This is a genomic window from Bacillus sp. KICET-3 (assembly GCF_033261025.1).
GTDB classification, from domain to species: domain Bacteria; phylum Bacillota; class Bacilli; order Bacillales; family Bacillaceae; genus Bacillus; species Bacillus sonorensis.
Genome location: NZ_CP137345.1, coordinates 2,356,392 through 2,471,734, shown reverse-complemented (window position 1 = coordinate 2,471,734; position 115,343 = coordinate 2,356,392). Strand labels below are relative to the sequence as shown.

Here is a 115,343-nt window from a genome sequence, read left to right as displayed (position 1 = left end):
AGATGCTTCCAAAAAGAAAAAATCGTTTTCGGCCGTACATATCCGACAGTTTGCCGAAAATCGGCATACCTGCCATTTCCGCGACCATAAAAGCCGATACGACCCAGACAAAGCTGTCAAGTCCGCCAAGGTCGCCGACAATCGTTCCCATTGCGGTAACGACAATAGTGTTATCCATAGAGGCCATGAGAATGGCCAGCAGCAATCCTGCTACAATCAATCCTAATCGCTGATGCTGAGTATGTGACAAAATCATCTTGCTCCTTTAATGAAAAATTCAACCTTAGCAGTTGTTTGGCATGAGAAGATCATTCCTGTTATAATCATTTTATATTAGGAAATAAATATCTTAGGCGCTAAGATAATTTGATTTTAAAGAAGGGTGTTACAGATGTCAAGAAAAAATCAAACAACAAGAGAGGAACTGATCAGGGAGCTGGCCCGGCAGCTGAGATATCACAGCACGGCGACCGTTTTCATGCATCAGGCGATCGCCGAAAAGATCGAACTGAACAGAACGGATCACAAATGTCTTGAAATCATCTCGCGAAGCGGAAAGTTAACAGCCGGGGAATTAGCGGAAAAAAGCAACCTGACGACCGGAGCCATCACGGGGGTAATCGATCGCCTTGAAAAGGCGGGATATGTCAGACGCATCAGAGATTCAGCAGACAGAAGGCGGCTTTTGCTTGAGCTCATTCCGGAAAATATGGGTGACATTCACGATATATTTGAAAATCTGACTGAATCTTCCGTCGAGTTTCTCAGTCAATATACGGACGAGGAGCTGAAGATTATTACCGGCTTTATCAAACATAGCACCGAATTTGCCGCAAACTATGCAAAACAATTGAGAAAGGCAAAGGATAAACAAACGAAAAAAGGCGCCGGGGCCCAAAGATGATGGAGCATCTCTTTTGGGCCGGCGCCTTTACTCATGTTTTTAGCGCAGAAGCTGCAACACGTTTTGCGGCTGCTGATTGGCCTGGGCCAGCATCGCTTGGGACGCCTGGGAAAGAATATTATTCTTTGTAAACTCGCTCATTTCTTTCGCCATATCCACATCGCGAATCCGGGACTCTGCAGCTGTTAAGTTTTCAGAAGAAGCCCCTAGGTTGTTGATGGTGTGTTCAAGACGGTTTTGAACGGCACCGAGTTTGGACCGCTGTGCAGATACTTGTTTCGTCGCCGCGCCAATTGCCGCCAGCTGGTTTTGGAACGAGTACTTCGTTTTGTCATCATCGCTTAAAGGCGTTCCATCCGCATTTTTACCGGTGAATTTCGTGACATCAATATCGGCGATTTTGAAACCGGATGTCGTCACTTTTTTCCCGTCTTCGTCCTCTGATGTGCTGTCTTCAAGGCCTAAAGCGGTGACAGACATGTTCTCGATGTTCACGCTGATCGTTTGACCGCTGTTGGCGCCGATTTGGAACTGCAGTTTTTCTCCTCCATCTGATTTAAAGGTGCCGTCCAGCAGGTTCTTTCCATTGAATTGCGTACGGTCCGCAATCCCTTTGCTGGCGTTTTCTCCTTCTTTACCGCCGATCTCTTCGAGCAAAGAGCTGATTTCATCTTGAATGGCGCTCAGGTCAGTCGTATCCTGTGTTCCGGTGTTGTTCGCCTGAACGGCCAGTTCGCGGATGCGCTGAAGGATTGAGTGGGTTTCAGTCAATGCACCTTCTGCTGTTTGAATGAGAGAGATTCCGTCTTGGGCGTTTTTAGACGCCATTTCCAAGCCGCGGATTTGCCCTCTCATTTTTTCAGAGATTGCAAGACCGGCCGCATCGTCTCCTGCTCGGTTGATCCGAAGGCCGGAAGAAAGCTTTTCCATGTTTTTTTGCGATGCTCCGTTGTTTACTGATAGCTGCCGGTACGTGTTAAGCGCTGCAATGTTGTGGTTGATTCTCATGTTTCCTTTACCTCCATGTAATCGGTTGATATGTTGAGATCTTGGAAAAAAGATCCCAGTCGGGCCCTGACATATTTTGCATCGGCATATATTTACTATTTTTAATGATAAAACCTAACAGTTCAAAAAATAGACAAAAATGATAAATAGAAGGAATATTGGTAATATTGTGAAATGTCTTTCGTTATGATATCAACGCAAAAAAGACCGGTAAAAAACACCGGTCTTTTTCATACTCACCCTTTTTGAATGTCAACTTTTCCGGAAAAAAAGGTTGCACCGCCGCCCATATCTGCTAATCGGTCAGGTGTCAACGCATTGACGAGATAATTTTTTCCCTCTGCATCGGCCCACAGCCCCTGGCTGACCACTACGCCGGGCAGGACGTTTTCTCCGACCGCTGCAGTCAGCACACAATCCCCGCGGTCATTCCAAATTTTCACGGCGTCTCCGTCTTTGATGCCTTTTGCTTCCGCATCTTTTATATTCAGATGTACCTTTGGCTCTTTCTCCAGTTTGATGTGTTTTGCATTATTTGAAAACGTCGAATTTAAAAAATTATGATTTGGCCCAGGCACGAATAAAAACGGATAGTCACTTGTCTCCGCAAGGGGAGTATGGGTCGGCAGAGCCGGATATCCGTCCTGCTCCATCTGTTTGGAATACAATTCGATTTTTCCGCTTGGCGTCGGGAGCCTGTCAGGAAAAATCGCTTCTCTTTTTGCTTTCACAAAATGCTTTTCAGACAAACTGTCGTAATCGATCCCTTCAAGCCAGGGGTTTTCGGGATAGTCGAGGGCCTGCCTGATCATCTCTTCATCCGAATCCTTCAGAGGCTCGTCATCAAAGCCCATCGCTTCTGACAAAAGGCGGAACACCTCTGTATTCGATTTGCTTTCACCGTACTTTTCGATGACGGGTTTTTGAATTTGCGTGTAGTGATGCCAATACGATGTATAAAAATCTGTATTTTCAAAAGCCGAAGAGGCCGGCAGCACAATATCGGCATACCGTGCGGTCTCCGTCAAAAATAAATCATGCACGACCGTAAACAGGTCTTCGCGTACAAGCCCTTTTCTGACTTTGTTCGCTTCAGGAGCGACAACAGCTGGATTGCTGCTGTAGACAAATAAAGAACGGATCGGCGGGTCGGCGATTTCCAAAAGGGCTTTGCCGAGCTGATTCATGTTGATCACCCGCGGCGTTCTGCCATTTAACAAATCCGGACGCTGTAATGCCTTTGTATTATAGGCTAAAAATGCTGTGTTGCCTTTAATCGCACCTCCGCCTTTTACTGTCCATTGACCGGTAATCGCGGGCAGACAGGCAATGGTTCTGACAATCATCCCGCCGTTGTCGTGATGCTGCAGCCCGTTCCCAATGCGGATAAGGGAAGGGGAAGTTTTTCCATACAGGCGGGCGAGCTTGATGATATCCTCACGGGGAACGCCGGTAATTGCCGCAACCGTATCTGGATCATATTGCCAAACATGCCGGCGGAGCTCTTCATGACCGACCGTATATTCTTGAAGAAACGCTTCATCAGCCAGGCCTTCGGCAAATAAAACGTGCATGATGCCGAGGGCGAGGGCGCTGTCCGTTCCCGGCAGGACCGGGATGAACCAGTCCGCCATTCGGCCGGTCTGATTTTTATGAACATCAATTACAACGATTTTCGCGCCGTTTTTTCTCGCTTTCTGAGCGATCGTGATCTGGTGCATGTTCGTTGATACCGCATTGATTCCCCAAAAAATAAACAGCTTCGTCTCTGTTGTATGTTCCGGGTCTGTGCCGATGCTTCCGCCCATTGTGTATTTATAGCCCGTCGAACCGGCAGGCGTGCAAATCGCCCGGTCAAGCTGGCTTGATCCGAGGCGGTGGAAGAAGCGCCTGTCCATTCCTTCGGCTGTCAGATTGCCCATGTTGCCGTAAAAGCTGTAGGGCAATATAGATTCTGCGCCGTCTTTCTCAATCAGCTCCATCCAGCGGGAGCGAATCGTTTCAATCGCTTCATCCCAGCTGATCGGTTCAAATGCCCCTGATCCTTTCGGGCCCGTTCGTTTCAGCGGCGTTTTCAGTCGTTTAGGATCATAAATCCGCTCAGTCATGTTGCGTACTTTGTTGCAGATGTTGCCCTGTGTGACAGGATGATCGGGATCACCCTGTATTTTAACGATTTTGCCATCTTTTTTATGAATAAGAAGACCGCATTGATCCGGGCAGTCAAGTGAACATACCGATTTGAAAATGCCGTCCCTTTGCTGAATATAAGATTCCATGGAATACGTTCCTTTCCGGTAAAATAACTATGATTCTAGCATTATAACATGTCACAACATCCCGTCAATTCTGAAAATATATGCTGATCAAGTCATGTTGCCGGTTTTCCTATACAAACACATCATTTTTTCTAAGTAAGAGACATTCAGCGACAGCTGGCTGACCTAGCGGCCAAGGGGAAATGAGGGGAGGGCGATATGGCGTGCTGGATGAAAAAACCCCCGGAAGAGAACACCGGGGGAGTAAAAAAGCCGCAGGCAGATATTAATTTTCGTCAAAATCGGGCGCAACAGCTTTTTTAATTAGTAATGAAATAAAGAAAGCGGCGCAGCTTAAAGCCAAGGCAAACCAGTAGGCATGATGGACACCGTGTGTCATTGCTTCATTTATGAGCTGTTTGCCGGCTGAAGCCGCCTGATGTTTTTCCAAGAAGCTTTGCTGACCTTGGCTCATGATGCTTACAAATACCGAAACGCCAAGCGCGCCGGCAACAGGCTGCAACGTATTGGCGATTGCCGTTCCATGAGGATATAAATGCTTTGGCAGCTCATTCAATCCATTCGTCTGTGAAGGCATCATGATCGCGGAGATGGACAGCATCAATATCATGTATACCACGATAAACCACCATATCGGTATCGACGGGCCGATATTACTGAAGAAAATCATCACACCGACCAATACGATCGTTCCGGGAATGATCAGTTTTCTCGGTCCGAACTTGTCGAATAAAGCGCCCATGGCAGGCGACATGAGGCCGTTTAATAGCGCACCCGGCAGCAGCAATAGCCCGGCGGTTTTGGCAGAAAGGCCGAGCGGGCCTTGTAAATACATCGGCATCACAATTTCAGAAGCAAACATCGCCATGATGACGATGATAAAAAGAATGACCCCGCGCGTATAATTTTGATAGGCAAACACGCGTACATTCAATAACGGCTCGTCCAGCTTCAATTGTCGGAGCACGAACAGCAGCAGACTGATAAAGCTGATCACGATCACGGAAATGACCGTCACGGACGCAAATCCGTGCTCAGCTTCACCTGCGCTGCTGAAGCCGTAGACCATTCCTCCGATTCCAATGGTTGAAAGGATGATCGACAACACATCCGCACGCGGCTTTGTCACTTCTCCGACGTTTTGCAAATATTTCATCGCAAAAAGAATCGAGAATACTGCAAAAGGAATCACAATGATAAACAGCCAGCGCCAGCCTAATAAATCAACGATGACGCCTGACAGCGTAGGACCGATTGCGGGAGCAAACATAATCACCAGTCCGAACGTCCCCATAACCTTGCCGCGGACTTCCGGACGGTAAATTAACAGCAAGGCATTCATGATAATAGGGATTAACAACCCTGTGCCGACGGCCTGTATCATGCGCCCGGCGAGCAGCATGGGAAAGTTCACCGCACAAGCGGCGATCAATGTCCCAACCAGAAAAACGGTCATCACGCCGATAAACATCTGTCTTGTCGTAAACCATTGAATAAGCAATGCGGAAACAGGCATTAACACACCCATGACAAGCATAAACCCTGTCGCCAGCCATTGAACAGTCGCAGCACCCACGCTGAATACCGTCATTAATTCAGTTAATGCAATATTGAGCAAGGTTTCGTTCAATATTGCAAAAAATGCGCCAATCATAAAGGTGATCATTATCGCCTTAGAATTAAGTTTTTTTTCCATACCATTCCTCCTAATCGTTACAATGGTGCCAAAGCCGCGTCACTGTTCCGGCCTTTAGGCACAGCTTACATATTGATCAAATGAAGGTTTCCCGGAAAGTGAATACCAGTTCGGTTTTACTTCCCCCTCTTCATGTTATGTTCTGGATTTTCGTCATATCTGTTTACGTGTCTCCACCGCCATTATATAGATTTTTTTCTTACGATTGGCAACTATATGAGTATACTTGGTCTGTCCCATTTTTACAATAAAATTGTCAGGGTGTTTCTTAAAAAATCTCAACAGCGGATTTATGACAAATGGCTGATATTTATACGGGGCGAAATACGGGGCTGAGCTTTTTATTTGTTTGCGTATTGGGATTTCTTTATACTTTTCATGTGACATACATATGGAAAGGAAGTTTTACTATGCAGTCTCTACAACATAAAACAGCTCTGATTACGGGCGGAGGCAGAGGAATCGGCCGTGCAGCCGCCATCGCCCTGGCTAAAGAGGGCGTTCATGTCGCTCTGATCGGACGGACAAAAGCCAATCTTGAAAAAGCGGCTGAAGAACTGAAGGCGTTCGGTGTAAACGTATCGATTGCAGAAGCCGATGTAAAAGACTTAAAAGCCGTGGAAAGTGCGGTTCAAGCGGTGAAACAAGAGCTTGGCCACATTGATATTCTGATTAATAATGCCGGAATCGGCGGTTTTGCCGGTTTTCTTGAACAGACACCTGAAGAATGGGAGAATATCATCCAGGTCAACCTGATGGGCGTATACAATGTAACCCGCGCCGTCTTGCCTGAAATGGTGGAAAGAAAGACAGGGGACATCATCAATATATCTTCTACAGCCGGCCAACGAGGGGCAGCAGGCACGAGCGCTTACAGCGCATCTAAATTTGCTGTTCTCGGCTTGACGGAATCCTTAATGCAGGAAGTCAGAAAGCACAACATCAGAGTGAGCGCACTTACGCCAAGCACAGTCGCCACAGATTTGGCGATCGATTCAAAATTAACCGACGGCAACCCTGAGCGTGTCATGCAGCCTGAAGATCTTGCGGAATTCATGGTGGCCCAGCTTAAATTACATCCGCGTATTTTCATTAAATCCGCAGGCATGTGGTCAACAAATCCTTAAAGCAAACGAAAAAGGACAAGAGCCCCCCAGGGCCTTGTCCTTTTTTATGATTGAGATAAAAGGCGTACCGGCAGGCGGCGGACGCCGAAAACAAACGGGCTTTGAATCACTTCGAGCTTCTCTGATGGTTCTCTTACAATTGAAGCGTGCCGCAAGAGATATGAGAGCGCAGTATTTGCTTCCAGACGGGCGAGGGGAGCTCCCAGGCAAAAATGGATGCCAAACCCGAAACTCATATGGGGGTTTGATTTGCGATCAAGCCTAAAGGCTTCAGGATCATCAAATTTTGTTTCATCCCGATTGGCTGAAGCCACCCAGCTGATGATGGTAGAACCTTTTGGAATCGTAACACCCTTGATGTCAGTGTCTTGGGCTGCAATGCGGCCGATCGCCTGCACGGGAGGGTAGTAGCGCAGCGTTTCTTCAACGAGATGAGGGACGAGAGACAGGTCGCCTCTCACGGTCTCCTGCGTTTTTGGATCTTCTGTCAGATAGCGGACGGCATTGGCTATTAAATTGGTTGTCGTTTCATTGCCCGCTACCAAAAGAATCGTGCAGAATCCCAACAGTTCGTCTTCTGTCAATCTTTCTCCTTCCACTTCAGCCTGAATCAAAAGCGAAATCAAATCCTCTTTGGGGTCTTTTTTTCGTTCTTCAATGATCGTTTTAAAGTAGCCTCTTAAAAATTCGCTGCCTTCTTCCCGTTGCTTGTTCATCTGCTTGATGGCTTCATCTGAGCTGTCTTTCGCGCCTGAAACCAAAATATCGGAATAGTGTTTGAAGATGCGCCGGTCTTCGGTAGGAACACCGAGGAGCTCAGCAATGATAATCACCGGAAGCGGTCCGGCCAAATCCTCGACCATATCAAATGTCTCTTTGTCTTTCGCTTCATCAAGCAGAAAAGCGGTCACTTCTTCGATGTGCGCTTCCAGCTGCTTCACTGTCTTAGGGGTAAAAGCCTTATTGACGATCGCCCTCATTTTTGTATGCCTTGGCGGGTCCATCGTCAATATGCTTTTTCCTTCCATGTCGCCGCCCCGTTTTGATGAAAAAAGCTTTGGCGTTTTTAATACGTACTGAACATCTTCATAGGCAAAGATATCCCAGCACTTTCGATCTTGATCATAACGCACCGGGCTAGTCTTTCGGAGCCGGTTGTAAATCGGAAACGGAAAAAGCTGATCTTCATTTGAGCTGATTTCTTTCATCGGAATCCAATTTGCATAACGATTGCCGGATTGAATTGATTTTGCCATGGTACCTCTCCTTTTTCGAATCATTCGATGTCCATGAACCGGTTCATAAAGATACGTTATCACTCTTTGTGCGTTCATTTCAACGGACATGTTATGAAAAAATTGTCAATTGGGCGAAAGTCGCGCTTTGAAAATGCAGTGAAAAGAAATGCGGGCATTATATAAGGATCTGTTTTATGATTTTTAGATTAGCCGCAGAATATTCACTTTTGCGATGGAATCTATTTACATCTCTTTTTCTATCTGTTACATTTTAAACAACAGAATAGTTTAATAGACGAAAGGAATGATAACGCTTACAAATAAGTCGAGATGCGGAAGAAAAGTAGTCTGCCGTGAAAGCCTCGGGCTGTTTTTCATTTTAATCGTAAAGGAGACTGTGCAATGAAAATCAATGTTTCAGAGTCTTTTCACGAGAAAACCGCAGGCATTCGGACAGCAGAATCAGACGGAAGGACAGCGGCAGAGAAAGTGCCGCGGTTTACCGCATACCCGTTTACGTTAGGAGTCTCATCTGGTGAGCCTCTTCCAGACAGTGTCGTGCTGTGGACCCGGCTTGCACCTGAGCCGCTGAATGGAGGGGGCATGCCTCCGGAAGATGTGATGGTAAGATGGGAAGTTGCCCGCGATCCTGATTTCCGGGAAGTTGTCAAGCAGGGAGAGGAGGCGGCCAAGCGCGAGTACGCCCATTCCGTTCATGTCGAAGTAGAGGGGCTTGAACCTGACACTGTTTATTATTATCGGTTCCATGCGGGTTATGAAACAAGCCAAACCGGCCGGACGAAGACGCTTCCTCTCCAAACCTCCGCAGTGGATCGGCTTGTATTCGCATTTGTCTCATGCCAGCATTTTGAAGAAGGATATTACACCGCATACCGCCGGCTTGCCGAAGAAGATCTCGACTTTGTTTTGCATTTAGGCGATGCGATTTATGAATATGGCCCGGGGACTTCCTCTAAGTGCGTCCGCCTTCATAAAGGCGCGGAAACCTTGACGCTTGAAGACTACAGAACACGCCACGCACAATACTTGTATGATGCCGACTACAGACTCGCCCGCTCGCTGTTTCCGTGGATCGTGACTTGGGACGATCATGATGTTGAAAACAATTATGCCGGATTGATCCCTGAAAAAGACCAATCTCCTGACCGTTTTATTTTGCGGCGGGCAAGCGCCTACCAGGCCTATTATGAGCATATGCCGCTCAGACGCTCGTCGATGCCTAGGGGAGGGGACATGCAGATGTATCGCAAAGTGACCTGCGGCGATCTGGCAGAATTCCATATCCTTGATACGCGTCAATATCGGGACGACCAGGCCAATCAAGACGGCAATAAACCGCCGAGCTTTGAATCGACAGATCCTTCAAGGAGCATATTAGGCCATGAACAGAAGAAATGGCTGTATGACGGACTTCGCCGTTCACAGTCGACTTGGAACGTACTCGCCCAGCAAGTCTTTTTTTCACAAGTGGATCATCAGGCAGGTGAAACTAAGGTACTGCCGATGGATGGGTGGGACGGCTATTCGGCCGAACGCAACGAGCTTGTCGAATTTTTGCAAAAACAGCATATTGCCAATCCAATCGTCCTGACAGGCGACGTTCACACGAATTGGGTATTCGACATCAAAAGCGATTTTGACAATCCCAATTCCACAACAGTCGGCGCTGAATTTGCCGGAACCTCCGTGACATCGGGGGGAGATCGAGCGAATACGATCAAAGATCCGGACATCCTTTACATGGAAAACCCTCATTTGAAATTCTTTAATGATCAGCGCGGCTATGTGCGCTGCACGGTGACCAAGCAATATTGGCGCAGCGACTACCGGCTTCTCGATTATGTCTCAAAACCCGGCGGGCCGATCAGCACCGTCGCCTCATTCATTTGTGAGAATGGACGTCCGGGTGTCCGCCGCGTATCGGATACGATGTAAATAAAAAAGGCTGTGCCCAAAAAGCGTTTCCTGACGCTTAGGCACAGCCTTTCCTTTAGCCGGCGGCTTCTTCCTGTGAAAATTGGCTGTTATACAAATCAGCATAAAAGCCATTTTGGCGAAGCAGCTCATCATGGCTTCCTTTTTCAATAATATCTCCGTTTTTCATGACCAGAATAAGATCCGCATCTTTAATCGTAGAAAGACGGTGGGCGATGACAAAGCTCGTACGGTTATCCATCAGTCTGTTCATCGCTTTTTGAATGTTCATTTCTGTCCGGGTGTCGACGCTGCTTGTTGCTTCATCCAAAATCAAAATCTTTGGATCAGCCAAAATCGCTCTGGCGATCGTCAGCAACTGCCGCTGCCCTTGGGAAATGTTTTGCGCATCCTCGCCTAGTATCGTGTCATAGCCGTCTGGAAGGGTGCGGATAAAGTCGTCGGCGTAGGCTCCTTTTGCCGCCTGAATGATGTCTTCGTCTGTTGCGCCTTCACGGCCGTAGGCGATATTGTCGCGGATCGTTCCGTTAAATAGCCATGTGTCCTGAAGAACCATCGCAAACATGCTTCTTGCCTGTTCACGCGACAGATTTTTAAGATCCATGCCGCCGACTTTGATGGTGCCTTTGTTTAATTCATAAAATCTCATCAGTAAATTAATAATCGTCGTTTTTCCGGCGCCGGTCGGTCCGACAATCGCAATCGTCCGGCCTTCTTTGACATCAAGGTTTAAATCATGGATCACCGGAACGTTTTTATCATAGCCGAAGGCGACGTGTTCAAACGATACATCGCCTGATAATGCCGCAAGATCGACATCTGCAGGCGTTTCCCGCATCTCTTCTTCTTCATCCAAAAGGCTGAACACCCGCTCTGCTGAAGCGATCGCCGATTGGATCGTATTCGCGATTCCGGCGACTTGAACAAGCGGCTGGGAAAACTGCTGGGTGTATTGAATGAAAGCCTGGACGCCGCCGACCAGCAATGTTCCGTTTAAGACAAAAATACCTCCCGTGATGCTGACGAACACATAGCCAAGGTTGCCGATGAACGTCATCATCGGCATCATCAATCCGGAGATAAATTGCGATTTCCAGCCGGATTCGTACAAACGCTCGTTCATTTTATCAAATTGCTGAATCGCTTTGTCTTCATGACCGAATGCTTTCACTTCCTGATGTCCGGTAAACATTTCCTCAACATGGCCGTTTATGGAGCCGAGCTCTTTCTGCTGTTCGGCAAAGTGCTTTTGTGAAAAAGATGCAATCAGTTTGACGGCAAGCATGCTGAGCGGAATGGTGATGCATACGACAAGCGTCAGCACCGGACTGATCAGCAGCATCATGATGATGATTCCGAGTATCGTAATCACCGATGTGATCATTTGTGTGAGCGCCTGTTGAAGCGAGTTGTTGATGTTGTCGATATCGTTAACCGCGCGGCTGAGCGTATCTCCGTGCGGATGTTTGTCAAAATATTTTAACGGAAGCCGTGACAGTTTTTCATTGACTTCCTGGCGCATTTCGAATATTGTTTTCTGCGCCACTCCGGCCATTAAATACTGCTGCAAAAATGTAAAGAAAGCCGAAAGAAGATACAGCCCCGCAAGGATCAGCGTGATCTTCCCGAGAAATCCGAACTGAACGCCGGTGCCTTTCGTAAAGCTTGCAAAGAGGGAGGAGGTGGCGTCTCCGAGAAGCTTTGGACTGATGACATTAAACAAGGTTGATAAAATTGCCGCAAAAACAACCAGGACGAGCTGAAATGTCCGCGGCTTCAAATAGCGGGCCAGCCTTAAAATGGTTTTCTTAAATTCTTTCGGTTTTGGCTGCTGCATATTGGGAGACATAGAGCCGGAATGCTGTTGCTCTTTCTTACTCATGCGCTCTCCTCCTCACTCTGCTGGGATGCGACGATTTCTTGATAAATGCTGTTTTCTGCCAGCAATTGTTGGTGTGTGCCGATTCCGGCTATTTTTCCTTCATTTAAAACTATGATTTGATCAGCGTCCATGATCGTGCTGACCCTTTGGGCGACGATGATGACGGCCGCATCAGCAGTTGTTTCCTGCAACGCTTTTCTGAGCTTTTGATCAGTTTTATAATCCAGCGCTGAAAAGCTGTCGTCAAACAGATAGATTTCCGGTTTTCTGACGAGCGCGCGGGCGATCGATAGCCGCTGTTTCTGTCCGCCTGACAGATTGGCGCCGGCTTGTTCGATATTGGAGTCGATTCCGTTTTCCTTATCATTTACGAATTCAGAAGCCTGGGCGGTTTCCAGCGCCTCTAACACTTCTTCGTCTGTCGCGTCTTCTTTTCCGAAGCGGATATTTTCTTTAATCGTGCCGCTGAATAAAGACGCTTTCTGCGGAACATACCCGATTTTCTCCCGCAGATCTTTCTGCGGGATCTTTCTGATATCGATTCCGTTTACGAGCACCGCGCCTTTTTCAACATCGAAAAATCGCGGGATCAATTGCAGAATTGTTGTTTTCCCCGCACCTGTGCTTCCGATAATCGCGGTCGTTTCACCGGGCTTAGCCTGAAACGAGATGTTCTCGAGGACGGGTTTTTCAGCTCCGGCATAACGGAACGTCACATCTTGAAATTCAACATACCCGTGCAGCCCGGTGTTTTCTGCAGGCCTGGTTGAATCGGTCATATTCGGATTGCTCATCAGCACCTCATTAATACGGCTGGCGGAAGCCTGGGCCCTCGGGATCATCACGAATGTCATCGCAAGCATGATCAAAGCGATCAGAATCATGGATGCATATTGGAGAAAGGCCATTAAATTTCCGACCTGCAAGCTGCCCTGATCAATGCGAATTCCGCCAAACCAGACGATGGCGATGTTTGTAAAGTTCATCATGATCATCATTACAGGGAACAAAAAAGCCATGATTCGATTGACCGCGATGCCGGTATCGCGAAATTCCTGATTGGCCTGACGGAATCTTTCTTTTTCGTCATCCACCCGATTAAAAGCGCGGATGACGCGGACGCCTGTCAGTCCTTCGCGAAGCACAAGGTTGAGGCGGTCCGTCTTTTTTTGCAGGACGCCAAAGAGGGGAACGGCCTTTCTGGTGATCAGAAAAATCAGTCCCGCCAAGATCGGGAGCGCCGCCACAAAAATCAGAGACAGCTTTGCATCCCGGTATACGGCCAGCACGATCCCCCCCATCAGCATCAACGGAGCTCTCGTCATCAGCGAAAGCATCATATTGAGCACATCTTGTATTTGTTTGACATCATTTGTCGTCCGGGTGATGAGGGAAGAGGAGCCGACTTTTCCAAACTCATCCATCGAATAATGCTCGACTTTCACAAACAGCTCTCTCCGGATGTCTCTCCCAAAAGCAAGGGCCGCTTTGGAAGCGAAAAAAGCCTTCGCTATTGTCATCAAAATCGCAAGGAGTGAGCAAGCCACCATCCACACGCCGGTTTTCAGGATATATGTAATATCTGAATTGACAATGCCGACATCAACGACATCAGCCATCAAAGTCGGCAAATACAGCTCAAGCAGGCTGCCGAGCAGCGTAAAAAGCGCCACAAAAATAACCTGCAGCTTGTAAGGCTTTAAATATTTTAAAAGAGAAATCATATGTCACCCTTCTTTTTTATCTGACTTTTCCATTTCCATAAAATCGGACATTTTATCAATCAAAGAGGCAAACTGTTTGCTCTCAGCCTCGCCAAGATAAGAGACGAGCTGGCAAAACCATTGATTCGTCTTGTTATGAACTTCGTTTGCCGCTTTTTTTCCCGCTTCTGTTAAAAAAATGCGGACGATCCGCCTGTCCGTTTGATCCATCTGCCGGATAATCAGCCCTTTGCTCTCGAGTCTGTTTAAAAGCTGCGTCACAAAAGGAGAGGTGACATGCAGAGCCTGGCTGACTTCCGTTACCATTTTGCCTTCCCGTCCGGTTCCTTCATTTAAAAACATCAAGGCTTTGGCTTCGTTTCTCTTCCACTCCATGACGGGAAAGGATTGTTTCATTTCCGTGTAGCGGAGCCGCTTAAATGCTTGAACTAATTGTTCAACCGTTTCATAGTTAATATCATCTTGTTTCATGAAAGCACCTGCTTCTCAAATTTAAATAAGTAAGTAAACTATCATTATATTATATAGAACAACAAAAAATTGTCAAAGAAAAACCATTGAAAAAAGGACGGGCCCGACCCGTGTTGAAAACAGGCCAGGCTATTGGACGAGCTTGCTGAAAAAATCCTTTGCATCAATGTGCCGAAGGTGTGCGGGAGCTTTTTCAGCGCCGATGATAATCATCGGCGCCAGACTGTCCGTTTTATAAAGAGAGCCGTGTCCGCCGCCCCCGGGATGAGTAGGGGATGTTTCGCCGGCAAATTGAAAACCCGGCTTCGCATCTGCGATGATATAGCGTCCGGGGTGGGAATGAAGGGCGCCGTAAAGCCGTGCGAGGGCATCGGGATAATTTCCGTAGCGGAGAGAATGTCCACTGGCTGACAGATCCAATACAGAAAAATCGCCGGCAATCGCCCAGGATTGTCCATACTGATCGGCATATGCTCCCTTGGGACGGAAACGCAGCGGATTTGCAGCATGTTTTGCGGCAACATATACCCAGCCATTCTCTTTCCAGGCTGCGAAGCCGACCCGTTCATCCTGCAAGAGCGGTTTTGCCGCATCTTTTGCAGGGATGGTTTGATCCAATACATAAATAAACGACATTCGGTCGTTTACGGCAAAAAGCAGTTGATCTTTCTCATACGGCCCTTTGTTTATTTTCGCAATCCGATAATGTTTAAATAGAGAGTGCAGCCGGATGACTGCTTTGTTTTGATCGCGGCCGATGGAGGTCTGGCCGCTGTCGCCCATGACGACCCATACCGCTTGCTGGGCGGCCGCATCCCAAGAATCAAATGCGTTTAATATGCGCTGCAGCTGTCGGTCTGTTTTTTCCAAACCTGAAATATCAGCCGGCCCTTTTTTATGAGTGCTGTGGTCATTGTCCGGCAAATAGGCCACCGTCAGGGAAGGAAGCTTGTTTTTCCTGATTAAATAGGAAAGCTCCTGTGCCGTGAATTGATCATTTAATCCATAGCCTTGCCAAAAACGCTGATGGCGGTTTTTCGGATCTAATTGAGCGAATCTGCCGAACGAAAAGATGGCCGGGCCCTTTACGGTCATGTGTTCAGGCATCAGGCGGAGGCGTTGGACAGGAGGCGGAACGTTTAGATCATGATGATGGTTTCCGCGGTACACAAGGCCGTTTATGGAAGCCGAATGTTTTTTCCGTCTATCGAGTTCTTCATGAACGGTTTTGACCCGTTGATCTAAATGTTTTTGATTTAACGAATACATGCTGTCTTTAATCGCCCGCCTCACACCGAGTGCGGCGATTTCTTTTTTGCCGCTGCCGTAATTGACGATTCGGCGTTCGTTCTGGTTGTACCAGACGAGGCCTGGTACACGGTGGCGGTCAGGATAGGTGCCTGTCAGCAGGGTGCTGTCAATCGTGACAGACATGGTCGGATAAGAGCTGACGACTTCGGGCTGATAATGGCCGTGTTCGAAAAAGAATTGAAGTGCCGGAGCACGCCCTTCGTTGATGGCCCTTCTTAAAGAATGATCCATTAAAGAATCAATCATCAGCACGATGACAGGCTTTTTGGCAACTTTAACAGCAGCGCTTTCTTCAGTTGAGAGCCCCAGTTTTTCATCTCCGGTATTGATCCAAATGACAAATGAAAGCAGCGCGCATAACAAAACGATGACAATGATGATGGTTTTTTTCATATCGCTTCAGTCCTTTTACAGCCGATCTGATGATATGCATATCTTGGCATAAACGTAAAACATCTATAGCTGGTAATAGGTTCTAACCCAAATGAATTTTTGAAAAAGGGGAAAGCTAATGCTTTAGAAAGGAGGGTAAACCGCTTGAGAAAACATAAATGGCTGACAGGCCTCACAATCGTTGTTGTTTTATTGGCGGCCGGCTACATTACAATTCGGTTCCTCGAACCTGAATATGCTTATATGCCGCCAAAAGAAAAAGTCATTTCCAAAGAAAGCCGCAAAAACGGATATGACATGTGGGGACGTTTCGTTTCAAATGAAGAGGCCCGGCGGTTGGGGTTCTCCAGCAAAAACGGTGCGGTGAAGGTTGATGATCAGCTCTATGATTTGGGCAGGGAAACATTTTATAAGGAAACGTTCGGAAACGAAGTGTTTTTGACAGACATTCTTGGGCTGATTGACGGACCGATTACGTTTGCCAATATGACAAAAGCGATCACTGAACTAAAAGGGAAGGGAACGACAAATTTACGGGTTGAGCTGGCTAAAACGGCCAACATCGGCGGGAGAACGTATAAAAAAGGAGAGAAGATCGACACGGGAATCGATGTGCCAAAAGGAGCGTATGCCCCTCTCGGTATGCCGTTTAAATATTCAGATGGGAAAATCAAAGTCGGCATCAGCTGCGCCGCCTGCCATGCGACGACACACCCAAAAACAATGCAGGTGATGGAAGGGGTGACAAATCCGGATTTAAATACAGGACTGATGCTGGCCCTAGCCACAAATTCTGCCGCTTATTTTACCCATTCAGAAATTAAAAGCATTAAACAGTTCATCAATGGCAACAGTCCGGTGATTACTGGGGCTAATGGGAGGAAGGAGCGCCTTCCTGATCCGGATCGGCTTGAAAAAGCGGTTGATCAAGTCTTTCTGAAATGGCCGCGGGGCTACTTCGATTCGACAATCGATATGAAAAGCAATCCGACGCAAATTCCGGACGCCTTTACATTGGGCGACCATCCGTACAGCTGGAGCGGAGCGGCCATGGCCGGTCCGTTTAAAGGACTGAGTGTGTTCAGCAATAACGTTCATGCGCAAAACTCTGACAGCCTCTCACAAGTACCGGGAAGCCAGGCTCTTTTCGGAATGAGCCGGGACGTATACCTCGGGACGATTTTGCAGCGCGCGGCCAGTAAAACTTATCGCTATCATCCGAAAGGTAAGGATAGCCCTTCTGCATTTTTTGCAAAAGCAGACCCGACACCAGGCGCTCCAGGTGTCAATGAGCTGATTAAGCCGCCGAGCTTTCCGAAAATCACGATGGTTGCGCCGGACGGGGTAAACGCCGGTTCTTCCGACAGAAAAGCAAACGAAGAAAACAATGCCATGGCCGCCTGGCAAAATACGCTTTCGCCTCCTGAACCGCCTCGTAAAGCAAACGAAGAGACGATCAAACAAGGAAGAGCCGTTTTCGAAAAGGCAGGGTGCATATCCTGTCATGCAGGGCGTTATTTGACAAACAACAAAGTTGTTTCAGCGAAAGAAATCGGAACGGAGCCGACAAGGGCGCAGTCTTTCAAAAAAACGGAAAAGCTCTTTGGGAAAAGCACCATATACGCCCCGAATACGAATGTGCCCGTCAAAAACAACGCAAAGGTGCTTAAGGTGCCGACCGGCCATTTTGACAAAGAACAAATCGAATTGGCTTGGGCAAAAAACGGTTCGCCGGGAGGATATAAGGTTCCAAGCCTCATCGGGCTTTATTGGAGCGCACCGTACCTTCACGACGGAGGCGCCGCTGTCGGCAGCTCATTGACAGAAGCCGGCATCCCGGAGACCCTTGCGAAGGGAAAACCGGCTGACCCGTATCACAGCTTGCTTGCCTTGATTGACAGAGATTTGCGACAGCGGGTGATCAAAAGCAATGCCGCTTCACCGGATGCTCGGGCCGTCCGAGTCACAGGGAAAGGACACGAATTTTGGATCGATCAAAAAAGCGGCTTTTCCAAAAAGGAGCAAAAAGCAGTCATCGACTATTTAATGAGTCTTGATCCGCCGAAAAATGAGACAGGCCGCCCATAAGAAAGGCGGCCTGCTGTTTAAAACCCGGTGATTGCGACAACGCTCGGCCGCGGGATATCATCGCCATTGCGGTGCGGCCACATGCTCGTCGGTTTTGCAAGGTCTTCCGTTTCTTCACCGGGGTGCTGAACAGAAAGAAACAGTGTTTTTTCATCAGGGGTAAAGCAGGGGCCGGTCAGTTCTGCTTCGACAGGAGCTGAAGCAAATTGAAAGGCTTCACCCTCTTGTTTGCCATGCGTCGGGATGACAAATACTCCATTATTCCCGAAAGGTGTCCAAATGGCGGTGTTCATACTGCTGCTGGAAATATCTGTGACAGTCCATAGATTTCCGTCTTCATCAAACGTCAGGTTATCGGGGGCGCTGAAGCCGCTTTGAATACCTCCGGCGGCAAAAATCGCAAACTGGAATTCCAGTGCTCCGTGATCATCGTCTTTTTCATAAAACCTTGTAATATGACCGTGGAAATTCCCGTGTTTGTCATTGTTTGTATGAGCGATAAAAATCGTACCGTCAAACGGGCTGATTTCAACATCTTCCGGCCGGTCTGTCGGCGTTCCGCCAAGCAGGAGCGCCGCTTCATGGCAGTTGACCAAAACGTCCGCCTGGGTTTTAAATCGTTCAAGCAGCGCGCTGTTTCCTTCCGCTTTTTTTCTGACGGCTTCAATTGTCAGCGGAATCCATTGTCCTTTTGCAAAATTCGCCGCATATAACACGCCTTCTTCCAACAGCTTCGCGTTCTTTTTGCCGGCTTTTGGCTTGTATGTACCCTTGCTGATAAATTTGTAGACGCAGGCATCTTTTTTGTCGTCTCCCATATACACGACAACCCGGCCGTCTTTTGCAAGCCCCATGCACGTATTTTCATGATTAAATCTGCCGAGCGCCGTATGTTTGCGAATCTGGAAACGAGGGTTGAACGGGTCGACCTCGACGACCCAGCCGTAATGGGTTTGGTTCAGCTTGGCGGCTTTTGAGGTCGACTCAAAGTTTTCTTCACACGTTAAGACCGTATTCCATAATGTACGTCCGCCTGAGCAATTGGCAAATGTCCCTTGCACCGTCACCGCCCCGTCTACGGCCGCACTGCCTCTGGCGGGCCCTGTTAAATCGATCGGCGTCAGTCCCGTGACACGGCGGGCGTATGTTGAAGAAGGGTCCATTTTCCAGCCTTTGCTGTCTTGATACACTTCGATGACAGAGCCGCCCTGGTTGTACAGCAGGGTATTGATCTGTTCCGCTGTGTAGCCGGTTTCAATGGTCCGGCCGAAGACGAACAAGTCTGAAACGTATTCATGGTTGACCCACAGAAGCCCGCGCCCTTTTTTGTTGTCCATAGGGAAATAAAGCGTGTAGTCATTGTTAAATCCAAACGTATCCCCCTTTGGATTGATCTTGTCGCCGTATGAAGCGATTACATCGTAGCGATAGCCTTTCGGAAGCACAAGCTCGTCCTTTGTCGAAGGCTCAATCGGTGTGAATTTTAAAGGGCCGTACTTCGGTTTTTTCGCTCTGCCTGGCTGATGGAACAGGCCTTTCGCTTCAGCCGTTTTGACCAATCCGTCCAGCCCGGCTCCGGCCGCGGCCAATGCGGCTGTGCCTGTGCCAAGATAGCTTAAAAATTTGCGGCGGTTCAATACAGGGGACATATATAGACACCTCATTTTAATAGATTTGCTTTCATCGTAAAGGAAAACTGTTAAGAATGATTTAATGCAGTATAAAGGATTTGAAAATTCGGCATCTTAGTTTGATATGCGACATAAATATATGGGATATGGGCGTTTATTATAGAAGAAACTGATTCGGGGTTAAAAAGACGAAAAATTCAGATATTTATTTTGTTTTATGATAAAATAAAATCAGCCAAGCTTCCCGCCCGGCTGATCGATGTTTTTGAAATGACCTTCTATTGATATTGCTGAAGGCGCGAGAAGAACTTTTTCACAAACTGGTAAAAATCCTTCGTAGAAGGGGAGAGATCCCTGTTTTTTGGGGTAATGATTCCGACGGTCCGTTTGACCTGAGGATAATCAAGCGGGATTTTCTTCGTAAAGCGGGGGAGTGTTTCATTAAAGGCGCTTTCCGGCAAAAGCGTCACCCCTATCCCGGCGGATACCAGCCCTTTGACCGCATCCAAATCTTCGCCCTCCGAGGATATTTTCGGCGTATACCCCACCTGTTTACAAGCATCTACCGCCATTTTCCGAAAGATGAACCCATCCGGAAACAGGACGTAATTGTCGTTTCTAAGATCGCCCAAATGAAGGCTTTTCTGTTCAGAAAGCGGATGGTCGACCGGAACAAGGGCAAAAATGCTTTCCGTAAACAAAATGTCTCCTTTAATATCGGCGTTGTTCGTCGGAACAGGTCCGAGAAAGGCCAAATCGATATCCCTGTTTTTCACCGCTTCAATTAAAAATTTATATGAACCCTGTCTTAAATGAAAAGCGACGTTCGGATACTCTTCTTTAAACGCGGAAATGACGGTGGGGAGAAACTGGCTTGCAAGGCTTGTCGGAAAGCCGATCTTGACGGTTCCTCTGTGCGGATCCAAATACTCATCAATTTGTTCCTTCGCAAAATCGATCGCTTTCATCGCCGTTTCTATATGATCTAAAAACTGCTTTCCGATCGGAGTGAGTTTGACATTTCGGCCTTCACGTTCAAAAAGGTCGACGCCGAGCTCTTCCTCCAGGTTGGCAATCTGCCTGCTGATCGCCGATTGGGCGACGTGGAGATGCATGGCCGCTTCTGAAACGTGTTCTCTTTTTGCGACTTCCATGAAGTAATGCAATTGGCGTAATTCCATCGTGTTTCACCTGCTCATCTCAAAATGAGATAGTTTTAATCTAAATTATATATTGTTTGTATAGATTTGAAAACCTACAATAGAATTAGAGTTTGTAAGATTTTATGACTGGGGACAAACGGGAAAAATGAACGGGGGAGAGGAACTATGACTTATAACCAATTACCGAAGGCACAAGGTCTCTACCGTCCTGAATTTGAACATGATGCATGCGGAATCGGTCTTTATGCTCACTTAAAAGGCCTTCCTACTCATGATATTGTCAAAAAAGGATTGCAAATGCTTTGTCAATTGGATCACCGGGGCGGCCAGGGCAGTGACCCGCATACCGGAGACGGAGCAGGGATTATGATGCAGATTCCTGATGCTTTTTTCAAAAAAGTCTGTCCTGACTTTCGCTTGCCTGTCAAAGGACGCTATGGGGTAGGCATGATTTTCTTTTCAAAAGATGACAGTGAACGCGGTCAAATCGAAGCCCATATTAACCAGCTGATTGAAGAAGAAGGGCAGTCGGTGCTCGGATGGAGAACTGTGCCGACAAATGTCGGAAAAATCGGAACAGTGGCACAACAGAGCGCCCCTGTCGTCCGCCAGGTATTTATCGGTGCTAATGAACAGCTGAAGGACAATTTAGCGTTTGAACGCAAATTATATATCATCCGCAAGCAGGCGGAAAACTGGGCACGCGAACGGGAGAAATCGTTCTACGTCGTAAGCCTCTCAAGCAACACCATTGTGTATAAAGGGCTTCTTACACCTGAGCAGGTTGACGCTTTTTATGAAGATTTGCAGGATGAGGATTTCGTTTCGGCTTTTGCGCTCGTGCATTCGCGCTTCAGCACAAATACGTTTCCAAGCTGGGAAAGGGCGCATCCAAACCGCTATCTCATCCACAACGGGGAGATCAATACGCTTCGCGGCAATATGAACTGGATGAAAGCGAGAGAGCAGCAGTTTGTTTCTGAAGCGTTCGGAGAAGACCTGCAAAAAGTTTTGCCGATTTTAGATGAAAACGGGAGCGACTCTTCTATATTGGACAATGCTTTTGAATTCTTCGTACTGGCCGGAAGAAAGCCGGCGCATGCGGCCATGATGCTGATTCCTGAACCATGGAACGAAAACCCTTATATGTCTAAGGAAAAGAAAGCGTTCTATGAATATCACAGCTCATTAATGGAGCCGTGGGACGGCCCGACGGCGATTTCTTTCACAAACGGAAAGCAAATCGGAGCGATTCTTGACCGGAATGGCCTCAGACCTGCCCGCTATTATGTGACGAAAGACGACTACATCATTTTTTCCTCAGAAGTCGGCGTGATTGATGTTGAACAGGAAAATGTATTGTATAAAGACCGTCTCGATCCGGGAAAAATGCTGCTCGTCGATCTTGAAGAAGGGCGGATCATCTCAGATGAAGAGGTCAAATCAGAAATCGCCGGCGAGTTTCCATATCAGGAATGGCTCAGCGAAGGGCTGGTGCATGTCAGCAATGACATCCAGGAAACCGAAGAAAAGCCGGTGCCGGACCTTTTGACTCGCCAAAAAGCGTTCGGCTATACGTATGAGGATATCCACAAATATTTACTGCCAGTTATTACAGAAGGAAAAGATCCGCTCGGGTCAATGGGGCATGACGTTCCGCTTGCGGTTTTGTCAGACCGGCCGCAGTCGCTGTTCAATTACTTCAAGCAGCTGTTTGCCCAAGTCACCAATCCGCCGATCGATGCGATCCGTGAACAGATCGTCACATCAACTTTGACATGGCTTGGAGCGGAAGGAGACATCCTTCATCCGAACGAAAGCAGCTGCCGCAGAATCAAATTGTATACTCCTGTGCTAACAAACGCACAGTTTAACTCGCTGAAGGGGCTCGTGCATCAAGATTTCAAAAGCAAAACCATCCACACGCTGTTTACCGATGATTTGAAAAGCGGGCTTGACGATATGTTCAAGGAAGCCGACAAAGCGATTGCAGAAGGTGTGACACTGCTGATTTTATCCGACCGCAAAATGGATCAACAAAAAACTCCGATCCCTGCACTTCTTGCTGTCAGTGCGCTGCATCAATATTTGGTTCGCGCCGGGAAACGCACGAAGGTGAGCATCATTGCCCAATCGGGTGAAGCCAGGGAAGTCCACCACTTTGCCGCATTGATCGGCTACGGAGCGGACGCGATCCATCCGTATCTTACGTATGCGACATATAAACAAGTGATTGAAGATGGAGCCCTGTCGATCAGCTATGAAGAAGCCGTTACCAAATACAGCAAGAGCGTAACGGAAGGCGTCGTCAAGGTGATGTCAAAAATGGGAATTTCCACGGTTCAAAGCTATCGGGGCGCACAGATTTTCGAAGCGGTCGGCATCAGCCAAGACGTGATTGACCGTTACTTTACAGGAACGGCGTCGCAGCTCGGCGGGATCGGGCTTGACACGATCGCAGAAGAGGCGAAGCGCCGCCACAGGGAAGCATATACAGACACCTTGAATGAAACGCTCGATTCAGGCAGCGATTTTCAATGGAGAAAAGGCGGGGAACATCACGCCTTCAATCCAAAAACGATTCATACGCTCCAATGGGCGTGCCGCAAGGGTGACTATAATCTTTTTAAGCAATATTCAAAAGCTGCTGATGAAGAAAGAATCGGATTTTTGCGAAACCTCTTTTCCTTCGATGAAACGCGCAAGCCTCTCCCTCTTGAAGAGGTGGAATCTGTTGATTCAATCGTGCGCCGTTTTAAAACAGGAGCAATGTCATTCGGATCATTGAGCAAAGAAGCGCATGAAGCATTGGCGATCGCAATGAACCGCTTAGGCGGAAAAAGCAACAGCGGAGAAGGCGGAGAAGATCCGGCGCGCTTTATTCCGGACGAAAGCGGAGATAACCGCCGCAGCGCGATCAAGCAGATCGCGTCAGGACGCTTCGGCGTGAAAAGCCACTATCTCGTCAATGCCGATGAGCTGCAGATCAAAATGGCCCAGGGCGCCAAGCCGGGAGAAGGCGGGCAGCTGCCGGGAAATAAAGTGTATCCATGGGTTGCCAATGTCCGGGGGTCAACACCTGGCGTCGGCTTAATTTCACCGCCGCCTCATCATGACATCTACTCGATTGAAGACTTGGCACAGCTGATTCATGACTTGAAAAACGCCAACCGCGATGCCCGGATCAGCGTGAAGCTTGTCGCAAAAGCCGGCGTGGGTACAATCGCAGCCGGTGTCGCAAAAGCGACGGCAGATGTCATCGTTATCAGCGGATACGACGGCGGCACAGGGGCTTCTCCGAAAACGAGCATTAAGCATACCGGTCTGCCGTGGGAGCTCGGTCTGGCTGAGGCGCATCAAACATTGATGCTGAACGGCCTCCGCAATCGGGTCGTATTGGAAACCGACGGAAAATTAATGACAGGCAGAGACGTCGTGATGGCCGCGCTTTTAGGTGCGGAAGAATTCGGCTTTGCCACCGCCCCGCTCGTCGTGCTCGGCTGCGTGATGATGAGAGCCTGCCATTTGGACACATGCCCTGTCGGGGTGGCGACGCAAAACCCTGAGCTTCGCAAAAAGTTCATGGGCGATCCGGATCACATCGTGAACTATATGCGCTTTGTCGCGGAAGAAGTTCGCGAACTGATGTCCCAGCTCGGTTTTAGAACGGTTGATGAAATGGTGGGACGCACGGATGTCCTTCGTGTGAGCGAGCGCGCCAAAGCGCATTGGAAAGCCGGGCAGCTCGATTTATCGAATCTGCTGCATCAGGCAGAAGGGGCCCGCACATTCGGTACGCCGCAAAATCATAAAATCGACGAGTCGCTTGATGTCACCGAAATACTGCCGGCGGTGCAGGCTGCAATTGAAGACGGGATTCCGGCGGAAGCGTCATTTGCGATCCGCAATATCAACCGTGTGACAGGAGCCATCACCGGAAGCGAAATTTCAAAACGCTATGGTGAAGAAGGCCTCCCAGATGATACGATCACGCTGCGCTTTACGGGTTCAGCCGGGCAAAGCTTCGGGGCGTTTGTGCCGAAGGGAATGTCGCTATATTTAACGGGAGATGCCAACGACTACATCGGCAAAGGCCTGTCTGGCGGAAAAATCGCCGTCAAGGCGCCCGAGGACTTCAATCCAGCTTTTCGTGAAAATGTCATCGTCGGAAATGTTGCATTTTACGGCGCTACAAGCGGTGAAGCGTATATCAACGGCCTTGCCGGAGAGCGGTTTGCCGTCCGAAACAGCGGGGTAAACGTTGTGGTCGAAGGCATTGGAGACCATGGCTGTGAATATATGACCGGAGGACGTGTCGTCGTTTTAGGCGATGTCGGCAAAAACTTCGCTGCCGGAATGTCAGGCGGAATCGCTTATGTGTATGCCGAAGATAAAAAAGCGTTTAAACGGAAATGCAACCTGGAAATGATCGAATTCGAGACGCTTGAAGCACCTGGGGAAGCGGCAGAAGTGAGGGCGATGGTCGAAAATCATTACCGATATACAGACAGCCCGAAAGCGGCTTCCATTCTCGAAGATTGGGACTCTGCCGTCACCCGCTTTATTAAAGTGATTCCAAAGGATTTCAAACAGATGATAGAGCGCATAAAAGAACAAAAAGAGGCCGGCTTATCAGACGAAGAAGCGATGATGTACGCATTTGAAGCCGGTACAAAGCAAAAAGTTCAAACTTCTGCCTCGGCAAAAGAAGCAGTGGCACAGTAAGAAAGGGGAGGGGAAAATGGGCAAAGCAACAGGATTTATGGAATTCCAGCGGGAAAAGCCTGCTGAACGTGATCCTCTCACGCGGATAAACGACTGGAACGAATATTCGTCTCCATTTTCTGAGGAAGTTTCGAAAAGACAAGGAGCGCGCTGCATGGACTGTGGCACACCTTTTTGCCAAATCGGCATGGATATTGGCGGCTATACGTCCGGATGTCCGATTCATAACCTAATCCCGGAATGGAATGACCTTGTCTATCGGGGAAGATGGAAAGAAGCGCTTGAGCGCCTCCTGAAAACGAACAACTTTCCCGAATTCACCGGGCGCGTCTGTCCGGCGCCTTGTGAAGGCTCTTGTACAGTGGCGATTTCCGATCCGGCCGTATCGATCAAAGGCATCGAACGGACGATTATTGACAAAGGATTTGAAAACGGCTGGATCAAACCGCGCATCCCGAAAAAACGGACCGGCAAGAAAATTGCGATTGTCGGTTCCGGTCCGGCAGGGCTGGCAAGCGCGGACCAGCTGAATCAGGCCGGGCACTCTGTCACCGTTTATGAACGCGCAGACCGCCCAGGCGGCCTGCTGACATACGGGATTCCGAATATGAAGCTTGAAAAAAGCGTCGTCGAGCGCCGCATCAAACTATTGACGCAAGAAGGCATCGATTTTATCACAAACACAGAAATCGGCAAGGATATCACAGCAGATAAGCTGAAAGAACAATATGACGCGGTCATCCTCTGCACAGGGGCGCAGAAACAGCGCGACCTTATGATTGAGGGACGCGAGGCAAAAGGCGTTCATTTTGCAATGGACTATTTAACAGGCACAATCAAAAGCATGCTGGATTCAAATTTTAAAGATAAAAAATTCATTAATACGAAAAACAAAGACGTCATCGTCATCGGCGGCGGAGATACGGGTGCGGACTGTGTTGCGACGGCTTTGCGCCAAAAAGCGCGGAGCGTCGTCCAATTCGGCAAACATCCGAAACTGCCTGACACAAGAACCGGTGAAAACATGTGGCCGGAACAGCCGCACGTTTATTCGCTTGATTATGCCTATGAAGAAGCGGAGGCAAAATTCGGACGCGATCCTAGAGAATATTGCATTCAGACGAAAAAACTGGTCGCTGATCCAAATGGCCATCTTAAAGAACTGCACACGATTCAAATGAAAAAAGTGAAAAACGAACAAGGCAAGTTCGAATTTCATGAAATTCCGGGAACAGAGAAAGTCTGGCCTGCCCAGTTTGTTTTCATCGCCATCGGCTTTGAAGGGACAGATCAGCCGCTATTGGAGCAATTCGGGGTAAAAGCGGTCAGAAACAAAGTTGACGCAGCATACGGGGATTTTAAAACAAATGTCGAGGGGGTTTTCGCCGCAGGGGATGCGCGAAGAGGCCAAAGCTTAATCGTTTGGGCCATTCATGAAGGACGCGAAGTCGCCCGTGAAGTAGACAAATATTTGATGGGGGCTTCTGTACTTCCGTAAAAACAAAGGGGTATGATCATAAATGACAGCCTGGTTCATGAACCTGATTGCAGGATCATGGACCAGGCTTTTTATTGATTCGGTACAATATCTTCGAGTCGGCAAAACATACGGTGGTATGATCTTTTTCAAGATGCGCAAGCCTATCTTGTTTCAAGAAAAAACAGCCCGTTTTGCAAAAGGGGCTGAAGCGGTGCCATAGGTTCGCTATGATTCGGCTCAGACAAGATGGCATGCTATATCCAGGAAAGAGAGGGAATCGGAATTAATCGCGATGTGTACGTACTCCATTTTATGGGATTCTGCATAGCCTAAAGTATTCAATCCCATGAGGAGGTTATGATGTTGGAAGAAAACTACAGTTTCGAAAATGACTTTGAGGAGATCACAGATGAAAGACAGCAGCCCTATTCATACTCTTATCCATACCCACGGCCAAGACCGCGGCCTCGGCCTCGGCCACGTCCGCCGTTTTTTCCTTACCCATACTTTTATTTTCAGTTTCCTTACCCGTATTATCCTTACTATCCTTACTATCCGTGGTAAGAATGAAGGCTTTCCGGCAGCCCGGAAAGCCTCTTTTTTATTTTGATGAATTTTTCAAACCGGCTGAAGCAATAATAAAGTGACAGCGCCCCCAAAAATTTCTTCTCTTGGAACAAGAAAAAAAGATGGATGTGTTGTGTTCATGTCATTATTTTCAAAAAAGATCAGCCGGGAGACCATATGGCTCTTCTTCGGCTTCACTGCAATTTTGCTTTATGTATTGCCGCTTTACATCTTAAATGAGAACGCCCATATCCGCGTTCACGACAACCTTGATTCAAATATTGCCTGGTATAAAGTGCTGGCGCAAAGCGGACAATTGCTCGGAGGCGTGAAAGCCGTCATCCCGCAGATCATCAACGGGCTTCCCCGTGATGCGTACGGAACGGAGTGGAGCGGAATCGTCTGGCTGCACGCCTTGTTTCCGTCAATGACCGCATACGCGTTAAGCCAAACGATCACACGTGTTTTCGCCTTTATCGGCATGTATCTGCTGTTAAAAAAGCACGTCATCCGTGCTGAGAAAGCGTATCTGATCAGAATCGGCGTCTCTCTCGCTTTTGCGCTTACACCGTTTTGGCCGTCCGGAATGCTGAGCACCCTCGGTCATCCGCTTGCACTGTGGGCTTTTTTAAATATCCGGGCGCGCGATTTTTCCTTGAAAGAGTGGCTTACACTCGGTCTATTGCCGTTCTATTCAAGCTTTGTCCTCGGCTTTTTCTTTTTCCTTGCAGCCGTATCGCTCTTTTGGCTGTATGATTTGATCACCAAACGCGATTGGAACCTTCCTTTTTTGGGAAGCATCGCTTTCATGACGGGGATTTTCCTTGCTGCCGAATACCGGCTCGTTTATTCAATCTTCGCTTCAGGCGAGATGATGCACCGTGTGGAGTTTATCTCATCGCGTCACGACATCTGGCACTCTTTCCGGCTGTCTTTTAAAAATTTCGTCCTCGGCCATAATCATGTGATGACGGTTCATACCGCCGTGATTCTGCCGGTGATTTTGCTCACTTTTTTCGTGACAATCGGGAAGCAGGGGCGGCGGCGCAGCGAAGAAAAACTCTTCATTTTTCTCGTTGTGCTGAATTATGCGCTTTCTTTATGGTATGCGTTTTGGTTTAACAAGCTGTGGGCTTTGCCGAAAGAAAAAATCAGCCTTTTGACGGCATTTAACTTCGCCCGTTTTCATTTTTTGCGGCCGCTTGTGATCTATGTCAGCTTTGCGGTGGCGTGCTATATCCTGTGGCGGCTCGGAAAGAGGTGGCGGCTGTTTGTAAACGCCGCACTCATCGCACAGCTGATCGTTCTCATTCCTTTTCACGAGGAGCTGACCTATGGCGCTTACCATCATTCGCCGACCTTCCGGGAATTTTATGCGAAAGAACAATTTCAGCAGATCAAACAATTCATCGGGCGTCCAAAGCAGTCATACAGGGTGGCGAGCATTGGCCTCCACCCGGCGATCGCACAATATAATGGTTTTTATACGCTCGATACATATGCCAATATTTATCCGCTGAAATATAAATACCAATTTCGGAAAATCATTGCCAAGGAGCTCGAGAAGAGTCCCGGCTTGAAGCGCTATTTCGATGAATGGGGGAGCCGGTGCTACCTGTTTGTTTCAGAGCTTGGGAAACACTATGCCTTTAAAAAGAATTCCAGGAAAAAAATCAAGAACCTGGAGTTAAACACTGCAGCCTTTAAAGAAATGGGAGGGCGCTATATATTTTCATCGGTTCCGATTATGAACGCTGAACAAAACAAGCTGACATTTTTAAAACGGTTCAGCCATCCGCAATCGGCCTGGGACATTTATGTATACGAAGCCAAATAACAGCATAGAGGAGGAAGCACATTGAATGTACCGCAGCCTTTATTAACGATCGTCATACCGTGCTACAACGAAGAGGAAGTGTTTTCAGAAACGGCCAGGCGGCTGACCGCCGTTTTAAGCGATTTGGCAAAAGAAAAATTGATTTCAGCCGACAGCAAACTGTTATTCGTTGATGACGGATCAACTGACCGCACATGGTCGTTGATCGCCATGGAAAGCACAAAAAACCATTATGTCACAGGACTAAAATTGGCCCGCAATACCGGGCATCAAAAGGCGCTCTTGGCAGGGATCGACAGGGCGAAGTATAAATCAGACTGCGTGATTTCGATCGATGCCGACCTTCAGGACGATATCTCAGCAATTCGCGAATTTATCAAAAAGTACCATGAAGGATATGAAATTGTATACGGCGTCCGCCGCAGCCGGCAAACCGACACTGTTTTTAAGCGCACCACCGCAGCATGGTTTTACCGGCTGATGAATACACTCGGCATCCGTCTGATTGACAATCACGCCGATTTTCGCCTGTTAAACAAAAGGGCGCTTGCCGAGCTTGGACGATACCGTGAAGCCAATGTTTTTTTGCGCGGCATCGTGCCAATGATCGGACTCCGCTCGGCAAAGGTGTTTTACGACCGAAAGGAAAGACTTGCAGGTGAGACAAAATATCCGCTAAAAAAGATGCTGTCGTTTGCTTTTCACGGCATTACGTCATTCAGCGTCGCTCCGATCCGCTTTTTTACATTTATCGGCTTTTTCTTATTTTTCCTAAGCGGCATTGCAGGCATATACGCGATCATTCAAAAGATGCTCGGCTACACGAATGCTGGATGGGCATCCCTGATCATTTCCATATGGTTTTTGGGGGGCTTGCAATTAATGGGAATCGGTATTATCGGCGAGTATATCGGAACGATTTTTACAGAAGTCAAGAACCGCCCGAAATATGCGGTAGACATCGATCTGTATACAGAACGGCTGGGGCGTTCCGGCCGGCAGGGCCATGAGAAAATCCAAGGAACAAAGCTGATGTAAAGGGCGGATGGATAAGAATAGCATCTACTTCTTGCGGATATTCTAATTGAGATGTCAAGTTTATTTTGTAGAAGGAAGGATGTACAAGCTAATGGCAGAAAAACAAACCTCAGGGCTGACCGTTGTCGCCATCGGATCAATTCCTGTCATCATGACATTGGGAAATTCAATGCTGATTCCGATCTTGCCTAAAATCAAGTCTGAGCTCAATCTGTCGCAGTTCCAGGTCAGTCTTGTCATTACCGTATTTTCGATTACGGCGGCCGTATTCATTCCGCTGCTTGGCTACCTGGCCGACAGATTTTCTCGAAAAGTTGTGATCATTCCGTGTTTGTTTCTGTATGGAATCGGCGGAATTCTCGCGGGATTCGCCTCCACGACATTTGAAAATGCTTTTCCTTGGGTTCTGATCGGCAGGGGGCTGCAGGGACTCGGAGCCGCAGGGACAGCTCCGCTCGCCATGGCGCTGACGGGAGATCTTTTTAAAGGCGCAGACGAAAGCCGTGTGCTCGGACTTGTCGAGGCTTCCAACGGTTTCGGGAAGGTGCTGTCTCCGATATTAGGCTCGCTGATCGCTTTAATCGCTTGGTATTGGGTGTTTTTCGCCTTTCCGGCCTTTTGCATTGCGCCTATCTTGTTGACCTGGATATTTATAAAAGAAAACAATAAAAAGAAAGAGCCCCCCGCTTTTGGAAAATATGCAAAGGGGCTTGTGAGCGTTTTTAAACATGAGGGCAGATGGCTCTTCACAGCATATTTGGCAGGTGCGATCTGTTTGTTCACTTTATTTGGCATTCTGTTTTACTTATCAGATGTGCTGGAGAAGGAGTTTCAAACGGACGGTGTAAAAAAAGGGTTGATTTTGGCGATTCCCCTTCTAGTCATGTGTACGACTTCCTATATAACCGGAAGTAAAATCGGACAAAATCAGCGGCTGATGAAAAGGTTGATGTTGATCGGACTTGGATTGATCACGATTTCTTATGGGACGCTGTCATTCTTCTCCGCTCTGATTCCGTTTATTTCAATTCTTGTCGTCAGCAGCATTGGGACCGGTTTTGTGCTGCCGTGCGTCAACAGTTTCATAACAGGCGCAGTCGGCAAAGAAAGACGGGGGTTTGTGACTTCGCTTTACGGTTCTGTCCGGTTTTTAGGGGTTGCCATCGGTCCGCCGATTTTCGGAAGGCTGATGGAATGGTCAAAATTCGGAATGTTTATGACGATCGCGGGGCTAACCCTCTTCATAGGCGTGCTCGTTCTCACCATGATCCACGTTAAAAAGGAGGACAAGCCAAAGAAGGGGCCAAAAGGGCTGCAGCCGGCTGACGCAAGATAATGGGAAAGGAAGACATGATGCGTATCGAAAGAGTTGAAACGTTTCCGCTATTTCACAAGCTTTCCTCGCCATACGGCGATGCGAATGGCTACAAAAACTACAGGACGTGCTATTTAATCCGGATGACAACGGCTTCGGGGCTCACTGGCTGGGGAGAGTGCGCTGACTGGCTTCCCTTATTGGAAGCCGGCTTTAAGAAACGGATCATCCCTTATGTCATCGGAAAACAAGCGACTGACCGCCTGAAGATCGTCGGCGTTATCAAGAAGTGGCATCAGCGGGCCGCGGCTGCTGTCAGCATGGCTCTCACGGAAATTGCCGCGAAAAAAGCCGGCCTTTCTGTCTGTGATTTATGGGGAGGGAAACTGAGAGAACGCGTCCCGGTTTACGCCTCCTTTCAATCCTATTCAGACAGAGCCGATTGGATCAGTCATTCGCTCCGTTTGATTCAACAAGCTGTCAGTGACGGGTTTGATCAGGTCAAAATCAAAACGGGCGGCAAAGCGTTTGCGGACGATCTCTCACATCTACAAGCTTTTCAAGACATGACGGAGCAAAAGGTCCGTTTTATCGCAGATGCCAACCAAAGTTACGATATGGCTGCCGCCCGCAGATGGGAGCGCTATTTTTCGGGCTGGCCGAACCTCCTTTGGTTTGAAGAGCCGATGCCGTTTGATGATGTCAAGGAGTATCAGCTGCTGCGCTCTGCTCTTTCTGTTCCGATCGCCGGGGGAGAAAATCAGAAGGGCGCCAAACAGTTTTTGCCGCTGCTTGTTGAGCATGCCGTCGACATTATTCAGCCTAATGTTATGCATTGCGATGGAACCGACGATTTTCAGAACGCGCTGCAGCTTGCCCGTCATTTCGGCAGACGTGTATCCCCGCACAGTTATGACGGAGCGCTGTCCAGATTGTACGCGGTTTTCGCCCAGGCCTGCTTGGCGCCGTGGTCAAAAATGTCCGGAGAAGACATCGAACCGGTCGAATGGGATGTGATGGAAAATCCGTTCTCGCGTCTCGTACATTTTAAACTGGAAAACGGCCATGTCCAGGTGCCGGATCAAATTGAAGTGGATGCTGAAATCGTTGAAGCACATCTTTGGGACGGGACAAACTACCGATGACCTTCAGAAGAAAACCTGTTATATTTTTGTTTTCCCCTTTCATATAGTGAAGAGAGGACAAGTTCATTTAAAGGGGATAACATCCGCATGGGAAGAAAATGTAAAATTGCACATGCTATTTTGTGGGGCAGCGTGCTGCAGGGGCTCGGCATGGCGCTGTTTTTATTTCCGAACCATATTCCTTCAGGCGGGGCGGCTGGAATAGCCGTTTTGCTGAATTTTTGGTTTCAGGTCCCACACGGTTTAACGGTCTGGGCTGTGAACTTTTCACTGCTCCTGACAGCCGTCAAATGGCTCGAGCCGGTGACGGTCGTTGGAACGATGGCATCAATTACGATGACATCCGTCTCGGTGCAGATCTTTGAATCTCTTTTTCCTGCAATGACGACGGACAACGTATGGCTCGATTTATTTTACGGAGCCGTTCTTTTAGGAACCGGCGTCGGTATTTTATATAAATACAATATTTCAAACGGGGGATTCGGCGCCCTCGCTTTAATGATTTCGATTTACCGCGGTGGAAAGCCCGGAACGGCATTATTTATGATGAATGCTTGCATCTTTCTTTTAACCGCTTCTGTCATCGCCTGGGGGATCGTGATTCAAGCGTTAGTCTGCCAATGGATTTCAACCAAAATCATCGATGCGATCTATCAGATTCGTCTCCGTCCGCTTTTTATGCCTATTGCCGGTTATCGCAATAAAAAATAGACCCGCCCGGGGGGCGAACCTATTCAAATAAATAAAACGTATCTGAACGAAGACCCAGCCTCAGCGTTTCCAAAGGAATGGCATCTTGAAAAGAAATATTCGCCAAATTCACATCGGGACCGATTTTCTCGATAAAACACGTCTGCAGTTTTTTCGTCGGCGCTTCAAAAATCAAATGTTCCGGATGAACCCCAGACATGAGAATGTCTTCAATCAGCTGGGAGCGCATCTCTCCATCGCTTTTGCATAAACCGCTCGTTCCGCCCTCTCTTGTTTCTGTGATGACCTTTTCAGATCCTGCTGCAAGATCTTCAAGGATGAAATCAATCCATTCTGATGACTGCTGCTCATTGCTGATCGCGCAATCTTTAGAGCCAACCTCGCTGAACACATGAAATTCTTTTGAAAAATCGGAAATAAAGCTGGCTTTTTCTTTATTGGACAGGCGGATCGTCCCGTTGGATATTTCCACATACCGGCAGCCGTAAGATTTGCAATAACGATAATAATCCTCAATCTTATCCTGGCTTAAAAACTTTTCAAATAAGGTGCCTCCAAAAAAGAATTGAACATCATTTTCCTTTAAACAATCGATCTTTTCCTCCAGGCATTTTGTGATGAGAGATGTTCCCCAGCCGAATTTGACGAAGTCTATATAGTCTGCCGCCCCGCTGATGGTATCTTGAAATAAATTTAGGGGAACTCCGTTATCAATCAGTATGGTGATCCCGTTTGTTCTCGGTTTGAGCTGCCTTTCAGGCAGTTTCAATTCAGATGTAATCATTCTATTACCCCTCACAATCTTTGACTTTCATAATATAGTCGCTGTATGTTCCATGCATATAAAAAATGTGTTGTTTGTCACAATGGCGGGCGGCCGTTTCTAAAAGATGTATTTTTTCCGTTTGCTTCCTCTGTCGGCTGTCCTATCAGAAGATGTTTCGCTTATCCGGCAAGGAGTTTTTCAGGTCTTCACCTCCCTAGGGGCAGCGCTGTTTGTAGCCAATCAGTTGTACAGCTGATCGCGCATAGGTATCTATCTATATTGTGAAGTCAAAGTCATTATATTCGCCCCCCTTTATAAGGTTCCTGATTTTGTTCCCGCCGCGGGATAGAGAGGGGGAGACAAACATAACATATATAATTGCCAGATGGGTATCTATTGTTTCTCCTCATTTGCCATGATATTAAATCCCTTTATGATAGGATTTCTCTTTCCCTCCAAGAAGTACTTGATACACCTTCACACCTCAGAATGGATGTATTTTCGCCTGGTGACGTTTTTGAGGCTTAAAAAAACGATGATGAAAAGCTTTTCCGGAGCACGTTTGTTTTGGAAAGTGAATAATCTGCCTATATGTTCTTTCCATTTATTTTATCGGCAGTCGGAAGGCGGAACTGTTTTTGTGACGCGTAATTCTTTATGATCCATCAAAGTGGGGGAAAACAGATGAACGACGTTTTAACGTATGATACGTGGAATGAAGACGATGCAAGAAAGGCCATGGAAAGCTTTAGCGGCGAAATGGATGTTTTGAAATGGGCATACCGCACGTATGACAACATTGTGTATGCCTGCAGCTTCGGGGCGGAAGGCATCGTTTTAATCGATTTAATTTCAAAGATCAAAAAGGATGCAAACATCGTTTTTTTAGATACAGGTTTGCATTTTCAGGAAACCTATGACCTGATTAAAACAATAGAAGAGAGGTATCCGAGCCTGTCGATTCGTTTTTTGAAGCCTGACTTGACGCTAAAAGAGCAGGAAGACCGGTATGGGAGGAAGCTTTGGAAGCATCAGCCAGACCTTTGCTGCAATCTCCGCAAAATCGAGCCGCTTCGCAAACATCTTTCCGGCATGGATGCCTGGATTACCGGACTCAGGCGGGAACAGTCGGAAACAAGAAAGCATGTCCGCTATATCAACAAGGACGAAAAATTTAAACTGATTAAAATATGTCCCCTCATTGACTGGACATGGGATGATGTATGGAATTACATCAAATTAAATACACTCACTTACCACAAGCTCCATGACCGGCATTATCCCAGCATCGGATGTGAGGTATGCACCCTGCCTGTGACAGAGGGAGGCGATTTAAGAGCGGGAAGGTGGGCCCATCGCGATAAAATAGAATGCGGGCTGCATCAATTCCGGTAGGGGCTGTGTAGAAGATGACGATTACAGTTTTGGCATTTATAATCGCTTTATTTTTCGCCATGAATATCGGAGCCAGCGGTGCAGCGGCAGCAATGGGCATCGCCTATGGAGCAGGGGCCGTCCGGAAAAGGCGGGCCGCCCTGTGGATCAGCGGTATCGGCGTTTTTCTCGGAGCGATGATAGGCGGGGGAGAAGTGGTGAAAACGATCGGTTCAGGCCTTATCCCCCCGTCCATTCTTAATGTGAATATTGTCGTGATCATTCTTGGAGCGTCAGCTGTATCGCTTTTTATTGCGAACATGGCGGGCATTCCCCTTTCAACAAGCGAAGTAACAGTCGGCTCGATCGTCGGTGTGGGCATCGCTTTTCAGGCGGTATTTACAGATCAATTGCTTGTCATTGTCATGTATTGGCTGATCGTCCCGATCATTGCTTTTTTTCTCGCTTTTTTCCTCGGACAGTTGATCAAAAGCGCAGAACGAAGACTGAAATGGCTGAAACGCAAAAAATGGTCCCGCATCCTGGCCGTGCTGGTTGTGTTGACGGGTTTTTTTGAGGCCTTTTCGGCCGGAATGAACAATGTCGCCAATTCCGTAGGGCCGCTTGTAGGAGCAGGACTGTTATCAATTGAAAGCGGAACATTTTGGGGCGGTTTGTTCGTTGCAATCGGCGCGATTTGCCTCGGCAGCAGGGTGATTGAAACAAACGGCAAAAAAATCACGAATTTCTCCCTATTACAGGGATCTGCCGTTTCAGGGCTTGGAGCCGCATTAGTGATCGGCACATCATTGCTTGGCATCCCGGTTTCGCAAACCCAGATTACGACATGCAGCATCATCGGAATCGGACTATCTGAGAAAGGGAGAGGTGATCTTTCGTAAAAGCCTCATTGCGAAACTGCTGAAAGTATGGATTGTTTCACCTGTTTTTTCGCTTGTTATTTCTTATAGTCTTGTCAAAATCTTTCTTGATTTTGATCTTTATTCAGTCGCTGTTGTTTTCTGCGTCTTCCTCGCCACGCTCGGTATTGTCAGCCTGATGAAGCAGACCGGCAAATGGGAGCCCAGAGACAATCGGCAAAGGAACAATATAAAATCGATCGTCGGGAGGAGAAAACATGAAAGAGAACCAGCCGCATGGAGGGACTTTAGTTAGCCGGATGGACGCCTGCCATCCGGAAAATCAAGCTGTCTATGAAGTCGAACTGGATGATATGGCGTTAAGCGACCTTGAGCTTATTGCCACAGGCGGTTACAGCCCTTTAACCGGGTTTTTAAATGAACGGGATTATCAGTCCGTCGTCAATGAGATGCGCCTTTCAAACGGGATCGCGTGGAGCATTCCGATCACACTGCCCGTTACGAAAGAAGCGATCAGGCGGATCAATATCGGCGACTCCGTCAAACTCGTCAAAAACAAAATCGTCTACGGCGTTTTGACTGTTACCGATCTGTATATGCCCGACAAACTGCAGGAGGCGGTGAACGTCTACGGAACAGCCGACCCGCACCACCCGGGGGTAAAGAAACTGTTTGAACGTCCGAACGTGTATATGGGCGGTCGGGTCATGATGATCCGCCGCCCGGAACGGGAAAAGTTCGGCCGCTTTTATCTTGACCCGAAAGAAACGAGACAGCTGTTTAAAAAACAGGGCTGGAACACCGTCGTCGGCTTTCAAACCCGAAATCCGGTGCACCGCGCCCATGAGTACATTCAAAAATCGGCTTTGGAAATCGTTGACGGACTGCTTCTACATCCGCTCGTCGGACAGACAAAATCAGACGATATCCCGGCTGATGTCAGAATGGAAAGCTATGAGGCGCTTTTAGAACGCTATTATCCTAAAGACCGCGTTTGTTTGGCAGTATTTCCGGCGGCTATGCGCTATGCCGGGCCGCGGGAAGCGATTTTTCACGCCCTCGTCCGCAAAAACTACGGCTGCACGCATTTTATCGTAGGACGCGATCACGCGGGAGTCGGAAGCTATTACGGCACCTATGATGCCCAGCATATTTTCAGCCGATTTACAAAAGAAGAGCTCGGAATTGAGCCATTGTTTTTTGAACATTGCTTTTACTGCAAAATATGCGGACATATGGGATCGCTCAAAACATGTCCACACGGCAAGGAAGACCATGTCCATTTATCAGGAACAAAGGTAAGGGAAATGCTCAGAAATGGGCAAAAGCCGCCAAAGGAATTTACAAGACCTGAAGTGAGCGATGTGTTGATTAAAGGCATGAAAAAACAGACTGCAGAAGAGGTGAGCCCGAAAAGATGACGAATATCGTTTGGCACCAGCCATCTATTACAAAAGCCGACAGGCAGCGGCTCAATCAGCATAAAAGCGGTGTGCTTTGGTTTACCGGACTTCCGGGCTCCGGAAAATCAACGCTAGCGAACAAGGTGGATGAACGGCTGCATCAGTCGCGTATGAGAAGCTATGTGCTGGATGGGGATAATATCAGGCACGGTTTAAATAAAGGTCTCGGCTTCAGCAAGGAAGATCGGGCCGAAAATTTGCGGAGAATCGGAGAGGTTGCCAAGCTCTTTGTTGACAGCGGTCAAATCGTTCTGACCGCTTTCGTTTCACCGCATCGCAAAGACCGCGACCAAATCAGAACGCTGTTTGCCGAAGGGGAATTTATCGAAATTCATGTCAGCTGTCCGCTCGATATATGTGAAAAGCGCGATCCGAAAGGGCTTTATCAGAGAGCTAAAAAAGGGGAGATTCAGAATTTCACCGGGGTGGATGCTCCTTATGAACCCCCTGTCAGCCCTGAATTGACTATCGATACAAACCGCTGCACAGCAGATGAAGCGGCTGACGTCATTATTGGTTTTTTAAAAGAAAAAGAATGGATATAACGTTTGTTCAAAAAGACGGCGGATCAGCTTTTTCGATCGTTTTTAGGGATAATGCCGAAAACACCGGAGGTTTAAACTGCATCCCGATTGTTAACAATGAAGAGAGAATCGGGAGGGAACCTTGATGGACTATTTACATTTAGCAGTTGAACTGACAATCGGATTTGCAGCTTTATTTATTACGACGAAGATACTAGGGAAAACCCAATTCGCCCAAATCACCCCGTTTGATTTCATTTCCGCGCTTATTTTGGGAGAGATGGTGGGAAATGCGATTTTTGACGAAGAAGTGACCATTTGGAAGATCCTCTTTGCCATCATTGTTTGGGGAGTCCTCATCTATACGATCGAGATTCTATCACAAAAAGTTCAAAGCATAAGAGGCTTCCTCGAAGGACAGCCGAGCATCATCATCAATAAGGGAAAAATCAATTATCAAGCCTTAAAAAAAAATAAACTGGATCTAAACCAGCTGCAAACATTAGCGCGCGAAAAGAACTGTTTTTCCCTTCATGAAATCGAGTACGCCATATTGGAAACCGACGGCTCAATCAGCGTCCTTCCGAAACATAAATACGGGATCCCGACGAGAGCAGACTTAAACATCCCGTATAAATCCATTCAGCTTCCTATCGCACTTATTCTTGACGGCCAGCTAAGAAAGGAAAACCTGAAGGAAGCCGGCTTTGATGAGAGCTGGCTTCAGCATCAATTATCACGCCAAAACATAACAGATTACAGCAAAGTGCTGTATGCGGAATGGCGGGGTGATGAAGAGGAGCTTTATATTACTCAATATTGACGTGAGAAACCGCGGGTTCCGGCTCTTTCAGACCCGCGGTTTTCCTTTTGCTGCAGTTCTGTCTTGATTTCATCCTATTGAACCGCGCCAAAAGTTCTGGATTTCCCCGCTTTCATAAGACAAAATGCCTTCTCATGACAAAACATGCATAAGGCAAAGGGCCGGTCTTTCCAAATAGACATATTTTATGCTTCCTTTTTTCTGCAAAAATCTCCATTTTCCGCATTTTCAATCCCGTCCAGTCAAAGCATGCAAACTTGACATAAATATCTAAAGTGTTAATATACTAACCGTGTTCGAAAAATACGAACAGAAATGCGAACAAAGGGAGATGTTAAAGATCAATATTAAGCAAAAAAACGTAGCTTTTATTGGAGCAGGCTCCATGGCGGAAGGGATGATTTCAGGCATCATCCAATCCAAAAAGCTGCCCGCCAGCCAAATCTATGTGACCAACCATAAGAATCACCGCCGTTTACAGGAACTCCAAAAGAAATATGGAATACAGGGCATTAAAAAAGAAGAGCTCGATTATCAGAACATCGACTGTTTCATATTGGCGATGAAGCCCAAGGACGCCGAAAATGCTCTTCATTCCATCAAACCGCATATTCAACCCCATCAGCTTATTTTGTCAGTATTAGCTGGCATCCCAATTTCATTTATCGAAAAAGCGCTGCACGATAAGCAGCCCGTCATCAGAATGATGCCGAATACGTCCAGTACGATCGGCGCCTCGGCAACCGCGATGTCTGAAGGAAGCGCAGTCTCCGCCGATCAATCACAAACCGTGAAGCAATTGCTCCAATGCATGGGAGAGGTCTATGCCATCGACGAAAACAAAATGGATATTTTCACAGGAATTGCCGGAAGCGGGCCAGCCTTCTTTTATTATTTAATGGAGCATATCGAAAAAGCAGGGGCAGAAGCCGGATTAAGCGGAAAATTAACGAGGGAAATCGGAGCGCAGACACTGCTCGGCGCCGCAAAAATGCTTCTGGAAAGCCCTGAAGATACCGCTGTTCTGAAAGACAACATCACATCTCCTAACGGTACGACCGCTGCCGGTTTGAAAGCTTTGGAAGAAAGCGGGGGCGGCGAAGCGATCGAACAGGCGATCAAACATGCAGCCAAACGCTCGAAAACCATCAGCCGGGAATTGGAACGATTCGTCACAGTAAAGTAGCACCGGACATGAACGAAAAAACAGGAGTGATAAAATGACCTCTAAGCAAAAGAGGGTAGTTGTCAAAGTGGGGAGCAGTTCGTTAACAAGCCTCCACGGCGAAATCAGCAGCAAAAAACTCGAAAAGCTCGTCGAACAGATCGTCCGTCTGAAGGATGAAGGGCATGAAGTGCTGCTCGTATCATCAGGTGCGGTTGCAGCCGGATACCGAAAGCTCGGATTTATGAACAGGCCTGATACACTGCCCGAAAAGCAGGCATCTGCGTCAGTGGGCCAAGGGTTGTTGATAGAGGCCTATTCCAAACTCTTTTTATCCCACGGCTATATCGCTTCACAAATTTTAATCACGAGAAGCGATTTCTCTGATGAAAAACGGTACAACAATGTGAGAAACACCATGAATGTCCTGCTGAAGCGCGGAATCATCCCAATCATCAACGAAAATGACACGGTCACCGTAAACCGGCTCAAATTTGGTGACAATGATACGCTTGCAGCGAAGGTCGCCGGCCTGATCGATGCTGATGTGCTGACCATTCTTTCAGACATAGACGGACTTTATGATGCAAATCCGCGGCAAACACCAAATGCCAATCTGATAAGAGAAGTGAATGAAATCACCGCGGAAATGGAAGCATCAGCCGGAGACGCCGGAAGTGATGTCGGCACCGGCGGTATGAGATCAAAACTGGACGCATTTAAAATCACAATGGCCTCAGGCATCAAAGGTTTTTTGGGGCGCGCCGACAGTCCGGATATTTTATATGAAGCCATCAGCGGGACCGCGCGGGGAACGTATTTTGAACCGAACGCCGCTTCACACACCCTCAATCATAAAAAACAATGGATAGCCTTTAACTCTGGCCCAGAAGGCGACATCATCGTCAGCAATGAAAGCAAAGAGTTGATCATCGACCGAAAAAGCCTGTATCCTTCTAGTATTTACGAAATAAACGGCCGTTTCAGCAACGGTTCCGTCGTTCGAATCCTTGACCAGGAGGGAGAAGAAATCGGCCTCGGCGTCGTCAATTTTTCTTCATCCCAGCTTCGTAAATGGAAGAAGGGTACGAATCAGGAAACAGCAGCTTCCTCACAGGCTGTCGTAGACAGAGACGCGTTTGTCTGTCATTTGGAGCTATCCATCCCGCTTTAAGGATCAAAAAAGGAGGAATTGACCATGACGGCAATTGACAAAGGCATCCGGGCACACATCGAAGAAAAAGCGATAAAAGCAAAAAAAGCGGCAAAACGTTTAAGACAGGTCACAAAAAATGAAAAAAACGAAGCGCTGTACACGCTGGCGGACCATCTTGAGAGAAACATGCGACTGATCCTCACTGAAAATAAGAAAGACACAGAAGCCGGACGAGACAAAGGCTATGATGAAGCATATATTGACCGGCTGTCACTGAACGAGGAGAGAGTGCACGGCTTTGCCAAAAGCCTTAAAGAGGTGGCAGAGCTGGATGATCCCGTCGGCGAAACGCTGTCAGCCTGGACGCTTGATAACGGGTTGAAAGCGGAAAAAGTCCGCGTTCCTCTCGGTGTCATCGGCATGATTTATGAAGCGAGGCCAAATGTGACCGTCGATGCGGCCGGTCTTGCTCTAAAATCGGGAAATGCGATCGTTTTAAAAGGCGGATCATCTGCCAGGCATTCCAATCAAGCGATCGTCTCTGTCATGCATGAAGCCCTTGCCGGCACAAACATTCCCCATGATGCCGTTCAATTTATCGGGAGCACTGATCGGAGCGCTGCAAAAGAGCTGTTTACGATGAAGGAACACATCGATGTACTGATTCCCCGGGGAGGCGGCGCTTTAATTCAAGAAGTCGTAGAACATGCAACAGTCCCCGTCCTTGAAACCGGGGTGGGCAACTGCCATCTTTATATCGACAGAGAGGCTGACGCTGAAAAAGCGCTCAGCATTCTGATCAATGGAAAAACAGACCGGCCGGCTGTTTGCAATGCGCTAGAAACATTGATCATCCATGAAACATGGCTTGAAGAAAACAAAAATGCGTTGATCACCGCTTTAAACGAACACGGCATCCGGGTCCATGGCGACGAAAAGGCCATCCGCTTCATTCCAGACGCAAAACCCGCCGATGAAGCCGATTGGCGAAATGAATATTTAAGTCTTGATATCGCCGTCAAAGTCGTCAGCAATCTGAATGAAGCGTGCGACCATATTGAAACATACGGTACAAAGCATTCTGAAGCGATTGTCACGGAAAATAAGGAAACGGCAAAAGCCTTTTTCAGCGCCGTTGATGCCGCGGCGCTTTATCACAACGCATCCACCCGGTTCACAGACGGCGGAGCTCTCGGCTTCGGCGCGGAGATCGGAATTTCAACGCAAAAGCTTCACGCTCGGGGACCGATGGGGCTGAATGACCTGACGACAAGCAAATATATGCTGACCGGAAATGGACACATTAGAATATAAAGCTTAAAACCCGCCGAAGCCGGCGGGTTTTTTAGTGCGTTCAACCGGGGAAATCCGCGCCTGTCCGAAATCCTCTGGCATGAAGACCGCACGTTTTTAATATAATGTTACAAAGTTTTGCCGCTCAACATATTGACGAGAAAAAAAGGGGGGCATCTGATGAATTTCGAATTGACAAGAGAACAGAAAATGGTCCGCGATCTTGCCAGAGACTTTGCTAAACACGAAATCGCGCCTCATGCCGAGCATGTGGACAAAACAGGAGAATTTCCGATTGAAACCTTTCGCAAAATGGGGAAGCTCGGCCTTTTCGGCATCCCGTTTCCAGAATGCTACGGCGGATCAGGAGGCGATACGATTTCCTATGCGCTGGCTGTTGAAGAAATCGGCAGAGCATGCGGCAGCACCGGGCTCAGCTATGCAGCCGCCGTTTCTCTTGGCGCTTCGCCGATCTATTACTTCGGCACAGAAGAACAGAAACAGAAATATCTTGTACCGCTTGCCTCAGGCGAAGCGCTGGGAGCGTTCGGGCTGACAGAGCCAAATGCCGGATCAGACGCCGGGGGCACACAAACAAAGGCCCGCGAGGACGGTGACGACTTTGTGATCAACGGGGAAAAATGCTGGATTACAAATGCGGGATACGCCCGCACCGTCATTGTCACAGCGGTGACAGGCAAGGATAAAAACGGAAAACATATCATTTCAGCGATCATCGTCCCGACAGACGCCGAAGGCTTCACCATCAAAAGCGAATACGACAAAATGGGGATGCGAGGCTCCAACACATCACAGCTTATATTGGAAGATGTCCGGGTTCCGAAGCAAAATCTGCTCGGCAGCCCTGAGAAAGGGTTTAAACAATTCCTGAAAACGCTTGACGGCGGGCGGATTTCGATCGGCGCGCTTGCAGTGGGAATCGCCCAAGCCGCTTTTGACGCTTCATTGGCTTATGCAAACGAGCGGAAGCAATTCGGCCGGCCGATCTCTTCTTTTCAGGCGGTTCAGTTCAAGCTTGCCGATATGGCGGTGGAGATTGAGCTTGCCCGCAATATGGTGCTGAAGGCCGCCTGGCTGAAGGATCAAGACCGCCCGTTCACAAAAGAAGCCGCTTTTGCCAAACTGTTTGCTTCGGAAATGGCTGTGAGAGTGTGCAATCAGGCGATTCAAATTCACGGCGGATCCGGCTATATGAGGGAATATGGAGTGGAACGGATGCTGCGTGACGCGAAGCTGATGGAAATCGGTGAAGGAACATCAGAAATACAGCGGCTTGTGATCGCGAGACAACTGGGCATGAACAAAATCGCTTATTAATGAAAACGCTTTCTGTAGAAGGGGAGAGAAACGAGTGGCAGAGCGGATCCATTTGACGATTGGAAAGCTATTGGAAAAAACGGCGGAAAAAGCGCCTGATCATGAAGCTGTCGTCTATACCGGCCTCGGCCTTCGCTATACGTATCAGCAATTTGACCAGCTATGCCGGAAAGCGGCAAAAGGATTGATGGCCCTCGGCATTCAAAAGGGTGAACACATTGCCATTTGGGCTTCAAATAGGCCTGAATGGCTGACCGTCCAATTTGCCGCCGCAAAAATCGGAGCGGTCCTCGTCACAGTGAATACGAATTATCAATTATCAGAGCTGGAATACGTACTAAAACAATCGGATTCGACCACGCTTCTTTTCATGGATTCCTACCGCGGCACTTCCTATACTGATATTCTTTATGAACTTCTTCCCGAATTGAGAAACTCCAAAGCGGGCGAACTCAAATCTGACAGACTGCCTTTTTTGAAACATATCATGCTGTTCGGGAAAAACAGGAAACCCGGGATGTATCTCTGGGAAGACCTTTTAGAAAAAGCCTCGCTGACCAGCGAAAAAGAGCTTGAAGAAAGAATGGCCAGCCTGAATGAACACGATGTGATCAATATGCAATATACATCAGGCACGACCGGTTTTCCGAAAGGCGTCATGCTGACCCACTACAATTTAGCCAATAATGCCGTCAATATTGCAGAATGTATGAATTTAACGGCAAATGACCGCATGTGTATCCCGGTTCCTTTTTTTCACTGCTTCGGCTGTGTGCTTGGAAATCTGGCCTGTGTCACCGTGGGCGCCACAATGGTTCCCGTTCAGGAATTCAGCCCGAGGGAAGTGCTCAAGACCGTTGAATCCGAAAGATGCACCGCGCTTCACGGCGTTCCCACGATGTTTATCGCCGAGATGAATGACGAAGATTTCGCTTCATACAATTTGTCTTCTTTAAGAACGGGGATTATGGCGGGCTCAAATTGTCCGACAGAGGTTATGAAAGGCGTCATTGAAAAAATGGGAATTTCCGAAATCACGATCGCTTACGGGCAGACAGAAGCTTCACCGGTGATTACCCAGACAAGAGTTCACGATTCACTCAAGCGAAGGGTTGAAACAGTAGGCCGGGCCCTCCCTCATATTGAAGTGAAAATTACCGATCCTGACAACAACCGGGAGGTGGAAAGAGGGAGGCAAGGCGAGCTTTGCACACGCGGCTATCATGTCATGAAAGGCTATTATAAAAATCCGCAGGCGACAGCCGCCGCGATTGATGATGAAGGCTTTTTGCATACAGGCGATTTGGCTGTGATGGATGATGACGGTTACTGCCGGATTACAGGACGATTAAAAGACATGATCATCAGGGGCGGCGAAAATATATACCCAAGGGAAATCGAAGAATTTTTATATCAGCACCCAAAAATACTCGATGTCCAGGTTGTCGGCGTACCTGACGAAACATTCGGCGAGGAAGTGTCAGCCTGGATCAAGCTCAAAAACGGAGAACATGCAACAGCCGAAGAAATCCGGGAGTATTGCAAAGGAAAAATCGCCCGCTATAAAATTCCCCGCCATGTTGTCTTTGTTGATGAATTTCCGATGACGGCCTCAGGAAAGGTGCAAAAATTCAAATTAAGGGAACAGGCGCATGAGATGTTTAAACTGTAATTTTGTTGTCAATGCCCGACTAACATGAAAGGGGGAGCTTTTTTGTTTAAAAAATTGCTAATTGCCAACCGCGGAGAAATCGCGCTTCGCATCATCCGCACCTGTAAACGGCTCGGCATCCAAACAGCGGCCATATACTCTGAAGCAGATGCGGAATCCCTGCATGTAAATGCAGCCGATGAAGCCTGGCTGATCGGGAAGCCGCGCGTCAATGAAAGCTATTTAAATATCGAAAAAATCATCGAAACGGCTAAACAAGCGGGAGCCGATGCCATCCATCCGGGATACGGGCTGCTTTCGGAAAACAGCCGTTTTGCTGAAAGGTGCAAAGAAGAGAATATCATCTTTATCGGGCCTTCCCCGGATGTCATCGCAAAAATGGGAGATAAAATTGAAGCGAGAAAAGCGATGGAAAAAGCGAAGGTTCCGGTTGTGCCGGGAATCACGCATAGCCTGTCAAGTTTGAATGAGGCCGTCGGCACCGCCCGGTCGATCGGCTTCCCCGTCATGCTGAAAGCCTCATTTGGAGGGGGCGGAATCGGCATGCAGCTGATTCGCAATGAAGACGAATTAAAAAAGGCGTATGAAGGCAACAGAAAGCGGGCGGCCGATTTTTTCGGAGACGGCGCCATGTATATTGAAAAGTTTGTCGAACATGCACGCCATATCGAAATTCAAATTCTAATAGACCACTATGGGAATGCCGTTTACCTATGGGAGCGCGACTGTTCGATCCAAAGGCGGCAGCAAAAAGTCATCGAAGAAGCCCCGGCCCCTCTGCTTGATGAAAACATGAGGGCAAAACTCGGTGAAGCCGCTGTAAAGGCCGCTCTGTCAATCGGTTATACCAATGCGGGGACAATTGAGTTTTTAGTAGATCAGGAGAATCGTTTTTATTTTTTGGAAATGAATACACGGCTTCAGGTCGAACATCCGGTCACAGAAGAAATTACAGGGCTTGACCTTGTCAGGGAGCAGCTGTATATCGCCTCCGGCGAACCGCTTTCTTTCTCACAGAAAGATGTAAAACGGGACGGCCACGCCATTGAAGTCAGAATTTACGCTGAAGACCCGAAAACGTTTTTTCCATCGCCGGGACGCATCACCGCCTTTACGCTGCCGGAACATCCGAACATCCGCCACGAGTGCGCCGTATCAGCCGGCATGACCATCACCCCGTATTATGATCCGATGATCGCCAAGATGATTGCGAAAGGAAAAAGCAGATGTGAAGCGATTGAAACCTTGCGCGCGGCGCTCTCGCAATACAAAGTGGCTGGAATCAAAACAAACATTCCGCTGCTTGAAGAAATCGTACGATCTCCTGCCTTTCAAAAAGGCGGGGTGCAAACCGATTTTATACAGCGGCATGTATTGAAACCAAAAGGAGGGGCTTTATGAATACAGTTGTCATCAATATGGCGGGCAACATATGGAAAATTTTAGTTCGTCGGGGAGATGAAATCGAGAAAGGACAGGAGGTGGCCATTTTAGAGTCAATGAAAATGGAAATCCCGATTGTGGCGGAAACGAGCGGCACTGTAAAAGAGATCAAAAAGCGCGAGGGCGATTTTGCTGATGAAGGAGACGTATTATTAGAGCTTCAATAGCGTCTGGGGGAAAGCAGATGAACATTCCAAATAACATCCGCATAAAAGAAGTCGGACCGCGGGACGGTCTGCAAAATGAGAACGGCGTGCTCTCTACAGGCGACAAAATCGCCTGGATTGACATGCTCTCCCTTACAGGGCTTCCCTATATTGAAATTACATCATTTGTCCATCCTAAGTGGATTCCGCCACTTGCCGATGCATTGGAGGTCGCCAAAGGAATCAAGCGGAAGCCGGGAGTCACATATGCAGCGCTCGTCCCCAATGCAAAGGGGCTTGAACGGGCGCTTGAAGGGGATATCGACGAGGCGGCCGTCTTTATGTCGGCAAGCGAAACCCACAACCTGAAAAACATCAACAAAACAATCGATGAGACGCTTCCCGTCCTGAAAGAGGTGATCACAGAAGCCATCAAGGCGAAACGTACTGCAAGGGCCTACCTTTCTGTTGTATTTGGCTGTCCTTATGAGAAAGCCGTGCCATTGGATCGGATCATCCGCATCTCTGAAACACTATTCGACATGGACATTTGCGAGCTGTCCCTAGGCGACACGATCGGCGCGGCGAATCCCGTACAGGTGGAAATCGTACTGGAAGCGCTGCTGAAACGCTTTCCAAAAGAAAAGATCGCGGTTCATTTTCATGATACAAGAGGGATGGCACTCGCCAACATGCTGACGGCCATGAACATGGGAATCACGGCTTTTGACGGGGCATGCGGGGGATTGGGAGGCTGTCCTTATGCGCCGGGTTCTTCCGGAAATGCCGCAACAGATGACCTCATCTATATGTGCGCCCAAATGGGCATTGAGACCGGTGTTGATCTTGGGAAGCTTCTCAAGGCAGCGAGATGGGTCGAAGAAAAAATGGGAAGGCAGCTGCCGAGCCGCAATTTGCAGGCCGCCAAATCACTCGGCAAATTGCCATAAAGGAGGGAGACCATCGTGGAGCCGAACATCCTGTATTCTGTTCAGAAAGATACAATCGCCGTCTTAACACTAAACAGGCCGCAGGCCGCAAATTCGCTGTCGCTTGCGCTGCTTGGCGAGCTGTGCGGCCTGCTCCGCGACATGAGAAACAATCCGGACATCCGTTGCGTTATCATTACGGGACAGGGGAATAAAACGTTTTGCGCCGGTGCGGATTTGAAGGAAAGAGCTCGGATGAATCGTACTGAAGCGAAGCAGGCGGTTTCCTTGATCCAAAGCGTGATTCATCAGGTAGAAAGCCTGCCTCAGCCTGTGATCGCCTCTCTCAATGGCAGCGCCTTGGGCGGCGGGCTTGAGCTCGCCTTGGCATGCGACATCAGAATCGCAGCCGACCATATTGAAGTCGGCCTGCCTGAAACAACGCTGGCAATCATTCCTGGTGCCGGCGGGACGCAGCGGCTTCCCCGCTTGATCGGCAGGGGCAAGGCGAAGGAGCTGATCTACACGGGACACCGTATCAGCGCCCAAACCGCACTGGATCTAAACCTTGTCGAACATGTCGTTCCATTATCAGAACTAAGGAAAAAAACCGAAGAGATCGCACAAAAAATCGCAGCAAACGGGCCGGTTGCCGTCAGACAGGCAAAGTTTGCGATCAATAAAGGTCTTGAGACAAACATCGAAACCGGGCTTGCCATCGAGCAAAAAGCGTACGAACTGACGATTCCGACAAAAGACCGTACAGAAGGACTGCAAGCTTTTTTAGAAAAACGAAAGCCCGAATATAAGGGAGAATAACAAGAAACGGAGGGAACAGCCGATGCCGGACGAAAAGGATTTGAACGAGCGAATCAGCGACATCGCAAAAGGCGGAGCGCAAAAATACCATGACGCCAATGCAAAAAAAGGCAAATTGTTTGTCAGGGACCGTTTGAAACTGCTGCTTGACGAGGGGCTTGATCTCGAGGACGCTTTTTTTGCCAATTGTATGTCTGAAGGGCTTCCTGCTGACGGAGTCGTCACGGGGATCGGCAAAATCGGCGGGCAAACCGTTTGCGTCATGGCCAATGATTCAACCGTCAAAGCCGGATCATGGGGAGCCAGAACCGTCGAAAAAATCATCCGCATCCAAGAAACAGCCGAAAAATTGCATTGTCCGCTGTTTTATTTAGTCGACTCGGCCGGAGCAAGGATCACGGATCAAGTTGACATGTTTCCCGGGAGGCGGGGGGCGGGCCGGATCTTTTACAATCAAGTCAAATTATCCGGTCGCATCCCGCAAATCTGTCTGCTGTTCGGCCCTTCCGCAGCGGGCGGCGCCTACATCCCGGCTTTCTGCGATATCGTCATCATGGTCGACGGAAACGCTTCAATGTACTTAGGCTCACCGCGCATGGCGGAAATGGTGATCGGGGAAAAGGTCACCCTTGAAGAAATGGGCGGTGCGAGAATGCATTGTTCTGTATCAGGGTGCGGAGATGTCCTCGCTGAAACGGAAGAAGAAGCGATTCTCTCAGCGCGCCGGTATCTGTCCTATTTCCCGGCAAACTATGCGGAAAAAGCGCCCATTGCCGAAGCGAGACCCGCGCAAACATTTGACAAACCATTGGAGGATGTCATCCCGCAAAACCAAAACACCCCGTTTGACATGATGGAATTGATCCGCCGGGTCGTCGATAAGGATTCATTTTATGAAATAAAAAAATTGTTCGCACCCGAGCTCATGACAGGGCTGGCAAGACTCCACGGGCTGCCCGTCGGCATCATCGCCAACCAGCCGCGGATAAAAGGCGGAGTTTTATTTCACGATTCCGCAGATAAGGCCGCGAAATTCATCAATTTATGCGATGCCTATAACATTCCGCTTCTTTTTTTGGCCGATATACCGGGATTTATGATCGGAACAAAAGTGGAGCGGGCGGGAATAATCCGGCATGGCGCCAAAATGATTTCCGCCATGTCAGAAGCAACCGTTCCGAAAATATCCGTCATCATCCGCAAAGCATATGGCGCCGGATTGTACGCGATGGCAGGCCCGGCATTTGAACCAGACTGCTGTCTCGCGCTGCCGACGGCGCAAATCGCGGTCATGGGGCCGGAAGCCGCGGTCAATGCCGTGTATGCCAAAAAAATCGCAGAGCTCCCTGAAGAAGAACGGTCCGCATTCATCGCCAAAAAGCGTGAAGAGTATCAAAAAGACATCGACATTTTCCGTTTGGCTTCTGAAATGATCGTCGACGGCATTGTTCCGGCCGGCTCTTTGCGGACTGAACTCGGCAAACGGCTTGGCGCCTATATGTCTAAATATGTGGCATTTAGCGAGCGGAAGCACCCGGTATATCCTGTCTGATCATGGAAACACGGAAAGGAGAACGATGATGACTGAAAAAGCGGTTTGGCAGCCTGATCCGGAATTTATCAAAACAACCCGGCTGTTTCAATGGATGAAGACACTCGGCTTTTCCGATTATGCCGATTTCTTGAAAGCCACTACAGATGATATCGCCTGGTTTTGGGAGGAAGCCGAAAAAGCCCTCGGCATCTCCTGGTACAAGCGATACAGCAGCACATTAAACATGGACCGGGGCATCAAATGGCCGAGATGGTATTCCGGCGGCCGCTTAAATGCCGTGTACAATGCCGTCGAAAAATGGGCCGGACAAACAGATACAGCCGCAAAAACGGCAATCATTTGGGAACGTGAAGACGGGAAAACGGAGCAGATTTCATTTTCTTCATTACACGATAAAATTGCGCGGGCGGCCAAAGGTTTTACACACCTGGGGATTTCAAAAGGGGATGTAATTGGGATTTACATGCCGATGATTCCTGAAACGGTCATTGCCATGCTGGCAGCCGCCAAAATCGGAGCGATCTTTTCCCCGATTTTCTCAGGCTATGGGGCTCATGCGGCAGCTGCCAGACTGAATGCCGCCGAAGTGAAAATGCTTGTCACCTGCGATGCATTTGTCAGGCGCGGAAACGTAATCACCATGAAAAAAGAAGCAGATGAAGCTGTGAACAGATCCCCGTCTGTCCAAAAAGTCGTCGTCTGCCGCCTTCATGATGCAGATGTACCATGGCATGAGACAAGAGACGTGGATTGGGATGAATTGATGAAACATGAGCCGCATGAGAGGACGGAAGAGATGGAAAGCTCTGAACCGCTCATGATTCTTTACACGTCGGGAACGACCGGACAGCCGAAGGGCGCCGTTCATACCCATTCCGGTTTTCCGATTAAAGCGGCGTTTGACGCCGGCTTCGGCATGGATGTCAAACAGGGGGATGCGTTTTTCTGGTATACGGATATGGGCTGGATGATGGGACCGTTTTTAATATTCGGAGGTCTCATCAACGGAGCCGCGATTTTATTATACGACGGAGCACCCGATTTCCCCGGGCCTGACAGGCTTTGGGAGCTTGTCAGCCGCCACCGCGTCACACATCTCGGCATCTCACCGACGCTTATCCGCGCCATGATGCAGTATGGCGAAGATTTCCTGAAAAAATATGACCTGGACAGCTTAAAAGCAATCGGTTCGACCGGAGAACCATGGAACTATGAACCGTGGATGTGGCTTTTCCGCCATGCCGGAAAAGGGAAACTGCCGATTTTTAATTATTCGGGCGGAACCGAAATTGCCGGCGGGATATTGGGAAATGTGCCGATATTGCCGATCGCACCGATGACCTTTAATTCGCCTCTGCCGGGTATGGCAGCCCATGTTTTCAATGAACAGGGAGACGAAGTCATAGACGAAGTCGGGGAGCTTGTCCTGACAAAGCCTTGGGTCGGAATGACAAACGGTTTTTGGAAGGAGCCTGACAGGTATGAAAACGCATACTGGAGCCGCTGGAGCGATGTCTGGGTGCATGGGGACTGGGCGGTTAGGGATGAAGAAGGATACTGGACGATCAGCGGCCGTTCGGATGATGTGATCAATGTTGCCGGCAAAAGGATCGGACCGGCCGAAATCGAATCCGTTTTCGTCAGTCATCCGGCTGTGGCAGAAGCCGGGGTGATCGGAGTCCCTGACGATCTGAAAGGGCAGGCCGTTGTTTGCTTCGCCGTTTTGAGAACGGGCGAGCAGCCTTCTGCACATTTGAAAACCGATTTGCTGAAGCTGGCCGCCGAAACGCTCGGAAAAACGATGAAACCGAAAGCGGTATATTTCGTCAGCGATCTCCCGAAGACAAGAAACGCAAAAGTAATGAGAAGGCTGATACGGGCTGCTTATTTACACGAGCCAACAGGCGATTTATCAACATTGGAAAACCCTGAGTCATACAATGAAATCGCACGGCTTTCAGCAGCCGAAGATCTGTAGTATACTTCAAAAGGATGCAAAAACAAAGAAGAAGGATCATGTCCTTCCTCTTTTATTTTGATCAGAACAATTGATGTTCTACATACGGACAATGACCGATCCTCCGCCGCCCGATGTGCAGACGCGGTTTTGCTGCTCTTCAATGGAACGCAGGAGCTGATTGTTGCTTTCCATCAGCTTGATCAGCAAAGCCATTTGATCCTCGAGGTTTTTCAATCTTTGGGTCATATGCTGCGGGTGTTGCCCCGGCGGCAGTTGTGGCGAGGCAGCGGGCGGGTAAGATGTTTCAGAATTCCATTTTGAATGCATGGTAACTGCGCCTCCATCATCAAAACTTATGTACCTTATCGTATGATCTTTAAAAAAACAACGTTCGCCTAAATTCGGACGAAAGGGAATGAGACATGTATTTAACAATAAAAGAAACAGCAGAATATTTGTCGCTTTCTGAAGCATACATTGAACAGCTGATCAGAGAAAAGAAAATCCGCGTGATCGACGACGGGCAGCAATATTTAATTAACAAAGAACAATTCAACTCCCATCTGGAGCAGATGGAAAAGTATAAGGAACTGGTTGAGGCCATCCTGAATGAACCCATCCCCGAAGATCCGGATGTAAAAGACGAAGATTAGTATAATATAAATATATTATGTAAACTAAAACAGCGTATTGTTCTGCCCCCAACGCTACAAAACCGGCGGGGAACTGATAAAAAAGTCACAATTAAGGAAATGAAAGGGATGAAAAAGCGGCATTTTTCAAGGTTTATACGATTTTATTTCATTTCAGAAACAATCACGTTCATTTTTTGTTCAAAAAATGTTATCATTTAATAGTAAAATATATCGTGTTTTGAGATTGCAAGTTTTTCAGTCCATTGACAGGGGTACTGAAAGAAGCAAAACAAACACATCAGGGGGGCTCTTTCTCTGCGGATTTGTTTGTGCATAAATTCACAAACTCCGATCAGAAAGAACTTCCTGCAAAAAATAGCACATTGCTTATTGTAAAGGAGAATTGGTTATGCCGGAAACAATCGATCAAACAAACGAATCTGTTAGCCAAAGCCAACGCGATCTCATTGATCAGCTGCTAAAACCTGAAGTACAGGAGTCTTTGACTGTTCTAGTCGACCAGCTTCCAAAGCTGACTGAACTGGTAAACATTTTGACGAAGTCTTACGATTTCGCGCAATCCGTGGCGACTGACGAAGTATTAAAAAGCGATACTGTAGGTGCCATTACAGAAATTCTCGAGCCGGTAAAAGAAACGGCGAAAGATATCGCGGCGACGGCGATCGAAGCAAAGGACCGCGCTGACGAAAGCAATGAAGTGATCGGACTGTTCGGTCTTCTGAGAATGCTTAAAGATCCGCAGGCTCAAAAACTGTTCCGCTTTGTCCAAAGCTACCTGCAAATCATGTCAGAACGCGAAAAACAAAAATAATACCTTCAGAACACATTTAGAATAAGGACGGAGGATTCATGATGTCAAAACATATAGTCATTCTAGGCGCTGGTTACGGCGGATTACTTTCTGCTTTAACAGTACGCAAACATTACAGTAAAGAAGAAGCAACAATAACAGTGGTCAATCAATACCCGACTCACCAGATCATTACGGAACTGCACCGTCTTGCGGCAGGAAACGTCTCAGAACAAGCCATCGCTATGCCGCTTGCAAAGCTTTTCAAAGGAAAAGACATCGATCTTAAAATCGCAAAAGTAAACTCTTTTTCCGTTGATAAAAAAGAAGTCGCTCTTTCAGACGGTTCTACGCTAACATACGATGCGCTCGTAGTCGGCCTCGGTTCTGTAACGGCTTACTTCGGCATCCCTGGACTTGAAGAAAACAGCATGGTTCTTAAATCCGCAAATGATGCGAAGAAGATCTTCAAGCATGTCGAAGAACGCGTACGCGAATACTCCAAAACCAAAAATGAAGCTGATGCAACAATTCTTATCGGGGGAGGCGGCTTAACAGGCGTCGAGCTTGTCGGTGAGCTTGCTGACATCATGCCAAATCTTACGAAAAAATACGGTGTAAACCCTAAAGAAATCAAATTAAAATTGGTTGAAGCAGGGCCGAAAATCCTTCCTGTTCTTCCGGATGATCTTATCGCACGCGCGACTGCCAGCCTTGAAAAACGCGGCGTTGAATTCTTAACAGGTCTTCCTGTCACAAATGTAGAGGGGAACGTCATTGATCTGAAAGACGGATCAAAAGTAGTTGCCAACACATTTGTTTGGACTGGCGGCGTACAAGGAAATCCTCTTGTCGGCGAATCAGGCCTTGAAGTCAACCGCGGACGCGCGACTGTGAACGAATTCCTTCAATCTACTTCACATGAAGATGTGTTCGTTGCCGGAGACAGCGCTGTCGTCTTTGGTCCGGACGGCCGTCCATATCCGCCGACAGCACAAATTGCATGGCAAATGGGCGAACTGATCGGCTACAACCTATACGCATACTTAGAAAACAAATCTCTTGAAACATTCAGCCCTGTCAACTCAGGTACGCTTGCAAGCCTTGGCCGCAAAGATGCAGTTGCGATCATCGGCGCTAACTCAACAGCCCTGAAAGGACTTCCTGCTTCCTTAATGAAAGAGGCAAGCAACGTGCGCTACCTAAGCCATATTAAAGGTCTATTCAGCCTGGCTTACTAATAAAATTCCAGCACTACTTATAGTGTAAACTATAAGTGGTGCTTTTTTATGCCGTAAATTTGACGGGGAAATGAAATATTTTGAATTTTTTAGTTTACTGTTGTTCCAGTCAGCTTCAAATGCCCACACTACACAATTTTCGAAGTATATCCCGCCCCTTTTTGCAATAAAGTATTAAAACATGAGCGGAAGGGGGGAACTGAATGTCCAAAACCGTAAAGCTTTGCCTGTGCATCATGATAATATTCGTTCTGGGGATTGCGTCCCACACAGTTGGAGAAGAGGCTGCCGTCCATGCGACTGAAAAGAACGACGGCCTTGCCGCCGAACTTGACCGGATATTAAAAAATGAGCCTGACTTAAAAGGAGCGCTTGCGGGAATCAGCGTCAGATCGGCGGACACCGGAAAGGTCGTATACAGCCATATGGGAGACGTCAGAATGAGACCCGCATCCAATCTGAAGCTTTTGACCGCCGCCGCTGCTCTTTCTGTGCTTGGCGAAGATTATTCTTTTACAACAGAGGTGCTGGCTGACGGGCCTGTCCAAGGGAAAAAGGTCGAAGGGAATCTCTACTTAAAAGGAAAAGGCGATCCCACACTGTTAACAGAGGATTTTGATAAGCTGGCTAAAAGCATCCGTCAAAAAGGAATCAGGCAGATCCGCGGAAACCTTGTCGGGGATGATACTTGGTATGACGATGTCCGCTATTCGCCAGATATATCCTGGAGCGATGAACATACATATTACGGAGCACAGATTTCCGCATTAACCGCATCGCCAAATGAAGATTATGATGCAGGCACAGTGATCATCGAGGTGAACCCTGGCGGAAAAACCGGGCAAAAACCAAAGGTTACGGTATCTCCAAAAACGGCATATGTAAACATCGCCAACCATGCCGAAACCGTCCCCGCCGACGGAAAAAAAGAGATCACAATCGCAAGGGAGCATGGCACAAATACGATCAATATCAAAGGCACGATCCCGATGGAAACATCAAGAGTCAGGGAATGGATCGCTGTTTGGGAACCGACCGGCTATGCTCTTGATTTGTTTAAGCAGGCGCTCAAGCGGCACGGCATCAAAGTGCTCGGAAAAACAAAAACCGGCGTCTCGCCGCAAAACGCGCACCGTGTCACAACCCATCAATCCATGCCGCTTTCAGAGCTGATGGTGCCGTTTATGAAGCTCAGCAACAACGGCCATGCCGAAACATTGGTCAAGGAGATGGGAAGGACGGTTAAAGAAGAAGGGAGCTGGGAGAAAGGGCTTGGCGTTTTAAAAGAAACGCTTCCGAGGTTTGCCGTTGATCCAGACGCCATCCTCCTGAGAGACGGTTCGGGAATCTCCCATATCAATCTCATCTCCGCACATCAGATCACAAATCTGTTATTTTCCGTTCAGGATAAAAAATGGTTTTCCGTTTTTCTGCATTCACTGCCGGTTGCCGGCGAAAGTGACAGAATGGCCGGCGGAACATTGCGCAACCGTATGAAAAATCCGGCCCTCAAAGGTAAAGTAAAGGCAAAGACAGGCTCGCTGTCGACCGTCAGTTCATTATCCGGCTATGTTGATACAAAAAGCGGAGAAACGTTGATTTTCTCTGTCATTTTAAATCAGCTGCTTGATGATGAGAAAGGAAAAGATATCGAAGACAAAATCGCCGAGGTATTAGCCGCCCAATGACAGCACCCGTTTCTTAAGAAGCGGGTGTTTTTCTTGTCCTAAATGGAGACAACGCGCCGTTTTTCGGTATTTTGATTTATATATAACAGTTTTGACTTTTTCTTCTTTTATTATAATACAGATTCAATCATGAATTTGTTTTCTAAGGGCTGCATCTTCAATTTGTGTAAGTTCTACGAACTTTGTTAAGAATTTCACATACTTGTGACTTTTTTCACATTCAAACCTGTTCTACAGATCATAAGATATATATGTAACAGCTGTTATAAAAATGATTAAAAAAAGAGGTGGACGAGATGGAACAATGGAAAGGCTTCACCACAAATGTATGGCAAAAAGAAGTAAACGTACGGGATTTCATTCTGAATAACTTTCAGCCTTATGAAGGCGACGAATCGTTTCTGCAGCCTCCAACCGAAGCGACAACTGCATTATGGGATCAAGTCATGGAGTTATCGAAAAAAGAGCGTGAAAACGGCGGTGTTCTTGACATGGATACGGAAATCGTATCAACCGTCACATCGCATGGACCCGGCTATTTAAATCAAGACCTGGAAAAAGTGGTCGGCGTTCAGACAGATGAGCCATTCAAACGCTCCCTTCAGCCATTCGGCGGCATTCGCATGGCAAAGCAAGCCTGCCAATCATACGGATTTGATTTAAATCCGGAAGTCGAAAGAATTTTTACAGACTACCGCAAAACGCATAACCAAGGTGTATTTGACGCCTATACAGATGAAATGAAGCTGGCCCGCAAGGTCGGAATCATTACAGGTCTTCCCGATGCATACGGACGCGGACGCATCATCGGCGACTACCGCCGGGTCGCTCTTTATGGTGTGGATTTCTTAATCAGCGAAAAGAAAAAAGATGCAGCCGGCACATCAAACATCATGTCTGAAGAAAACATCAGGCTGCGCGAAGAGCTGTCAGAGCAAATTCGGGCATTGAAAGAATTGAAAGAGATGGCCGCAGGATACGGCTTTGACATTTCACAGCCGGCTGCAAATGCGAAAGAAGCGTTTCAATGGCTGTACTTCGGATATTTGGCCGCCATTAAAGAGCAAAATGGAGCCGCGATGAGCCTTGGCCGCGTCTCAACGTTCCTGGATATTTATATTGAAAGAGATTTGCAGAATGGGGTGCTGACAGAGGAGGAGGCACAAGAGCTTGTCGATCATTTCGTCATGAAGCTCCGCTTAGTAAAATTCGCCCGTACGCCGGAATACAATGAATTGTTCAGCGGCGACCCGACATGGGTAACAGAATCAATCGGAGGAATGGCACAAGACGGCCGCGCTCTTGTCACAAAAAACTCGTTCAGATTCCTTCATACGTTGGACAATCTGGGTCCTGCACCTGAACCGAACTTGACCGTACTTTGGTCTGTCAGACTTCCTGATGGCTTTAAACAATACTGCGCCAAAATGTCCATAAAAACGAGCTCGATCCAGTATGAAAATGATGATATCATGCGTCCCGAATATGGTGATGATTACGGTATCGCTTGCTGTGTATCAGCAATGGCAATCGGCAAACAAATGCAGTTTTTCGGAGCACGCGCCAACTTGGCGAAAGCGCTTCTTTATGCGATTAACGGCGGAAAAGACGAAAAGCATAAGATGCAGGTCGGACCGGAAATGCCGCCAGTCGCCTCAGACATTTTGGATTATGATGAAGTCATGCATAAGTTTGATCAAACGATGGAATGGCTTGCAGGGCTGTATATCAACACGCTGAACATCATCCATTATATGCATGATAAATATTGTTATGAAAGGGCGGAAATGGCGCTCCATGACACTGAAATTCTTCGCACAATGGCGACTGGAATCGCGGGATTGAGCGTTGTCGCTGACTCGTTAAGCGCTATTAAATATGCAAAAGTGAAAGCGGTCAGGGATGAAAATGGCATTGCCGTTGATTTTGAAACAGAAGGCGATTTCCCGAAATACGGAAATAATGACGACCGCGTGGACGCCATCGCTGTCGACATTGTTGAAAGATTTATGAAAAAGCTGCGCAAACACCAGACATACCGGAAATCCATGCCGACAATGTCCATATTAACGATTACATCAAATGTCGTATACGGGAAGAAAACCGGAAATACGCCAGACGGCCGCCGGGCGGGTGAACCATTTGCCCCGGGAGCAAACCCGATGCACGGACGCGATACAAAAGGTACGCTTGCTTCCCTTTCATCAGTGGCAAAACTTCCTTACAGCTATGCGTTGGACGGAATTTCGAACACGTTTTCCATCATCCCGAAAGCTCTCGGCAAAGATGAAGCAAGCCGCGCTGCCAATTTATCAAGCATTCTTGACGGATATGCCGAAAAAGCGGGCCATCACTTAAATGTTAACGTATTCAACAGGGAAACATTGTTGGATGCGATGGAACATCCAGAGGAGTATCCGCAATTAACCATTCGCGTATCAGGCTATGCGGTGAACTTCATTAAGCTGACAAAAGAACAGCAGTTAGACGTCATCAGCCGCACATTCCATGAAACCATGTAACATCAATCATGCGGGGCGTCCTTCGGCGCTCCGCTCCCATCACAAGGGGTGATCCACATGATGCACGGTCGCATCCATTCGATTGAAACATTTGGCACGGTCGATGGGCCGGGTATTCGCTATGTCGTCTTTATGCAGGGCTGTATATTGCGCTGCCAGTTTTGCCATAATGCGGATACCTGGGAAATCGGAACAGGAAAACAAATGTCCGTTTCTGAAATCGTCGATGATATCCAATCCTATCTCCCGTATATGAAATCTTCCGGAGGCGGGATAACAGTGAGCGGGGGAGAACCGCTTTTACAGCTGCCGTTTTTGATCGAACTGTTCAAGGCCTGCAAAAAACACGGCATTCATACGGCGCTTGATTCTTCGGGCGGATGCTATTCCAAGGCAGACGCATTCCAGGAGCAGATCAGCGAATTGATCCAATATACCGATCTCGTTTTGCTGGATGTAAAACAAATCGACCGTAAAAAGCATATGAAACTAACCGGAATGCCGAATGATCATATTTTGGAGTTCGCCGAATTCCTCAGCGATCATCATATCCCTGTCTGGATCCGCCATGTCCTTGTTCCCGGCATCACGGATATTGATGACGATTTGAACCGGCTCGGAACGTTTATCGGAGGCCTTTCAAACGTCGAAAAGGTTGAAGTCCTCCCATACCACAAGCTCGGTGTCTACAAATGGGAAGCGCTTGGACTTGAATACCCATTAAAAGAGGTCGAACCTCCCGATGAAGAACGGATTGAACATGCATACAGATGTTTGACTGCTCATGTAAACTTCAGGAAGCCGTTTACCGAAACACTTGCATAAAAACGCCGCCTTTTTACAATAGTAAAACAGATGTTGGAAGTGAAACCTGCTTCCCTATATAAAAACGGCAGGCTATAAAAACAATAAACATAAGCAGGGTGGACAGCATGATGTATCATTTGTATTCTCATAATGACCTGGACGGAGTCGGCTGCGGAATCATCGCAAAGGCGGCCTTTGGCGAGCAGGTGGAGGTACGCTACAACTCCGTCACAGGCCTGGATGTCCAGGTTGAACGGTTTTTAGACAGAGCGAAAGACAAAGGAAAAAAAAAGGGCGGTTTATTTATCACGGATTTATCCGTTCATCAAGAAAATGAAAACAGGCTGAATGAATATGCCGAAGCAGGCGGACAGGTCAAACTCATCGATCACCATAAAACAGCGCTCCATTTGAACGAATACCCATGGGGAATGGTAAAAGTCGAATATGAAGACGGAAGACTCGCCTCAGCCACTTCTCTTTTTTATGAATACTTGGCTGAAAACGGCCTGATCGAGAAAACGAAAGCGATGGATCAGTTTGTCGAGCTCGTCCGGCTTTATGACACATGGCAATGGGAAGAAGCCGGCGCACTTCAGGCGAAGCGGCTGAATGACCTGTTTTTTATGGTGTCCATCGATGAATTTGAAGAAAAAATGCTCCGGCGCCTGAAAGAGAACGGCGAATTTTCTTTTGACGAATTCGAGGAAAAAATTCTCGATATGGAAGAAGAAAAAATCGAACGGTACATTCGCAGGAAAAAGCGGGAAATCGTACAGACCTTTATTCACGGGCACTGTGTCGGAATCGTCTATGCCGAAAACTATCATTCAGAAGTCGGAAACGAGCTGGGGAAGGAATATCCCCACCTTGATTATATTGCGATCTTGAATATGGGCGGTAAAAAGGTGAGCCTTCGCACCATTCATGATGAAACAGACGTTTCAGAGATCGCCGGCACATTCGGCGGAGGAGGCCATGCCAAAGCAGCCGGATGCCCGCTGACAGACGAAGTGTTCAGGCTGTTCGTGCAAGAGCCGTTTCCGATTGAACCGCTTAGAGCCGACGCTTTCAGAAACATATATAATCTGAAAGAATCTGAAAACGGATCGCTTTATGCAAACAGAGAAGAGGATCAATTTTTCCTCTTTCCGGCCGAAAACGGCTGGAACATTCAATTGAACGGGGTCATACAGCACGAAACCTTTGCTTCCTTTCAAGAAGCCGAGCGGTTTATCAAGCGGAATTATGCGGCTTGGCTTGTCAGGGATGAGCCATTTGTCCAATTTCTGATGCAGCACGTCAAAGACCATCTTCATACAACAGGCTAAGACACAAAAAGTCTTAGCCTGTTATCCTATACAAATGCACCGTTTTGACATATAATAACAGAAAGTTCAGAATTTTTCTAAAAGGGGTGGATGCTCATGAACGTGATGTGCGAAAACAGCCAATCAAGGGAATTCCGGGCGGTGTGGATCGCCACTGTCACAAACATCGACTGGCCTTCGCAAAAGGGCCTCACAGTGGAGCAGCAGAAAGAGGAGTACCTGAAGCTGCTGAATGATGTGACAGAGATGGGAATGAACGCTGTCGTCGTTCAGATCAAACCGACGGCTGACGCCTTTTATCCTTCCGCATACGGACCATGGTCTGAATATTTAACAGGGGTCCAAGGAAAAGACCCGGGATATGATCCGCTTTGTTTTTTGCTTGAAGAAGCGCACCGGAGAGATCTCGAATTTCACGCATGGTTCAACCCTTATCGAATCACGATGAATCATACCGATTTGAACAGGCTGTCAGCAGATCATCCGGCGAGAAAGCATCCGGACTGGGTTGTCGCCTACGGAAGCCAGCTGTTCTACAATCCCGGCATTCCAAAAGCGCAGGATTTTATCGTCAAAGGAATAGAGGAAGTCGTCAAAAACTATGACATAGACGCTGTTCACATGGATGACTATTTTTACCCGTATAAGATAGCGGGCAAAGAATTCCCCGACTTTGATACGTATGAACAATACGGAAAAGACCGCTTTGCCAATATTGAGGATTGGCGGAGAGACAACGTCAACCAGCTCGTTAAACAGATCAACAGCGCTATTAAAAAACAAAAACCGAATGTCAAATTCGGAATTAGTCCGTTCGGCGTCTGGCGGAACAAAGCAGATGACCCGACAGGATCGAACACGACAGCAGGAATGACCAATTATGACGATCTTTACGCAGATACGAGAGAATGGATTCAAAAAGGATACCTCGATTACATTGCCCCGCAAATTTACTGGAGCATCGGTTTTGCCCCGGCAGCCTATGACATCTTAGTCGACTGGTGGAAGAATGAAGTCAATAACCGCCCCGTTCATTTATATATTGGACAAGCAGCCTATAAAATCAATAACAACTCTGATCCGGCCTGGTCCGATCCCGAAGAATACCCAAGGCAGATCGCCTTAAACCGCACATCGCATGTGTCAGGAAGCATTCATTTCAGCCTGAAGGATTTAAACCGCAACCCGCTCGGCGTCAAAGACAGGCTGACGAGTGACCTGTACCGCACCCCCGCTCTGATTCCCGAAATGCCCTGGCTCAATTCAAAGCGGGAAACATCTCATGACCCTTCCTGACAAAAAGAAAGGAACAACAGGACCTTCCGTCGAAAAAGAACCGTACAAAAAGAGTTGACGGAAGCGGGTTCCGGCCTTTATGGATCAAATAGCGGCTGAAAAACCTGCCGGCGTTTATGAAAGAAGACGGTTTTGTTCTCGGTTTGTACGCAAAAGAAGGAAGAATGGGTGATTACAATGGGCGGGATTAGCCGATTAAAAAAATCAATCCAACACATATCGAATGGCAGCTCGGCCACTCGCCACAGCAAAATTCGTTTATACCATGCAATCTGGAATGGGGGCGAAAAAAGTGGAGGGTGTTTGAAGGCGGCGGTATGCGGATGTCCTTCATCCCCGCCCAGCAGTATGACGGGATTTTATTTTTCAAAAACGTGCATCCGGTTTGAAACAAGTGGATACTCCCGAATGTCATTTCGGGGTATTTTTTTGTTTTAAAAATTCCGTTTCAGTAAACCTTAAGAAGTAAAGACACAAAAAGAAAGGTTTACATTCACATGGATATTTTCTTAGCCATTTTACCCGCAATCTTCTGGGGCAGCATTGTATTGTTTAATGTCAAATTAGGCGGCGGACCATACAGCCAGGTGCTTGGAACGACGATCGGCGCTTTAATTTTTTCAGTCGGTGTCTATTTTGTCGTTCAACCTGAATTATCCCCCAAAATTTTTGCGGTTGGTATCATTTCCGGTGTATTTTGGGCGCTTGGCCAAACCAATCAGCTGAAAAGCATCCAATTGATCGGCGTTTCAAAAACAATGCCGATCTCTACAGGGCTTCAGCTCGTGTCGACCTCGTTATTCGGCGTCCTTGTTTTTCATGAATGGGCGACAACGATTTCGATCGTTCTCGGTGTACTGGCGCTGATCTTCATCATCGCCGGAGTCGTATTGACATCATTGGAAGACCGCCGGCAAAAATCTGAAGAAAAAAACGGAGATATGAAAAAAGGAATCATCATTTTGTTGATTTCAACACTGGGTTATCTTGTGTATGTCGTAGTCGCGCGCTTCTTTCATGTCAGCGGCTGGGCGGCTCTTTTTCCGCAAGCCATCGGAATGGTGGCCGGAGGATTGCTGTTTACATTCAGACACCATCCGTTTAATTTTTATGTAATTAAAAATATTATTCCCGGTTTAGTCTGGGCGGCGGGAAATATGTTTTTATTCATTTCCCAGCCGCGGGTCGGTGTAGCGACCAGTTTTTCTTTATCACAGATGGGGATCATCATCTCTACGCTCGGCGGAATCATTCTGCTTGGCGAGAAAAAGACAAGACGCCAGCTGATCGGGATTATCATCGGGATTATATTAATCGTAACAGCCGGCGTATTGTTAGGGATCGCAAAGGCGTAAAAGGACGGCATCCAATGTCCGTCCTTTTACATTTTGATCACGGCCTTCAGCGGCAAATGGTCAGAAGCTCCCGGATTCATGGTAACGACTTCAGCCTGAACCGCCTGAAGACAAGGACTGGCAAAGATATAGTCGAGCCGTTTCTTCGGACGCCTGGACGGATAGGTAAAACCAGGTCCGCCTCCGGCAGCTTCCCATACATCGGAGAGCAGCTCTGTGACCGTTTTCCAGCCTCCGGAGCGGGGCTTCATATTCCAGTCACCCAATACAATCGCGGGCTGATCAAGCTGTTTGATCCTTCTGACGATGTAGCCGGTTTGTTTTCTATGAAGAAAGGGATTTAAACTTACATGCGTGACAAACAGATAAACCAGCCGCCCATCGATCTGCACGGCTGTTTCAAGCAATGACCTTCCCTCAATCACCCCTCGGACAAAATCAAACTTATGATGCCGTTCATCCACAATCGGAAACCGCGTCAAAAGGGCATTTCCATATTGTCTTGCCGGTGAAGAGCATTCTGAGCGCAGCGACAGAGAAGGGCAGTACGCATGCTCCATCTTCAGCTCTTTCGCCAGCCAGCTGATCTGATCTTCATAGCGGCTTCTTTTGGAGAAATGCCGATCCACTTCATTAAGACCGATGATATCGGCCCCGCTTTCGGCAATTAAATCGGCGATCCTTTGCAGATCAAGGCGCCGGTCGCTTCCCTTTCCATGATGAATATTAAACGTCATAATGCTGAGGTTCATGGATATCCCGCCTGTTCAATGGATTCTCAATTAGGGTGCCTCCAAAGCGGAGATTTTATTTTTTCCGCCCCATTTTCCGTCATGACATCTGGACAAACTGAAATTCCTGCAATTTCTTGATAAATCATCCTGGGAGGCTGGAATGAAAATCGATCATAAAGCGATCGTTCTTGCTTTTAGCTTTCCTCATTCGTTATCACTGTAAAAACGGTAAAGCAATCAACAAAATTACTTATTGATTATATAAGAAAATGTTTATATAATGATTGTTGACATTTATCAGGCAGGAGGGGAGTGGCATGGCTGTACAAACGAAGCTTGATTGCAAAAGAACCGTGAACTGTATGAAGATATTAAGCGACCCGACAAGACTGCTCATGCTGAAATTGCTTCAAGAAAAACCGTATTGCGTTTGTCAGCTCGTCGACATGTTCGAAACGAGCCAGCCCGCGGTCAGCCAGCATATCCGCAAATTGAAACAGGCGGACATGATCAAGGAAGACCGAAGGGAACAGTGGCGTTTTTATTCACTGCGTGACGATTTTCCGGAACGCGAATTAGTAGAAGCCGTTCTCAATCAATTAGAGGATGATGTTCTTCAAGCGGTCAAACAAAAAGCAAAGCCAGTGTCATGCGGCTAGGGTTTTGCACAAACAGATTCGCCGGACAGTGAAGCGCCTGCAAGCCGCAGGCTGCACACCTTTCCATAGACTATATAACAATTTGCTTATATAAAAGATTTGATACATAGCATAAAGGAGGAATGAAATTGTCTTCAACGATTTTAGCAGCCGTGATTTTTCTGCTGACGCTTATACTCGTGATTTGGCAGCCGAAGAATTTATCGATCGGCTGGTCAGCCTGCGGCGGCGCCGTATTGGCTTTCATCACCGGAGTCGTTGATGTCCAGGATGTTCTGGATGTCACGGGGATCGTATGGAATGCGACATTGACCTTTGTCGCGGTCATCATCATTTCGCTGATTCTCGATGAAATCGGATTTTTTGAGTGGGCTGCCTTGCATATGGCCAAAGCAGCAAAGGGAAACGGGATCAGGATGTTTATATACGTATCCGTCTTGGGCGCCATTGTCGCCGCATTATTTGCCAATGACGGGGCTGCGTTGATTTTGACACCGATTGTTCTTGCGATGGTACGCGCCCTGAATTTCAAAGAGGCACTCGTATTTCCATTTATAATCGCGAGCGGGTTTATTGCGGATACCACATCGCTTCCGCTTGTTGTCAGCAACCTTGTCAATATCGTTTCGGCAGATTTCTTTCATATCGGCTTTATTGAATATGCGGCGCGGATGATCGTTCCAAATCTGTTTTCACTTTTAGCAAGCATGGTCGTCCTTTATTTGTTTTTCCGAAAGAGCATCCCGCGGCATTATGACATGACATATGTGAAACAACCGAAGGAAGCCATTAAAGATGAGAAGATATTCCGCTTGTCATGGCTTATATTAGCCATTCTTTTAGCCGGCTATTTCGTCAGCGAGCTCTTTTCCATTCCCGTATCCATCATTGCAGGGGTAATTGCCGTTATTTTCATAATGGCAGCGAAAAACAGTTCGGCTGTTGAAACGAAGAAAGTGCTGAAAGGCGCCCCTTGGGCGATCGTCTTTTTCTCGATTGGCATGTATGTCGTCGTATACGGTTTGCGAAACGCCGGATTAACAGCTGTCCTCTCTCAGGTGATACAAGCTGCCGCTGATCAAGGAATGTTTGCCGGAACGATCGCCATGGGCTTTATCGCGGCAATTCTGTCTTCTGTCATGAACAATATGCCGACTGTTATGATTGATGCGCTTGCCATTCAGCACACGGATACCCACGGAATCATGAGGGAAGCATTGATCTATGCCAATGTCATCGGCTCCGACCTCGGTCCGAAAATCACGCCGATCGGCTCACTGGCGACACTTTTATGGCTTCACGTCCTTTCATTGAAAGGTGTGAGAATTTCCTGGGGAACTTATTTTAAAACAGGAATCATTTTAACGATTCCGACGCTTTTCATCACGCTTGTCGGACTATATGTTTGGCTTTTGATCATTCACTAACAAAGGAGATGATAACCAATGACAAAGAAAACGATTTACTTTTTATGCACAGGAAACTCCTGCCGCAGCCAAATGGCTGAAGGCTGGGCGAAATCACATCTCGGAGACGAATGGGACGTATACAGCGCGGGCATTGAAGCTCACGGATTGAACCCGAAGGCCGTGAAAGCCATGAAAGAAGCGGGCATCGATATTTCCGGGCAGACGTCGGATATAATTGATCCGGACATCTTAAACAATGCAGACCTTGTCGTTACCTTGTGCGGAGACGCGGCTGACAAATGCCCGATGACGCCTCCGCACGTCAAGCGGGAACATTGGGGCTTTGACGATCCGGCAAAAGCCGAAGGGACCGAAGAAGAGAAATGGGCATTTTTCCAGCGGGTTCGCGATGAAATCGGCGAACGCATCAAACGTTTTGCGGAGATAGGGGAATAAAACGACCATTAGAAACAGCCGATCCCCATGATACGGGCGATCGGCTGTTTTTATGCAGCCGCATTTCCAGACCAGTGTCCATTGAATGCCATACCTGCTGCAAGACACGGGAAAAAAATGCCGATGGATACTGACATGTTATCGTTGATGAACATATCTCTTTTGTTCAGATTCCGGCACAGTCAGACTGGGGAAGCCATTACTTCAAATGAAAGACCTCCATATCAAGATCAAGCGGAGGTCTTTTTTTATAGCGAGGTTGACAACGGTGTTATTACTGTTTATATTGTATATATACAGTAATAACGAATTGAGGGATGTTATGCATTGAATATATTGATTTCAAATTCTTCTGATGAGCCGATCTACATGCAGATCGTAAACCAATTCAAGGAACAAATCGTAAAGGGGGAGCTGGCAGAAGCAGAGCCGCTCCCATCGATCAGAAATCTTGCCAAAGAACTTAAAATCAGCGTCATTACAACGAAAAGAGCCTATGACGAGCTCGAAAAAGAAGGATTTATCGTTACCGTTGCAGGAAAAGGGTCGTATGTCGCAGCCATCAACACGGAGATGCTGCGGGAGACGAAAGTGAAAATGATCGAAGAAAAAATGACTGAAGCCATTACAGAAGCCAAGCTTGCCGGCTTAACTTTAAAAGAGCTCCAAGACATGCTCAGGCTGATATATGAGGGGTGGTAGCATTGGATAAGATATTGGAAATCAAGAATGTATCGAAAAACTTTAAAGATTTTTCATTAAAAAACATTAATTTCAGCCTTGAAAAAGGCTATATTATGGGCTTTATCGGGCCAAATGGCGCGGGGAAAAGCACAACAATCAAACTGATCATGAATTTAATCAAAAAAGACCAGGGAGAAATCAATATTTTCGGTCTGGATCATGAACGGCATAATCTCGCGATTAAACAGAGAATCGGCTTCGTTTATGATGAAAATCATTTTTACGAAGAGCTGACCGTAAGCGAAATGAAGGGGATCATCAGCCCGTTTTACGCCAGATGGGATGAAGCCGCTTTTCAGCAATATGCGAAAGACTTCCGCCTCCCTCTAAAGAAACAGATTAAACATATGTCAAAAGGGATGAAGATGAAGTTCTCATTAGCGATCGCTCTTTCGCATCATGCAGATCTGCTTATCATGGATGAGCCGACTTCGGGATTGGACCCTCTTGTCAGATCTGAACTTCTCGATGTTCTGCAAACATTGCTTGAAGACGAAAACAAATCGATTTTCTTTTCGACACATATTACATCAGATTTAGAAAAAGTCGCCGATTATATCACGTTAATCAATAACGGCCAGTTGGTATTAAGCAAGACAAAGGATGAGCTTTTAGAAGAATATTGCATTGTCAAAGGGAGTCATGACACGCTCCATGCAGGAGGGGAAGGCATCCTGATCGGCCTTAAGAAAAACCGCTTTGGTTTTGAAGGGCTGTCCAGACATAAGCGGGAAGTCGTTCAGCAATTCGGGGATTCGGTGATGATTGAAAAACCTACATTAGAAGATATTATGGTGTTTTCCACTGGCAGGAGTGATCAAGATGTTCCATCTTATTAAAAAAGATATTTTGATGCAAAAAAAAGCGTTAAAATTGTCCATTCTATTAATGGTCTTTTTCACTTTTACCCTCGCTAACATCGGGCAAGTCGGATTTTTGGTCAGCGTATTGGCCGTCACATATCAATTGGCCTTAGGCGCAAGCTCTTTGGAGGATAAAAATAACAGCGATAAAATACTGATCAGCCTTCCGATCAGGAAAAGCACGATTGTATTGTCAAAATACGCATCGATCTATGTGTACGCCGCGTTCGCCATTCTGATCTACTATGTCGTTTATCTGGTCATCAAGCTGGTAAACGCTCCGCTTGATATTTCTTTCAATTTAACGGGAATTTTGGGCGCAGCGGTCACGGTCACCTTGTTTTGTTCGATATCGTTTCCGCTGATTTTCAAGTATGGCTATCTAAAATCGCGAATGGCCAATATGGTGATCTTTTTCGTATTCATATTTGGAGGATCAGGCTTATTCAAATTTTTAAACCAGGGGCCGGCGTCTTGGAATCAAAGCATCATAGCGTTTCTCCAAAATGCAACAGAGACGGGGGCGATCGCGCTTTTAATTTGTGTGCTGCTGCTGATTCTGATATTGTCATATACTGTGTCTCTACATTTTTATCAAAAACGAGAGTTCTAGCATGAAAAACCACCGGCAGCGATACCGGTGGTTTTCATTTGCTATGCTTCTTTCGTTTTGTTGAACAGCACCAAAAAACGGCAATGATCGCCATCGTCAGCCCTGCATGTCAGCCTTTTCACCTGTTCCGTGCCCAAGACTTTTTTAAACATCTCGGTCTCACAGGCACAGGCTTTTTTAAATTCTTTTGCCACAGCGAAGATGGGGCAGTTATGTTCAACGATTTCATATGTTTCATCATCTATTTTTGTAACATCGGCCATATAGCCTTTTCCATTTTGGATCGTTGTAAGCTCTTCGATTTTTTCTGATGCTGTCTTCCCCCTCATATTGGGCAAGTAGCTGTTTTTTTGCCGTTCGCTTCTTTTTTCCAACAGATAATCGATAATGTCTTCACCATGCAATTCTTTTAGATCATGAAGAAATTCAACCGCCATATGTTCATAGTTTTTCGGAAAAAGCTCTTCGGCTTTAGGGGACAGCGAATATACCAGAAGCGGGCGTCCCATCGGCTGTCTCACTTCGCTGATGGTGAGAAGTGAATCCCGCTCTAACACATTCAGATGTTTTCTGACAGCCATTTCGGTTATTCCCAAATAGTTAGAAAGCTGATTGACGGTCAGCTGTTTCTCCTTTTTTAACAGTTCAAGTATTTTATCTTTTGTCGAGAGCCTGGAATCCATTTGATCACCCGCCTTTTTCAAGAATGTTGAACAATTAAGTTTATCATATTTCAGTAAAAGAAACCAAGCTTTAACAAGCGCGCCATCGCCTTAAAACCAACACGAATCGCCGATTGAAAAGGGGCTTCTCGTCACTGTTGGCGGGCTAATCGAACCGATCAGTCAGAGGAGGGAGAAAAACTACCGGCAACTTTTTAAACTTAATGGTTGAAAAAGTTTATAAAATGAATTTATAATAGATTCATAACCTAATCCATACATATGAGGAGGAAATAACATGTCAAAATATGAACTTCCTGAATTGCCATATTCTTTTGACGCGCTTGAACCTTATATTGACGAGGAGACGATGAAGATTCACCATGACCGCCATCATGCTACATATGTGAATAATTTAAATGCGGCATTGGAAGGCCATGATGATCTCGCCGGCAAAACTGTTGAAGAGCTGATTGCAAACCTTGATGCAGTGCCCGACAGTATTCGCATAGCCGTTCGCAACAACGGGGGAGGGCATGCAAACCACAGCCTGTTTTGGAATATCCTTTCTCCAAACGGAGGCGGCGGCCCTTCAGGCGAGATTGCAAAAGCGATCGATCAAACGTTTGGAAGCTATGATCAATTTAAAGAAGAATTTGCGAAAGCAGCGGCCGGACGATTTGGCTCAGGCTGGGCTTGGCTTGCCGTCGACAAAGACCGTTTGGTGATTACCTCTACACCTAACCAGGACAGCCCGCTCATGGAAGGTCAAAAACCGGTCCTCGGACTTGATGTGTGGGAACATGCCTACTATTTAAATTATCAAAACAAACGTCCTGATTACATTTCCGCTTTCTTCAATGTCGTCAACTGGGACGCGGTCAATCAATATTATCAGGCTGCCCGCGGATAGAAGATTTTGTTACAGGGCTTGAACGATGGAGGTTTTTTAAATGGCAAAGGTTTTATTTATCAAAGCAAACTCGCGTCCGGCCGAACAGGCGGTGAGCGTAAAGCTTTATCAGGCATTTTTGGACAGTTATAAAAAATCGCATCCTGAAGATCAAACAACAGAGCTGGATTTATTTAAAGAAAATCTGCCTTACTATGACACAGATATGATCAACGGGATGTTTAAATTGGCAAAGGGCATGGAACTGACAGATGCTGAAAAAGAAGCTGCAGGGCTTGTTCAGAAATATTTAGATCAGTTCCTTGCAGCCGACAAAGTCGTTTTCGCATTTCCGCTCTGGAATTTCAGCGTTCCATCCGTGCTTCACACATATCTGGACTACCTTTCACAAGCCGGCAAGACCTTCAAGTATACGCCGGAAGGACCTGTCGGGCTGATTCATGACAAAAAAGTGGCGCTTCTCAATGCGAGAGGGGGCATTTACTCAGAGGGACCGGCACAGTCAAAAGAAATGTCCGTCAACTATGTGCAAAACATATTGAATTTCTGGGGCGTGGAAGATATGACAACGATCATTGTCGAAGGACATAATCAATTTCCGGACCGGGCGGAGCAAATCATCGAAGAGGGAATACAAAAAGCTGAAACCGCCGCTGTGAATTTTTAATTGACATTTCCACTCGATATCAGTTTACAGGCGAAAGTAGGTTTTTCATTCATGTCAACATCCATCGGACTTCTTCGCGGCATCGGTATAATCGAGGGAATTTCCTACTTGGTTTTGCTATTTATCGCTGTGCCGCTTAAGTATGCTGCCGGTTTTCCCGGCCTTGTGCAGATCTTCGGCATGGTACACGGCGTATTGTTTATTCTTTTTGTGCTGATGCTGGTCATTGTATGGTTCCGCCATCGCTGGCCGCTCTTCAGTGTTCTTGGAGCATTCATTGCGTCGCTTTTGCCGTTCGGCACGTTTGTTCTCGATGCCCGCTTGCGGAAAAAGCTGTAATCAGAAAAAGAAGGATCTCAAGAAAAGATCCTTCTTTTTTAGTTGGGATACCTGCATTAAAATAGGTTCGTAAAGTTGGAATACCATATATTAATCCATACCATTTTATTCGTATACAAAAGGATTCCGATCAAAACCAGAATTCCTCCGCCAATCTTCATCAACGTATTTGAATACTTCGCAAAAAATGACACTCTTCCGATAAAAAACGCCATCAGCAAAAAAGGAATGGCAAACCCCAATGAATATGCCGTAACAAGGATAAGCGTCCTGGCCGGATCGGGATTCGTGAAATTGGCGTATGCAATCGTTCCGAATATAGGTCCTATGCACGGGGTCCAGCCGGCTGCAAAAATAATGCCGACAAGTATTGAATTCAACACCCCGATTTTGCCTTTTTTAAAAGAAAACCTTCTTTCATGCATCATGAATTTTGGCTGAAAGACCCCCAATAAAAATAACCCCATCAAACAAATCAAAATCCCGCCGAGCATTCTGATCAAATCTTTATATTCAGAGAAAATCGATCCGACTGAACTTGCAGAAAAGCCGAGTATGTAGAAGATCAAAGAAAAGCCGACAAGAAAAGCAGCGGCATGAAGCAAAACGATTTGATTGACACCTTTTGATTGCTTATTTTTTAAATCGCTTACAGAAAATCCTGTGAGATAAGAAAGAAAAGAAGGATACAAGGGCAGACAGCATGGGGAAATAAATGATAAAAATCCTCCGCCAAACGCCAGCCATACCGTGATGCTTTGCATCTGATCAGCTCCTTAAAGGTGGTAAAACTGCCGGAAAACATAGAAAAGTACAGTACGATGATATCATTCCATATAGTGGGTCGTCTACAATAATATGCAAAAAATAGGACTCTCATTTGATTATGTGGGGATCATAATGTTCTAACTTTTCCATGACATCATCCTAAAGCTGATCATAAAGTGATCGTATCCATTTCATTTGCAGGAGCCATCGTCCATGGCGCGTTGAACACGCTCAGAAAAATGATGATTTCCACAGATTCGCGAACAGGTCAACATTGATTGACAAAAAACCGTCCAGACGGTACAGTGAAATTAATGATAAGGAGTGAAATCAGATGGAATCAAAAACGAATGCAAAACGGCAGCTGATTTTAAATACCGCCAAACACATCATACTAGATCACGATTTTAATGCCCTGACTTTAGATGCAGTGGCTAAACAAGCCGGCATCAGCAAAGGGGGATTGCTTTATCATTTCCCGAACAAGGAAGCGCTTATAAAGGGGCTGGCTCTATTTGTTTTTGAAGAAATGAATGCGACTTTTGAAAAAAACGCTGAGGCCGATCCAATTGAGGCGGGGAAATGGACCCGCGCATTAATAGAAGCGGCCAGACTGGACCTGGAACATCACGCTGAACTGAATGTGGGTGTTTTTGCAGCCTCTTTGCTGGACCCGGACGCATCTGTACATATTTCCCACAGCTATCAAGCGATCCTGTCCAAACTGGATGACGACGGAATCGATCCGGTCACCGCGACCATTATTCGATTGGCGATAGACGGTCTTTATTATGCTCAAATGCTAAATGTCGCTCCCGTAGAGAAGGAAATGCGGCAAGAGGTCATTCGGCGGTTGCTCGCGATGACCAAAAAGGAGGGATAACGGTGAACCCTTATGTACTACTAACCTTTGCTATTACCGGTGAAGTGTTCGGCAGTTCCATGCTGAAAGCCGCAAACGGATTTAAAAAATTATGGCCCAGCATTTGCGTAGTGATCGGATACGGGACGGCTTTTTATGCCTTATCTTTAACACTGAAAACGCTGCCGCTTGGAATCTCTTATGCCATATGGTCGGGATTGGGGACAGCATTGACAACTTTGATCGGAATCGCAGTATATAAAGAAGCGTTTAATCGAAAAAAGCTGTTTGGGCTTATTCTCATTATAGGCGGAATCATTCTTTTAAATGCTGCAAAAGGCGGAGCTCATTAAGAAAGGACGGCTAAAGATGAAAGGCTATGTTTATTTAGGATTTTCGATTATTGGAGAGGTATTTGCGACGGCAATGCTCAAAATGTCGGAGGGATTTACAGTCTTGCTTCCAACCATTGGAGTGATAATCGGCTATGCGCTTTCGTTTTATCTGATCTCCTTATCCCTTAAAACGATTCCGTTAAGCTTGGCTTATGCTGTTTGGTCAGGCGTAGGCACGGCATTGACCGCTTTAATCGGCGTTGTGGTTTGGAATGATCCGTTTAACATGCAGATGTTATGTGCGATCATTCTCATTATAGGCGGAGTTGCACTTTTGAACAGTTCAAAACATCCGCAAACAAAAAAAGAACCGTCAATTTGACGATTCTTTTTTTAACAAATGAAGACCATTTAGCCGGCTTTGACTTGAAAACAGCAGATCAGCGAGTGATTCTGCGCTTACCAAGGGTGGCGGACATAAGGTCATCGGGGATCTTTGTATCAACTATAATATCAATCTGATGAGTGCAGATGAAAAAAGGCTTGACGACTTCTTTTGCCTGATCAGCAAACAAGCCAAAACACTTCCGCCGAAATAGCAGAGAGTCCCACGATTCAATCAAAATGCAGCAGAGATCACAAATCAATTTATCCAGCACACTTAGACATGTCAACAGTCACCGTATACAGCTAAAATAAAAAATTTGATTTGCAAAATGACCAAGCTTGCTAATTATATAGAAACGTTTGTTCCGCATGAAGAAATAACACGAATATAAAAATCAAGCAGGGAACGAAAAGGCTTGAAAAGCTGTGAAAATCGACTAAAACAATGTGTTGGATGATTCAGAGCCGTATAATTTGTGAAGGTCGATACATGATGCCCACTCTTTCTTTTTGTGAAAGCAACATCATGTTTCATTCTTCCATTATTTGATAAAGTCTATTTTTCCGGAAGTTTCGGTAAAAAATCGAACTTTTGACACTTTTATTTCACTTTATAATGTAAACGGTTTCGTATGTAGTATACTTATACTATCAATTCATCATATCGCGACATATACAGGAAGGATAGAAAAACAGGTGGCATTCATGAATACTAGGCAAAAAGAAATTTTATATCTGTTGTTATCTGAACCTGAGGACTACTTAATCGTACAAGATTTCGCAGACAGGGTAAAGTGTTCTGAAAAAACGATCCGGAATGATTTGAAAACGATTGAACATTACCTCAATGAACATTCCAATGCTCAGCTTATTCGAAAACCAGGCTCAGGCGTGTACTTGCAAATAGACGAACATGAAAAAATGCGGTTAAGTCATCAGCTGCACAAAGAACATCAGCGCGTAAATGAACAAAGCGATGAAGAAAGAGTGCTGCAAATTGCATTTCTCTTGCTGATGAATACAAAGCCGGTGACAGCGAAAGAACTCGCCAAGCGGCATTTTTTAAATAAATCCGCGATTAAAGGCGATTTGAACATGATAAAAGAATGGCTGAAACGCTTTCAGTTAACATTGATTTCTAAACAGCGGCTTGGTTTGTTGATAGAAGGAGATGAGAAGAATAAAAGAAAGGCATTGGCCAGAATCTCGGATTTGATTGATAATCAAGAATTGACCAGTCAATTTATTAAAAAGCAGTTTTTGCGTCATGAGGTCACATTTGCGGCGAATGAATTGCGATCGCTGCAAAAGCATCATTCTCTATTTTTCACAGACGAAACATTTGAAAGTCTATTATTGCACACATTGCTGATGATCCGCCGAATCAAAATGAAACAGCCGATCGCCATTCCCCAAAAAGAAATGGCGATTGTCCAGGAGAAAAAAGAGTATCAATGGACATCCGAATTGATGAAACGGCTTGAACACGTTTTTTCCATCCATTTCCCTAAAGAAGAGATCGTGTATTTAACATTGCATATTTTAGGCGGGAAGGTGCGCTATCCAATCGAAAAAGAGAAGAACGTTAAAAACCCTTTGCTTTTTAACGTTTTGCAGTATTTGGTTGACCGCGTGTCCGAACTGAAAATGCTTGATTTCCGCAAGGATCAGGCTTTGATCAATGGCTTGGGCGTTCATTTAAATACAGTGTTAAACCGGCTGAATTATGACCTTTCTGTCTCAAATCCAATGCTGAATGATATAAAAAAGATGTATCCATATATGTTTCATACCGTGGTTGACGTTCTGGAGGATATGAATCAGTCATTCTCCCTTTCTATTCCCGAGGAAGAAGCTGCATATCTTACTTTGCATTTTCAAGCGGCTATCGAACGCATGAACGGCATCAGCCAGACAAAAAAGAAGGCCATCATCGTATGTCATATGGGAATCGGAATGTCGCAATTACTACGGACAAAAATTGAACGGAAATTTCATCAAATCGCTGTGATCGACTGCATCGCAAAAGCGGATTTAGCGGATTACTTAGCTGGGCGCGGTGATGTGGAGCTTGTCATCTCTACGGTATCCTTGGAAGAATTGAAGATTCCCCATGTTGTTGTATCACCGCTCTTGGAGTCAGGTGATGAGAGGAAGCTGGGCGTTTTTATGGATCAGCTTGATGAATCATCCCGCCGTAAGCAAAAAGCATTTCAGATGTTAAATAATACGACTCCTTTTTTAGTGTTCTTGCAGCAAAAATCAGAACACCGCTACAAACTAATTGAACAGTTGGCAATGGCTTTATATGAAAAAGGCTATGTCGAAAAGGAATACGCCGCTCATGCCGTCATGCGGGAAAAAATGTCGGCGACAAACATCGGGGCAGGCATCGCGATTCCACATGCAAATGCAAAATTTATTAAACAATCAGTCATTGCCATTGCCACGTTACAAGAGCCGCTTGATTGGGGGACTGAAAAAGTGTCGCTTGTCTTCATGCTGGCCGTGAAACATGAGGATCAAAGCATGGCAAGACAGTTGTTTCATGAGCTTTCCTATCTGAGCGAGCAGCCTGATTTCATTCAAAAGCTGACGAAGGAAACAGATGTGATGAGATTCTTATCTTATTTGGATTATTAAAAGCGGGGCAAAGGATGCCCTGCTTTTTTGTTTGATCAGGAAAAAAGCCGATTTTGCCGGAAATTGCGGTAAAAAACGGCGCTTTTATCTTCATGATTTTGATATACAGTAGTTACAAGGCCTACTACAATTCATGAATATATTGTGCCAAAGGAGGATTGACATGAAACTGTTAGCGATTACATCATGTCCAAACGGAATTGCCCACACGTATATGGCAGCAGAAAACCTGCAAAAAGCAGCCGGCAAACTGGGCGTTCAAATGAAAGTTGAAACCCAGGGCGGCATCGGAGTGGAAAACGAGCTGACCGAACAAGACATTCGCGAAGCAGACGCGATTATTATCGCCGCGGACCGCTCTGTCAGCAAAGACCGTTTTATCGGAAAGAAACTGTTGGCGGTCGGTGTTCAGGACGGTATCCGCAAACCTGAAGAATTAATCAAAAGGGCATTAAAAGGCGATATCCCGGTTTATCAATCAGGCTCAACATCGCCTGCCGCCAATCAAAATGAAGAGAAAAAACAAAATCCGATTTACCGTCATTTAATGAACGGTGTGTCTTTTATGGTACCATTCATTGTCGTCGGCGGATTGTTAATCGCGGTTGCACTCACGCTCGGAGGCGAGAAGACGCCGAAAGGTTTAGTCATCCCGGACGATTCTTTTTGGAAAACCATTGAGCAAATCGGAAGCGCTTCCTTCACATTCATGATTCCGATTTTAGCCGGATATATTGCCTACAGCATCGCTGATAAACCCGGACTTGTCCCGGGTATGATCGGCGGATATATTGCAGCGACGGGTAGTTTTTACGGCAGTGCAAGCGGCGCCGGTTTCCTCGGCGGTATTATCGCAGGATTTTTGGCAGGATATGCCGCACTGGGAATCAAAAAATTAAAAGTCCCAAAAGCGATTCAGCCGATTATGCCGATTATTATTATTCCGGTGCTGTCCTCGCTCATTGTCGGATTGGCATTTGTATTCTTGATCGGCGCTCCGGTAGCGCAAGTGTTTGAATCTTTGACGGTTTGGCTGGCGGGCATGCAAGGATCCAGCTCGATCCTTCTGGCATTGATTTTGGGCGCCATGATTTCATTTGATATGGGCGGCCCCGTAAACAAAGTGGCATTCCTGTTTGGCTCGGCCATGATCGGTGAAGGAAATTACGAAATCATGGGACCGATTGCCGTCGCCATTTGTATACCGCCGATCGGCCTGGGGATTGCAACGTTTTTAGGAAAAAGAAAATTCCAGGCGTCAGAAAGAGAAATGGGGAAAGCATCATTTACGATGGGTCTGTTCGGCATCACTGAGGGGGCCATCCCATTTGCAGCGCAAGATCCGCTGCGCGTGATCCCGAGCATCATGGCAGGTTCCATGACAGGCTCTGTGATCGCCATGATCGGCAATGTGGGGGACAGAGTGGCCCACGGCGGACCAATAGTCGCGGTGCTAGGAGCAGTCGATCATGTACTGATGTTTTTCATTGCCGTTATTGCCGGATCTCTTGTCACTGCTTTTTTAGTCAATGTGCTGAAAAAAGATATTCCCGGAGCAGACGATGTGAAAAGTGAAGCCGCAGCGGCGAAAGACATGCCGCAGCAGGAGATTCAAACGGAAAGCAAACAAATTGAAATGCCGGAAATCCAAAAGCTGACTGACATCACCGGCACAGAATTGATCGAACCAACATTATCTGGTGAAACCCGGGACGACATCATTGATGAAATGATTCAAAAATTGTCCCGTGCTGGCGTCCTGCATTCAGCAAGCGAATTTAAACAAGCGATTTTGAATCGCGAACAAGAGAGCACTACGGCAATTGGAATGAATATTGCGATTCCGCACGGAAAATCGGACGCAGTAAAAAGACCAACTGTAGCATTTGGAATCAAGCGTTCCGGAGTAGATTGGAAAAGCCTTGATGGAACAAAGGCGAAATTAATTTTTATGATCGCCGTACCGAAAAAAAGTGAAGGGAACGAACATTTAAAACTTCTGCAAATGCTGTCGCGAAAACTGATGGATGACAACTATCGGGAACGATTGCTGGCAGTCAAAACAAAAGAAGAAGCTTACAAGCTATTGAATGAAATCGTATAAAGCGGGGGATTTTTGATGGCGACGGAACCATTATTTTTTGAACCGATTTTCAAAGAAAGAATATGGGGCGGCAACGCTTTAACCTCTTTCGGCTATGACATTCCATCAGAACGAACGGGGGAATGCTGGGCTTTTGCCGCACATCAAAACGGACAAAGCGTTGTACAAAACGGAACGTACAACGGGCTCACACTAAGCGAATTATGGGAACATCACCGGCATTTATTCGGACACCTTGAGGGAGACCGCTTTCCTCTTCTGACGAAAATGCTGGACGCAGCTCAAGACTTATCCGTTCAAGTGCACCCGAATGACGAATACGCAAATGCTCACGAAAACGGGGAGCTCGGAAAAACGGAATGCTGGTATATCATTGATTGCCAAAAAGACGCGGAAATCATTTATGGCCATCACGCAAAATCAAAGGAAGAACTGAAAGCGATGATACAGCTTGAAAAATGGGACAGGCTTTTGAGGCGAGTAAAGGTGAAGCCGGGAGATTTCTTCTATGTACCAAGCGGAACCGTACATGCGATCGGGAAAGGCATTCTCATTTTAGAGACGCAGCAGAATTCTGATACAACCTACAGATTATACGATTATGACAGAAAAGATGCGGAAGGAAATCTGCGCGAGCTCCATTTGGAAAAAAGCATTGAAGTGATAGACGTTCCATCTGCGCCGCATCAGCCGGCAGTTCATACTGAAAAAACGGATGATCTCCATGTAACCACATTTATCGAATGTCGCTATTTTTCTGTGGAAAAGTGGGATTTATCCGGATCAGCGGGATTCAAACAGGAAAAGCCGTTCCTCCTCACGAGCGTCATCAAAGGAGAAGGCTCCATCATATCCGGCGAAAATGAATATGTCTTCAAAAAAGGCGATCATATTTTACTGCCACACGGGTTTGGAGAATTCGAACTTTCCGGACATGCCCAATTTATCGTTTCAAGCCTGTAAATAAACCGGTTCCTTTATTCGAAGGAACCGGTTTTTTATTTTCTCAATGGCGCTCCGGCTATTCCTTCATAATTCGAAAATCGATGATATTTCCATATCGATCAGATTCGATATGACAGCATCTCATCATCAGCTGTTTTAGTTTTTCCCGTCCCCGCTGCACCCTTGATTTTGCCCCGGAATATGAAATGTCCATTTTTTCGCATAAGTCTTTTTGGGATAATCCTTGGATTTCGGTCAGTTCGAGCGCCACCCGATATTTCTCCGGCAGTTTTTTTATACTGGAGCGGATACATGCAGCCGCTTCCTTTGTAAAGTTTTCTTCATCGGCTTCATCGCTGAATTCAATATGATCAGGAAGTTGATCAATTGATCTTTCTGTTCGGTAAAAATCGATGATGCTATTCCGGGCAATCCGGTAGATCCAGCCGCGGATGCTTTGTTCATCCTTTAGACCCGGAAGATGAATTTGGATTTTCATAAACACGATTTGCAATATATCATCAACCATCGATTGGTCACGGACTCTTGACGCGATAAATTTTTTTAAAGGCTCATGATATCTATTCCATAGATCTTCTACATTCACTTGAAAATCCTCCTGTTTAACCATTTCTTTATTTTTTTGCGTCCATATCAAAGCTGCTTCGTCTTTTAATCGTAACAGGAAGTTGGAAGGTTGTTGAATAAATTTGCTTGCAGCAAGACCTGCTACAAAAAATGATATAAGGAGAGGTTTGTTTTGGAGTATACCTTTTTAGGAAGGACAGGAATGCGTGTCAGCCGTTTGTGTTTGGGGACGATGAATTTTGGAGTCGATACAGATGAAAAGACCGCGTTCCGTATCATGGATGAAGCGCTCGATAGCGGCATTAATTTTTTTGATACTGCCAATATCTACGGCTGGGGCGAGAACGCAGGATTGACAGAGAGCATTATTGGAAAATGGTTTGCCCAAGGGGGACAGCGCCGCGAGAAAGTCGTTCTGGCAACAAAAGTATATGAACCGATTTCAGATCCGAATGACGGACCAAACGATGTGAGGGGCTTGTCTCTTTACAAAATCAGACGGCATCTGGAAGGATCGCTGAAGCGGCTTCAGACAGATCATATCGAATTATACCAAATGCACCATATCGATCGGCGGACGCCGTGGGATGAAATATGGGAAGCCTTTGAGAGCCAGGTTCGATCAGGCAAGGTCGACTATATCGGCTCAAGCAACTTTGCAGGCTGGCACTTGGTCAAGGCGCAGGCGGCAGCCGAGAAACGGAATTTCATGGGGTTAGTCACAGAGCAGCATAAATATAGTTTATTAGAGCGGACGGCGGAAATGGAGGTATTACCGGCGGCGCGGGATCTCGGCCTTGGCGTAGTGGCGTGGAGCCCGCTTGCAGGAGGGCTTCTCGGAGGCCGTGCACTGAAAGGAGCCGCCGGAACCCGAACATCCCAGAGGGCGGACTTAATCGAAAAGCACCGTGCACAGCTTGAGAGATTTTCGGCTTTATGCAAGGAGCTGGGGGAGAAAGAAGCCTATGTCGCTTTGGCATGGGTGCTGGCAAATCCGGCATTGACCGCTCCAATCATCGGCCCAAGAACAGTAGACCAGCTGCGGGACACTGTCAGAGCGGTTGAAATCATTCTGGATGAGAACGTCATCAGCGAGCTGAATGACATTTTCCCCGGACCTGGTGGGGAAACACCTGAAGTATACGCTTGGTAGGAGCAGGGCTTTTCAATTAAAAAATGATTTTAGCAAAACGATCATTTGTTGAACTGATATTTCCGAAAAACCCATTTTGATGATGCTTTATCAAAATGGGTTTTTTCTTACAGAACAATTGCGATTTCATGTAAATAAAGCAAAAGAAAAGCTTATAGGTCTCCATTTCACTTGCGGGCTCGCCGAAGGGGATGCCGGCTAAATTAATAAAGTTGTCATGATCACAGGTTGATAGGAGAGGCGGCTCTTCCATTTAAAGCTGCAATTTTGCCTTATCGATAGCTGGCATCGTATTCATTGCCCCCGGTGATAACAAGGTAATGTACGTTTATGCACACTTCATCACCTGATGGGGGACCGGGAAGCAGATCACAAAAGACCATCAGTCGGCAGGAAAGGTTGGCAAGCCTTAAGAATATAACCAAGCCTGTAGCAGTAAAATAAATGCAACCGCAAAAACATTTGGAAACTTTCCAATTATTTGATATGCTTAGTTTGGAAACAAAATTGAACATCAAGAGCTTTGGAAGATTTAAGGTTAGTCGGTCTAACGAAATGCAAACCAGAAGCAAGCAATATGACTCAATATCCAACTCCGAATAAAGAAATGGCAAAAGACCTTAGCGTAAAAACACACCATAGAAGAGAAGGCGATGTTTCGCAGCACGAAATAAATGTAAGCGGATACATCACCTTTTTATCACAGCTTTTATTCATGAATGAAAGCGAGGCGGAAAGCGATGGGCAAAGCGGAAGTTCAACGGAATGAACCCTTCATGTTTCATCATGAATCAGCCGCTGAAGTATTTACTCCAGACGATTTTAACGAAGAAGAACAACTCATTTCAAAAACGACAGAATTATTTGTCAGAAACGAAGTCATGCCCTTACTCGAATCGATTGATCAGCATGATCACGAGAGTGTAAAAAAATTGTTTCAAAAAGCGGGAAATCTAGGCTTGCTCAGTATCGAAGTGCCGGAAGAATATGGCGGCCTGTCTCTGAACAAGAAGCTTTCAGGGCTTGTAGCCGAGAAGATGGGGGCCGGCGGATCGTTCAGCGTCTCCTTTAATATTCATGCAGGTGTCGGGACATTGCCGTACATTTATTATGGAACAGAAGAACAAAAACAAAAATACCTCCCAAAGCTCGCGACGGGAGAATGGATCGGAGCATATGCCCTAACAGAGCCTAACGCAGGATCAGACGCTTTAAACGCAAAAACGACGGCCGTTTTGAACGAGCAAGGAACCGCCTGGATTTTAAATGGCGAAAAACAGTGGATTACAAACGCTCAAGTGGCTGATGTCTATGTCGTCTTTGCGAAAACGGCGGAAGGCATGACCGCATTTATCGTAGAGCGGTCGTTCAAAGGCGTCTCGATTGGACCTGAAGAGAAAAAGATGGGGATAAAAGGTTCTTCAACAGCAACCTTAATCTTGGAAGACGTCACAATACCGGTCGAGAATGTTCTCGGAAAAGTCGGAAAAGGTCATCATGTCGCCTTGAACATTTTAAACATGGCGCGATTAAAGCTGGCGTTTTCGAACATTGGAACATCAAAACAGGCTTTGATGCTTGCCGTGAACCACGCCAAACAGCGTAAACAGTTTGACAGGCCCATCATCAGTTTTTCGATGATTCAAGAAAAAATTGCGGATATGGCGATTTCGATTTATGGAGCGGAAAGCGCCGCCTACAGGACGGCGGACAGCTTGGACCATGTTTTTGATTCTGCCGATCCATTAAACGAAAGATTGAAAAAACTAGCAAACTATGCGTCCGAATGTGCGATCAATAAAGTAAACTGCTCCGAAGTGCTCGACCGGGCCGCAGACGAGGCGGTGCAGATTCACGGCGGCTACGGATACATGCAGGAGTATGAAGTGGAACGATTGTATCGGGATGCGCGGATCAGCCGGATTTTCGAAGGAACAAACGAAATAAACCGTCTGACGATCGCAAAATTTTTGATGAAAGAGATGCAACAAAACAGCGGCACAAAGCCTGAAACCTCATTAAGCCGAAACCGGCAATTCCTTTACTTGTCCTACCAGCTTCTCAACAAATCTCTGAATGCACTGATATATTCTAACATTGATATTCAGCAGGAACAGGAATACTCACGGCTGCTCGCCGACATAAAGAAAGGAATCTATGTGATGGAATCCGTTGTCATGCGAACGGAAAAAGCGATCCAAAAGAATGGGAAAGAAAAAGAACGGTTGAAAGAGATGATGACAAACGTCATATGTGAAGAAGGGTTCCGCAAAATTAAAGAGATGACGGTGTCTGTTTTATCAGGGGCAGAATCAGATGAAACCGAAAGAAAACTCATATTGGAAGAGATTCATAGCCTTCCTGCCCCCCTCTTCAGCGACCTGTTTATTCAAAAACGTGAAATCGCAGAAATCATAGCCGATCATGAAAAATATATAGTGTGAACGGAGTGAAGTCTTGTGAAAAAAATCGGATTTATCGGTTTGGGAAACATGGGTCTGCCTATGTCGCGAAATCTGCTTTTGGCAAACTTTACTGTGTATGGAATGGACCTCAGCAAAGAAGCTGAGATGTCCTTCCATCAAGCAGGAGGAACGATCGGCCTTCCGGTTGAAAAAATGGTTGAATTATGTGACGTCATCCTTACGAGCCTTCCTTCGTCAAACGCAGTAGAAAAGGTTTTTCTAGGGGAAAAGGGACTCGTCAACCTGGCTGAACCCGGCATCCTGCTGATCGATACGAGCACGGTCACTCCTGAACTGAATCACCGGATTGAAAAGGCGGCCAGACATAAAGGCGTTGATTTTCTCGCGGCGCCTGTCAGCGGCGGTGTGATCGGGGCGAAAAACCGGACGCTTACCTTTATGGTAGGGGGTGCGAAGTCCGCTTTCGATAAGGCCATGCCTGTTTTTAACGCAATGGGCGAAAATATTTTTCATGTGAATGAGAACATTGACAGCGGAACGAACACAAAGCTGATCAACAATCTCTTAATCGGGTTTTATACAGCCGGTGTCAGTGAAGCTCTGCATCTTGCAAAACATAGCAATCTGGATCTTGATCGGCTGTTTGAGATGCTCAACGTCAGCTATGGGCAGAGCCGTATCTATGAACGCAACTATAAAAGTTTCATAGCAGATGATCACTTTGAACCCGGGTTTTCTTTAAAGCTGCTGCTCAAAGACCTCGGCTTTGCACTGGATTTAGCCAAAAAGAACAATGTGGAACTGCCGGTGAGCAAAATCCTTTTTGATCTATATGAAGAAGCCGAAAAGAGCGGATACGGCGAAAAGGATATGTCTGTCTTATACAAAAAAATAAGCGGACAAACGACAACTTTTTCGTAAGGAAAGGTGAGAAAGCAAATGATAACAACCAATGCAAAAAAAATGAAAAACAATATCAATGGAGAATGGGTGGATTCTACAGGCACCGAATCAGAAGAAGTGATCAACCCTGCTAACGGAAAGATCATCGCCTATGTGCCTCTATCTACGAGAGCAGATGTAGATCGGGCCGCACAGGCTGCCCAACATGCTTATCAGGCTTGGTCATTGGTGCCCGTCCCCAACCGGACAAGACTGCTATACAAATACCTGCAGCTTCTGCAAGAGCAAAAAGAACAATTGGCTGACATCATTACGATGGAAAACGGCAAAACATTAAAGGATGCCCGCGGAGAAGTGCAGCGGGGAATCGAAGTCGTTGAGCTTGCGACCGCTACACCTACTTTAATGATGGGAGAATCCCTGCCCGCGATCGCAAACGGCATCGATGGATCGATTTGGCGCTATCCATTGGGAGTCGTTGCCGGTATTACGCCATTTAATTTTCCGATGATGGTTCCCCTGTGGATGTTTCCACTCGCGATCGCGTGCGGAAACACGTTTGTCCTGAAAGCTTCGGAACGGACGCCTATTCTTGCCGAGAAACTTGTCGAGCTGTTCTATAAATCTGGTTTTCCAAAAGGAGTCCTGAACCTCGTCCATGGTGGGAAAGAAGTCGTAAACGGTTTATTGGAGAATGAAGATATCAAAGCCATTTCCTTCGTTGGTTCAGAGCCGGTCGCAAGGTATGTGTACCAAACGGGTACAGCTAACGGAAAACGCGTTCAGGCACTTGCCGGAGCTAAAAACCATGCGATTGTCCTGGCGGATTGCCATCTTGAAAAATCGGTTCAAGGCATCATTGGAGCGGCTTTCGGCAGCAGCGGGGAACGCTGTATGGCATGCTCTGTGGCTGCGGTCGTTGATGAAATCGCCGATGAATTCATGGAGTTGCTCGTTTCTGAAACGCGAAAGCTGAAAACAGGAGACGGCAGATCCGAGGATCACTTTGTCGGTCCGCTGATCCGTGAAGTCCACAAAAACCGCGTCCTAGATTATATCGACAGCGGCATACAAGAAGGAGCCGCTTTAGCCGTTGACGGACGCGATCCGGATGTTCAGGAAGGATACTATGTAGGAGCCACGATTTTCGATCACGTGACACCTGACATGAAAATCTGGCAGGACGAAATTTTCGCGCCGGTATTGAGCGTCGTCCGGGTAAAAGACCTTGACGAGGGGATCGAACTCGCCAATCAATCCAAATTTGCCAACGGTGCTGTCATCTATACGTCGAGCGGCAAAAGCGCCCAGCAGTTCCGCGACAAAATCGATGCCGGCATGATCGGCGTCAATGTCAATGTACCGGCTCCAATGGCGTTCTTCTCGTTCGCAGGGAACAAAGCCTCATTCTATGGAGATCTTGGGACAAACGGAAAAGACGGCATCCAATTTTACACACGTAAAAAAGTCGTCACCGAACGCTGGTTCTAACCTTTAACATACGCCCCCTCTAATAGCTGGATAAAGACCTTTAGGGGGGCTTTTTGATTTATACTGGAGGGATAAATCTTGAGCTATAAATACGTAACGCTTAAAAAAGAACATTTTATCACGACTGTCACACTGAACAATCCGCCGGCAAATACATTATCTTCTTCCTGTATCGCCGAATTGCGATCACTGTTTCAGGAACTGGCCGCAGATGATGATACAAGAGCGGTTATTATCACAGGAGAGGGCCGCTTTTTTGTGGCGGGAGCGGACATAAAAGAATTCGTATCAAAATTAGGGGATCAGGAACAAGGCTTGGCCCTCGCCGAAGGAGGCCAGGCGCTTTGTGATGAAATCGAAGCGTTAAAAAAACCCGTCATCGCCGCGATAAACGGACCGGCTCTTGGCGGAGGACTTGAACTGGCGATGAGCTGTCATTTCAGAATCGTATCAGATGAGGCGGTAGTAGGGCTGCCGGAATTAAAGCTCGGTCTGATCCCTGCGTTTGGAGGTACACAGCGGCTTCGCAATATAACAGGGACTGCCACAGCACTTGATCTCATCCTTACAAGCCGAACACTTTCAGCTCATGATGCGGTAGAGCTTAAGATCGCGCAGCTGGCCGTGAAGAAAGAGGAGCTGTTAAAGACGGCAACTGCTGTCGCGGCGTCATTTATAGAAGGAAAAAGCATGACAAGTGTCATGCGCGCAGTGGAATGTATTATACAGGGCAGCAACGAAAGCATGGAACAAGGGCTGGAAAGGGAACGAAAAAGATTTGCCGAGCTGTTTTTGACTTCCGATGCTAAAGAAGGAATTCACGCATTCGTCGAGAAACGCAAACCAGACTTTCATCATTCATAAAAGGAGGGGGATCAAGATGTCCGACGACGTTTTATATTCCGTCAACCAGCACGGTACCGCAACCATTGTTTTGAACCGCCCGAAAGCGCTCAACTCACTCACTTATGACATGGTCCGTGTGATTGGCGAAAAGTTAACAGAATGGAAGACAGATCATAACGTTTCTGTCGTCGTCATAAAAGGCGCAGGTGCAAAAGGGCTTTGTGCCGGCGGTGACATTAAAACGCTCTATGAAGCCCGCTCGTCCAAACAAGCTTTGCATGATGCAGAGCGATTTTTCGAAAAAGAATATGAGGTCGACAAGGCCGTCTATCGATTTCCGAAGCCGATCATCGCTTGCCTGGACGGGATCGTCATGGGCGGAGGGGTAGGCCTGACGTATGGAGCCAGCCACAGGATTGTGACGGAGAGGACGAAATGGGCGATGCCGGAAATGAATATCGGGTTCTTTCCGGATGTCGGTGCAGCCTATTTTTTAAACAAAGCCCCAGGTCACGTCGGACGCTACCTTGGACTAACGGCGTCTGTCATTCGCGCTGCTGATGTGCTGTTTATAAACGGTGCAGACACCTATATGGAGAGCGATGCTTTAGAGCGCTTGATCAAACAAGTGGAATATACGAACTGGCGCCTTGTCAACGTTAAAGAAACGCTTGAACAGATGATCAAGGAATTTCAAGCGGAACCGCCTCAAGAAAGCAAGCTCGCTCCTGATCAAGACGCGATTGATCATCATTTTAGGTTTGATACGTTGGAAGAGATCCTTCAATCGCTCGAAAACGAAGGAAGCGGCTTTAGCGTGAATGTGAAGAAACTTCTTCTTTCCAAGTCGCCATTTTCATTAAAAGTCGCCTTAAAACAGCTGGTCGACGGCAAACAAAAAACGATGGAAGAATGCTTTGCTACAGATCTGCTGCTGGCAAAGAACTTTTTGAGACATAAAGATTTCTTTGAAGGCGTACGGTCTGTCCTCATCGATCGTGATCAATCACCAAACTATGAGTATCAGCACGTTTCAGATGTAACCGATGATGAGGTGAATCAGTTCTTTCAACCTTCTGAAAATGTCCGTCGGAGCTGACCTTTGATGTCAGCTCTGTTTTTGTTGTGGGTTTAACCCTTTGAGATCTTAGCGCTTGCACTTAAAGTCAACTGTAAACATGACGATGAATCATGCAGAAAAATTTTAATAATCCACTTACATTCAAGTTTACTTGCTGCCTAGTTAAGTTTCGTTTATCGGTCTTTTTTAAATCGCAATTTTTCGGTATTAATATCCACCTTTGGAATATGAATACTACAAAATATGGTTGGAGGTTGATAACATGAAGACTGGAAAATCAGGCAAGTTCCTCATGTCACTTTTGATCGCTATAATGACGGTTTTATCTTTTCATACCGCATCTGCACACGCTGCACCAGACGCCATTAAGCCAAGCGAATGCTCAACTCATATCTTCACCGTTTACGACGAAACAGTTGGCATTGGCGATATTGGCCATTCGCGTTTCTATTGTGGCAGTATAAACAACGGTGTTCCAATTGAGTTTTCCGATGCCGATTTAGAAATTGCTGTTGACAATCCCCATATGCTTCATGCCTATGCCAATCCAAGCTTGAACTCGGTGGACTTTGAAGGACTCGAAAAAGGGGATGCGGAGGTCACGATTTACTGGAAAAACAAGCCTGAGGGCACAAAGTACACATTTTTATTGGTGCAGGTAAAATAATTGGCAAGGCTTGCCGCTGTAAGTATAAAAACCTTGATTGGCTGTGCGCCTTATCGCAGCGGGCGCGCAAATGATATACTCATGAAAATCGTTTGCATTTGGTTTATCGTAGCCCGGCGGGTAAGTGAAAGTTATGTTATAGAGAGTATATAAGAAACGATAAAACAAGCCGCACCGACGTGTTTATTCACAAAACGAACCTCTTTTCAAATGATATGGGTGTAAGAAAGACGCCAAACAGAATGAGGGTGATGCTCAAACATCACCCTTTTTATCATTTCCTGAATCAATCGAATCAAAAACATCACCCTAATCAAAAAAAGGAGGGAATATTGTGCTTGATGAGAAAACAATTAATTGCGAAATCGACCGCTCCAATATTAAAGGATCATAGTCATGAAATCGGTAAACATTTTTATGAATTATTATTTTCAAATTGATCAGCGGCGGCGTTGGGATTACACCGCTACTAAGCATGTTGCATACGATCGTTTTACAACAACAAGAAAGACTATTCACTCAGCAAAGAACAGCGAATTTCACGCATTTATAGAATACGCGGCCGAATTGGCGGAACAGCATCCGAATATCCGTTCATTTCATTTATATGCTATGAAGCCCCCGCCTCCCTGCAAAACTTTAAAACGGGAGGTTTTGAAAAAGTGAAATAGTAATAACTAAAGTTGATAAAGAGCCTAGAGATATCAAGGACACAATTTTTCGGTTGTTTTGCTTTTTTGAAGGTTTACTTAGTTCATGGGTTAATGCGCCCCATAAAAGCATGGATGCTAAAATAATAATACTCATATACATTTTAATCCTCCCTTTCTTATATTTTTATAGTTTTAACATTTGTCATCGATTTTACCACATTTAGGATTGAGAAGTCGATGAAATAAGGATCTCTACCTCATTCGCAGATTTTTAAATCATGATAAAATTCTATATTTGTTATTTGATTGTTAATATGGGTAATCTAAATCAGTGTTTAAGTTGTCATTCATGCTGTCATCTCCTTTATACAGCGATGTCTGTGATAGCAAATTTTTGATACCAAAAAATCGGTTTAATTCTGAAAACTCTTCGAAAACCCCTTGCAAAGAACAGCAAAAACACTGATATTTTGCGCTTTTGTGTTTTTCTTGGCCTTTATATTTATATAGGAAGGTTATATTGACTTGGAATGGCTGCAATCCATTCTTCCAGACAAGGATGCTAATTTTTATTTTTGCGGGCCGATTTCCTTTATGAAGGCTATTAACAATGCGCTGAAGCAATGGGGTGTGCCGAAAAACAACATCCACTATGAAGTATTTAACCCGATCGCTATTTTAGGGGAAGAATGAACTGAGCCTCACCCTGTTACAGCTTTTTTGGTTTCCGCATATCTTTACCATTCGTGAACATCGCCGCCCCTGGAATATTTCATTTGCAAAACTAACAGTCCTGCGAAAGAAGTTGAAATTGTTGTAGAAGGGGGGCTTCTTTATTAAACGAGTGGAAATAAATGCATAACAGCTAATGATTTGGGGATATTGAAAATACATAAAATGATAAGAAAGGGCATCCAAAATGAAACGAACTAAAATCCAGCTGCCTCTTCAAACATTGAGCCTAATTGTGGGGTTTATGGTATGGGTTGTGATTTCCTCATTAATGACATATATCAAAGAAGATATCTCCCTGTCATCAATTCAATTATCATGGGTGACGGCCATTCCGGTCATTCTCGGATCTGTTCTTCGGGTGCCGATTGGTTATTGGACGAATCGATTTGGAGCGAAGCTGATTCTTCTTATAAGCCTCTTATTTTTAATCCTGCCCGTCTATTATTTAAGTCTGGCCGACTCTTTTACTGATTTATTAATATCCGGTCTTTTTTTAGGGGTTGGAGGAGCGATATTTTCGGTCGGTGTTACTTCTTTACCGAAGTACTATCCAAAAGATCGGCATGGATTTGTCAATGGAATTTATGGAGTCGGCAATATTGGAACAGCGTTTACTTCGTTTGGAGCACCTGTTCTTGCAAATCAATTAGGCTGGGAAGTTACTGTCAGGCTTTTTCTCATTCCGCTCATTCTATTGGCTGCCCTAAATTTCTTATTGGGGGATAAACATGAACCGAAAGTGAAAACAGCTTTAAAGGAGCAAATCATCAATGTTTATCGGGATGAGAAGCTATGGTTCCTCAGTCTTTTTTATTTTATAACATTCGGCTCATTTGTTGCATTTACCGTATATCTTCCTAATTTTTTAGTAACCCAATTTAAGCTTAGTGAAGTGGATGCAGGATTGCGCACAGCGGGGTTTATCACCATATGCACATTGGTGCGTCCTCTTGGAGGGTGGCTCGGAGATCAATTCAATCCGTTTAAAGTTCTTATCATTGTATTTTCGGGTTTAACTTTCTCAGGTATATTACTGTCTTTTTCCCCAACGATTACATTATATACCGTGGGAGTTTTAACAGTTGCTGTTTGTTCGGGGATTGGAAATGGAACAACGTTTAAACTTGTACCTCTATATTTTTCAAAGCAAGGCGGAATTGTTAACGGAATCGTTTCAGCCATGGGAGGACTTGGGGGATTTTTTCCACCCCTTATTCTAACAACTGTCAATCAGATGACTGGAAATTATGCGATTGGTTTCATGGCATTATCTGAATTTGCTTTAGCAAGCTTAATTATCGTGATATGGATGTTTTATTCAGACAAGCTCAGACTGGCGGACAACATCGTTGAAAGCACAGGTCAAGGAGTAATGGTTACAGATACTAAAGGCATGATTCAAAAAGTAAATCCCGCATTTAGTGCCGTAACAGGATACAAAAAAGAAGAAGCTGTCGGCAAAACCCCCCGGCTCTTAAGGTCTGGAAGACATGACAAAAGTTTTTATAAAGCGATGTGGGATGAACTCGAGAAAAACGGATATTGGCAGGGTGAAATTTGGAATAAGCGTAAAAACGGCGAAGAATATCTCGAATGGCTGACAATCAGTGCAGTGGATAACGATGCTGGCGAAGTCATGTATTACGTAGCAATCTTTAGCGATATTTCGCAAACAAAATAAAACAAACTGCAGGGAAGCTTACTGTATACGGGCTTAGTAAAACAATCGAAAGGGAGTATCATCATGAAGAAAAAAATGTCCCCATTGCTTAAAAAGCTGACTTTTTTTGGACGCACCACTGATCTCAACACTCACAGCACTCTATCTGCCGCAGACCGCGAATCTGAGAAATACTACCGAAAAAGATGGCAGCATGATAAAGTGGTTCGCACCACCCATGGCGTGAATTGCACCGGTTCGTGCAGCTGGAAAGTCCATGTGAAAGACGGAATCATTACTTGGGAAACACAACAAACAGACTATCCGACGACAGGGCCGAATATGCCGGAATATGAACCGAGAGGATGTCCGCGCGGTGCAAGTTTCTCATGGTATACATACAGTCCCATCCGTGTCCGCTACCCGTATGTGAGAAGTGCATTGTTGAAGGTCTGGAGGGAAGCGGTGCAACAAACAAACGACCCTGTAGAGGCATGGAAAATCATTTCTGAAAATCCAGATTTGCAGAAGACATACAAGTCAGCCCGCGGCAAAGGCGGATTTGTCAGGGGAAACTGGGACGAAGTCAACATGATGATTGCTTCTCAATTGATGTATACAATTAAAACATATGGCCCTGATCGCATTATTGGTTTTTCTCCGATTCCGGCGATGTCCATGGTTAGTTATGCGGGCGGCGCCAGGTTTTTAAACTTAATTGGCGCACCGCTTCTCAGCTTTTACGATTGGTATGCCGATCTGCCGCCAGCATCACCGCAGGTGTGGGGCGAACAAACAGATGTTCCTGAAAGCTCTGACTGGTATAATTCAAGCTACATATTAGTTTGGGGCTCTAATTTGCCGCAAACGAGAACTCCTGATGCGCATTTCTACGTAGAGGCAAGGTACAACGGTACAAAAGTGGTTTCTATAAGTCCGGACTATGCTGAGTTTGTGAAGTTTGCCGACCATTGGTTAAACATTAGTCCAGGTATGGATGCAGCGCTAGCGATGGCAATGACACATATCGTTCTCAAGGAATTTTATGTTGATAAAAAAACGCCGTATTTTGAGGATTATATAAAAAAATATACTGATTTGCCTTTTTTAATCACATTAAAGAAACATGGCAACCACTATAAAACAGATCGATTTTTACGCGCAAGCGATCTGGGGATGAACGTAACCAAGGCAGAATGGAAAACCATTGTATTTGATAAAAATTCAAATCAATACGCTGCTCCTAATGGAACCATGGGCCACCGCTGGTCGGAAGGGGGAGAGTGGAATTTACACCTGAAAGATACTGAAAATCAGCTCGGAGATCTTGAGCCTGCACTCACCTTTCTAGGAATAGAAGACAAAAGCGTACTGCTTCAGTTTCCTTACTTCGGCCAAGAACAAAAGCAAATTATGTCACGCGGAGTACCAGTCAAGGCAATTCAACAAAATAGCGAAACCGTTTATGTCACTACAGTGTTTGATCTCATGCTGGCGCAAACAGGCGTAAATCGCGGTTTGCCTGGTGATTATCCAAAAGATTATGATGATCCCACACCATACACTCCCGCATGGCAGGAACAAATAACAGGTATCGACCGCAAGCTCGTCGCTCAAATCGCAAGAGAATTCGCTCAAAATGCTGTTGATAGCAAAGGACGTTCGATGATTATTATGGGGTCGGGCATCAATCATTGGTATCATTCCGACACCATTTACAGGGCGATCCTTAACCTTGTTTTGCTAACGGGCTCACAGGGAGTAAACGGCGGTGGCTGGGCACATTATGTCGGCCAGGAAAAAGTGCGGCCCCTTGAAGGATGGCAAACTGTCGCGATGGCTCGTGACTGGGGAGGCCCGCCGCGTTTACAAAATGGAACCTCTTTCTTTTATTTCGTCACAGAGCAGTGGCGGTATGAAGACCAAAAGTCTTCAGATTTAATTTCACCGTTAGTCGACAAGCCCAGATACCATCATCTTGGAGATTATAATGTGCTCGCCGCAAGATTGGGATGGCTTCCTTCCTATCCGCAGTTTAATAAAAACCCCATTAGATTATATGAAGAGGCGAAGGCAGCCAGTAACGATGAAGCCGTAAAGTATGTTGTGGATCAAATTAAAAATGGCCAAATGAAATTTGCAATTGAAGAGCCGAGCAATCCCGTTAATTTTCCAAAAACGTTATTTGTATGGCGCGGGAATTTAATTGGAAGTTCTGCAAAGGGGCATGAATACTTCCTAAAACACCTGCTCGGTACACATTCAAGCATTTTAGGAGACCAAGATCAATCCCTGCACACAGAAGAGGTAGATGCAACATCGGTTGCACAAGAAGGAAAGCTCGATTTATTAATCAATCTGGATTTTCGGATGTCTGGCACAGGATTGTATTCCGATATTGTCTTGCCGGCTGCAACCTGGTACGAAAAGTATGATATCAGCTCAACCGATATGCATCCTTTTATTCACCCATTCAATCCGGCGATTACACCTCCATGGGAAAGCCGGTCTGATTGGGATACATTTAAAAAGTTGGCCAAAACATTTCAAACTTTAGCTGAAAAATACCTTCCGGAGATAGTAAAAGATATTGTGGCCACACCACTTCTTCATGATACGCCGGATGAGACGTCACAGGCTTTAGGATTGATCCCCGATTGGAAAAAGGGTGAAAGCGAACCTGTTCCTGGAGAGAATTTTCCACGCATTCATGTCGTGGAAAGACAATTTACCAAAGTATACGATAAATTCATTGCGCTGGGACCGAATATACGGGAAAAAATCGGAGCAAAGGGGCTAAGCTGGGATGCCAAAGAGGAGTATGACGAATTAAAAGATATATTAGGCACGGCGAAAAGTACAAAAGAATATAAAGATTGCCCCGACATCTCAGCAGACCGAAACGCTGCAGAGGCTATCCTGACATTATCCAGTACGACAAACGGTTCGCTCGCGATGAAAGCTTGGGATACATTGGAAAAGAAAACGGGACAAAAACTAAAGGATCTGGCCATTGAACGTGCAGAAGAGCATATCTCATTTGATGAAATTTCCGCCCAGCCGAGAAAAGTATTATCATCTCCGGTATATAGCGGTACTGAAACAGGAAATCGCCGTTACTCACCTTTTACGACAAATATAGAACGGCTTATTCCATTCCGCACATTAACCGGCAGGCAGCACTTTTTCCTTGACCATGAAATCATGCAGGAATTCGGAGAAGATCTGCCGACTTTTAAAGCGCCTTTAAGAAAAGCTGCTTTCTATAATAAAGATGGTCAGCCCGCATCAACAACACAGGAGATCAAACTGCGCTATTTAACGCCGCATTTTAAATGGTCATACCATAGCACATACTATGACACATTGCCGATGCTTACGCTGTTCCGGGGCGGACCGCATGTGTGGATGAATAATAAAGATGCGGCAACTGTGGGTATACGTGATAATGATTGGCTTGAAATGTACAACCGCAACGGTGTCGTCGTCGCCAGGGCTGTTGTCAGCCATCGATTACCGAGAGGGGTAGCATTTATGTATCATGTTCAGGACAGAACGATTAACGTTCCCGGGTCAAAAATAACGAAAGAACGCGGAGGGACTTTTAATAGCCCGACAAGGATTCACGTTAAGCCGACGCAAATGATAGGGGGATACGCCCAGCTTAGCTACGGATTTAATTACTATGGTCCGACCGGAAACCAGAGAGATGAACAAGTCGTTATTCGGAAATTAGAACGAAACGAGGTGGATTGGCTTGAAGATTAAGGCGCAATTTGGCATGGTAATGAACCTTGACAAATGTATCGGCTGCCATACGTGCAGTGTGACATGTAATAATACGTGGACAAATCGTACAGGCGCCGAGTATATGTGGTGGAACAATGTTGAAACAAAACCGGGTGTCGGATACCCGAGAGAATGGGAAAACCAAGAAACCCAACGCGGAGGCTGGGAGTTAAAAAACGGGAAGATCGAACTGAAAGCCGGCGGCCGCGCCAAAAAGCTGCTGAATATTTTTTACAACCCTGATTTAACTCGAATTGATGATTATTATGAGCCTTGGACCTATGATTACGAAAATTTAATCAAAAGTCCGCAGAAAAAACATCAGCCGGTGGCAAGGCCTATCTCCCAGCTTACCGGCGAATACATCGATTTAAAATGGGGGCCGAACTGGGAAGACGATCTTGCAGGTGTTTATGAAACGGCTCAAAAAGACCCGAACATGCACAATGTTGATGAACAAGTCATTCAAGAGTATGAACAAGCATTTATGATGTATTTGCCGAGAATCTGCGAACATTGCATCAATCCATCATGCCTTTCATCTTGTCCGTCGGGAGCTATTTACAAGCGGGATGAAGACGGTATCGTGCTTGTTGATGAGGATTCATGCCGCAGCTGGCGTTTTTGTATGTCAGGCTGTCCGTATAAGAAAGTTTATTTTAACTGGAAGACAAATAAAGCTGAAAAGTGCACGTTTTGTTTTCCGCGTATTGAAAATGGCCAGCCAACAGTTTGTTCTGAAACGTGTGTCGGGCGCTTGCGCTATATCGGCATTGTGCTTTATGACGCAGATAAAATAGAAGAAGCGGCATCTGTTGAAAATCCACAGGATTTATATGAATCACATGTAGATCTTTTTTTGGACCCAAAAGATCCAGAAGTCGTGAGGCAGGCAAAAAAAGACGGGATTCCGGAAGATTGGATAGAAGCAGCCCAAGCGTCCCCCGTATATAAGCTTGCAGTCGAATATAAGGTGGCATTGCCTCTGCATCCTGAATACAGAACCTTGCCGATGGTATGGTACATTCCGCCTTTGAGCCCTATTACCAATACATTCGGCGGTCAAATTGATACATTAGATCCAAAAATCATTTTTCCGACGATCAAGCAATTCCGAATCCCCATCCAATATCTTGCAAATCTAATGTCCGCAGGGGATACAAAAGTAATTGAACGGGTGTTAAAGAAAATGGTTGCCATGAGGAGTTATATGAGAAGCGTTAACCTAAAGCAATCATTTGATCAAGCCATCCTTAAAGATGCCGGTTTAACGGAAGAAACAGCCGTAGAATTGTATGAGTTATCCGCGATAGCGAAATACAATGATCGTTATGTCATTCCAAAATCTCATCGGGAAGAGGCCGGCAATATGTATTCCGGTCAAGGTTCAGCAGGCTACGACTTTATGGAAGGCTGCTCAGGCTGCAGTTTAGGCACTGAAAAATATGAAGATTTATACGCATTCAGTGAAGAATATTGGAGTGATCTAAATGGAAATGCAATGGATGGAAGAAAATAGACTCGTGTTTAAGCTTTGTTCATTATTCTTGAGATATCCGGAAAAAGAATGGACTGAATCGGAAGAAGCGGACGAGCTTGTGGATGAGATCGCAAACAAAGGAATGAAACACTGTCTCCGTCAGTTTTTGGCCTATGCGAATGAAACCCCTTACAAAATATTGTGCGAGAATTATGTTCGATGGTTCGACTTTAGCGAACAAAAAACCCTTTATTTAACCCATGGAAGATTTGGAGAGAATAGAGAGCGCGGGCTGGCTTTTGTAAAACTGAAAATGGAGTTTGCAAAAGCCGGGTTTTACATTAAAAACGATGAATTGCCTGACTATTTACCCCTTATTTTAGAGTTTGCCTCCATTGCTGATAAAGACTTTGTTCAAAAAGTGTTTTTAATTCACAAAAAAGCAATCGATCAATTACTGACAGAACTTGAAAAAGAGGATAATCCGTATGGCTTTTTATTAAAGGCCTGTTTAACAGCCATTGCGGCATATTTGCCATCTAATGAAAACGACCTGGGTCATCATGCAGGCTAAATCAAATTGGAGGGATCATTATGACGGAATTAGATTATTTCTTATGGGTGATCATTCCCTATTTATCATTGACGATTTTTGTTGTCGGTCACATCCATCGTTATAATACAGATCAGTTCGGATGGTCAGCTCAATCAAGCGAATTTATCCAAAAGGATCATTTATTAAAATGGGGGAGTACACTGTTTCATTATGGTGTCATTTTTGTTTTCTTCGGACATGTGGCAGGGGTGTTGATTCCTAAAGGATTTTATGATGTTGTCGGCATTACTGAACAGATGTATCATTTTGGCGCCATATGGTTCGGAGGAGCCGCTGGAGTAATGATGGTTGTTGGCGGAGCATTGTTGACAGTACGCCGGCTTAAAAGCAAAAGGGTAAGGAGGAACAGCTCAAAGAAAGATCTGTATGTACTACTCCTCATCGGAGTTGTGACGGTTGTTGGATTTACGAATACTGTCGGCTATACGGCAACCGGAGGAGAGTTTGATTATCGGGCAACCATAGGCCCATGGTTCAGGGGAGTTTTGAGTTTTCAGCCTTCACCATATTTAGTGATGGATGCACCGCTGGGGTTTCAACTTCACATTTTGGCAGCATTTGTGTTATTTGCTGTTTGGCCGTATACGAGATTAGTCCATGTATGGAGTCTGCCTTTAGAATATCTGTCGCGGAAGTATATCGTATATCGAAAAATGAATCCGAAAAAAGCACTGAAATATATGGAGCGGAAAAATTAGTTTTTTGCAGATCAAAAAGCCACTTCGGCATAATCCAAAGTGGCTGAATTTGAGGATGGTTTCCCAAATGCTTAATGATGATCCAGCAAATGGGCCTCTTCATCCCGATTATGTATTTGAACCAGAACATAGATCGCTTTAAAGCGGTCGAGCACGTCATCAGTTACTCCCTGTCCATCCAGCAGTTCTTTAATCTCGCTTACAAGAATGCGAAGCAAATCATGGTCACGCTTGAGCATGCTCAATGTATGGGAGATATCTGGATTATCTTCAAGTTTTCTCTTGTACAACCCTTCTTCTTCCGAGTCGGCGTGTGCAATTGTACGAGTTTCCCAATGATCCAGAAGAGCCTTCGCTGCAATCATGGCGTGTTTTTCGTGTTTTTCACGATAAACACGTTCCAATACTTCCATCAAATCTCTTCCTTCGGTTACGGCACCATCATGGATCGATCTATGGGCGCCCAATTTGTTTAAAGACGGTCCTGACATAAAGCAAGCCTCCTTTTTTCTGAACGTTCACATCCAGTATGAACAGATATTTTCATGCTCAAACAAGGGTGACATGTCATCCAGCGGGAAAACAACATCAAATAGACCTTTTCCTTCTCAACAATGTCCTCGATGTATAGCCGATAACTGTCACACTGATTTCGCGCCTGCAATGCCAACCTCAGCCAATCAAGCATTGTAACGTATCCCTATAAGTTTGTAATGTCAGCAGAACACTCCCGGCAATAAATTGAGATACATCGACGTTTTTTATTCATGTCTAAAAGAGACAGTATTAAGAACGCGTTCAGAAAAAAAGGCTAGACATATTATTTATTTTATACAAAAATAGTAGGACAAAAAATAATTTATAATGGGCAAGAGATAGACCAAAGCGAATTCTATGCCGAAGCTTGCAAGCATATTAAGCGATGTCAGCTCATCACCCCCGCAGGATTTATGATTAGAACATGATAGGAAGTGACTTATGATTACATTCAAAAATGTATCAAAGCAATACACAACCGGAACTTATGCTGTGAAATCATTTAATGCAGTCATCAAAAAAGGAGAATTCTTTGTCATTATCGGTCCCAGCGGCAGCGGAAAAACAACGGTACTAAAAATGATCAATCGTTTAATCGAGCTGTCTGACGGTACGATTTTTATTAATGATCAAAAAATAAGCGAATATGATATTCATGAATTGCGGTGGAACATCGGCTACGTCCTTCAGCAAATCGCTCTTTTTCCGAATATGAGTATCGAGGAAAACATAGCAGTCGTTCCGGAACTGAAAAAATGGAGCCGGGAAAAAACGAAACAGCGGGTCGACGAGCTTTTAGAAATGGTCGGATTGAAACCTGACATATATCGCAAAAGAAGGCCTGATGAGCTTTCAGGAGGCCAGCAGCAAAGAATTGGCGTGATACGGGCCTTGGCTGCTGACCCCGAAATGGTTTTAATGGATGAACCGTTTAGCGCTCTTGATCCAATAACAAGAGAGAAATTACAGGATGATCTTCTGGATTTGCAACAAAGCATAAACAAAACGATTGTATTTGTGACTCATGATATGCAGGAAGCCTTAAAGCTGGGGGACCGGATCTGCATTATGAATCAGGGTGAAATTGTGCAAATCGGTACACCTGATGAAATTTTGATGCATCCCGCCAATGATTTTGTAAAAGATTTCGTTGGGGGGCAGGAAAGATTGACCGACGAGAGGCTGAATCTCGAAAAAATCGTCCGGCAAATGGAATATACGGAAGAGGGGTCTTTTGAGACAGTGCCTGTATCAACTTCATTGCAAGAGGTTTTGAGTAAATTGGAACATCATGACCACATCTTTGCAGAACGCGACGGCCAGATTATAGGGGCTATCGACAGAAAAGGCATCATCCAATATCTGGCTCATCACATGCAAAAGAGAGGCAGCGCGAATGAATAATTTTTTTCATGATTTAGCAGAAAGAAAAGGACAATTGATAAATGCATTGCTGGAACACATTCAAATTTCACTTATCGCACTCTTTTTTGCAGTTGTGATATCGATTCCCCTCGGTATTTATTTGACGAGAAAGCCAAAAATAGCGGAAGGCATCATCGGGGTAACGGCCGTTTTGCAAACCATTCCCTCGCTGGCCCTTCTCGGCCTTCTGATTCCCATCGTTGGTATCGGGAAAGTACCTGCGATTATAGCTCTTATTGTCTATGCATTGCTTCCGATTTTAAGAAACACATATACAGGAATTAAAGAGATTGATCCATCTTTGCTAGAGGCGGCAAGAGCAATGGGGATGAACAGTCAAAAAAGGCTGATCAAGGTAGAGCTTCCTTTGGCTATGCCGGTTATCATGGCAGGCATAAGAACGGCTATGGTATTAATTGTCGGCACCGCAACACTGGCGGCCCTTATCGGCGCCGGAGGCTTAGGTGATATCATTCTTCTTGGGATTGACCGAAATAATACTGAACTCATTGTACTTGGAGCGATACCGGCGGCCATCCTGGCCATCATTTTTGATTTTCTGCTCCGCAGCTTTGAAAAGCTGTCATTTAAGAAATTATTAGTCGGCATTGGGGGATTTGCAGCCGCGACCATTATCATCTTGGCCTTGTCATTTTCTTACGGACAGGGAGGCAAACATATCGTCATCGCGGGCAAACTTGGTTCTGAGCCTGACATATTAATCAATATGTACAAGCTTTTGATTGAAGAAGATACCGATTTACACGTAGAAGTAAAACCGGGGTTTGGCAAGACTTCATTTGTGTTTCAAGCATTAAAATCAGGGGACATAGATGTTTATCCCGAATTTACTGGCACCGCAATCTCTGAGTTTTTAAAAGAAACTCCTGTCAGTACAGATCAAAAACAGGTCTATGAACAAGCAAGAAAAGGAATGCTCAAAACATTTGACATGACGTTGTTAAAGCCGATGGCGTATAACAATACTTATGCATTGGCAGTACCAAAACAGCTGGCCCTAAAATACCATTTAAAAACGATTTCGGACTTAAAAAAACATCAGGAAAACATCAAAGCCGGTTTTACACTCGAGTTTGCAGACCGCGAAGATGGATACCGCGGTATCCAGAATACTTATGGAATTACATTTTCAAATGTCGCCACGATGGAGCCGAAGCTTCGGTACAACGCAATCAAAACAGGCGATATTCAGGTGGTAGATGCTTATTCAACGGACAGTGAATTAGAACAGTATAACTTGTCTGTTTTGAAAGATGACAAACATGTATTTCCTCCATATCAGGGCGCACCTTTGCTGAGAAAAGAAACCCTGCAAAAATATCCTGAAATAGAACAGGCATTAAATAAACTGGCCGGAAAAATATCTGATCGCAAGATGCGTGAAATGAATTATCAGGTGAACGTTAAAGGCAAACCTGCAGAAGAAGTGGCCCGCGGGTTTTTACAAGAAGAAAGGCTACTGAAGTAGGCGCTCAAGGGCTGGCATCAATCAGAAAAGCTATACGCTGGTTTCTTGCAGAAATAAGTATATGCAGAGCTTCGGAATCTATGTAAAAAATTGCAGCGGCTTAAAAAGGGTGATGCACAAACATCACCCTTTTTATCATTTCAGGAAAGCGGCTAACATTTTTACGAATGATGAATTTCCAAAAAGATGAGTGGACGTCCCGCTTTATCCGGCAATTTCAGCTGATTCAAACGTACCGTTTCGATTGCCGCTAACAATGATCGAGTGTCCCCAAAACATATCACCGTCATCAAAGAATACTTCAAAGTCTCCCTCAGGATACACACTGATACTGCTCAATTCCATAAGCGCGATAAACATCTCCTTGGTGATCTCGTCAACCTCCGCTTCATCATTATCCTGCAGCCAGTCGTTGGCCAGTTCGACCAATTCTTCGGCAGCGTAAGCCCGTATTTTCGCATTCCAATGCGCTTGGTCTTGAAATAAAATATGTGCGGTTTCCAGCGAAGCCTTCATCTGCCGATCGTCTTCATCCCAGTCAAAGTAGAGCTTTCCATGTTGTCCGGCCCAGGTGATGTCCTTCTCAAACACATTGACCGACTTGAACAGCGCAAAGGTGCCCAATTTCTCGTCCTCGTAATATACCGGCTCCAGCGATTCCTTCAAAATACTTTGCAATTCGTCGTCCTGATAGGCCGAATCTACAACCTTTACAAGCGTCATGGCCTGATCTCCCATACGAACATACAGTCTGACAACGGCATTCGCTTCCAATATATCTTTCGTTTTTTGCCATTCGTCATCATCGGCAAGCCATTCCAACTGCAGCTCTTCCTGAACAGCAGACTTGCTGCCGCTGAGCTCTTTCCAGGCAATCAACGGAATGGAGGCATTCCACATTTCATCGTCGTTCGCTCTCCATGCTCCAATACCGGATGGACCGGTGACTGCGGCCACCTCAACCACTTCGTTCTTAAATCGCCTTTCAAACTGCTTCTTTTGACTCGATCTCCCCATACTGTCTTCCTCCTGTTTCACTATGTATATCTGTCGTTGATCTGCATTTCTTCGCATTAATCGGACACTGGAAGCACCAATCCAATTGTACCAAAAGCATCAATAAAAAAGAATCAATTTCCTGTATGACAAGCAGGGGAAGCGCCTGAACAAGCGGCAGGAGCGGGAATAAAAAAACACAACTAAATCTTACTTTAGTCGTGTCTGATTACTTAATCCATCTGAATCAGCCGAGATACTGTTTTAGTATGTCCAACCCCAGTTTCAGCTCATCTAATGAGTTTGTAGAAGAAAGCGCAATGCGCAAATATTTTTCACGTGTCGTCTGCCCGCTGAGGAAACGGTCAGAATGAAAAACACGAATACCGCGCATCTTCAAATCCACTTCTAACTGTGATGAATCAACATCCTCTTCAATAGAAAGCCAGCGGTAAAAACTGAGAGGATGTTCACCGGGCTGACCCGCTGGAAAATATTCTTTATAAAGATCATTAGCAGACTGTGCAAGCTGTTTCTTTTGCGAAACAATTTCATGAGCCTTGCCTGATAAAATCAGCTCCGTGATGACCTCGGCATCTAAAGAAGACGTTTTGACATTGACGTTAAAAATGCTCTGTAACATATTCTTGCGGAAGGCATCCCCATAGACCATGTAGGCGACTCTTAATCCGGAGCATAAAGACTTAGAGGTGCTGCAAATATAAACGCTCTGTTCCGGAAGCAAATTGAACATCGGCTGCCGATAATCGGAGACAATGCCTGCCGTCAGAAATGCATGGATGTCATCCTCGATCAAAATTAAATGATGCTTGCGGATGATCGCCGCCAATTCATGCTTTCGAAAATCTGAAATCATGATTGTGGTCGGATTAGAGCAAGAGGGGATCAGAAAAATCCCGTGAATTTTTGTTTGGCAGCACTGCTTTTCCAGCTCGTCCGGCAGCATTCCAAACTGGTCTCCGGGAATGGGGACTAACTGTATATGGAACATCTTTGCCAACTCAATAAAGTTTGAAAAAGTATATAAGTCGGTTGCAATGCGATTTCCGGGCTCAAACAAGGAGATCAACGCAATGGCCAACGCATTTTGAGCGCCGGAAACAATCGCTATATGCTCTTGGTCTGCGTGAATACCGAAGGATTCCATCCAGTTTAGCCCTGCCGTTTTTTGATGCGGAATACCTGTCGGATCATTGTAATTCAATAGCTTCTCTAAGTAGTTTTTCTCCGCAACCTTTTGCGCAACCTCGGCTACGATGCCGTTGGTTTGCTCAAAAGAGGCTACAAATCCAAAATCAATAAGGTTTGTGGTGTTATCTGCGGAAATGGTAATAGAACGGGCAGCATTAGGAGAAACAAAGGTGCCGCTTCCGGTGACTGCATAAATCAATCCTTTAAACTCGCACAGTTTGTAGGCACGGGTAATCGTGGTAAAGTTCAAATCGAGAAAATCTGCCAATTCCCGTTGCGGAGGCAGCTTTGTCCCGGGTGCCAAGAAGCCGTTTATGATATCCTGTTCAAGCAACTCCGCAATCGAATAATAGTAAGGACGCTTTAATGCTTTCTTATCAGGTTTCCAAGACATTGGATAATTGTCAAATGAATTTACTGGCATACTGCACCTCTTATATCGTATTCCATACAATCATATCATTTATTGTATGGTTTCAAAAAGGAAGTTCATTTTTTATCAGCCTCCATTTCATCCAAATGGAGGCATTTATTTTATTGTAATCCATACAATTATCTTATTTATTGTATGGATTTCGTGTGTTAAATTTGTATGGAATTAAGTTAGCAGCTGAGGATGTGGATCATATGAAAAAAAGAAATCAAATATGGATTGCATGTCGCGCGGCTTTTCCATATACAGTTCCTATTTTGGCGGGCTTTGTCTTTTTGGGGATTGCCTATGGGATCTATATGAATTCATTAGGGTTCAGCGCCATTTATCCAATCATCATGAGCTTTGCAATTTTTGCGGGGTCAATGGAGTTTGTCGCAGCCAATTTATTGCTTGGGGCGTTCAACCCGATGAATGCTCTTTTTTTAACTTTAATGGTGAACGCACGACACCTTTTTTATGGCATTTCCATGCTGGATAAGTATAGGGGAACCGGCAAGAAAAAGTTTTATCTGATTTACGGGATGTGCGATGAGTCTTTTTCTATCAATTGTACCGTTAATGTTCCGAAGAATGTAGACAAGGGCTGGTTTATGTTTTTCGTGACACTGCTCAATCATTTCTATTGGGTGATAGGAGCAGCGATTGGCGGCACTTTTGGATCTCTTGTCAAGTTCAACACAGAAGGGCTCGATTTTGTGATGACGGCTCTTTTTGTTGTGATTTTCGTTGAACAGTGGATGAAAGAGAAACGGCACTATAGCGCTCTCACAGGGCTTGGAATTTCAGCTGCCAGCCTGATGATTTTCGGCGGAAACAACTTCATGATTCCTGCGATGCTTGCGATTCTGGGGGTACTTACCGCTTTTAGAAAACCATTGGAGAAAGTTGAGGTTGCCGCATGACAATGAGTGTAACGCAGCAAATCATCACAATTGCTATGGTAGTGCTTGGAACAATGCTGACACGGTTCCTTCCATTTATGATTTTCCCATCGGGCAAACCGACACCGAAATATGTACAGTATCTCGGTAAAGTGCTGCCGTCGGCAGTAATTGGGCTTCTAGTTATTTATTGCTTTAAAGATGTGAGTTTACTTTCTGGAAGTCACGGCGTCCCTGAATTGATTGGGGCGTCTGCAGTTGTGCTGCTTCACTTTTGGAAGAAGAATATGCTCCTTTCTATAGCAGGTGGAACTGTTGTCTATATGATTTTGGTGCAATTGATTTTTTGATCATACCGATTAGGATTTGTGAATATCAAAGGAGGCTGGGGATGGTGAAAAAGAAAATTAACGAGTATCAAATCTATGAAGAATACCGCGAACAAATTTATAAGCAAGTAGAGAATGATTCGTATGCAAAGTCGCTAGGAATTGAATTAACCAAATTTGAGGCGGGGTTTGCAGAAGCTAAGCTTGAAGTGCAAAGCCATATGGTAATTGCATACGGAAGTGAGCCTATATAGGTAATTGCACAAAAAAGAGCGGGAAATTTGAAGATACCCGCTCTTTTGTCCATATAATACATTTTTGCATTAATGTTTTAAAGAATTTGTCGCTAAACGAGAGTAACTTTTATTCATTTAGATATCGCTCCAATGTGTTTATGTGATTGCTTTTTCAGCTACTTGAAAACCTGATGTTCCGCCAGTAATCGCTTTTTCAAGAGGGACAAAAGCAAAAGTGATTGTAAGGATGCTTAAAATTCCGATGATACTTAGTTTTTTCATGCTAACGCCTCCATTACTTTCATAATTTGATTTTTTGCTTTTAATGCTCTTTTATAGTATTCAACAGCCTTGATTAAATTTCCTTGTTTTAAATAATATTCCGCAATTTGTTCATTAAGTTCTGATGTATCTGGCCATAGATTTTTTTGTTCAAGGTATTGTAAAGCTTCATTTATTAAAGAATCATTATGACAATCATATAAAGCATGGATCAGCTTTAGTTTTGCTTCGTATTCCTTTTCTTTTAACGATTCTGCCTTTTCAAGGCCCTTATCATACCAACTCCTTGCTTCGGCAACTTGATTATTTCTGTAAAGAACACTTGCTATCATATATAAACTTCTAACACCATTTATTGATTCTAAGTGCTCTTTAATGTGAATAGCTTTTATAAAGTATTCTTCAGCTAGTTTAGGTATATTTTTTCTATCATATATTAAACCGAGATTATGATAAACTATGCCAACTTCCTTTGGAAATCCTGAGCTTTTGGCTTCATTCAAAGCTTTTTGATAGTGCTCTTCCGCTTGGGAAAATCTATACATATCATACATGTTAGCTCCAAGAATCATTTCACATTTAATCGATCTGTGCTTATATTCTTCATGTTCTCGAAAAATGCTTCTTGCTTTTAATGCATGGCTTATAGAAATAAGATGTTGGTCTATCTGATAATATGCTTCAGCAATTTTATAATGGAATTCTGCATGTTCTATTTGGTCGGGGATATTACGAAGTTTTGCTTCGGCCAGTTGATAAAAGCATATAGCTTCAACGTAGTTCTTTTTGTAAAACTCATATACACCTGAGAAAAACAACGAATAATAAACGATCATATTATCAGTGTTTTCTTCGCCAATACCCTTGATGATACAATAGGCTTTATCAGCTTCCTCAAGTTTTTCTTCTGTTAACACCTTGTAGCGAAAATCTAAGAGGTTGAAATAAATAAGAAGATCCTGATTTTCATCCATATGAGGTAGCAAACTACGGATCTCCTCTTTTAAAGCAGCCGCTTCTGCGGTTTGATGACGTTTAATCATGCCATACCATTGATTTAGCATTTTTGCCATTTTTTCAGGGGCTATTTTCGTCTCCACCATGTTAACATTCTTCCTCTCTTATTGTTTTAAATATTTAGAAAATTAAAACCGATATTGTGGCTCTTAATTCTCATTTTACAAAAAAGAGTTTTAATTTACAACATTCACCCAAAATTGATTATATATGTAAATTAATCATAACATTATCCAGATCAGTCCAGGTGGGGAGATATATCCTTTTCATTTTGAGATACAGGATATTCTTTAAATCATACCCCACTCACCATTCAAGCAGCTGTAAACTAATCTGCTGGACCGCAATATAAAGGTCCTTGAAATATACTGTAATTATTCTGGAAAGCATTAAATTTTAAAAAACATCTATCTTAGGGGGCATCTAATCGTTAGATTGAAAAAACTATAATAGTCTTCTCTGAATAGATTGTCCATTCCCAAAAGTTTTGATCCTGGGATAAAACAAATCTTTACAATTCCTCTTTCATCAGAGAGGAAAGAGAAAAGAGCTCACTGGACATATCCACTATGTTGATGCCTAGAAGGGGAGTTGCGTATCATGAGCCTTACGGATGAAAAGCATATTATACAGTTGGATGATATTGTTGGAATAGAATAAAGTCACTTTATCGTTTATAAGTGGCCAGGGAGTATCAGTGTCGGATCCTTTAGACCGCCAATTTTCTCGGCAAAACTTCAGAACAAACCGGGCACAGGAAGACCTTACTTAATAACATTCGGTTCATGCATTTAGACCTGATCAATGAGATTCATTTTCTTGGATAGACAGGATTTATTCACCAATCATTTTTCGTATAGTGGTAAACTCATTATTGGTCATTACTTTTGTCATGTTTTTTTGAGGAAGTGAGGTGTTGAAATGATCGGTTCAATCCTGGGAGAACCTAATCACAACGGATTTATTTCACAAGCTTTCCTCGAACACGAATTGGAACAAGGTTTGAATGCGGCTGATCAAACAACGAAACATTTGGTATCAAAAGCCAACGCCACGATTGCTAAAGTCAGCCATATCGCCTTTACGTGATATATCTGGTAAGGAACTATACGTTGAAGCAAAAAATAACGATTGCGAAGCCGGTGCAACAGTTAATGTCGATGTTTACTGGGATTATAATACTCTATAATGATTAGAGAGGGTTTCCCTCTCTTTTTAAATTTGAGATAATCCTTTCCGGAATTGAGTGGCCATTAAACCACTCTCTTTAATTTAAGCACTCCTCAGTTCCGAAATAGTAGTGCAGCCTTTTTGGGGCAAACATTGCCCAGGGCGACGACTGCAAGGTAAGCAACAGGCATCTCGATACGAAAACACCAAGCGTCGGCTTCTTTTGGCTAGGGCCCTCACGATTCTTGCAGGGTATTTTGCGGCGTTGCCGGGGAAAAAATCCGTGATTTTTGAACCAAACATCGAAGTGTCGCGGAATTCTAAAGATATCTTGTAACAAGTCGGCCGTCTGGAAAATACTGTTGATAGCAAGGTCCCTTTTTTCGAGACTCCTTTCTGATATACTTCGGCGTGTATACAGTAAAGGAGGAATTTAAAGTGACTTGCCGACAAAAATTCAAAAAAGGCATGCTACCACCAGCATCAAAGTTTAGGTTGGAAATTCTTACATTGTTAAAGGAGAGAGGGAATGAGGGAGCGCTAATAAGGGAGCTTTATCCGGAGATAGCAAACAATTTGAATTTATCCTATGAGCAGCGAGAAATCCTAGTCAATTCAAAAGCCGAATTAAGATATCATAATTTTAGTCGCTCAGCATGCACAACACTTGCCAAGAAAGGACTCGTAAGAGGGAAAGAAGAAATCGAGGACAAAAGCAGAGCTAATCGATGGTTTATCTCGAAGAAGGGGATAAACTATTTGAATCAGATTAAGTGATGTTTGGCAATTAGTAGGATCTTTCCTATTGATCGGCCGACAACTGTCAGAATTTCAGCTCGAATTCCTCAGGATAGCCATGCTCTATGCGTCGTTTCTATACTTATTAGAGCCTGGCTATTCCTTTCACTTCACGGACGCTAAAGTGGTCAACCGAGTGTGTATATAGAGGACCTAAGAAACGGAGCCGAGCCACTCATCACTTTTCTTGTAAGAAGGTACAGAAAATCCAAGTGTCAGAATTCTGTTGCTTTAGGTTGAACGTAAATAATTATGTCACTGAATGACATATAATTCTGTCACTATACACTTGATAGTAGGGGAACGTTATGTAATTCTGCTCAAAAGATTTGTTCACATAACCCTAATTCTGAAAACAAATGTTATGAAAGGGAGAGAGGGAGTATTATGCTAATTCAGCCTCGATAAAGTGAAAAGGCCGCGTTGGATTAAAAACAACATTCGATTTATAAAGATACGATTGTTCAAGGCTGGTGATTCTGCTCATCCGCCCTGTATGTTCCAAAGACCACAATATAATTTCAAACAAAAAGAGAGCGGCCATTAAACCGCTCTCTTTAAAACCTTGCTAGAAAATATAGCTCTCCTCAGCTCCGAAATAGCAGTTCGTCTGTTTTCTGAATTTTTCTTTTTTTCATACAAAAACAATACGGTATTGACATGATAAATTTTAAAAGCTATGATATTAAAAAATAACCCCGTAAAATCAATAATCGTAATCTCATGCAAAAGAGCTTTAGCATTCGGCTATAATGCCATTATGGCCGCGTGAAAAAGCATTCTTTACATGCATGACATTAACATTTTGATAGGACGGTATATTTCATTTTCCCTATTTGTATAAGGAAAAGAAATATACCGTTTTTTAGGAGGATATAACATTGGAAAAGCAGAAAGTGACGAAGGGGTCTTTGGAGGCTGAGATCAGCAAAGCCTTAACCCAATGGGAAAAAGACTACTTGGGACGGGGATCCGTGTCTGTCAAAACAGATATTCTCAGAAATATGATCATCGTTTCCTTGAACGGGATTTTGACGCCCGCCGAGTACGAACTTTGCAGTTCAAAAGAAGGCCTGCTGTCAATTAAAAGAACCCGCTCCGGCTTGGTAGAATCGGGTATGGAACACCTGTACCGCTTGGTGAAGGAGCTGACCGGTGAAGAGACGATCAGCTTTCATACGGACATCAGCACGCGCACAGGCGAGCGGATCATGGTGTTTAAATTGGCAAACGACCTGCAAAAAAAATTATCATAGAAAAACGGAAGATCTTTAAAGCATGAACATGAGTTAAAGATAAGCCGGTATCATTCAGAAAAATTGGCAGAAATAGGCCATTCCTGAATATACCGGCTTTTTTACGTTTTCAGAAAGGAAGGCAAGACATGAAACAGTATGTACTTTTCCATCATGCCGACGGAGGGATGCCGGGTGTTTGATCTGCTGGATTCTTTATTTTGGCTGAAAATATTTTTCGCGTCGCTTGCGCTCTGTTTGTTCAGCGCACTGCTCGTGCTGAATCGAAAGGTTCCATTGCCATATGTACGGATTCACGCCAAGATCATTGCCCTGCCTCCGCTCGCCGCGCTGGCGGCATTGATGACCGCGAATCCCGGTTACGCTGCAGCTCCTTGGCGCTTGGATTCGCTGGCTTGGCTGATCGCCTTGTTCGTTTTGACCATCGGCTTTATCGTCCAGCGCTATTCTGTCCGGTATTTGTTCGGCGACCGCTCCTACCGTAAGTTCTTTTTGCTGCTGACGCTTACGACAGGAGGGGCTTCATGCGCCTGGCTTAACGATGATCTTCGCTGGCTCCTCTTGTGCTGGGGTATCACGCTGTTCGGCTTGACTGCGCTAATCGGCTTAAACAGCGCGTGGCAGGCAGCGAAAAATGCCGCTTTTTATGCGGGCCGGATTTTTGCAATCAGCTGGGTGGCTATAGCGGCAGCGGCTCTTTGGCTGTCTCTCGCGACGGGGCATTGGCAGTTATCATCCGCCGTAGCGGAAGAAAGCCTTGTACAGCTCGGCTCATGGGAGAAAACCGGGATCGGCCTCCTCGTCATCGTAACGGTGATGATTCCTGCGGCGCAGTGGCCGTTTCATCGCTGGCTGCTCGATTCGGCGATCGCCCCGACTCCCGTTTCCGCGGTCATGCACGCCGGACTCGTAAATGTCGGCGGCGTCATGCTGACCCGTTTCGCACCGATGTTCAGCGGTGATGGGTTGCAGATTATTCTGCTTGTTCCCGCCGCCCTTTCAGTTCTACTCGGAACGGGTATGATGATTGTCCAAACAGACTATAAACGGCAGCTCGCGGCTTCAACGGTCGCGCAGATGGGTTTTATGCTCATCCAATGCGCATTAGGCGCTTATATTGCGGCTGTTATTCATCTTATCTTGCACGGCCTGTTCAAAGCCGCCCTTTTCCTACAAGCCGGATCAGCGGTACGCCGTTATGAATCGTTCGCATCTAAACCGGGCAGGCCGGCTCTTTTTTGGAACATCATAGGCGGCGTCTTCGCTATTACTCTCGTAATCGGAAGCTGGGTCACAGCTGCGGACTCCGGCTATCAATTGATCAGCGCCCTTGTTTTAGGCTGGTCACTGTTTGTTGCTTGGAGACAGCTTGTCACAGCCAGTTCCGGACACGTCACGCGAATTGCCGGACTGTTCATTTTAACGGGGGCTTCTCTCGCGTTTGCCATCATTCATTTCCTTTTACACGGGCTCCTGAAGGAAGCTGTTGTACAGGGGGCGCAGCCGCCTGCAATGGCGGCCATTTTAACGGCAGTCGTTTTGTTAGCCGGCAGTGCGGCCGGCGCCTTTATCGTTCGCCAGCGCTTTTCATGGTCCGGCGCACTTTATCTGCGCCTTGTGAAAGCGGGTGAACCTCATTCCGATTCGGTCGAAGGACGGCCGAATTATCTTGACCAATATCTTACTCAAGGAGGTCGTCAATCATGAAAGCAGCATCCACATTGTCTAAACAATTGATCTTCAAATATGAACATCAGGCCGCTGACTTTAATATTGATGAATTGGTTCAATCGGCAGCACGGGTTATTGCGCCGCTTTGGCCTATTCAAACCTTTGCCGCGCGCCATCCGTGGATGGGGCTTGAAGAACAAACATTTGAACAGACGGCCCGACGGCTTAAACAGCAGCTTCATGTTGATATCTATCCCAAGTCCTCCATATTCCGCTCTGCAAAACAACGGGGAGAAATTGACGAGTCGATTCTTGAAAAAAAGCTGATGGAATGGCTCGATTCACATCAGCCCGGCATGCCGGGGGAAACAGCGGAAGCATTTTGCAAAGCCGCGCTTAAACTGGATGACATCCCTGAACAGCTATTGTCATCCCCCAATGTCAAGAAGCTTGCCAAGCAAGCGGCCAGCAGGACAATCGATGATCGGGAAACACGCTTTATCAAACCGCTCAGCGTCTTTGCCGGACAAAAAACCGCTCACCTCCTTGACCATCATGTGATTAAATGGTGCAAGCTGTTCCTTGATGAATCGCATTCGGCATGGCGGCTTCCGCATCGTGAAAAAGGGTTTTACAGCGCATGGCGGCAGCTTGTTGAACATGATCCCGCCCTGCCCCGAGCGGAACGCCAAAGGCTGAATGGGTGGCCGGAAGAACCGCGGGACGCTTTGAAAAGATCACTCAGGGCGCTTGGTATTTCTGATGGAGACGTTCAGGCATACTTTGAAGCTCATTTGCTTTCTCTGCCGGGGTGGGCTGGAATGATGCTCTGGCGTTCCCGGCAGTCGCGGGACGAAGAAAGGCTGTTGCTCGAGTATCTTGCTGTCCGGCTTTCAATGGAGTGGATGCTTATCGAACCTTATTTGCCGCTGTCTGAGCCAAAGCCTGGCAAAGAGATGCAGCTCGCTCCTTTGATTGCGGCCTGGCTGCATTGGGGCGGCATCACGTCTGACGAATGGCTCGAACTTTCCGCAGCAGAGCAAAAAGCGAGATTAACACTCGCCCGCCGCTTTGATGATATAACGTGCAGGCGCCTCTGGCTGGAAGCGTGGGAACAAACATACGCCGCTGAGGTAAGGAAGCTCATCGCGGCAAACAAACCGGCCGCTGCTGAAACAAGTGAACCGGTGCTGGTCCAGCTCGCATTTTGTATAGATGTCCGTTCAGAGCCGTTCCGCCGCGCATTAGAGAAATCAGGACCTTTTGAAACGTTTGGAACAGCCGGCTTTTTCAACCTGGCAATCGAAACGTGCGAACTTGGCAGCAAACACAGCCACAGCTCTCTGCCGGTCATTCTTAAACCGCAGCATCGAGTCAAAGAAACGGCGGAAGAATCCAGTTTTCAATCGTATCAAGAACATCAAAAAGCGGCAGTTTCGCTCAGCTCCGCCTTTAAAATGATGAAACAGAATCTATTGGCGGGCTTGCTGCTTCCCGAAGTAAGCGGGCCTTGGCTGAGCCTGCAAATGGCCGCGCGCAGCCTGATCCCCCGCGCAGCCGGGCAAGCTTTCCGGAAAGCGCGAAAGGCATGGCTGAAGAAGCCTCAGGCAAAGCTCTCGCTTGATCGCATGGAAACTCCTGACGCCGGTATTCCGGTCGGATTTACGGAAGAAGAAAAAGCCGCCTATGCCAGACAGGCATTACAGATGATGGGCATTACAGACCGGTTCGCTCCGCTGGTTGTCATTTGCGGACACGGCAGCAGAAGCACGAATAACCCTTATGCCTCGGCACTGGACTGCGGCGCCTGCGGAGGCGCATCAGGCGCTTTCAATGCACGCGTCCTTGCCGCTTTATGCAACCTTCCGAGCGTCAGACAGAGGCTCCGCTCCGACGGCATCTTTATTCCGGATGATACGGTATTCGCTGCCGCAGAGCACATCACAACATTGGATGAACTGCAGTGGATCTATGTACCTGAACTCCCGGCTAAAGCTCAACAAGCGTTTGACCGGATCAACTCGGCGCTCCCCGATG

Annotated in this window: 94 protein-coding genes and 5 pseudogenes (2 of these 99 cut by a window edge); 77 read left to right on the top strand and 22 right to left on the bottom strand. The window is 46.0% G+C overall.

The genetic code is table 11. The annotated features are described in order from the left end of the window. A protein-coding gene (locus R5H20_RS12490; RefSeq protein ID WP_040348031.1) for an MDR family MFS transporter crosses the window boundary here: on the bottom strand, nucleotides 1-256 show its start. The gene continues 1,256 nt to the left of window position 1, outside the view; 256 of the gene's 1,512 nt are visible here — the first part of the coding sequence; it begins with the start codon at nucleotides 254-256; its stop codon lies beyond the left edge, outside the window. Between the two features lie 135 nt (nucleotides 257-391). Here R5H20_RS12490 and R5H20_RS12485 point away from each other — a divergent pair, with 135 nt between their 5' ends. Then, nucleotides 392-904, top strand: a complete 513-nt coding sequence (locus R5H20_RS12485; protein WP_006637187.1) for a MarR family winged helix-turn-helix transcriptional regulator — start codon at nucleotides 392-394, stop codon at nucleotides 902-904. 39 nt (nucleotides 905-943) lie between these two features. On the opposite strand, the gene hag is transcribed toward R5H20_RS12485, so the two are convergent. The 3 genes from hag to R5H20_RS12470 form a co-directional block, all read right to left on the bottom strand. After that, nucleotides 944-1,912, bottom strand: a complete 969-nt coding sequence (gene hag, locus R5H20_RS12480; RefSeq protein ID WP_006637186.1) for a flagellin Hag — start codon at nucleotides 1,910-1,912, stop codon at nucleotides 944-946. 236 nt (nucleotides 1,913-2,148) lie between these two features. After that, nucleotides 2,149-4,191: a molybdopterin oxidoreductase family protein gene (locus R5H20_RS12475; protein WP_006637185.1), complete on the bottom strand. Its 2,043-nt coding sequence runs from the start codon at nucleotides 4,189-4,191 to the stop codon at nucleotides 2,149-2,151. 265 nt (nucleotides 4,192-4,456) lie between these two features. Continuing rightward, a complete protein-coding gene (locus R5H20_RS12470) occupies nucleotides 4,457-5,887 on the bottom strand; it encodes an MDR family MFS transporter (RefSeq protein ID WP_006637184.1) in 1,431 nt (476 codons plus the stop codon). Nucleotides 5,888-6,297: 410 nt separating this feature from the next. Between R5H20_RS12470 and R5H20_RS12465 the strand changes: the two genes are divergently transcribed. After that, entirely contained in the window at nucleotides 6,298-7,014 is a 717-nt protein-coding gene (locus R5H20_RS12465) for a 3-ketoacyl-ACP reductase (protein WP_006637183.1), read from the top strand. A 44-nt stretch (nucleotides 7,015-7,058) separates the two neighbouring features. On the opposite strand, the gene R5H20_RS12460 is transcribed toward R5H20_RS12465, so the two are convergent. Beyond that, entirely contained in the window at nucleotides 7,059-8,270 is a 1,212-nt protein-coding gene (locus R5H20_RS12460) for a cytochrome P450 (protein ID WP_006637182.1), read from the bottom strand. 384 nt (nucleotides 8,271-8,654) lie between these two features. Between R5H20_RS12460 and R5H20_RS12455 the strand changes: the two genes are divergently transcribed. After that, entirely contained in the window at nucleotides 8,655-10,208 is a 1,554-nt protein-coding gene (locus R5H20_RS12455) for an alkaline phosphatase D family protein (protein WP_006637181.1), read from the top strand. A 55-nt stretch (nucleotides 10,209-10,263) separates the two neighbouring features. On the opposite strand, the gene R5H20_RS12450 is transcribed toward R5H20_RS12455, so the two are convergent. The 4 genes from R5H20_RS12450 to R5H20_RS12435 form a co-directional block, all read right to left on the bottom strand. Then, nucleotides 10,264-12,090: an ABC transporter ATP-binding protein gene (locus R5H20_RS12450; protein ID WP_176463746.1), complete on the bottom strand. Its 1,827-nt coding sequence runs from the start codon at nucleotides 12,088-12,090 to the stop codon at nucleotides 10,264-10,266. Continuing rightward, entirely contained in the window at nucleotides 12,087-13,814 is a 1,728-nt protein-coding gene (locus R5H20_RS12445; RefSeq protein WP_006637179.1) for an ABC transporter ATP-binding protein, read from the bottom strand. The genes R5H20_RS12450 and R5H20_RS12445 overlap by 4 nt, the downstream gene beginning before the upstream one ends. Nucleotides 13,815-13,817: 3 nt before the next feature. Then, nucleotides 13,818-14,285 carry a MarR family winged helix-turn-helix transcriptional regulator gene (locus R5H20_RS12440; RefSeq protein WP_006637178.1) on the bottom strand — a complete coding sequence of 156 codons (468 nt, stop codon included), beginning with the start codon at nucleotides 14,283-14,285 and terminating at the stop codon, nucleotides 13,818-13,820. Nucleotides 14,286-14,414: 129 nt separating this feature from the next. Continuing rightward, on the bottom strand, nucleotides 14,415-15,989 hold the full coding sequence (locus tag R5H20_RS12435; RefSeq protein WP_006637177.1) for an alkaline phosphatase family protein: 1,575 nt from the start codon (nucleotides 15,987-15,989) through the stop codon (nucleotides 14,415-14,417). A gap of 144 nt (nucleotides 15,990-16,133) precedes the next feature. Between R5H20_RS12435 and R5H20_RS12430 the strand changes: the two genes are divergently transcribed. Then, nucleotides 16,134-18,077, top strand: coding sequence for an electron transporter (locus R5H20_RS12430; RefSeq protein ID WP_006637176.1), 1,944 nt, complete (start codon nucleotides 16,134-16,136; stop codon nucleotides 18,075-18,077). Between the two features lie 17 nt (nucleotides 18,078-18,094). Here the strand turns inward: R5H20_RS12430 and R5H20_RS12425 are convergent, their stop codons facing one another. Both R5H20_RS12425 and R5H20_RS12420 read right to left on the bottom strand, forming a co-directional pair. Beyond that, nucleotides 18,095-19,726 carry a PhoX family protein gene (locus R5H20_RS12425; RefSeq protein ID WP_006637175.1) on the bottom strand — a complete coding sequence of 544 codons (1,632 nt, stop codon included), beginning with the start codon at nucleotides 19,724-19,726 and terminating at the stop codon, nucleotides 18,095-18,097. Nucleotides 19,727-19,986: 260 nt separating this feature from the next. Continuing rightward, nucleotides 19,987-20,889, bottom strand: coding sequence for a glutamate biosynthesis transcriptional regulator GltC (locus R5H20_RS12420; protein WP_006637174.1), 903 nt, complete (start codon nucleotides 20,887-20,889; stop codon nucleotides 19,987-19,989). A gap of 147 nt (nucleotides 20,890-21,036) precedes the next feature. Here R5H20_RS12420 and gltB point away from each other — a divergent pair, with 147 nt between their 5' ends. From gltB to R5H20_RS12380, 8 genes and pseudogenes are all read left to right on the top strand, one after another. Further along, nucleotides 21,037-25,596 (top strand): glutamate synthase large subunit, encoded by a 4,560-nt coding sequence (gene gltB / locus R5H20_RS12415; protein ID WP_006637173.1) that lies wholly within the window; start codon nucleotides 21,037-21,039, stop codon nucleotides 25,594-25,596. A gap of 16 nt (nucleotides 25,597-25,612) precedes the next feature. Beyond that, nucleotides 25,613-27,094, top strand: a complete 1,482-nt coding sequence (gene gltD / locus R5H20_RS12410; protein WP_006637172.1) for a glutamate synthase small subunit — start codon at nucleotides 25,613-25,615, stop codon at nucleotides 27,092-27,094. 342 nt (nucleotides 27,095-27,436) lie between these two features. Next, a pseudogene (locus tag R5H20_RS12405) lies at nucleotides 27,437-27,634 on the top strand (hypothetical protein); the annotation flags it as partial. A 148-nt stretch (nucleotides 27,635-27,782) separates the two neighbouring features. Further along, the gene (locus R5H20_RS12400) at nucleotides 27,783-29,480 is read left to right on the top strand and encodes a DUF6044 family protein (RefSeq protein ID WP_006637171.1); all 1,698 of its coding nucleotides are present in this window, start codon (nucleotides 27,783-27,785) and stop codon (nucleotides 29,478-29,480) included. A 21-nt stretch (nucleotides 29,481-29,501) separates the two neighbouring features. Beyond that, on the top strand, nucleotides 29,502-30,518 hold the full coding sequence (locus R5H20_RS12395; protein WP_006637170.1) for a glycosyltransferase family 2 protein: 1,017 nt from the start codon (nucleotides 29,502-29,504) through the stop codon (nucleotides 30,516-30,518). Nucleotides 30,519-30,609: 91 nt separating this feature from the next. Then, nucleotides 30,610-31,854, top strand: coding sequence for an MFS transporter (locus R5H20_RS12390; RefSeq protein ID WP_006637169.1), 1,245 nt, complete (start codon nucleotides 30,610-30,612; stop codon nucleotides 31,852-31,854). Nucleotides 31,855-31,871: 17 nt separating this feature from the next. After that, complete coding sequence (locus R5H20_RS12385; RefSeq protein ID WP_040348066.1) at nucleotides 31,872-32,978, top strand: mandelate racemase/muconate lactonizing enzyme family protein; 1,107 nt, start codon at nucleotides 31,872-31,874, stop codon at nucleotides 32,976-32,978. 87 nt (nucleotides 32,979-33,065) lie between these two features. Next, nucleotides 33,066-33,689, top strand: coding sequence for a YitT family protein (locus tag R5H20_RS12380; RefSeq protein WP_006637167.1), 624 nt, complete (start codon nucleotides 33,066-33,068; stop codon nucleotides 33,687-33,689). 19 nt (nucleotides 33,690-33,708) lie between these two features. On the opposite strand, the gene R5H20_RS12375 is transcribed toward R5H20_RS12380, so the two are convergent. Further along, on the bottom strand, nucleotides 33,709-34,473 hold the full coding sequence (locus tag R5H20_RS12375) for a phosphosulfolactate synthase (RefSeq protein WP_006637166.1): 765 nt from the start codon (nucleotides 34,471-34,473) through the stop codon (nucleotides 33,709-33,711). Between the two features lie 666 nt (nucleotides 34,474-35,139). Here R5H20_RS12375 and R5H20_RS12370 point away from each other — a divergent pair. The 16 genes and pseudogenes from R5H20_RS12370 (at nucleotide 35,140) to R5H20_RS12295 (ending at nucleotide 53,014) form a co-directional block, all read left to right on the top strand. Beyond that, nucleotides 35,140-35,850, top strand: a complete 711-nt coding sequence (locus R5H20_RS12370) for a phosphoadenylyl-sulfate reductase (RefSeq protein WP_006637165.1) — start codon at nucleotides 35,140-35,142, stop codon at nucleotides 35,848-35,850. A gap of 14 nt (nucleotides 35,851-35,864) precedes the next feature. Further along, nucleotides 35,865-37,005, top strand: a pseudogene (locus R5H20_RS12365) (anion permease). Further along, complete coding sequence (sat, locus tag R5H20_RS12360; RefSeq protein WP_006637164.1) at nucleotides 36,968-38,131, top strand: sulfate adenylyltransferase; 1,164 nt, start codon at nucleotides 36,968-36,970, stop codon at nucleotides 38,129-38,131. The pseudogene R5H20_RS12365 and the gene sat overlap by 38 nt, the downstream one beginning before the upstream one ends. Then, nucleotides 38,128-38,718: an adenylyl-sulfate kinase gene (gene cysC / locus R5H20_RS12355; protein WP_006637163.1), complete on the top strand. Its 591-nt coding sequence runs from the start codon at nucleotides 38,128-38,130 to the stop codon at nucleotides 38,716-38,718. The genes sat and cysC overlap by 4 nt, the downstream gene beginning before the upstream one ends. Before the next feature lie 124 nt (nucleotides 38,719-38,842). After that, nucleotides 38,843-39,520 carry a YetF domain-containing protein gene (locus R5H20_RS12350; protein WP_006637162.1) on the top strand — a complete coding sequence of 226 codons (678 nt, stop codon included), beginning with the start codon at nucleotides 38,843-38,845 and terminating at the stop codon, nucleotides 39,518-39,520. Nucleotides 39,521-39,851: 331 nt separating this feature from the next. Continuing rightward, entirely contained in the window at nucleotides 39,852-40,706 is an 855-nt protein-coding gene (gene proC, locus R5H20_RS12345) for a pyrroline-5-carboxylate reductase (protein WP_051056665.1), read from the top strand. Nucleotides 40,707-40,740: 34 nt separating this feature from the next. Then, nucleotides 40,741-41,859: a glutamate 5-kinase gene (proB, locus tag R5H20_RS12340; RefSeq protein ID WP_006637160.1), complete on the top strand. Its 1,119-nt coding sequence runs from the start codon at nucleotides 40,741-40,743 to the stop codon at nucleotides 41,857-41,859. 24 nt (nucleotides 41,860-41,883) lie between these two features. Continuing rightward, entirely contained in the window at nucleotides 41,884-43,155 is a 1,272-nt protein-coding gene (locus R5H20_RS12335; protein WP_006637159.1) for a glutamate-5-semialdehyde dehydrogenase, read from the top strand. 159 nt (nucleotides 43,156-43,314) lie between these two features. Further along, entirely contained in the window at nucleotides 43,315-44,472 is a 1,158-nt protein-coding gene (locus R5H20_RS12330; RefSeq protein ID WP_006637158.1) for an acyl-CoA dehydrogenase, read from the top strand. Between the two features lie 34 nt (nucleotides 44,473-44,506). Further along, complete coding sequence (locus tag R5H20_RS12325; RefSeq protein WP_006637157.1) at nucleotides 44,507-46,144, top strand: AMP-binding protein; 1,638 nt, start codon at nucleotides 44,507-44,509, stop codon at nucleotides 46,142-46,144. Nucleotides 46,145-46,186: 42 nt separating this feature from the next. Next, the gene (locus R5H20_RS12320) at nucleotides 46,187-47,545 is read left to right on the top strand and encodes an acetyl-CoA carboxylase biotin carboxylase subunit (RefSeq protein ID WP_006637156.1); all 1,359 of its coding nucleotides are present in this window, start codon (nucleotides 46,187-46,189) and stop codon (nucleotides 47,543-47,545) included. After that, nucleotides 47,542-47,754, top strand: coding sequence for an acetyl-CoA carboxylase biotin carboxyl carrier protein subunit (locus tag R5H20_RS12315; RefSeq protein WP_006637155.1), 213 nt, complete (start codon nucleotides 47,542-47,544; stop codon nucleotides 47,752-47,754). The genes R5H20_RS12320 and R5H20_RS12315 overlap by 4 nt, the downstream gene beginning before the upstream one ends. A gap of 17 nt (nucleotides 47,755-47,771) precedes the next feature. After that, the gene (locus R5H20_RS12310; protein WP_006637154.1) at nucleotides 47,772-48,683 is read left to right on the top strand and encodes a hydroxymethylglutaryl-CoA lyase; all 912 of its coding nucleotides are present in this window, start codon (nucleotides 47,772-47,774) and stop codon (nucleotides 48,681-48,683) included. A gap of 15 nt (nucleotides 48,684-48,698) precedes the next feature. Then, nucleotides 48,699-49,481, top strand: a complete 783-nt coding sequence (locus R5H20_RS12305) for an enoyl-CoA hydratase (protein ID WP_006637153.1) — start codon at nucleotides 48,699-48,701, stop codon at nucleotides 49,479-49,481. Between the two features lie 22 nt (nucleotides 49,482-49,503). Further along, on the top strand, nucleotides 49,504-51,033 hold the full coding sequence (locus tag R5H20_RS12300) for an acyl-CoA carboxylase subunit beta (RefSeq protein WP_006637152.1): 1,530 nt from the start codon (nucleotides 49,504-49,506) through the stop codon (nucleotides 51,031-51,033). 28 nt (nucleotides 51,034-51,061) lie between these two features. Then, the gene (locus tag R5H20_RS12295; protein ID WP_006637151.1) at nucleotides 51,062-53,014 is read left to right on the top strand and encodes an AMP-binding protein; all 1,953 of its coding nucleotides are present in this window, start codon (nucleotides 51,062-51,064) and stop codon (nucleotides 53,012-53,014) included. A gap of 78 nt (nucleotides 53,015-53,092) precedes the next feature. Here the strand turns inward: R5H20_RS12295 and R5H20_RS12290 are convergent, their stop codons facing one another. Then, on the bottom strand, nucleotides 53,093-53,323 hold the full coding sequence (locus R5H20_RS12290; RefSeq protein ID WP_006637150.1) for a hypothetical protein: 231 nt from the start codon (nucleotides 53,321-53,323) through the stop codon (nucleotides 53,093-53,095). Nucleotides 53,324-53,418: 95 nt separating this feature from the next. Between R5H20_RS12290 and R5H20_RS12285 the strand changes: the two genes are divergently transcribed. The 9 genes and pseudogenes from R5H20_RS12285 (at nucleotide 53,419) to R5H20_RS12245 (ending at nucleotide 64,682) form a co-directional block, all read left to right on the top strand. Beyond that, nucleotides 53,419-53,649 carry an excisionase family DNA-binding protein gene (locus R5H20_RS12285; protein WP_006637149.1) on the top strand — a complete coding sequence of 77 codons (231 nt, stop codon included), beginning with the start codon at nucleotides 53,419-53,421 and terminating at the stop codon, nucleotides 53,647-53,649. A 391-nt stretch (nucleotides 53,650-54,040) separates the two neighbouring features. Continuing rightward, nucleotides 54,041-54,463 carry a helical membrane plugin domain-containing protein gene (locus R5H20_RS12280; RefSeq protein WP_006637148.1) on the top strand — a complete coding sequence of 141 codons (423 nt, stop codon included), beginning with the start codon at nucleotides 54,041-54,043 and terminating at the stop codon, nucleotides 54,461-54,463. 41 nt (nucleotides 54,464-54,504) lie between these two features. Further along, nucleotides 54,505-55,683: an NAD(P)/FAD-dependent oxidoreductase gene (locus tag R5H20_RS12275; protein WP_006637147.1), complete on the top strand. Its 1,179-nt coding sequence runs from the start codon at nucleotides 54,505-54,507 to the stop codon at nucleotides 55,681-55,683. Between the two features lie 203 nt (nucleotides 55,684-55,886). Further along, nucleotides 55,887-57,371 carry a D-alanyl-D-alanine carboxypeptidase/D-alanyl-D-alanine endopeptidase gene (dacB, locus tag R5H20_RS12270; protein WP_006637146.1) on the top strand — a complete coding sequence of 495 codons (1,485 nt, stop codon included), beginning with the start codon at nucleotides 55,887-55,889 and terminating at the stop codon, nucleotides 57,369-57,371. A gap of 296 nt (nucleotides 57,372-57,667) precedes the next feature. Then, entirely contained in the window at nucleotides 57,668-59,893 is a 2,226-nt protein-coding gene (pflB, locus tag R5H20_RS12265) for a formate C-acetyltransferase (protein ID WP_006637145.1), read from the top strand. Nucleotides 59,894-59,953: 60 nt separating this feature from the next. Further along, a complete protein-coding gene (gene pflA, locus R5H20_RS12260; RefSeq protein WP_029418816.1) occupies nucleotides 59,954-60,718 on the top strand; it encodes a pyruvate formate-lyase-activating protein in 765 nt (254 codons plus the stop codon). A gap of 110 nt (nucleotides 60,719-60,828) precedes the next feature. Continuing rightward, a complete protein-coding gene (locus R5H20_RS12255) occupies nucleotides 60,829-62,031 on the top strand; it encodes a DHH family phosphoesterase (protein ID WP_006637143.1) in 1,203 nt (400 codons plus the stop codon). Between the two features lie 114 nt (nucleotides 62,032-62,145). Beyond that, a pseudogene (locus R5H20_RS12250) lies at nucleotides 62,146-63,297 on the top strand (glycoside hydrolase family 10 protein); the annotation flags it as partial. Between the two features lie 527 nt (nucleotides 63,298-63,824). Then, the gene (locus tag R5H20_RS12245) at nucleotides 63,825-64,682 is read left to right on the top strand and encodes a RhaT/GlcU family sugar-proton symporter (RefSeq protein ID WP_006637140.1); all 858 of its coding nucleotides are present in this window, start codon (nucleotides 63,825-63,827) and stop codon (nucleotides 64,680-64,682) included. A 26-nt stretch (nucleotides 64,683-64,708) separates the two neighbouring features. Here the strand turns inward: R5H20_RS12245 and R5H20_RS12240 are convergent, their stop codons facing one another. Further along, on the bottom strand, nucleotides 64,709-65,434 hold the full coding sequence (locus R5H20_RS12240; RefSeq protein ID WP_006637139.1) for an endonuclease/exonuclease/phosphatase family protein: 726 nt from the start codon (nucleotides 65,432-65,434) through the stop codon (nucleotides 64,709-64,711). 299 nt (nucleotides 65,435-65,733) lie between these two features. Between R5H20_RS12240 and R5H20_RS12235 the strand changes: the two genes are divergently transcribed. The 6 genes from R5H20_RS12235 (at nucleotide 65,734) to R5H20_RS12210 (ending at nucleotide 70,160) form a co-directional block, all read left to right on the top strand. Continuing rightward, nucleotides 65,734-66,075 (top strand): ArsR/SmtB family transcription factor, encoded by a 342-nt coding sequence (locus R5H20_RS12235; protein WP_006637138.1) that lies wholly within the window; start codon nucleotides 65,734-65,736, stop codon nucleotides 66,073-66,075. Nucleotides 66,076-66,203: 128 nt separating this feature from the next. Further along, nucleotides 66,204-67,502, top strand: coding sequence for an arsenical efflux pump membrane protein ArsB (locus tag R5H20_RS12230; protein ID WP_006637137.1), 1,299 nt, complete (start codon nucleotides 66,204-66,206; stop codon nucleotides 67,500-67,502). A gap of 18 nt (nucleotides 67,503-67,520) precedes the next feature. Then, on the top strand, nucleotides 67,521-67,940 hold the full coding sequence (arsC, locus tag R5H20_RS12225) for an arsenate reductase (thioredoxin) (protein ID WP_006637136.1): 420 nt from the start codon (nucleotides 67,521-67,523) through the stop codon (nucleotides 67,938-67,940). Nucleotides 67,941-68,267: 327 nt separating this feature from the next. Next, nucleotides 68,268-68,642, top strand: a complete 375-nt coding sequence (locus R5H20_RS12220; RefSeq protein WP_006637134.1) for a GntR family transcriptional regulator — start codon at nucleotides 68,268-68,270, stop codon at nucleotides 68,640-68,642. A 2-nt stretch (nucleotides 68,643-68,644) separates the two neighbouring features. After that, the gene (locus tag R5H20_RS12215; RefSeq protein ID WP_006637133.1) at nucleotides 68,645-69,523 is read left to right on the top strand and encodes an ABC transporter ATP-binding protein; all 879 of its coding nucleotides are present in this window, start codon (nucleotides 68,645-68,647) and stop codon (nucleotides 69,521-69,523) included. Next, the gene (locus R5H20_RS12210; protein ID WP_006637132.1) at nucleotides 69,507-70,160 is read left to right on the top strand and encodes an ABC-2 transporter permease; all 654 of its coding nucleotides are present in this window, start codon (nucleotides 69,507-69,509) and stop codon (nucleotides 70,158-70,160) included. Before R5H20_RS12215 ends, R5H20_RS12210 begins: the two co-directional genes overlap by 17 nt. 41 nt (nucleotides 70,161-70,201) lie before the next feature. Here the strand turns inward: R5H20_RS12210 and R5H20_RS12205 are convergent, their stop codons facing one another. Then, on the bottom strand, nucleotides 70,202-70,843 hold the full coding sequence (locus R5H20_RS12205; protein WP_006637131.1) for a helix-turn-helix transcriptional regulator: 642 nt from the start codon (nucleotides 70,841-70,843) through the stop codon (nucleotides 70,202-70,204). 277 nt (nucleotides 70,844-71,120) lie between these two features. Here R5H20_RS12205 and R5H20_RS12200 point away from each other — a divergent pair, with 277 nt between their 5' ends. From R5H20_RS12200 to R5H20_RS12190, 3 genes are read left to right on the top strand one after another with little or no spacing between them, the layout of a single operon-like run. Beyond that, a complete protein-coding gene (locus R5H20_RS12200) occupies nucleotides 71,121-71,735 on the top strand; it encodes a superoxide dismutase (RefSeq protein ID WP_006637130.1) in 615 nt (204 codons plus the stop codon). 40 nt (nucleotides 71,736-71,775) lie between these two features. Then, nucleotides 71,776-72,402, top strand: a complete 627-nt coding sequence (locus R5H20_RS12195) for an FMN-dependent NADH-azoreductase (protein ID WP_006637129.1) — start codon at nucleotides 71,776-71,778, stop codon at nucleotides 72,400-72,402. Between the two features lie 51 nt (nucleotides 72,403-72,453). Next, entirely contained in the window at nucleotides 72,454-72,741 is a 288-nt protein-coding gene (locus R5H20_RS12190; RefSeq protein ID WP_006637128.1) for a DUF3817 domain-containing protein, read from the top strand. A gap of 56 nt (nucleotides 72,742-72,797) precedes the next feature. On the opposite strand, the gene R5H20_RS12185 is transcribed toward R5H20_RS12190, so the two are convergent. After that, nucleotides 72,798-73,505 (bottom strand): cytochrome c biogenesis CcdA family protein, encoded by a 708-nt coding sequence (locus R5H20_RS12185; RefSeq protein ID WP_006637127.1) that lies wholly within the window; start codon nucleotides 73,503-73,505, stop codon nucleotides 72,798-72,800. Nucleotides 73,506-73,843: 338 nt separating this feature from the next. On the opposite strand from R5H20_RS12185, the gene R5H20_RS12180 reads away from it, so the two are divergent. The 6 genes from R5H20_RS12180 to manA all read left to right on the top strand — a co-directional run bounded on the left by R5H20_RS12180 (nucleotide 73,844) and on the right by manA (nucleotide 80,803). Further along, complete coding sequence (locus R5H20_RS12180; RefSeq protein ID WP_006637126.1) at nucleotides 73,844-74,392, top strand: TetR/AcrR family transcriptional regulator; 549 nt, start codon at nucleotides 73,844-73,846, stop codon at nucleotides 74,390-74,392. A 59-nt stretch (nucleotides 74,393-74,451) separates the two neighbouring features. Then, nucleotides 74,452-74,724, top strand: a complete 273-nt coding sequence (locus tag R5H20_RS12175; protein ID WP_238548695.1) for a DMT family transporter — start codon at nucleotides 74,452-74,454, stop codon at nucleotides 74,722-74,724. A gap of 16 nt (nucleotides 74,725-74,740) precedes the next feature. Next, nucleotides 74,741-75,088 (top strand): DMT family transporter, encoded by a 348-nt coding sequence (locus tag R5H20_RS12170; RefSeq protein WP_040348060.1) that lies wholly within the window; start codon nucleotides 74,741-74,743, stop codon nucleotides 75,086-75,088. Nucleotides 75,089-75,798: 710 nt separating this feature from the next. After that, on the top strand, nucleotides 75,799-77,736 hold the full coding sequence (locus tag R5H20_RS12165) for a mannose transport/utilization transcriptional regulator ManR (protein WP_040348020.1): 1,938 nt from the start codon (nucleotides 75,799-75,801) through the stop codon (nucleotides 77,734-77,736). A gap of 163 nt (nucleotides 77,737-77,899) precedes the next feature. Next, nucleotides 77,900-79,840 carry a PTS fructose transporter subunit IIABC gene (locus R5H20_RS12160; protein ID WP_006637122.1) on the top strand — a complete coding sequence of 647 codons (1,941 nt, stop codon included), beginning with the start codon at nucleotides 77,900-77,902 and terminating at the stop codon, nucleotides 79,838-79,840. A 15-nt stretch (nucleotides 79,841-79,855) separates the two neighbouring features. Then, the gene (gene manA / locus R5H20_RS12155) at nucleotides 79,856-80,803 is read left to right on the top strand and encodes a mannose-6-phosphate isomerase, class I (RefSeq protein WP_006637121.1); all 948 of its coding nucleotides are present in this window, start codon (nucleotides 79,856-79,858) and stop codon (nucleotides 80,801-80,803) included. A 58-nt stretch (nucleotides 80,804-80,861) separates the two neighbouring features. Here manA and sigZ read toward each other — a convergent pair whose 3' ends face one another. Next, nucleotides 80,862-81,392 (bottom strand): RNA polymerase sigma factor SigZ, encoded by a 531-nt coding sequence (gene sigZ, locus R5H20_RS12150; RefSeq protein ID WP_006637120.1) that lies wholly within the window; start codon nucleotides 81,390-81,392, stop codon nucleotides 80,862-80,864. Between the two features lie 153 nt (nucleotides 81,393-81,545). Between sigZ and R5H20_RS12145 the strand changes: the two genes are divergently transcribed. The 15 genes and pseudogenes from R5H20_RS12145 (at nucleotide 81,546) to narI (ending at nucleotide 99,571) form a co-directional block, all read left to right on the top strand. Continuing rightward, the gene (locus tag R5H20_RS12145; protein WP_006637119.1) at nucleotides 81,546-82,526 is read left to right on the top strand and encodes an aldo/keto reductase; all 981 of its coding nucleotides are present in this window, start codon (nucleotides 81,546-81,548) and stop codon (nucleotides 82,524-82,526) included. A gap of 577 nt (nucleotides 82,527-83,103) precedes the next feature. Further along, a complete protein-coding gene (locus R5H20_RS12140) occupies nucleotides 83,104-83,295 on the top strand; it encodes a hypothetical protein (protein ID WP_006637117.1) in 192 nt (63 codons plus the stop codon). Next, complete coding sequence (locus tag R5H20_RS12135) at nucleotides 83,267-84,970, top strand: acyl-CoA dehydrogenase family protein (RefSeq protein WP_006637116.1); 1,704 nt, start codon at nucleotides 83,267-83,269, stop codon at nucleotides 84,968-84,970. The genes R5H20_RS12140 and R5H20_RS12135 overlap by 29 nt, the downstream gene beginning before the upstream one ends. Before the next feature lie 15 nt (nucleotides 84,971-84,985). After that, a complete protein-coding gene (locus R5H20_RS12130; RefSeq protein ID WP_006637115.1) occupies nucleotides 84,986-85,873 on the top strand; it encodes an NAD(P)-dependent oxidoreductase in 888 nt (295 codons plus the stop codon). Between the two features lie 18 nt (nucleotides 85,874-85,891). Then, on the top strand, nucleotides 85,892-87,346 hold the full coding sequence (locus R5H20_RS12125; protein WP_006637114.1) for a CoA-acylating methylmalonate-semialdehyde dehydrogenase: 1,455 nt from the start codon (nucleotides 85,892-85,894) through the stop codon (nucleotides 87,344-87,346). Nucleotides 87,347-87,424: 78 nt separating this feature from the next. Next, complete coding sequence (locus tag R5H20_RS12120; protein ID WP_006637113.1) at nucleotides 87,425-88,210, top strand: enoyl-CoA hydratase-related protein; 786 nt, start codon at nucleotides 87,425-87,427, stop codon at nucleotides 88,208-88,210. Nucleotides 88,211-88,226: 16 nt separating this feature from the next. Beyond that, entirely contained in the window at nucleotides 88,227-89,291 is a 1,065-nt protein-coding gene (locus tag R5H20_RS12115) for an enoyl-CoA hydratase/isomerase family protein (protein WP_006637112.1), read from the top strand. A gap of 244 nt (nucleotides 89,292-89,535) precedes the next feature. Then, nucleotides 89,536-89,940 (top strand): hypothetical protein, encoded by a 405-nt coding sequence (locus tag R5H20_RS12110; RefSeq protein ID WP_006637111.1) that lies wholly within the window; start codon nucleotides 89,536-89,538, stop codon nucleotides 89,938-89,940. A gap of 436 nt (nucleotides 89,941-90,376) precedes the next feature. Next, nucleotides 90,377-90,493, top strand: a complete 117-nt coding sequence (locus tag R5H20_RS23600) for a hypothetical protein (RefSeq protein ID WP_326183464.1) — start codon at nucleotides 90,377-90,379, stop codon at nucleotides 90,491-90,493. 610 nt (nucleotides 90,494-91,103) lie between these two features. Beyond that, nucleotides 91,104-91,286 (top strand): annotated as a pseudogene (locus R5H20_RS12105) (nitric oxide dioxygenase); the annotation flags it as partial. 226 nt (nucleotides 91,287-91,512) lie between these two features. Further along, complete coding sequence (locus tag R5H20_RS12100) at nucleotides 91,513-93,009, top strand: nitrate/nitrite transporter (protein WP_006637108.1); 1,497 nt, start codon at nucleotides 91,513-91,515, stop codon at nucleotides 93,007-93,009. Between the two features lie 63 nt (nucleotides 93,010-93,072). Further along, nucleotides 93,073-96,756, top strand: coding sequence for a nitrate reductase subunit alpha (locus R5H20_RS12095; protein ID WP_006637107.1), 3,684 nt, complete (start codon nucleotides 93,073-93,075; stop codon nucleotides 96,754-96,756). Continuing rightward, entirely contained in the window at nucleotides 96,746-98,296 is a 1,551-nt protein-coding gene (gene narH / locus R5H20_RS12090; protein ID WP_006637106.1) for a nitrate reductase subunit beta, read from the top strand. The genes R5H20_RS12095 and narH overlap by 11 nt, the downstream gene beginning before the upstream one ends. Continuing rightward, nucleotides 98,268-98,831 (top strand): nitrate reductase molybdenum cofactor assembly chaperone, encoded by a 564-nt coding sequence (narJ, locus tag R5H20_RS12085; RefSeq protein WP_006637105.1) that lies wholly within the window; start codon nucleotides 98,268-98,270, stop codon nucleotides 98,829-98,831. The genes narH and narJ overlap by 29 nt, the downstream gene beginning before the upstream one ends. Nucleotides 98,832-98,851: 20 nt before the next feature. Next, nucleotides 98,852-99,571 carry a respiratory nitrate reductase subunit gamma gene (narI, locus tag R5H20_RS12080; RefSeq protein WP_006637104.1) on the top strand — a complete coding sequence of 240 codons (720 nt, stop codon included), beginning with the start codon at nucleotides 98,852-98,854 and terminating at the stop codon, nucleotides 99,569-99,571. Nucleotides 99,572-99,642: 71 nt separating this feature from the next. Here the strand turns inward: narI and R5H20_RS12075 are convergent, their stop codons facing one another. After that, nucleotides 99,643-100,062 (bottom strand): hemerythrin domain-containing protein, encoded by a 420-nt coding sequence (locus tag R5H20_RS12075; protein ID WP_006637103.1) that lies wholly within the window; start codon nucleotides 100,060-100,062, stop codon nucleotides 99,643-99,645. Between the two features lie 487 nt (nucleotides 100,063-100,549). On the opposite strand from R5H20_RS12075, the gene R5H20_RS12070 reads away from it, so the two are divergent. Both R5H20_RS12070 and opuFB read left to right on the top strand, forming a co-directional pair. After that, on the top strand, nucleotides 100,550-101,512 hold the full coding sequence (locus tag R5H20_RS12070) for an ABC transporter ATP-binding protein (protein WP_006637102.1): 963 nt from the start codon (nucleotides 100,550-100,552) through the stop codon (nucleotides 101,510-101,512). After that, a complete protein-coding gene (opuFB, locus tag R5H20_RS12065; RefSeq protein WP_006637101.1) occupies nucleotides 101,505-103,022 on the top strand; it encodes an osmoprotectant update ABC transporter permease/substrate-binding subunit OpuFB in 1,518 nt (505 codons plus the stop codon). The genes R5H20_RS12070 and opuFB overlap by 8 nt, the downstream gene beginning before the upstream one ends. Nucleotides 103,023-103,226: 204 nt before the next feature. Here opuFB and R5H20_RS12060 read toward each other — a convergent pair whose 3' ends face one another. After that, complete coding sequence (locus R5H20_RS12060) at nucleotides 103,227-104,039, bottom strand: DUF2262 domain-containing protein (protein WP_006637100.1); 813 nt, start codon at nucleotides 104,037-104,039, stop codon at nucleotides 103,227-103,229. A gap of 226 nt (nucleotides 104,040-104,265) precedes the next feature. After that, nucleotides 104,266-105,654, bottom strand: a complete 1,389-nt coding sequence (locus tag R5H20_RS12055) for an aminotransferase-like domain-containing protein (RefSeq protein ID WP_006637099.1) — start codon at nucleotides 105,652-105,654, stop codon at nucleotides 104,266-104,268. A gap of 203 nt (nucleotides 105,655-105,857) precedes the next feature. Here R5H20_RS12055 and azlC point away from each other — a divergent pair, with 203 nt between their 5' ends. The 3 genes from azlC to R5H20_RS12040 are packed head-to-tail and all read left to right on the top strand — an operon-like array spanning nucleotide 105,858 to nucleotide 107,130. Then, on the top strand, nucleotides 105,858-106,568 hold the full coding sequence (azlC, locus tag R5H20_RS12050) for an azaleucine resistance protein AzlC (RefSeq protein ID WP_006637098.1): 711 nt from the start codon (nucleotides 105,858-105,860) through the stop codon (nucleotides 106,566-106,568). After that, nucleotides 106,565-106,897 (top strand): branched-chain amino acid transporter permease, encoded by a 333-nt coding sequence (locus R5H20_RS12045; protein WP_029418843.1) that lies wholly within the window; start codon nucleotides 106,565-106,567, stop codon nucleotides 106,895-106,897. The genes azlC and R5H20_RS12045 overlap by 4 nt, the downstream gene beginning before the upstream one ends. Nucleotides 106,898-106,938: 41 nt before the next feature. Beyond that, on the top strand, nucleotides 106,939-107,130 hold the full coding sequence (locus R5H20_RS12040; RefSeq protein WP_006637096.1) for a hypothetical protein: 192 nt from the start codon (nucleotides 106,939-106,941) through the stop codon (nucleotides 107,128-107,130). A 138-nt stretch (nucleotides 107,131-107,268) separates the two neighbouring features. Here the strand turns inward: R5H20_RS12040 and R5H20_RS12035 are convergent, their stop codons facing one another. Both R5H20_RS12035 and R5H20_RS12030 read right to left on the bottom strand, forming a co-directional pair. Next, nucleotides 107,269-107,394 carry a hypothetical protein gene (locus R5H20_RS12035; RefSeq protein ID WP_255131212.1) on the bottom strand — a complete coding sequence of 42 codons (126 nt, stop codon included), beginning with the start codon at nucleotides 107,392-107,394 and terminating at the stop codon, nucleotides 107,269-107,271. After that, nucleotides 107,391-108,497 (bottom strand): response regulator aspartate phosphatase, encoded by a 1,107-nt coding sequence (locus tag R5H20_RS12030; RefSeq protein ID WP_006637095.1) that lies wholly within the window; start codon nucleotides 108,495-108,497, stop codon nucleotides 107,391-107,393. Before R5H20_RS12030 ends, R5H20_RS12035 begins: the two co-directional genes overlap by 4 nt. Before the next feature lie 856 nt (nucleotides 108,498-109,353). Between R5H20_RS12030 and R5H20_RS12025 the strand changes: the two are divergent. From R5H20_RS12025 to R5H20_RS12005, 5 genes and pseudogenes are all read left to right on the top strand, one after another. After that, nucleotides 109,354-109,488 (top strand): annotated as a pseudogene (locus tag R5H20_RS12025) (T7SS effector LXG polymorphic toxin); the annotation flags it as partial. Between the two features lie 531 nt (nucleotides 109,489-110,019). Continuing rightward, complete coding sequence (locus R5H20_RS12020; protein ID WP_006637093.1) at nucleotides 110,020-110,358, top strand: winged helix-turn-helix domain-containing protein; 339 nt, start codon at nucleotides 110,020-110,022, stop codon at nucleotides 110,356-110,358. A 902-nt stretch (nucleotides 110,359-111,260) separates the two neighbouring features. Continuing rightward, complete coding sequence (locus R5H20_RS12015) at nucleotides 111,261-111,635, top strand: Na-translocating system protein MpsC family protein (RefSeq protein ID WP_006637092.1); 375 nt, start codon at nucleotides 111,261-111,263, stop codon at nucleotides 111,633-111,635. Between the two features lie 174 nt (nucleotides 111,636-111,809). Next, nucleotides 111,810-113,342: an NADH dehydrogenase subunit 5 gene (locus tag R5H20_RS12010; protein WP_040348055.1), complete on the top strand. Its 1,533-nt coding sequence runs from the start codon at nucleotides 111,810-111,812 to the stop codon at nucleotides 113,340-113,342. Further along, nucleotides 113,339-115,343, top strand: the 5' portion of a protein-coding gene (locus tag R5H20_RS12005) for a DUF2309 domain-containing protein (protein ID WP_006637090.1). The gene runs 611 nt beyond the window's last position; 2,005 of the gene's 2,616 nt are visible here — the first part of the coding sequence; its start codon is at nucleotides 113,339-113,341; its stop codon lies beyond the right edge, outside the window. Before R5H20_RS12010 ends, R5H20_RS12005 begins: the two co-directional genes overlap by 4 nt.

Bases quoted from the DNA above. Each gene is read 5' to 3' on its own strand.
- R5H20_RS12485 (WP_006637187.1), top strand. From the start codon at position 392: ATGTCAAGAAAAAATCAAACAACAAGAGAGGAACTGATCAGGGAGCTG.
- hag (WP_006637186.1), bottom strand. From the start codon at position 1,912: ATGAGAATCAACCACAACATTGCAGCGCTTAACACGTACCGGCAGCTA.
- R5H20_RS12475 (WP_006637185.1), bottom strand. From the start codon at position 4,191: ATGGAATCTTATATTCAGCAAAGGGACGGCATTTTCAAATCGGTATGT.
- R5H20_RS12470 (WP_006637184.1), bottom strand. From the start codon at position 5,887: ATGGAAAAAAAACTTAATTCTAAGGCGATAATGATCACCTTTATGATT.
- R5H20_RS12465 (WP_006637183.1), top strand. From the start codon at position 6,298: ATGCAGTCTCTACAACATAAAACAGCTCTGATTACGGGCGGAGGCAGA.
- R5H20_RS12460 (WP_006637182.1), bottom strand. From the start codon at position 8,270: ATGGCAAAATCAATTCAATCCGGCAATCGTTATGCAAATTGGATTCCG.
- R5H20_RS12455 (WP_006637181.1), top strand. From the start codon at position 8,655: ATGAAAATCAATGTTTCAGAGTCTTTTCACGAGAAAACCGCAGGCATT.
- R5H20_RS12450 (WP_176463746.1), bottom strand. From the start codon at position 12,090: ATGAGTAAGAAAGAGCAACAGCATTCCGGCTCTATGTCTCCCAATATG.
- R5H20_RS12445 (WP_006637179.1), bottom strand. From the start codon at position 13,814: ATGATTTCTCTTTTAAAATATTTAAAGCCTTACAAGCTGCAGGTTATT.
- R5H20_RS12440 (WP_006637178.1), bottom strand. From the start codon at position 14,285: ATGAAACAAGATGATATTAACTATGAAACGGTTGAACAATTAGTTCAA.
- R5H20_RS12435 (WP_006637177.1), bottom strand. From the start codon at position 15,989: ATGAAAAAAACCATCATCATTGTCATCGTTTTGTTATGCGCGCTGCTT.
- R5H20_RS12425 (WP_006637175.1), bottom strand. From the start codon at position 19,726: ATGTCCCCTGTATTGAACCGCCGCAAATTTTTAAGCTATCTTGGCACA.
- R5H20_RS12420 (WP_006637174.1), bottom strand. From the start codon at position 20,889: ATGGAATTACGCCAATTGCATTACTTCATGGAAGTCGCAAAAAGAGAA.
- gltB (WP_006637173.1), top strand. From the start codon at position 21,037: ATGACTTATAACCAATTACCGAAGGCACAAGGTCTCTACCGTCCTGAA.
- gltD (WP_006637172.1), top strand. From the start codon at position 25,613: ATGGGCAAAGCAACAGGATTTATGGAATTCCAGCGGGAAAAGCCTGCT.
- R5H20_RS12400 (WP_006637171.1), top strand. From the start codon at position 27,783: ATGTCATTATTTTCAAAAAAGATCAGCCGGGAGACCATATGGCTCTTC.
- R5H20_RS12390 (WP_006637169.1), top strand. From the start codon at position 30,610: ATGGCAGAAAAACAAACCTCAGGGCTGACCGTTGTCGCCATCGGATCA.
- R5H20_RS12385 (WP_040348066.1), top strand. From the start codon at position 31,872: ATGCGTATCGAAAGAGTTGAAACGTTTCCGCTATTTCACAAGCTTTCC.
- R5H20_RS12380 (WP_006637167.1), top strand. From the start codon at position 33,066: ATGGGAAGAAAATGTAAAATTGCACATGCTATTTTGTGGGGCAGCGTG.
- R5H20_RS12375 (WP_006637166.1), bottom strand. From the start codon at position 34,473: ATGATTACATCTGAATTGAAACTGCCTGAAAGGCAGCTCAAACCGAGA.
- R5H20_RS12370 (WP_006637165.1), top strand. From the start codon at position 35,140: ATGAACGACGTTTTAACGTATGATACGTGGAATGAAGACGATGCAAGA.
- sat (WP_006637164.1), top strand. From the start codon at position 36,968: ATGAAAGAGAACCAGCCGCATGGAGGGACTTTAGTTAGCCGGATGGAC.
- cysC (WP_006637163.1), top strand. From the start codon at position 38,128: ATGACGAATATCGTTTGGCACCAGCCATCTATTACAAAAGCCGACAGG.
- R5H20_RS12350 (WP_006637162.1), top strand. From the start codon at position 38,843: ATGGACTATTTACATTTAGCAGTTGAACTGACAATCGGATTTGCAGCT.
- proC (WP_051056665.1), top strand. From the start codon at position 39,852: ATGTTAAAGATCAATATTAAGCAAAAAAACGTAGCTTTTATTGGAGCA.
- proB (WP_006637160.1), top strand. From the start codon at position 40,741: ATGACCTCTAAGCAAAAGAGGGTAGTTGTCAAAGTGGGGAGCAGTTCG.
- R5H20_RS12335 (WP_006637159.1), top strand. From the start codon at position 41,884: ATGACGGCAATTGACAAAGGCATCCGGGCACACATCGAAGAAAAAGCG.
- R5H20_RS12330 (WP_006637158.1), top strand. From the start codon at position 43,315: ATGAATTTCGAATTGACAAGAGAACAGAAAATGGTCCGCGATCTTGCC.
- R5H20_RS12315 (WP_006637155.1), top strand. From the start codon at position 47,542: ATGAATACAGTTGTCATCAATATGGCGGGCAACATATGGAAAATTTTA.
- R5H20_RS12310 (WP_006637154.1), top strand. From the start codon at position 47,772: ATGAACATTCCAAATAACATCCGCATAAAAGAAGTCGGACCGCGGGAC.
- R5H20_RS12300 (WP_006637152.1), top strand. From the start codon at position 49,504: ATGCCGGACGAAAAGGATTTGAACGAGCGAATCAGCGACATCGCAAAA.
- R5H20_RS12295 (WP_006637151.1), top strand. From the start codon at position 51,062: ATGACTGAAAAAGCGGTTTGGCAGCCTGATCCGGAATTTATCAAAACA.
- R5H20_RS12290 (WP_006637150.1), bottom strand. From the start codon at position 53,323: ATGCATTCAAAATGGAATTCTGAAACATCTTACCCGCCCGCTGCCTCG.
- R5H20_RS12285 (WP_006637149.1), top strand. From the start codon at position 53,419: ATGTATTTAACAATAAAAGAAACAGCAGAATATTTGTCGCTTTCTGAA.
- R5H20_RS12280 (WP_006637148.1), top strand. From the start codon at position 54,041: ATGCCGGAAACAATCGATCAAACAAACGAATCTGTTAGCCAAAGCCAA.
- R5H20_RS12275 (WP_006637147.1), top strand. From the start codon at position 54,505: ATGTCAAAACATATAGTCATTCTAGGCGCTGGTTACGGCGGATTACTT.
- dacB (WP_006637146.1), top strand. From the start codon at position 55,887: ATGTCCAAAACCGTAAAGCTTTGCCTGTGCATCATGATAATATTCGTT.
- pflB (WP_006637145.1), top strand. From the start codon at position 57,668: ATGGAACAATGGAAAGGCTTCACCACAAATGTATGGCAAAAAGAAGTA.
- pflA (WP_029418816.1), top strand. From the start codon at position 59,954: ATGCACGGTCGCATCCATTCGATTGAAACATTTGGCACGGTCGATGGG.
- R5H20_RS12255 (WP_006637143.1), top strand. From the start codon at position 60,829: ATGTATCATTTGTATTCTCATAATGACCTGGACGGAGTCGGCTGCGGA.
- R5H20_RS12245 (WP_006637140.1), top strand. From the start codon at position 63,825: ATGGATATTTTCTTAGCCATTTTACCCGCAATCTTCTGGGGCAGCATT.
- R5H20_RS12240 (WP_006637139.1), bottom strand. From the start codon at position 65,434: ATGAACCTCAGCATTATGACGTTTAATATTCATCATGGAAAGGGAAGC.
- R5H20_RS12235 (WP_006637138.1), top strand. From the start codon at position 65,734: ATGGCTGTACAAACGAAGCTTGATTGCAAAAGAACCGTGAACTGTATG.
- arsC (WP_006637136.1), top strand. From the start codon at position 67,521: ATGACAAAGAAAACGATTTACTTTTTATGCACAGGAAACTCCTGCCGC.
- R5H20_RS12210 (WP_006637132.1), top strand. From the start codon at position 69,507: ATGTTCCATCTTATTAAAAAAGATATTTTGATGCAAAAAAAAGCGTTA.
- R5H20_RS12205 (WP_006637131.1), bottom strand. From the start codon at position 70,843: ATGGATTCCAGGCTCTCGACAAAAGATAAAATACTTGAACTGTTAAAA.
- R5H20_RS12200 (WP_006637130.1), top strand. From the start codon at position 71,121: ATGTCAAAATATGAACTTCCTGAATTGCCATATTCTTTTGACGCGCTT.
- R5H20_RS12195 (WP_006637129.1), top strand. From the start codon at position 71,776: ATGGCAAAGGTTTTATTTATCAAAGCAAACTCGCGTCCGGCCGAACAG.
- R5H20_RS12190 (WP_006637128.1), top strand. From the start codon at position 72,454: ATGTCAACATCCATCGGACTTCTTCGCGGCATCGGTATAATCGAGGGA.
- R5H20_RS12185 (WP_006637127.1), bottom strand. From the start codon at position 73,505: ATGCAAAGCATCACGGTATGGCTGGCGTTTGGCGGAGGATTTTTATCA.
- R5H20_RS12180 (WP_006637126.1), top strand. From the start codon at position 73,844: ATGGAATCAAAAACGAATGCAAAACGGCAGCTGATTTTAAATACCGCC.
- R5H20_RS12175 (WP_238548695.1), top strand. From the start codon at position 74,452: ATGCTGAAAGCCGCAAACGGATTTAAAAAATTATGGCCCAGCATTTGC.
- R5H20_RS12170 (WP_040348060.1), top strand. From the start codon at position 74,741: ATGAAAGGCTATGTTTATTTAGGATTTTCGATTATTGGAGAGGTATTT.
- R5H20_RS12165 (WP_040348020.1), top strand. From the start codon at position 75,799: ATGAATACTAGGCAAAAAGAAATTTTATATCTGTTGTTATCTGAACCT.
- R5H20_RS12160 (WP_006637122.1), top strand. From the start codon at position 77,900: ATGAAACTGTTAGCGATTACATCATGTCCAAACGGAATTGCCCACACG.
- manA (WP_006637121.1), top strand. From the start codon at position 79,856: ATGGCGACGGAACCATTATTTTTTGAACCGATTTTCAAAGAAAGAATA.
- R5H20_RS12140 (WP_006637117.1), top strand. From the start codon at position 83,104: ATGACTCAATATCCAACTCCGAATAAAGAAATGGCAAAAGACCTTAGC.
- R5H20_RS12135 (WP_006637116.1), top strand. From the start codon at position 83,267: ATGGGCAAAGCGGAAGTTCAACGGAATGAACCCTTCATGTTTCATCAT.
- R5H20_RS12125 (WP_006637114.1), top strand. From the start codon at position 85,892: ATGATAACAACCAATGCAAAAAAAATGAAAAACAATATCAATGGAGAA.
- R5H20_RS12115 (WP_006637112.1), top strand. From the start codon at position 88,227: ATGTCCGACGACGTTTTATATTCCGTCAACCAGCACGGTACCGCAACC.
- R5H20_RS12110 (WP_006637111.1), top strand. From the start codon at position 89,536: ATGAAGACTGGAAAATCAGGCAAGTTCCTCATGTCACTTTTGATCGCT.
- R5H20_RS12100 (WP_006637108.1), top strand. From the start codon at position 91,513: ATGAAACGAACTAAAATCCAGCTGCCTCTTCAAACATTGAGCCTAATT.
- R5H20_RS12095 (WP_006637107.1), top strand. From the start codon at position 93,073: ATGAAGAAAAAAATGTCCCCATTGCTTAAAAAGCTGACTTTTTTTGGA.
- narJ (WP_006637105.1), top strand. From the start codon at position 98,268: ATGGAAATGCAATGGATGGAAGAAAATAGACTCGTGTTTAAGCTTTGT.
- narI (WP_006637104.1), top strand. From the start codon at position 98,852: ATGACGGAATTAGATTATTTCTTATGGGTGATCATTCCCTATTTATCA.
- R5H20_RS12075 (WP_006637103.1), bottom strand. From the start codon at position 100,062: ATGTCAGGACCGTCTTTAAACAAATTGGGCGCCCATAGATCGATCCAT.
- R5H20_RS12070 (WP_006637102.1), top strand. From the start codon at position 100,550: ATGATTACATTCAAAAATGTATCAAAGCAATACACAACCGGAACTTAT.
- opuFB (WP_006637101.1), top strand. From the start codon at position 101,505: ATGAATAATTTTTTTCATGATTTAGCAGAAAGAAAAGGACAATTGATA.
- R5H20_RS12060 (WP_006637100.1), bottom strand. From the start codon at position 104,039: ATGGGGAGATCGAGTCAAAAGAAGCAGTTTGAAAGGCGATTTAAGAAC.
- R5H20_RS12055 (WP_006637099.1), bottom strand. From the start codon at position 105,654: ATGCCAGTAAATTCATTTGACAATTATCCAATGTCTTGGAAACCTGAT.
- azlC (WP_006637098.1), top strand. From the start codon at position 105,858: ATGAAAAAAAGAAATCAAATATGGATTGCATGTCGCGCGGCTTTTCCA.
- R5H20_RS12045 (WP_029418843.1), top strand. From the start codon at position 106,565: ATGACAATGAGTGTAACGCAGCAAATCATCACAATTGCTATGGTAGTG.
- R5H20_RS12040 (WP_006637096.1), top strand. From the start codon at position 106,939: ATGGTGAAAAAGAAAATTAACGAGTATCAAATCTATGAAGAATACCGC.
- R5H20_RS12035 (WP_255131212.1), bottom strand. From the start codon at position 107,394: ATGAAAAAACTAAGTATCATCGGAATTTTAAGCATCCTTACAATCACT.
- R5H20_RS12030 (WP_006637095.1), bottom strand. From the start codon at position 108,497: ATGGTGGAGACGAAAATAGCCCCTGAAAAAATGGCAAAAATGCTAAAT.